This is a genomic window from Nesterenkonia sp. DZ6, from assembly GCF_022565835.1.
In the GTDB taxonomy this organism is placed as follows: Bacteria; Actinomycetota; Actinomycetes; order Actinomycetales; family Micrococcaceae; genus Nesterenkonia.
Genome location: NZ_JAJOYW010000003.1, coordinates 168,303 through 281,895, shown reverse-complemented (window position 1 = coordinate 281,895; position 113,593 = coordinate 168,303). Strand labels below are relative to the sequence as shown.

106 protein-coding genes, 3 tRNA genes and 1 pseudogene (2 of these 110 only partly in view) are annotated in these 113,593 nt (G+C 67.1%); 55 read left to right on the top strand and 55 right to left on the bottom strand.

What is annotated here, in order from left to right; genetic code table 11:
* The 5 genes from moeB to LTH93_RS09825 all read right to left on the bottom strand — a co-directional run.
* Window positions 1-771, bottom strand: the 5' portion of a protein-coding gene (gene moeB, locus LTH93_RS09845) for a molybdopterin-synthase adenylyltransferase MoeB (protein ID WP_241470854.1). 483 nt of this gene lie to the left of the window's left edge; only the first 771 of its 1,254 coding nucleotides appear in the window; the start codon lies at window positions 769-771; its stop codon lies beyond the left edge, outside the window.
* A gap of 15 nt (window positions 772-786) precedes the next feature.
* Entirely contained in the window at window positions 787-1,596 is an 810-nt protein-coding gene (locus tag LTH93_RS09840) for a thiazole synthase (protein WP_241470853.1), read from the bottom strand.
* Between the two features lie 12 nt (window positions 1,597-1,608).
* Window positions 1,609-1,848 carry a sulfur carrier protein ThiS gene (gene thiS, locus LTH93_RS09835; RefSeq protein ID WP_241470852.1) on the bottom strand — a complete coding sequence of 80 codons (240 nt, stop codon included), beginning with the start codon at window positions 1,846-1,848 and terminating at the stop codon, window positions 1,609-1,611.
* A 118-nt stretch (window positions 1,849-1,966) separates the two neighbouring features.
* The gene (gene thiO / locus LTH93_RS09830) at window positions 1,967-3,208 is read right to left on the bottom strand and encodes a glycine oxidase ThiO (protein WP_241470851.1); all 1,242 of its coding nucleotides are present in this window, start codon (window positions 3,206-3,208) and stop codon (window positions 1,967-1,969) included.
* A 2-nt stretch (window positions 3,209-3,210) separates the two neighbouring features.
* Window positions 3,211-3,281: transfer RNA gene (locus LTH93_RS09825), tRNA-Gly, on the bottom strand.
* 200 nt (window positions 3,282-3,481) lie between these two features.
* Between LTH93_RS09825 and LTH93_RS09820 the strand changes: the two genes are divergently transcribed.
* The 3 genes from LTH93_RS09820 (at window position 3,482) to thiE (ending at window position 5,698) form a co-directional block, all read left to right on the top strand.
* Complete coding sequence (locus LTH93_RS09820) at window positions 3,482-4,093, top strand: malonic semialdehyde reductase (RefSeq protein ID WP_241470850.1); 612 nt, start codon at window positions 3,482-3,484, stop codon at window positions 4,091-4,093.
* A 158-nt stretch (window positions 4,094-4,251) separates the two neighbouring features.
* On the top strand, window positions 4,252-4,806 hold the full coding sequence (locus tag LTH93_RS09815) for a type 1 glutamine amidotransferase domain-containing protein (protein ID WP_241470849.1): 555 nt from the start codon (window positions 4,252-4,254) through the stop codon (window positions 4,804-4,806).
* A gap of 181 nt (window positions 4,807-4,987) precedes the next feature.
* On the top strand, window positions 4,988-5,698 hold the full coding sequence (gene thiE, locus LTH93_RS09810) for a thiamine phosphate synthase (protein WP_241470848.1): 711 nt from the start codon (window positions 4,988-4,990) through the stop codon (window positions 5,696-5,698).
* Here the strand turns inward: thiE and LTH93_RS09805 are convergent.
* The 8 genes from LTH93_RS09805 to LTH93_RS09770 form a co-directional block, all read right to left on the bottom strand.
* A complete protein-coding gene (locus LTH93_RS09805) occupies window positions 5,595-6,527 on the bottom strand; it encodes a LysR substrate-binding domain-containing protein (protein ID WP_241470847.1) in 933 nt (310 codons plus the stop codon). The genes thiE and LTH93_RS09805 overlap by 104 nt on opposite strands.
* A 9-nt stretch (window positions 6,528-6,536) precedes the next feature.
* Window positions 6,537-7,535 (bottom strand): heme-dependent oxidative N-demethylase family protein, encoded by a 999-nt coding sequence (locus LTH93_RS09800; protein ID WP_241470846.1) that lies wholly within the window; start codon window positions 7,533-7,535, stop codon window positions 6,537-6,539.
* Window positions 7,532-8,467 (bottom strand): PDR/VanB family oxidoreductase, encoded by a 936-nt coding sequence (locus LTH93_RS09795; protein WP_241470845.1) that lies wholly within the window; start codon window positions 8,465-8,467, stop codon window positions 7,532-7,534. The genes LTH93_RS09800 and LTH93_RS09795 overlap by 4 nt, the downstream gene beginning before the upstream one ends.
* Entirely contained in the window at window positions 8,464-9,009 is a 546-nt protein-coding gene (locus LTH93_RS09790) for a dimethylamine monooxygenase subunit DmmA family protein (protein ID WP_241470844.1), read from the bottom strand. Before LTH93_RS09790 ends, LTH93_RS09795 begins: the two co-directional genes overlap by 4 nt.
* A 99-nt stretch (window positions 9,010-9,108) precedes the next feature.
* On the bottom strand, window positions 9,109-9,834 hold the full coding sequence (locus LTH93_RS09785; RefSeq protein ID WP_241470843.1) for a dienelactone hydrolase family protein: 726 nt from the start codon (window positions 9,832-9,834) through the stop codon (window positions 9,109-9,111).
* A 99-nt stretch (window positions 9,835-9,933) separates the two neighbouring features.
* Window positions 9,934-11,253, bottom strand: coding sequence for an ABC transporter substrate-binding protein (locus tag LTH93_RS09780; protein ID WP_241470842.1), 1,320 nt, complete (start codon window positions 11,251-11,253; stop codon window positions 9,934-9,936).
* A gap of 97 nt (window positions 11,254-11,350) precedes the next feature.
* Window positions 11,351-12,211 carry a carbohydrate ABC transporter permease gene (locus tag LTH93_RS09775; protein ID WP_241465781.1) on the bottom strand — a complete coding sequence of 287 codons (861 nt, stop codon included), beginning with the start codon at window positions 12,209-12,211 and terminating at the stop codon, window positions 11,351-11,353.
* 95 nt (window positions 12,212-12,306) lie between these two features.
* Window positions 12,307-13,236 carry a carbohydrate ABC transporter permease gene (locus tag LTH93_RS09770; protein ID WP_241465623.1) on the bottom strand — a complete coding sequence of 310 codons (930 nt, stop codon included), beginning with the start codon at window positions 13,234-13,236 and terminating at the stop codon, window positions 12,307-12,309.
* 242 nt (window positions 13,237-13,478) lie between these two features.
* Here LTH93_RS09770 and LTH93_RS09765 point away from each other — a divergent pair, with 242 nt between their 5' ends.
* From LTH93_RS09765 to LTH93_RS09725, 9 genes are all read left to right on the top strand, one after another.
* Window positions 13,479-13,766 (top strand): hypothetical protein, encoded by a 288-nt coding sequence (locus LTH93_RS09765; RefSeq protein WP_241470841.1) that lies wholly within the window; start codon window positions 13,479-13,481, stop codon window positions 13,764-13,766.
* The gene (locus tag LTH93_RS09760) at window positions 13,763-14,119 is read left to right on the top strand and encodes a cation:proton antiporter (RefSeq protein WP_241470840.1); all 357 of its coding nucleotides are present in this window, start codon (window positions 13,763-13,765) and stop codon (window positions 14,117-14,119) included. Before LTH93_RS09765 ends, LTH93_RS09760 begins: the two co-directional genes overlap by 4 nt.
* Window positions 14,116-15,060, top strand: coding sequence for a hydrogenase subunit MbhD domain-containing protein (locus tag LTH93_RS09755; RefSeq protein WP_241470839.1), 945 nt, complete (start codon window positions 14,116-14,118; stop codon window positions 15,058-15,060). Before LTH93_RS09760 ends, LTH93_RS09755 begins: the two co-directional genes overlap by 4 nt.
* Window positions 15,057-15,488: an NADH-quinone oxidoreductase subunit K gene (locus LTH93_RS09750; RefSeq protein ID WP_241470838.1), complete on the top strand. Its 432-nt coding sequence runs from the start codon at window positions 15,057-15,059 to the stop codon at window positions 15,486-15,488. Before LTH93_RS09755 ends, LTH93_RS09750 begins: the two co-directional genes overlap by 4 nt.
* An 8-nt stretch (window positions 15,489-15,496) precedes the next feature.
* Window positions 15,497-17,134 carry a complex I subunit 5 family protein gene (locus tag LTH93_RS09745; RefSeq protein ID WP_241470837.1) on the top strand — a complete coding sequence of 546 codons (1,638 nt, stop codon included), beginning with the start codon at window positions 15,497-15,499 and terminating at the stop codon, window positions 17,132-17,134.
* A complete protein-coding gene (locus LTH93_RS09740) occupies window positions 17,128-18,681 on the top strand; it encodes a complex I subunit 5 family protein (protein WP_241470836.1) in 1,554 nt (517 codons plus the stop codon). Before LTH93_RS09745 ends, LTH93_RS09740 begins: the two co-directional genes overlap by 7 nt.
* Window positions 18,681-20,528 carry a complex I subunit 5 family protein gene (locus LTH93_RS09735; protein ID WP_241470835.1) on the top strand — a complete coding sequence of 616 codons (1,848 nt, stop codon included), beginning with the start codon at window positions 18,681-18,683 and terminating at the stop codon, window positions 20,526-20,528. The genes LTH93_RS09740 and LTH93_RS09735 overlap by 1 nt, the downstream gene beginning before the upstream one ends.
* The gene (locus LTH93_RS09730; protein ID WP_241470834.1) at window positions 20,525-21,067 is read left to right on the top strand and encodes a Na+/H+ antiporter subunit E; all 543 of its coding nucleotides are present in this window, start codon (window positions 20,525-20,527) and stop codon (window positions 21,065-21,067) included. The genes LTH93_RS09735 and LTH93_RS09730 overlap by 4 nt, the downstream gene beginning before the upstream one ends.
* Window positions 21,068-21,187: 120 nt before the next feature.
* On the top strand, window positions 21,188-21,427 hold the full coding sequence (locus LTH93_RS09725; RefSeq protein ID WP_241470833.1) for a hypothetical protein: 240 nt from the start codon (window positions 21,188-21,190) through the stop codon (window positions 21,425-21,427).
* Window positions 21,428-21,436: 9 nt separating this feature from the next.
* Here LTH93_RS09725 and LTH93_RS09720 read toward each other — a convergent pair whose 3' ends face one another.
* A complete protein-coding gene (locus LTH93_RS09720) occupies window positions 21,437-22,654 on the bottom strand; it encodes an ROK family transcriptional regulator (protein WP_241465633.1) in 1,218 nt (405 codons plus the stop codon).
* 108 nt (window positions 22,655-22,762) lie between these two features.
* Between LTH93_RS09720 and LTH93_RS09715 the strand changes: the two genes are divergently transcribed.
* The 5 genes from LTH93_RS09715 to LTH93_RS09695 all read left to right on the top strand — a co-directional run bounded on the left by LTH93_RS09715 (window position 22,763) and on the right by LTH93_RS09695 (window position 28,736).
* On the top strand, window positions 22,763-24,283 hold the full coding sequence (locus LTH93_RS09715) for a sugar ABC transporter ATP-binding protein (protein ID WP_241465634.1): 1,521 nt from the start codon (window positions 22,763-22,765) through the stop codon (window positions 24,281-24,283).
* Window positions 24,280-25,347, top strand: a complete 1,068-nt coding sequence (locus LTH93_RS09710) for an ABC transporter permease (protein ID WP_241470832.1) — start codon at window positions 24,280-24,282, stop codon at window positions 25,345-25,347. Before LTH93_RS09715 ends, LTH93_RS09710 begins: the two co-directional genes overlap by 4 nt.
* Before the next feature lie 66 nt (window positions 25,348-25,413).
* Window positions 25,414-26,469, top strand: coding sequence for a substrate-binding domain-containing protein (locus tag LTH93_RS09705; protein WP_241465636.1), 1,056 nt, complete (start codon window positions 25,414-25,416; stop codon window positions 26,467-26,469).
* Window positions 26,470-26,478: 9 nt separating this feature from the next.
* A complete protein-coding gene (locus tag LTH93_RS09700) occupies window positions 26,479-27,729 on the top strand; it encodes a Gfo/Idh/MocA family protein (RefSeq protein ID WP_241470831.1) in 1,251 nt (416 codons plus the stop codon).
* A 5-nt stretch (window positions 27,730-27,734) separates the two neighbouring features.
* Window positions 27,735-28,736, top strand: coding sequence for a sugar phosphate isomerase/epimerase family protein (locus LTH93_RS09695; RefSeq protein ID WP_241470830.1), 1,002 nt, complete (start codon window positions 27,735-27,737; stop codon window positions 28,734-28,736).
* A 126-nt stretch (window positions 28,737-28,862) separates the two neighbouring features.
* On the opposite strand, the gene LTH93_RS13330 is transcribed toward LTH93_RS09695, so the two are convergent.
* The 10 genes from LTH93_RS13330 to LTH93_RS09640 form a co-directional block, all read right to left on the bottom strand.
* Window positions 28,863-30,359, bottom strand: a complete 1,497-nt coding sequence (locus LTH93_RS13330) for an ice-binding family protein (RefSeq protein WP_342357804.1) — start codon at window positions 30,357-30,359, stop codon at window positions 28,863-28,865.
* 353 nt (window positions 30,360-30,712) lie between these two features.
* Window positions 30,713-31,342 (bottom strand): prepilin peptidase, encoded by a 630-nt coding sequence (locus LTH93_RS09680; RefSeq protein ID WP_241470829.1) that lies wholly within the window; start codon window positions 31,340-31,342, stop codon window positions 30,713-30,715.
* A 14-nt stretch (window positions 31,343-31,356) separates the two neighbouring features.
* Window positions 31,357-32,256, bottom strand: coding sequence for a type II secretion system F family protein (locus tag LTH93_RS09675; RefSeq protein WP_241470828.1), 900 nt, complete (start codon window positions 32,254-32,256; stop codon window positions 31,357-31,359).
* A 5-nt stretch (window positions 32,257-32,261) separates the two neighbouring features.
* The gene (locus LTH93_RS09670) at window positions 32,262-33,215 is read right to left on the bottom strand and encodes a type II secretion system F family protein (protein ID WP_241470827.1); all 954 of its coding nucleotides are present in this window, start codon (window positions 33,213-33,215) and stop codon (window positions 32,262-32,264) included.
* Window positions 33,212-34,699 carry a CpaF family protein gene (locus LTH93_RS09665; RefSeq protein WP_241470826.1) on the bottom strand — a complete coding sequence of 496 codons (1,488 nt, stop codon included), beginning with the start codon at window positions 34,697-34,699 and terminating at the stop codon, window positions 33,212-33,214. The genes LTH93_RS09670 and LTH93_RS09665 overlap by 4 nt, the downstream gene beginning before the upstream one ends.
* Window positions 34,696-35,883, bottom strand: coding sequence for an AAA family ATPase (locus LTH93_RS09660; RefSeq protein WP_241470825.1), 1,188 nt, complete (start codon window positions 35,881-35,883; stop codon window positions 34,696-34,698). The genes LTH93_RS09665 and LTH93_RS09660 overlap by 4 nt, the downstream gene beginning before the upstream one ends.
* Entirely contained in the window at window positions 35,880-36,596 is a 717-nt protein-coding gene (gene cpaB / locus LTH93_RS09655; RefSeq protein ID WP_241470824.1) for a Flp pilus assembly protein CpaB, read from the bottom strand. The genes LTH93_RS09660 and cpaB overlap by 4 nt, the downstream gene beginning before the upstream one ends.
* A 7-nt stretch (window positions 36,597-36,603) precedes the next feature.
* The gene (locus LTH93_RS09650; RefSeq protein WP_241470823.1) at window positions 36,604-37,617 is read right to left on the bottom strand and encodes a TadE/TadG family type IV pilus assembly protein; all 1,014 of its coding nucleotides are present in this window, start codon (window positions 37,615-37,617) and stop codon (window positions 36,604-36,606) included.
* Window positions 37,605-38,009 carry a TadE/TadG family type IV pilus assembly protein gene (locus LTH93_RS09645; protein WP_241470822.1) on the bottom strand — a complete coding sequence of 135 codons (405 nt, stop codon included), beginning with the start codon at window positions 38,007-38,009 and terminating at the stop codon, window positions 37,605-37,607. The genes LTH93_RS09650 and LTH93_RS09645 overlap by 13 nt, the downstream gene beginning before the upstream one ends.
* A 109-nt stretch (window positions 38,010-38,118) precedes the next feature.
* On the bottom strand, window positions 38,119-38,334 hold the full coding sequence (locus tag LTH93_RS09640; protein WP_241470821.1) for a Flp family type IVb pilin: 216 nt from the start codon (window positions 38,332-38,334) through the stop codon (window positions 38,119-38,121).
* Window positions 38,335-38,704: 370 nt separating this feature from the next.
* On the opposite strand from LTH93_RS09640, the gene LTH93_RS09635 reads away from it, so the two are divergent.
* Window positions 38,705-39,304, top strand: a complete 600-nt coding sequence (locus tag LTH93_RS09635; protein ID WP_241470820.1) for a TetR/AcrR family transcriptional regulator — start codon at window positions 38,705-38,707, stop codon at window positions 39,302-39,304.
* 174 nt (window positions 39,305-39,478) lie between these two features.
* Here the strand turns inward: LTH93_RS09635 and LTH93_RS09630 are convergent, their stop codons facing one another.
* The 6 genes from LTH93_RS09630 to LTH93_RS09605 form a co-directional block, all read right to left on the bottom strand.
* Complete coding sequence (locus LTH93_RS09630; protein WP_241470819.1) at window positions 39,479-40,012, bottom strand: YceI family protein; 534 nt, start codon at window positions 40,010-40,012, stop codon at window positions 39,479-39,481.
* 123 nt (window positions 40,013-40,135) lie between these two features.
* The gene (locus LTH93_RS09625) at window positions 40,136-41,140 is read right to left on the bottom strand and encodes a LacI family DNA-binding transcriptional regulator (protein ID WP_241465650.1); all 1,005 of its coding nucleotides are present in this window, start codon (window positions 41,138-41,140) and stop codon (window positions 40,136-40,138) included.
* Window positions 41,141-41,186: 46 nt separating this feature from the next.
* A complete protein-coding gene (locus LTH93_RS09620; RefSeq protein WP_241470818.1) occupies window positions 41,187-42,632 on the bottom strand; it encodes a GH1 family beta-glucosidase in 1,446 nt (481 codons plus the stop codon).
* Window positions 42,629-43,606, bottom strand: a complete 978-nt coding sequence (locus LTH93_RS09615) for a carbohydrate ABC transporter permease (RefSeq protein WP_241470817.1) — start codon at window positions 43,604-43,606, stop codon at window positions 42,629-42,631. The genes LTH93_RS09620 and LTH93_RS09615 overlap by 4 nt, the downstream gene beginning before the upstream one ends.
* Window positions 43,603-44,607: a carbohydrate ABC transporter permease gene (locus LTH93_RS09610; RefSeq protein ID WP_241470816.1), complete on the bottom strand. Its 1,005-nt coding sequence runs from the start codon at window positions 44,605-44,607 to the stop codon at window positions 43,603-43,605. The genes LTH93_RS09615 and LTH93_RS09610 overlap by 4 nt, the downstream gene beginning before the upstream one ends.
* 2 nt (window positions 44,608-44,609) lie before the next feature.
* Window positions 44,610-45,980 carry an ABC transporter substrate-binding protein gene (locus LTH93_RS09605; RefSeq protein WP_241470815.1) on the bottom strand — a complete coding sequence of 457 codons (1,371 nt, stop codon included), beginning with the start codon at window positions 45,978-45,980 and terminating at the stop codon, window positions 44,610-44,612.
* A 259-nt stretch (window positions 45,981-46,239) separates the two neighbouring features.
* On the opposite strand from LTH93_RS09605, the gene LTH93_RS09600 reads away from it, so the two are divergent.
* From LTH93_RS09600 to LTH93_RS09560, 9 genes are all read left to right on the top strand, one after another.
* Window positions 46,240-47,031 (top strand): FhaA domain-containing protein, encoded by a 792-nt coding sequence (locus LTH93_RS09600; RefSeq protein WP_241470814.1) that lies wholly within the window; start codon window positions 46,240-46,242, stop codon window positions 47,029-47,031.
* A 13-nt stretch (window positions 47,032-47,044) separates the two neighbouring features.
* Window positions 47,045-47,545 (top strand): FHA domain-containing protein FhaB/FipA, encoded by a 501-nt coding sequence (locus LTH93_RS09595; protein ID WP_241465656.1) that lies wholly within the window; start codon window positions 47,045-47,047, stop codon window positions 47,543-47,545.
* A 3-nt stretch (window positions 47,546-47,548) separates the two neighbouring features.
* Window positions 47,549-49,366 carry a PP2C family protein-serine/threonine phosphatase gene (locus LTH93_RS09590; RefSeq protein WP_241470813.1) on the top strand — a complete coding sequence of 606 codons (1,818 nt, stop codon included), beginning with the start codon at window positions 47,549-47,551 and terminating at the stop codon, window positions 49,364-49,366.
* A gap of 59 nt (window positions 49,367-49,425) precedes the next feature.
* On the top strand, window positions 49,426-50,886 hold the full coding sequence (locus LTH93_RS09585) for an FtsW/RodA/SpoVE family cell cycle protein (protein ID WP_241470916.1): 1,461 nt from the start codon (window positions 49,426-49,428) through the stop codon (window positions 50,884-50,886).
* Window positions 50,883-52,328, top strand: coding sequence for a penicillin-binding transpeptidase domain-containing protein (locus LTH93_RS09580; RefSeq protein ID WP_241470812.1), 1,446 nt, complete (start codon window positions 50,883-50,885; stop codon window positions 52,326-52,328). The genes LTH93_RS09585 and LTH93_RS09580 overlap by 4 nt, the downstream gene beginning before the upstream one ends.
* Complete coding sequence (locus LTH93_RS09575; RefSeq protein ID WP_241470811.1) at window positions 52,325-54,154, top strand: protein kinase domain-containing protein; 1,830 nt, start codon at window positions 52,325-52,327, stop codon at window positions 54,152-54,154. Before LTH93_RS09580 ends, LTH93_RS09575 begins: the two co-directional genes overlap by 4 nt.
* Window positions 54,151-56,487 (top strand): protein kinase domain-containing protein, encoded by a 2,337-nt coding sequence (locus LTH93_RS09570; RefSeq protein WP_255727468.1) that lies wholly within the window; start codon window positions 54,151-54,153, stop codon window positions 56,485-56,487. Before LTH93_RS09575 ends, LTH93_RS09570 begins: the two co-directional genes overlap by 4 nt.
* 102 nt (window positions 56,488-56,589) lie before the next feature.
* Window positions 56,590-57,903: a Mur ligase family protein gene (locus LTH93_RS09565; protein ID WP_241465660.1), complete on the top strand. Its 1,314-nt coding sequence runs from the start codon at window positions 56,590-56,592 to the stop codon at window positions 57,901-57,903.
* Window positions 57,903-58,652, top strand: a complete 750-nt coding sequence (locus LTH93_RS09560; protein ID WP_241470810.1) for a type 1 glutamine amidotransferase — start codon at window positions 57,903-57,905, stop codon at window positions 58,650-58,652. The genes LTH93_RS09565 and LTH93_RS09560 overlap by 1 nt, the downstream gene beginning before the upstream one ends.
* Window positions 58,653-58,688: 36 nt before the next feature.
* On the opposite strand, the gene LTH93_RS09555 is transcribed toward LTH93_RS09560, so the two are convergent.
* Window positions 58,689-58,985, bottom strand: coding sequence for a cell division protein CrgA (locus LTH93_RS09555; RefSeq protein ID WP_241465662.1), 297 nt, complete (start codon window positions 58,983-58,985; stop codon window positions 58,689-58,691).
* Between the two features lie 147 nt (window positions 58,986-59,132).
* On the opposite strand from LTH93_RS09555, the gene LTH93_RS09550 reads away from it, so the two are divergent.
* The 3 genes from LTH93_RS09550 to LTH93_RS09540 are packed head-to-tail and all read left to right on the top strand — an operon-like array spanning window position 59,133 to window position 60,734.
* Window positions 59,133-59,894, top strand: coding sequence for a class E sortase (locus LTH93_RS09550; RefSeq protein ID WP_241470809.1), 762 nt, complete (start codon window positions 59,133-59,135; stop codon window positions 59,892-59,894).
* Between the two features lies 1 nt (window position 59,895).
* Window positions 59,896-60,096 (top strand): hypothetical protein, encoded by a 201-nt coding sequence (locus LTH93_RS09545; protein ID WP_241465664.1) that lies wholly within the window; start codon window positions 59,896-59,898, stop codon window positions 60,094-60,096.
* Window positions 60,093-60,734, top strand: a complete 642-nt coding sequence (locus LTH93_RS09540; RefSeq protein WP_241465665.1) for an aminodeoxychorismate/anthranilate synthase component II — start codon at window positions 60,093-60,095, stop codon at window positions 60,732-60,734. Before LTH93_RS09545 ends, LTH93_RS09540 begins: the two co-directional genes overlap by 4 nt.
* 124 nt (window positions 60,735-60,858) lie before the next feature.
* Here the strand turns inward: LTH93_RS09540 and LTH93_RS09535 are convergent, their stop codons facing one another.
* Window positions 60,859-61,821, bottom strand: coding sequence for a hypothetical protein (locus LTH93_RS09535; protein ID WP_241470808.1), 963 nt, complete (start codon window positions 61,819-61,821; stop codon window positions 60,859-60,861).
* A gap of 135 nt (window positions 61,822-61,956) precedes the next feature.
* On the opposite strand from LTH93_RS09535, the gene LTH93_RS09530 reads away from it, so the two are divergent.
* Together LTH93_RS09530 and LTH93_RS09525 are read left to right on the top strand one after the other, a co-directional pair.
* Window positions 61,957-62,490 (top strand): peptidylprolyl isomerase, encoded by a 534-nt coding sequence (locus LTH93_RS09530; RefSeq protein WP_274616090.1) that lies wholly within the window; start codon window positions 61,957-61,959, stop codon window positions 62,488-62,490.
* Between the two features lie 129 nt (window positions 62,491-62,619).
* The gene (locus tag LTH93_RS09525; RefSeq protein ID WP_241470807.1) at window positions 62,620-63,399 is read left to right on the top strand and encodes a rhomboid family intramembrane serine protease; all 780 of its coding nucleotides are present in this window, start codon (window positions 62,620-62,622) and stop codon (window positions 63,397-63,399) included.
* A 256-nt stretch (window positions 63,400-63,655) separates the two neighbouring features.
* On the opposite strand, the gene LTH93_RS09520 is transcribed toward LTH93_RS09525, so the two are convergent.
* Window positions 63,656-64,735, bottom strand: coding sequence for a CNNM domain-containing protein (locus LTH93_RS09520; RefSeq protein ID WP_241470806.1), 1,080 nt, complete (start codon window positions 64,733-64,735; stop codon window positions 63,656-63,658).
* Window positions 64,732-66,093, bottom strand: a complete 1,362-nt coding sequence (locus LTH93_RS09515; protein ID WP_241470805.1) for a hemolysin family protein — start codon at window positions 66,091-66,093, stop codon at window positions 64,732-64,734. The genes LTH93_RS09520 and LTH93_RS09515 overlap by 4 nt, the downstream gene beginning before the upstream one ends.
* 250 nt (window positions 66,094-66,343) lie before the next feature.
* Between LTH93_RS09515 and LTH93_RS09510 the strand changes: the two genes are divergently transcribed.
* A complete protein-coding gene (locus tag LTH93_RS09510) occupies window positions 66,344-67,321 on the top strand; it encodes an alpha/beta fold hydrolase (protein ID WP_241470804.1) in 978 nt (325 codons plus the stop codon).
* Between the two features lie 125 nt (window positions 67,322-67,446).
* Here the strand turns inward: LTH93_RS09510 and LTH93_RS09505 are convergent.
* The 12 genes and pseudogenes from LTH93_RS09505 to LTH93_RS09450 form a co-directional block, all read right to left on the bottom strand.
* Window positions 67,447-67,522, bottom strand: a tRNA-Ala gene (locus LTH93_RS09505).
* A gap of 19 nt (window positions 67,523-67,541) precedes the next feature.
* The gene (locus LTH93_RS09500) at window positions 67,542-67,655 is read right to left on the bottom strand and encodes a DLW-39 family protein (protein ID WP_219886429.1); all 114 of its coding nucleotides are present in this window, start codon (window positions 67,653-67,655) and stop codon (window positions 67,542-67,544) included.
* A 23-nt stretch (window positions 67,656-67,678) separates the two neighbouring features.
* Window positions 67,679-67,752 (bottom strand) — tRNA-Ile (locus LTH93_RS09495).
* A gap of 94 nt (window positions 67,753-67,846) precedes the next feature.
* Complete coding sequence (locus LTH93_RS09490; RefSeq protein ID WP_370642747.1) at window positions 67,847-68,239, bottom strand: DUF3566 domain-containing protein; 393 nt, start codon at window positions 68,237-68,239, stop codon at window positions 67,847-67,849.
* 264 nt (window positions 68,240-68,503) lie between these two features.
* Window positions 68,504-71,200, bottom strand: a complete 2,697-nt coding sequence (gene gyrA, locus LTH93_RS09485; protein ID WP_370642746.1) for a DNA gyrase subunit A — start codon at window positions 71,198-71,200, stop codon at window positions 68,504-68,506.
* A gap of 70 nt (window positions 71,201-71,270) precedes the next feature.
* Window positions 71,271-73,349, bottom strand: a complete 2,079-nt coding sequence (gene gyrB, locus LTH93_RS09480; RefSeq protein WP_241470803.1) for a DNA topoisomerase (ATP-hydrolyzing) subunit B — start codon at window positions 73,347-73,349, stop codon at window positions 71,271-71,273.
* Between the two features lie 264 nt (window positions 73,350-73,613).
* The gene (locus LTH93_RS09475) at window positions 73,614-74,177 is read right to left on the bottom strand and encodes a DUF721 domain-containing protein (protein WP_241465674.1); all 564 of its coding nucleotides are present in this window, start codon (window positions 74,175-74,177) and stop codon (window positions 73,614-73,616) included.
* On the bottom strand, window positions 74,164-75,435 hold the full coding sequence (recF, locus tag LTH93_RS09470; protein ID WP_241470802.1) for a DNA replication/repair protein RecF: 1,272 nt from the start codon (window positions 75,433-75,435) through the stop codon (window positions 74,164-74,166). Before recF ends, LTH93_RS09475 begins: the two co-directional genes overlap by 14 nt.
* 20 nt (window positions 75,436-75,455) lie before the next feature.
* Window positions 75,456-76,583 (bottom strand): DNA polymerase III subunit beta, encoded by a 1,128-nt coding sequence (gene dnaN, locus LTH93_RS09465; RefSeq protein ID WP_241465676.1) that lies wholly within the window; start codon window positions 76,581-76,583, stop codon window positions 75,456-75,458.
* A gap of 706 nt (window positions 76,584-77,289) precedes the next feature.
* Entirely contained in the window at window positions 77,290-78,963 is a 1,674-nt protein-coding gene (gene dnaA, locus LTH93_RS09460) for a chromosomal replication initiator protein DnaA (protein ID WP_370642743.1), read from the bottom strand.
* Window positions 78,964-79,064: 101 nt separating this feature from the next.
* Window positions 79,065-80,738, bottom strand: a complete 1,674-nt coding sequence (locus tag LTH93_RS09455; protein WP_241470801.1) for an ABC transporter permease — start codon at window positions 80,736-80,738, stop codon at window positions 79,065-79,067.
* Window positions 80,735-81,631, bottom strand: a pseudogene (locus tag LTH93_RS09450) (ABC transporter ATP-binding protein); the annotation flags it as partial. The pseudogene LTH93_RS09450 and the gene LTH93_RS09455, both read right to left, overlap by 4 nt.
* A gap of 330 nt (window positions 81,632-81,961) precedes the next feature.
* Here LTH93_RS09450 and rpmH point away from each other — a divergent pair.
* The 8 genes from rpmH to LTH93_RS09410 all read left to right on the top strand — a co-directional run bounded on the left by rpmH (window position 81,962) and on the right by LTH93_RS09410 (window position 89,327).
* Window positions 81,962-82,099: a 50S ribosomal protein L34 gene (gene rpmH, locus LTH93_RS09445; RefSeq protein ID WP_083504652.1), complete on the top strand. Its 138-nt coding sequence runs from the start codon at window positions 81,962-81,964 to the stop codon at window positions 82,097-82,099.
* 176 nt (window positions 82,100-82,275) lie between these two features.
* Window positions 82,276-82,671 carry a ribonuclease P protein component gene (gene rnpA, locus LTH93_RS09440; protein ID WP_241465679.1) on the top strand — a complete coding sequence of 132 codons (396 nt, stop codon included), beginning with the start codon at window positions 82,276-82,278 and terminating at the stop codon, window positions 82,669-82,671.
* A 14-nt stretch (window positions 82,672-82,685) separates the two neighbouring features.
* Window positions 82,686-83,186 carry a membrane protein insertion efficiency factor YidD gene (yidD, locus tag LTH93_RS09435; RefSeq protein WP_370642741.1) on the top strand — a complete coding sequence of 167 codons (501 nt, stop codon included), beginning with the start codon at window positions 82,686-82,688 and terminating at the stop codon, window positions 83,184-83,186.
* Window positions 83,187-83,254: 68 nt separating this feature from the next.
* Window positions 83,255-84,217 carry a membrane protein insertase YidC gene (gene yidC, locus LTH93_RS09430; RefSeq protein ID WP_241465680.1) on the top strand — a complete coding sequence of 321 codons (963 nt, stop codon included), beginning with the start codon at window positions 83,255-83,257 and terminating at the stop codon, window positions 84,215-84,217.
* Between the two features lie 5 nt (window positions 84,218-84,222).
* A complete protein-coding gene (locus LTH93_RS09425) occupies window positions 84,223-84,888 on the top strand; it encodes a Jag family protein (protein WP_241470798.1) in 666 nt (221 codons plus the stop codon).
* A gap of 81 nt (window positions 84,889-84,969) precedes the next feature.
* Window positions 84,970-85,719: a 16S rRNA (guanine(527)-N(7))-methyltransferase RsmG gene (gene rsmG / locus LTH93_RS09420; protein ID WP_241470797.1), complete on the top strand. Its 750-nt coding sequence runs from the start codon at window positions 84,970-84,972 to the stop codon at window positions 85,717-85,719.
* Between the two features lie 250 nt (window positions 85,720-85,969).
* Window positions 85,970-86,857: a ParA family protein gene (locus tag LTH93_RS09415; RefSeq protein ID WP_274616131.1), complete on the top strand. Its 888-nt coding sequence runs from the start codon at window positions 85,970-85,972 to the stop codon at window positions 86,855-86,857.
* Between the two features lie 1,090 nt (window positions 86,858-87,947).
* Window positions 87,948-89,327, top strand: a complete 1,380-nt coding sequence (locus tag LTH93_RS09410; RefSeq protein ID WP_241470796.1) for a ParB/RepB/Spo0J family partition protein — start codon at window positions 87,948-87,950, stop codon at window positions 89,325-89,327.
* Window positions 89,328-89,435: 108 nt separating this feature from the next.
* Here LTH93_RS09410 and trxA read toward each other — a convergent pair whose 3' ends face one another.
* The 5 genes from trxA to LTH93_RS09385 all read right to left on the bottom strand — a co-directional run bounded on the left by trxA (window position 89,436) and on the right by LTH93_RS09385 (window position 95,208).
* Window positions 89,436-89,762, bottom strand: a complete 327-nt coding sequence (gene trxA, locus LTH93_RS09405; protein WP_241465685.1) for a thioredoxin — start codon at window positions 89,760-89,762, stop codon at window positions 89,436-89,438.
* Between the two features lie 14 nt (window positions 89,763-89,776).
* Window positions 89,777-90,787 (bottom strand): thioredoxin-disulfide reductase, encoded by a 1,011-nt coding sequence (gene trxB, locus LTH93_RS09400; protein ID WP_370642740.1) that lies wholly within the window; start codon window positions 90,785-90,787, stop codon window positions 89,777-89,779.
* A 116-nt stretch (window positions 90,788-90,903) separates the two neighbouring features.
* Entirely contained in the window at window positions 90,904-92,793 is a 1,890-nt protein-coding gene (locus LTH93_RS09395; RefSeq protein ID WP_241470795.1) for a hypothetical protein, read from the bottom strand.
* Between the two features lie 69 nt (window positions 92,794-92,862).
* Window positions 92,863-94,632: a murein biosynthesis integral membrane protein MurJ gene (gene murJ, locus LTH93_RS09390; RefSeq protein ID WP_241470794.1), complete on the bottom strand. Its 1,770-nt coding sequence runs from the start codon at window positions 94,630-94,632 to the stop codon at window positions 92,863-92,865.
* A 21-nt stretch (window positions 94,633-94,653) separates the two neighbouring features.
* A complete protein-coding gene (locus LTH93_RS09385; RefSeq protein WP_370642739.1) occupies window positions 94,654-95,208 on the bottom strand; it encodes an NUDIX hydrolase in 555 nt (184 codons plus the stop codon).
* A 123-nt stretch (window positions 95,209-95,331) separates the two neighbouring features.
* On the opposite strand from LTH93_RS09385, the gene LTH93_RS09380 reads away from it, so the two are divergent.
* The gene (locus LTH93_RS09380; protein ID WP_241465689.1) at window positions 95,332-96,756 is read left to right on the top strand and encodes a CCA tRNA nucleotidyltransferase; all 1,425 of its coding nucleotides are present in this window, start codon (window positions 95,332-95,334) and stop codon (window positions 96,754-96,756) included.
* Here the strand turns inward: LTH93_RS09380 and LTH93_RS09375 are convergent.
* Window positions 96,742-98,184, bottom strand: coding sequence for a glycosyltransferase family 87 protein (locus LTH93_RS09375; RefSeq protein WP_241470793.1), 1,443 nt, complete (start codon window positions 98,182-98,184; stop codon window positions 96,742-96,744). The genes LTH93_RS09380 and LTH93_RS09375 overlap by 15 nt on opposite strands.
* A gap of 132 nt (window positions 98,185-98,316) precedes the next feature.
* Between LTH93_RS09375 and LTH93_RS09370 the strand changes: the two genes are divergently transcribed.
* Window positions 98,317-99,402 (top strand): inositol-3-phosphate synthase, encoded by a 1,086-nt coding sequence (locus LTH93_RS09370; RefSeq protein WP_241465691.1) that lies wholly within the window; start codon window positions 98,317-98,319, stop codon window positions 99,400-99,402.
* 40 nt (window positions 99,403-99,442) lie between these two features.
* Here LTH93_RS09370 and LTH93_RS09365 read toward each other — a convergent pair whose 3' ends face one another.
* A complete protein-coding gene (locus LTH93_RS09365) occupies window positions 99,443-100,309 on the bottom strand; it encodes a potassium channel family protein (protein WP_241470792.1) in 867 nt (288 codons plus the stop codon).
* Window positions 100,310-100,446: 137 nt separating this feature from the next.
* On the opposite strand from LTH93_RS09365, the gene LTH93_RS09360 reads away from it, so the two are divergent.
* The 11 genes from LTH93_RS09360 to LTH93_RS09310 all read left to right on the top strand — a co-directional run bounded on the left by LTH93_RS09360 (window position 100,447) and on the right by LTH93_RS09310 (window position 110,607).
* Entirely contained in the window at window positions 100,447-101,739 is a 1,293-nt protein-coding gene (locus tag LTH93_RS09360) for a DUF418 domain-containing protein (protein WP_241470791.1), read from the top strand.
* 34 nt (window positions 101,740-101,773) lie between these two features.
* A complete protein-coding gene (locus LTH93_RS09355) occupies window positions 101,774-102,685 on the top strand; it encodes an ABC transporter ATP-binding protein (RefSeq protein WP_241470790.1) in 912 nt (303 codons plus the stop codon).
* On the top strand, window positions 102,682-103,584 hold the full coding sequence (locus tag LTH93_RS09350; protein ID WP_241465695.1) for an ABC transporter permease: 903 nt from the start codon (window positions 102,682-102,684) through the stop codon (window positions 103,582-103,584). The genes LTH93_RS09355 and LTH93_RS09350 overlap by 4 nt, the downstream gene beginning before the upstream one ends.
* Window positions 103,577-104,998, top strand: a complete 1,422-nt coding sequence (locus LTH93_RS09345) for a sensor histidine kinase (protein WP_241470789.1) — start codon at window positions 103,577-103,579, stop codon at window positions 104,996-104,998. Before LTH93_RS09350 ends, LTH93_RS09345 begins: the two co-directional genes overlap by 8 nt.
* A gap of 94 nt (window positions 104,999-105,092) precedes the next feature.
* Window positions 105,093-105,890 carry a response regulator transcription factor gene (locus tag LTH93_RS09340; protein ID WP_241470912.1) on the top strand — a complete coding sequence of 266 codons (798 nt, stop codon included), beginning with the start codon at window positions 105,093-105,095 and terminating at the stop codon, window positions 105,888-105,890.
* 48 nt (window positions 105,891-105,938) lie between these two features.
* Window positions 105,939-107,258, top strand: coding sequence for a M18 family aminopeptidase (locus tag LTH93_RS09335; RefSeq protein WP_241465697.1), 1,320 nt, complete (start codon window positions 105,939-105,941; stop codon window positions 107,256-107,258).
* 212 nt (window positions 107,259-107,470) lie between these two features.
* Complete coding sequence (rpsF, locus tag LTH93_RS09330; RefSeq protein ID WP_241465698.1) at window positions 107,471-107,770, top strand: 30S ribosomal protein S6; 300 nt, start codon at window positions 107,471-107,473, stop codon at window positions 107,768-107,770.
* 56 nt (window positions 107,771-107,826) lie between these two features.
* A complete protein-coding gene (locus tag LTH93_RS09325) occupies window positions 107,827-108,423 on the top strand; it encodes a single-stranded DNA-binding protein (RefSeq protein WP_241465699.1) in 597 nt (198 codons plus the stop codon).
* Between the two features lie 114 nt (window positions 108,424-108,537).
* Window positions 108,538-108,777, top strand: a complete 240-nt coding sequence (gene rpsR / locus LTH93_RS09320; RefSeq protein WP_036475751.1) for a 30S ribosomal protein S18 — start codon at window positions 108,538-108,540, stop codon at window positions 108,775-108,777.
* A 33-nt stretch (window positions 108,778-108,810) separates the two neighbouring features.
* The gene (gene rplI, locus LTH93_RS09315) at window positions 108,811-109,263 is read left to right on the top strand and encodes a 50S ribosomal protein L9 (protein ID WP_241465700.1); all 453 of its coding nucleotides are present in this window, start codon (window positions 108,811-108,813) and stop codon (window positions 109,261-109,263) included.
* Between the two features lie 222 nt (window positions 109,264-109,485).
* Window positions 109,486-110,607 carry an LLM class flavin-dependent oxidoreductase gene (locus LTH93_RS09310; RefSeq protein WP_241470788.1) on the top strand — a complete coding sequence of 374 codons (1,122 nt, stop codon included), beginning with the start codon at window positions 109,486-109,488 and terminating at the stop codon, window positions 110,605-110,607.
* Between the two features lie 64 nt (window positions 110,608-110,671).
* Here the strand turns inward: LTH93_RS09310 and glsA are convergent, their stop codons facing one another.
* Both glsA and LTH93_RS09300 read right to left on the bottom strand, forming a co-directional pair.
* Window positions 110,672-111,682, bottom strand: coding sequence for a glutaminase A (gene glsA, locus LTH93_RS09305; protein ID WP_241465702.1), 1,011 nt, complete (start codon window positions 111,680-111,682; stop codon window positions 110,672-110,674).
* Window positions 111,683-112,362: 680 nt separating this feature from the next.
* A complete protein-coding gene (locus LTH93_RS09300) occupies window positions 112,363-113,145 on the bottom strand; it encodes an alpha/beta fold hydrolase (protein ID WP_241470787.1) in 783 nt (260 codons plus the stop codon).
* Between the two features lie 84 nt (window positions 113,146-113,229).
* Here LTH93_RS09300 and LTH93_RS09295 point away from each other — a divergent pair, with 84 nt between their 5' ends.
* On the top strand, window positions 113,230-113,593 hold the beginning of the coding sequence (locus LTH93_RS09295; protein WP_241470786.1) for a peptide synthetase. Its footprint extends 1,202 nt past the window's final position; only the first 364 of its 1,566 coding nucleotides appear in the window; the start codon lies at window positions 113,230-113,232; the stop codon falls past the right edge of the window.

The window sequence follows — 113,593 nt, the reverse complement described above, 5'->3', positions numbered from 1 at the left end:
ATCGGCGCCGATGCTGGTCACCGGCACCCGCTCGGGATCGGGGTGCAGGCCTATCTCGCGGAAGCTGGCGGTGAGCGCGTCATAGATCAGCACCCGTCCCAGCAGGGTCTCACCGATGCCGGTGAGGAACTTGATGGTCTCGGTGGCCATGATGGATCCGATCACCCCGGGCAGCACCCCGAGCACCCCGGCCTGGGCGCAGGTGGGGACCTCGCCGGCGTCGGGAGCCTCGGGGTAGAGGTCGCGGTAGGCGGGTCCGTGGCCGGCCCAGAAGAGGCTGACCTGTCCGGCGAAGCGCAGGATCGACCCGGAGACCATCGGCTTGTCGGCGATCTCGCAGGCGTCGGCGACCACGTAGCGGGTGGCGAAGTTGTCCGAGCCGTCCACCACGATGTCCGCGTCGGCGATCAGCTCCAGCGCGTTGGCGGCGGTGATCGGTGCGCGGTGTTCGTGGATGACCACCTCGGGGTGCAGCCCGCGCATCACCGCGGCGGCGGAGGCGGTCTTGGGCTCCCCGATGCTGGACTCGGAGTGGATCACCTGGCGGTGCAGGTTGGAGCGGTCCACCACATCGTGATCGATCACATCGATGGTGCCCACCCCGGCGGCGGCCAGGTAGGTCAGGATCGGTGCGCCCAGCCCGCCTGCGCCGATGACCACCACGCGGGAGTTCAGCAGCTTCGCCTGAGCCTCGATGCCGAAGCCGTCCAGGGAGAAGTGCCGCTGGAACCGCTCCATCTGGGAGCGGGAGAACTGGGAGAGATCATTCATCGTGGGGGAGGTTCCTCAGGTGAGTTCGTCGATGGGGGAGATCCGGCCGTCAAAAGCGGAGGAGGCCTGGGCATGTTGCCGGCGCGGGATCCTCCCCGCCCGGGCGGAGAGGTAGCCGGCGTGCACGGCCATTCGCATCGCGGTGGCCATCTCGGTGGGGCGCTGGGCGCGGGTCACCGCGGAGGCGACCAGCACGGCGTCGCAGCCGAGCTCCATGGCCAGGGCGGCTTCGGAGGCGCTGCCGATGCCGGCGTCGAGGACCACCGGGATGCCGGCCCGGGAGGTGATGAGTTCGATGTTGTGCCGGTTCAAGATGCCCAGCCCGGTGCCGATGGGCGCACCCAGCGGCATGACCGCGGCCGCTCCGGCCTGTTCCAGGCGCAGTGCGACGGCGGGGTCATCGGAGGTGTAGACCATCGGGATGAATCCGCGGTCGGCGAGCTGCTCGGTGGCCTCGAGGGTCTCGATGACGTCCGGGAGCAGGGTGTGTTCATCGGCGATGACCTCGACCTTGATCAGGTTGGTCTCGAGCGCCTCGCGGGCCAGCTCGGCGGTGAGCACCGTGTCCTTGACCGTGTAGCAGCCTGCCGTGTTGGGCAGGATGTCGATACCGAGCCGCTCCAGCATCGAGAACACCGAGGTCTTGGTCTCGGGGCTGTACCGGCGCATGGCCACGGTAGTCAGCGTGGTGCCCGAGGCCAGCAGGGCGCGTTCGAGCGCGTCGAGGTCGGTGATGCCGCCGGTGCCCATGATCAGGCGGTTGGTCAGCGTGTAGTCACCGACTTCGAGGGCGGGAAGGTCTGCTGCGCGCAGTGGTGTGTTCATAGGGCTCTCTTCTCAGCCGCCTTGGACTGCGGTGACGATCTCGATGTCTTCGCCACCGGTCAGGGTGGTCGCGGACCAGCGGCTGCGCGGGACGACGGCGGCGTCGAGTGCGACGGCGACGCCGAGCCTTCCGCCGTCGGCGGGGGTGCCGTCGGGGTTGAGGCTGCGCCCGGTGGTCTGCGCGACGGCGTCCACCACGGTGGCGTCCTCAGGCAGCGTCACGGGTTCTTCATTGATGCGGACGGTGAGCATGGTTCTCCACGTCATCAGGTGCGGGTGGTCTTGGCACAACACGGCACGGGCCGGGTGTGTTCCTGGTCCGATCCAGGACTCGGGCCCGCGCGGCGCGGGCCGTGACCAGTCTAGTGAGTCAGTCTCGGTGCCGGGTCAGCCGCATGCGGCTAAGCAGCTGCTGATCTTCTGCGCTGAGCTCGGGTGTGGGGTCCGACGATGCAGGTCCCAACAGTGCAGGTTTCACCAGTGCGGCGCCGAGCCGGGCGGCCAGCGGGGCCAGCAGGATGCCGTGGCGGGAGTAGCCGGTGGAGACCACCAGTCCGGGGCGCAGCTCCCCGAGGAAGGGCCGCTCGTCGGGAGTGCCGGGGCGGGCCCGGGTGGTGATCTCGGTGAGCTCCATGTCCTTGACCCCGGGCAGCACGGCGACGGCGTCGGTGAGCAGCTCCTGGACGGAGCCGGCGTGGGTGCCGGCCAGGCTGTCTTCGCGGGAGGAGGCTCCGATCACCAGTCCCCCGTCGGCGCGCGGGACCAGGTAGACCGAGCGGCCGTTGACCTTGGCCCGGACGGTGGCATCGAGGACATGGGATTCCCCGCGCATGAGCTGAGCCGCGTTGACCTGCAGGCGCAGCACATCGCCGTGGATCGGGCGCAGTTCCAGCGGGCAGGTCTCAGGCAGTCCGGCGATCTCGGAGTAGCCGAGTCCGGGCACCAGCAGCACCGAGTGGAACGGGTGCGCCGCGCCGTCGTCGGTGGTGAGGATGAACCGTTGACCGGGTGCCTCTTGCTCGTCGGGCGCCTCTTCGACGGAAGTGACCGTGGCGGTGTTCCAGCGGGCGGGAGCTCCGGCTCCGGGGAACTGACGCGGGTCCAGGTCTGCCTCCAGCGCGGCCCGGGTGGCGGCGACGAGTTGGCGCGGGTCGATCTGATGATCGCTGGGGACGTCCCAGCCCTTGGAGAGTCCGGGGGCGAGGCCCGGCTCGCGACGTCGCAGGGTGGAGCTGGTCAGCGCGCTGACCTCCATGCCGTGCTCACGCTGGAGAACAGCCAGCTCCGCGACGGCGTCGCGGTCGGAGCGGTCGGCGGCGATGAGCAGCGTGCCGTTCTCGCGGTACCCGGTTGGCACCGAGGTGGCGCGGGAGAGCGTGGAGAGGAACTGCGGGTACTCGGACCGGGAGGCGGTCATGATCGGCCAGAGATCATCCTGGCCGTATTGGACCTCGCTGATCGGGGCGAGCATTCCGGCGGCGGCGTAGGAGGCGTCCTGGGCGATGCTCGGGGCGATGACGGTGACGTCATGGCCGGTCAGACGCAGCTGCCAGGCGGTCAACAGCCCGATCACGCCGGCGCCGATGACTGCGGTGTTCGCCCTGGTGTTCACAGAGCGGGCGACGGGAATCGAACCCGCGTCGTCTGCTTGGGAAGCAGAAGCTTTGCCATTAAGCTACGCCCGCATTATGGCCTGGTGAAGCCAGGCTTCGACATTACCAGGTGCACCGGGGTCACGGGCGCCGTCGCCGGAGATCCCGTTGCTCAGATGAGGAAGAGGCGGGATGGAGCGGCGGAGGGAAGAACCTCCAAGCCTTCGGCGTTGGTGTTGATAGTGCCGCAACCGGCACCTTCAAGCGCACACCGACGAGCACGAGGAGCCCCCATGCCCACGGCGACTGCAGCAGTGGACCGCGAGACCATGCATCAACTCTTCGAAGGCCGCCACACCACGAACCTCTTCTCCGAGGGCGCGGTCGACCTGGCGCTGATCCACCAGGCCTACGAGGACGCCCGCTGGGCTCCGACCTCCATGAACTGCCAGCCGATGCGCCTGACCGTGCTGAACCCCGGGAAACGGCGCGACGCCGTCGTCGAGCATTTCAAGGGGGACAACGGCAAGAAGACCTCCGCGGCACCGATGACCGTGGTCCTCGCCTATGACCCGAACTGGCATGAGCACATGCCCACGCTCTATCCCCAGGTGGAGGGGCTGCGGGAGAAGTTCGCCGAGCGAGTCGAGTTCCGCGAGAAGATGGGGCGCGACAACGCGTTCCTGCAGGCCGGGTACTTCATCGTGGCGCTGCGCGCGCACGGCCTCGACGTCGGACCGATGGCCGGACTCGACGCACCTGGGGTCGACGCCGAAGTCCACGCGGAGACCGGCTGGAAGACCCTGATGGTGCTGAACGTGGGCCACGGCCCCAGCACCGACGACGACGCGCAGTACCCGCGCGGAGAGCGCTTCGACTTCGCCCAGATCTCCCAGGTCCTCTGACCTTCGTCCCGCGGGCGCCCCTGGTCTCGCGAGCACCTCCGATCTTCAGCTCGCGTGCAGGAGGTGCGATGGCACCGACCAGCGCCACCGGCTAGATTCGACAGGCGCAGAAGGCCCTCACGGGCCTGACATGACCACCGATACCAAGGAGCATCACCATGGCCGAGAACTCACCACAGATCACCGGCAAGACCATCGCGCTGCTGGTCACCGACGGCGTCGAGCTGCCCGAGCTCACCGAGCCGATCGCCGCCATCAAGGCTGCCGGCGGGACCGCGAAGATCGTCTCCCCCAACGAGAAATCCCTCCAGGCGATGGAGGGCGACTGGAACCACTCCGATCACTTCGACGTCGACGTCCAGCTCGGCTCCGCCTCGGCCGGGGACTACGACGGGCTGATCCTGCCCGGCGGCACCCTGAACGCTGACAGCCTGCGGATCGACGATGCTGCCAAGAAGTTCGTCTCCGCATTCTTCGCTGCCGAGAAGCCGGTGGCCGCGATCTGCCACGGCCCCTGGATCCTCACCGAAATCGACCAGGTCAAGGGCCGTCGAGTCACGAGCTTCCCGTCCCTGAAGACTGACCTGACGAACTCGGGTGCCGAATGGGTGGACGAGTCCGCCGTCGTCAGCGATGGCTTGGTCACGTCCCGGACCCCCGATGATCTGGATGACTTCAACCACGCGTTCCTGACGCTGGTCGCGAAGGGCTGAACAGGCCACGCCGGCCGAAAGGCTGACGGCTGACGAGCATTGCGGCCAGGACCAGAGATGGGTCCTGGCCGCTTCTGTCTGCGCTGGCGCTCCGCGGAGGCCGGAGCCATGTCGTTCACCAATCCCAAGGCCACAGCCCCAGGGGGTGCCCTAATGTGGAGATATGGATGAGACTGAGACCATGGCACACACCCCACACCCCTCCCACCTGGGCCATCTGCGCCGGGATCGCCTGGTCTCGGCCAGGCTCTACGTCTGCACCGACCTCCAGCGATTCATCACCCGGCCCGAGGCGGGGCCGGTGGATGAGCTGGACTTCGACGCGCTGTACGACTTCTTCGTCGCGGCCTACACCGGAGGTGTGGACATCATCCAGATCCGGGACAAGGGTGTCGCGGTGCAGACGGAGATCGCCGCGCTGACCCTGCTGCGCCAGGTCGCCAATGAGCACGGCGGACTCTCGGCCGCGAACGATCGGGCCGACGTCGCGGCGATCACCGGGGTCGACGTCTTCCACGTCGGCCAGGACGACCTGACCACTGAAGAGGCCCGGATGATCTTGGGCGACGACGTCGTCATCGGCCGGTCCTGCCAGACCTGGGAGCAGGTGCGTGAAGCTGACTCCGACATCGGCCTGGACTACTACTGCACCGGTCCGATCTGGGAGACCCCGACCAAACCGGACCGCGCCGCTGTCGGACTAAAGCTGGCGGCACAGGCGGCGAGCCTGGAGAGCTCGAAGGTCTTCTTCGCCATCGGCGGGATCAATGAGGCCAACATCGGCGAGGTCACCGCGGCCGGCGCCGACCGCGTGGTGGTTGTCCGCGCCGTGACCCAGGCTTCGGACCCGGCCGCGAGCGCCCGGGCGCTGCGCGAGCAGCTGCCCGCTTAGGGGTCGACTTCGACCTCGGGTCGGACTTCGCCTCAGGCTTCGAGGCAGAGTTCGACCCGGACTTCGCCTCAGGCTTCGAGGCAGAGTTCGACCCGGACTTCGCCTCGACGCCGGTGCTGATCTCGCTGCGGCCGCTGCCGGGCTTCCGGCCGCGCGCCACTCCGATGAACTCCTGGATCACCGGGCCGTCGGCTTCGCGGAGCCAGGCCAGGCCCACGTCATAACCTGGGAGGCCCTCGACCTCGCGGATGACGATGTCTCGGCGGGCGAGCATCCGTGCCACCGAGTTCGGAAGGATCACCAGTCCGGCACCCGAGGCGACGACCTCCAAGGCCATCCTCTCCCCCGCGGCGAGATCGACGCCCAGCTTGGGCGTGTGGATGTCATCTGCGGCGAGCTGCTCCGGATCTGCCGGCTGATGCTCCTCGGGTTCTTCTGACTCCGGCGCTGACTGCTCTGAAGTGGACGGGTCTGGAGCTGACGTGTCTGAACCGGGCTCGGGGAGCATCTCGGCCGGGTCGAAGAACGGCTCTGCGGCGATCTCATCCCAGGTCACCGAGGTCTCGGCGGCGGCCACCCAGTGATCGCGGGAGGCGCAGACCACCGGGGCCTCGCGGTAGAGCCACACCCGGTGCAGGTCATCCCCGGTGGGGGCTTGCGCGTCCTCGGGGAACCGGATGTATCCGACGTCGACCGTGCCGGCGCGCAGTCGCTCCAACTGACCCGCCTCGTCGAAGCGGTCCACGCTCAGGGCGAAGTCGGGGTACCGCTCACGCCAGCGCGTCACCCATTTGTCCGGCGTCGCGCCCGGTATGGCTCCCAGTCTCATCGGGTCAGTCTACGGAGCCTCGGACTTTCGGGCCGCCAGCCAGTCCACCGCACGATCGCGGTAGGCGAGGAAGCCCTTGTAGTCGGCCATGTCCTCAGGGAGCTCGGCGAGAACTGCCATCAGCCTGTCCCGCCAGGGCTCCACCTCCGCGACCGCCTCCAGGGGGAGCAGGTAGGTGCGGATCAAGAACATGACACACCCGGATTCGGGGAGCCGCACCAGATGCTGAACCTCCACCCGCAGGTGCACCTCGGCGCCGAAGGTCGCGTCGTCGACGCTGAGCACCCTTCCTCTCTCAGGCCCCCAGTCGGGATACGTCTCGGTGGACAGATCCAGGCGCCGCCCTACGGAGAGCGACCAGTTGGTCCGGCGATAGGGGGCGTCCGGCTGCAGACGCATGAGGAACTTCTGGGCTCGGGCGATGACCCCGGTGTCGTGGACCCGCGGCACCGGCCCGTGGATCTCGATGAAGCTCATCCCCAGGTCGAAGCCGAAGGACCAGTTCGACGCGAAGGAGACCAGTCCCGCATCCACGAAGAGCTGACCCTCGCGCTGGTCCAACAGGACGATGTCCTCCTGCACCTGGTCGCCGATGAATGCCAGCGGCTCCTGCGGCAGCGTGCTGGGGTCCCCGTAGACGAACCGCTGTTCGATGCCCCTGCGCCGGTTGGTCCACAGGAACGTCCCGGCTTCACGGTCCAGACGCATCGTGTCCGGGTAGGCGAGGGTCAGCTCCTGCATCAGGGTCAGCATGGCGTCCCACGCGGCGGGACGCATATGCGGCAGCACCTGCATCCGCGAGGGGTCGCTGCTGAGAATGGCCCTTCGCTCAGCGAGCTCGGCGGCGTATCCACTGTCGATGTGCACCACGGCGTCTCCCCATCGGCCTGCCGGCGTCTGCACCGACTGACGCGCTGGTTCCAGGTTGGTGGAGTATCGGTACGTGTCACCGGCAAAAGGGAAGGGAAAAGTGCGGACCAGATCCCTGGCGACCGTATCAGCGCTCACAGCGGCACTTCGAGACGGTCAGATGCGGCTCGGGAGACGCAGCACATCAGCGAATCGTTGGCGGCCCGCTCCTCGTCCTCCAGGTATTGGTCGCGGTGCAGCGGGATCCCAGCGGTGACGTCGATCCGGCATTCCCCGCAGAATCCCTGCCGACAGAGGTTCGGCACCGCGAGTCCCTGGTCTTCGAGCTCCTCCAAGAGGCTCCGACCCGGAGCCACCGTGATGACCTTCTGCGAGACGCTGAGGGCGACGTCGAAAGACTTCCCCGGGTCCAGCACGTCAGCACCGAAGCGTTCGGTGTGCACCCGCTCGAGCGGCCAGCCTCGTCGTGCTGCCACCTCGCGGACCGCGTCCATGAAGGTCGCCGGCCCGCAGCAATACAGATGGGTTCCGATGGGCTGGCGCTGCAGGCACAGTTCAAGATCGGCGCGGAACTGGACGCGGTCGGTGAAGCTGCGCAGTGACCCAGGAGCGAGGTTGCGCAGCTCCTCCAGGTGGACTCCGTGACCGGGTCGATGCATGTAGCGGACCTCCACCGCGTGGCCCCAGCGGACGGCCGCCCGCAGATGCGAGAGGATCGGGGTGACTCCGATGCCCGCGGCGACCAGCAGGTGCTTGCTGGCCTTCTGCATCGGGGGGAACAGCGAACGCGGCGGTCGGGCAAGGACCGTGTCTCCCGGGCGGCGCTCATGCAGCCACCTCGAGCCTCCCTCGGCAGACCCGGTGCGGAGCACCGAGATCGTGTAGGCGTCCGGCATCTGGGAGTCCCCGTGCAGGGAATAGGCGTTGACCGAGGGTCCACATTCAAGGATCAGGTGGCTGCCCGGGGTGAATGACGGAAGCCAGCCACGATCTGGACGCGCCAGCGTGAGCGTGCGCACCTCTGGGGAGTCGTCCACCACGTCGGTGACCTCCAGGGCAAAGGTGCTCATGCCGGCTCTCTCCTCGCCTCGAGCCGCTGTTCCACGTCGTGCTTGGAGCCGAGGAGGCTGCCTCTCAGAGGCGAGAGATGATGATGGACGACCAGGGTCTCCGAGCAGCCATGACAGGCGATGAGCTGGGCCGGCCGCGCCGTGGTGAGCGTCGTCGCCGCACAGTGGGCGCAGCTGACTTCAATGCGATCCACGTCTGTGGTGCTCACGATGATCTCCGCTCCGAGCAGTCCTGCCTGCAACGCCAGGGAGCGGGCGCGCAGGACGTCCGCCAGCGGTCCCACGATCATCAACCTCCACCCGACGACGGCGCGCTGAAGCTCCTCACCCATGATGAGCTGCTCCTGGGCGCTGTCTCCCGTTGCCAGGGCGACGATGCGGTGTTCTATGCCGAGGTCGGTGAGTTCGCTGCTCCACCCTGCGGCGAGCGACGACGACCCGTAGGTGAGGATCGTGCATGAGGCGGCTGCCGGGTCCACTGGCTGCGCGGCAGGCGCACGCGCCCACGCGGGAATGCTCGTATGGTCCAGGACCGACGCCATCTGTCCTCCCATGTGACAGAGAGTGAGTTCCGTAGCGGACACGATACCTTCCCCCGGGTGGCCCTGCCGAGGCTGCGGACGCGGGAGGAGCGCTGGGGCTCAGACCACCTTCTCTGCGAGGAACTCCACCGCACGGTCCCAGGCGAGCTGCGCCTGCTCTGGATCGTAGGTGCCGGCGGCGTTGGTGTCGTTGTGGAACGCGTGGCCGGCGTCGTAGTAGAAGTAGGTGACCTCGGCGCCGGACTCGGCGCGGATCTGCTGCGCCTGCTCGCGGGCCCGCTCCACCGGGCAGCTGTCATCGTGTTCGGCGTAATGGCCCTGCACCGCGGCGGTGACCCCGACGTAGCTCTTCGGCACGCCCTGGCCCACTCCGTAGAACGGCACCGCGGCGGAGACCCTGTCCCCCTGCTGGGCGGCCAGGGCGAGCACGAACCCGCCGCCCATGCAGAAGCCGATGGCGCCGACCGAGGCGGAGGTGACCGCATCCAGCCCCAACAGGTGATCGGTGGCGCCGGCGAGCAGTCTGGCGCCCTCCTCGGCAGGCAGCTTCGACATCATCTCCCTGGCCTCGACCCCGTCGTGGGTGATCGACCCGCCGTAGAGGTCCGGGGCCAGTGCGACGAAGCCGGAGGCCGCGAGCCGGTCGGTGACGTCCTTGATGTGATCGGTGAGTCCCCACCACTCCTGGATCACGATCACCCCGGGCCCGGAGCCGCTCTCGGTCAGCGCCAGGTAGCCGTGCCCGGTCTGCTCACCGGTCTGCTCACCGGTGCCGGTTCCGTTGAGGGAGAAGATGGTGTTCTGGTGCGGGGTCGGTTCGCTCATGGTCTGACTGTAGCGAACCCGCAGAACCGACGAACGCACAGAACCGCCGCCCGGCCCAGTGGGTCGAGCGGCGGTTCTGGTGTTCACATGCTGCGGTGTCTACTCCAGCTCGGAAGCCAGATCGCGCTCGTAGAGGTCTTCGAGGGAGGACTGCACGGACTCCATCTCCTCGGCCACGTCGACGTCGTTGGTGAGGATGCTCTGCAGTGTCTGCGAGAGCTCCAGGTCACCGCCGGGTAGGAAGACCCGCGCGTTGTCCTGCGAGCGTGCGCGCTCCAGCTGCTCGACGGCGACCTGGAACTGCGGGGTCTCCTCGTAGACGGCCGACATGTCGGCGTCCTGCTGGACCGGCATGTACCCGGTGTTCTCCGAGAAGAATGCGGTGTTCTCGGTGTTGGTCATGAAGCCGATGAACATGGCCGCGGCCAGCTGCTCCTCGGGCTCGGAGTTCGCCGAGATCATCAGACCGGCACCGCCGGTGGGGGTCTCGCCCTCAGCCTCGGGGCCGCCGGGCAGGAACGCCACGCCGACCTCGAAGTCGGCGGTGTCCAGGATGCCGCCGAGCGAGCCGGTGGACTGCACGATCTGGCTGGTGGCGCCGGAGCCGAAGTCATCGGCCGGATCACCGGAGGAGACCGAGGCCCAGTCGTCGGTGGCGTCCTGCGCGAACTGGAGCGCCTCGACAGTCTCTTCGGAAGAGACGGGGGCGAAGTCCCACTCATCGGACCAGCTGCCGCCGTAGCCCCAGATCAGGTTCTGCATCCACCAGGCGGGATACTCCTCCTGGGGTGGGAAGGAGAACGCGGAGTTCGCGGTCTCGGCCTCCACCAGCTGCTGGGAGACCTCGGCGACCTCTTCCCAGGTCTCGGGAGCAGATTCGATGCCGGCCTCTTCGTAGTGATCGGCGTTGTAGTAGAAGAGCGGGGTGGAGCGGGCATACGGCACGCCGTAGTGGGAGTCCTCGTAGACGTAGTCCTCGTAGAGGGCCTCCACATAGCCGTCGGTGTCGACCTCGGCCGCCTCAAGGACCTCGTCGACTGCCAGCAGCGAGTCATTGAGGTAGTTGGGGAACCAGGTCGCGTCCGAGAGGACGACGACGTCGGGGGTCGCGCCGGTGCCCTGGGAGGTCTGGAACCCCTGGGAGGTCTCCTCGTATGTGGCGCCGGAGTTCTCCAGGGTGACCGAGATGCCGGACTCCTCCTCGAAGGCGGCGATCAGCTCTTCCTCCTGATCCACCGACCCGCCGGGGTGGTTGGACCAGAAGACGATCTCCTCGGCCGGCTCGACCTCGGCCCAGTCGACGCCCTCGCCGGCCTCCTGCTCATCGCCGGAGGTGTCGGGGCCGCATGCGCTCAGCGCGAGTACGGCGATGCTCAGGGCTGCGACGCCCGTCGTCGTCCTGCTGTTCAGCTTTTTCATCAGGTGCTCCTTGTGGTGCGGTGATTGATTCGGAGTCGTGACAGGGAGGTCTGGGTGGCGCCCGGCGGACCGGCGGCGGAGAGCATCTCGGCTTGGGTCATTTCACGGAACCCTGGGTCAGTCCGGCCACGATGTACTTCTGCAGCGCGGCGAAGATGATGAGCATCGGGGCGATCACGATGACCGCGCCGGCCATCAGGATCCCGTAGCTGCCGGCCTGGGTCTCGACCGACTGCAGCAGGTTCAGGCCCACCGGCAGGGTCATCTTCTCGGCGCTGCCGGTGATGACCAGCGGCCAGAGGAAGCTGTTCCACTCGTTGACCACGGTGACCAGACCGACGGTGGCGATGGCCGGGATGGACACCGGTGCCGCGATCTGGAAGAGCTTGCGGAAGTGTCCGGCGCCGTCGAGCTCGGCGGCCTCGAACATCTCTTTGGGCAGGGCCATGAAGTGCTGGCGCAGCAGGAAGGTGCCGAAGGCGGTGCCCAGGCCCGGCAGGATGATGCCCCAGAGGGTGTCGCGGCCGCCGAGGCCGGTGATCGTCAGGTAGTTCGGCAGCATCGAGACCTCAGGGGGGACCATCAGAGCCACCAGGATGCCCAGGAAGATGAAGTTCCGGCCTGGGACCTTGATGAAGACCAGCGCGTAGGCGGTGGTGACCGCCAGCAGCACCTTGATGCTGGAGCCCACCAGGGTCACGTAGATGCTGTTGCCGAACATGGTCAGCAGCGGCACTCGATCCACGACGTTGCCGAAGTTGTCCAGGGTGGGATCCTGCGGCAGCAGCGTGGGGTTGAGCGTGACGATCTCGGTCGGCGGCTTGAAGCTGGAGGAGACCATCCAGGCCAGCGGCAGCACGATCACGATCAGCGCCACGAAGATCGGAAGGTAGCCGGTGAAGATGGTGTCGGCGAGGTTCTGCCGGCTGAACGCGTCCAGCCAACCGCCGCGGCGCATCTGTTTGCGCTCGGCCTTGGTCAGCTTCTGCTTCTTCTCCGGGGCGATGCCGCGGGGCTGCGCATCCTCTTTGGGGGGTCGCGATCGGGTCAGGCTCATGAGTAGTGCACCTTCCGCTCGACGAAGCGCAGCTGGACAGCGGTGATGAAGAACAGGGTGAAGAAGAGCACCACGGCGATGGCCGCGGAGTAGCCGGCTCGCTGATAGGCGCCGAAGGACTGCAGGTAGATCTCAAAGATGATGGTGTTGGTGCCGTGACCGGTCGGGGTCATGGTGCGCAGGATGTCGAAGGCGTTGGTCATCGAGAAGAGGATGTTGGTGACCAGCAGGAAGAACACCGTGGGGGTCAGCAGCGGCAGCGTGACCGAGACGAAACGGCGGATCGGGCCGGCCCGGTCGATGGTCGCGGCCTCGATCAGGTCCTTCGGGATGGACTGCAGCCCGGCGAGGAATACCACCGCGCAGTAGCCGAGGTTCTTCCACACATAGACGATGATCACCATGAACAGCGACCAGTCCTCATTCAGGTACCACTCCGGGGAGCTGACGCCGAAGAACCCGAGGATGTGGGAGAGCCCGCCGCGGGTGGGATCGAAGATGAAGTTCCACACCATCGCCACCCCGACCCCGGAGAGCACATAGGGGGAGAACACGGCGGTGCGGGCGGCGGTCTTGCCCGGGATCTTCTTGTTCAGCACCAGCGCGATCAGCAGGCCCAGGATCATCGAGCCCAGCACCGCGCCGGCGGTGAAGATGCCGGTGACCCGCCAGACCTCCAGGCCGGAGTCTGACGTGAAGAAGGCCACGTAGTTCTCCAGCCCGATCTGGGTGGCGCTGGAGGAGCCCAGCCGCCAGTCCAGGGTGGAGTAGTACATGTTGGAGAACAGCGGGTAATAGATGAACGCGAGGATCAGCAGGATGTTCGGACCCGCGAAGAGCAGGAACAGGGACCAGTTCTTGGACTGCCGTCGTCGGTGCGCGCGAGCGCGCGTCCGTTCCTGCTCAGTCTGCACAGCAGAGCTCATCCAGCTTCCTTCCAGTATTTACTGACCTCATGTTAGCCACACCACTGACGAGTTGGGTGACAGAGCGTGAACTCCACATGAACGGTCCCAGATTGAGAGACAGGTCACAGTGCCTCAGTGTATGTCCTGGCGGCGGGGTCAGATCGTTAGGCTGGTGGGGGTCGGCTCCAGCAGCTGACGACTGGCGCGGACAGTGACACATCCCTGCCGAGTGACAGATTCCTGGTGAGTGAGGAGCGGCGATGAGCGAAGCAGTGCTGCTGGGCGTCTTCGCAGTGCTGCTCGCCAATTACGTTCTCGCCCTGGCCGTGTTCGCCCGTCGCGGCCTGGCCGGTGACTGGCTGCTGGTGGTCCTGCTCACCGGCACCACCGGCGCCGCACTGGCGGCGGTGCTCGCCGCCCTGGCCGACGACGGCGCCCGGTACCTCGACGTGGCGCTGGTGCTCACCGGCACGGCGGCGGTCGCGGCGGCGGTGCGCGCCGGACTGCGCAGGCGCCCCCGGCGAACCGGCGCGGAAGAGCCCGCATGAGCGAACTCAGCCAGCTGGCGGCCCTGGCGCTGATCCTGGCCGGCACCTTCTTCTTCAGCGTGGGCACCTTGGGCCTGATCCGCTTCCCCGACCTGCGCAGCCGGCTGCATGCTCTGACCAAGGCGGACAATCTGGGCCTCGGGCTGGTCCTCACCGGCGTCGCGCTGCTGCTGGGGAGCTGGATCAGCGCCGCGGTGCTGGTCCTGACCTGGGTGTTGGCGCTGGCGGCAGCGTCGATCTCGGCGCATGTGCTCGGCGGCATCGACGCCGCCGAGCAGTCGCAGCAGCGCCGGGGCGGCTCGGCGACGCAGGCGACTCCACCGACGCCGGACACCCAGGAGCGCCAGTCATGACCGGTGGAGTCCCGGCCGCAGACCTGGTGCTCGGTGCTGGGCTGCTCGCCTCGGTGCTGTGCACCGTTCTTCCGAGCTCCCGGTTCGCCCAGTCCATGGGCCTGCTCGGCCTGGGCGTGCTGACCACGCTCGCCTGGCTGCGGCTGGGCAGCGTGGATGTGGCTCTGGCCGAGGCGGGCATCGGCGGCGGGATCCTCGCAGCACTGTTGGTCTGGGTCTCGGTCGGCTCCCCCGCCCAGCCCTCCCCCGATGCCGCGACCGCGCCGCGGTGGACCTGGCTGCGACCTGTGGTGGGCACGCTCAGCGCCATCACCCTGATCGTCGTCGCCGCGGCCGTCTGGCTCCGCGCCGAGCAGTCGCTGCCCGCCTGGGACGCGGCCCTCACCGCGAATATGGGGCTGACCGGTGTGGAGCATGAGATCACCGGCGTGCTGCTGGTCTTCCGCTTCTACGACACCCTGCTGGAATCTGCGGTGCTGATGCTCACGGCCGTCGCCGTGCTCGCGCTGGGTCACGGTGACGTCGGGCCTCGGGCCGGACTCAGCGGCGCGCTGAGCCCGGCGCCGCCGATCCCGGCGAGCCTGCACTGGCTGATCCGGGTGTTCGCCCCGGTGCTGTTCCTGGCCGGACTGTGGCTGCTCTTCGCCGGCAGCACCGACTCCGGGGGCGCCTTCCAGTCCGGGGCCGTGCTCTGCGCGGTGCTGATCCTGCTGCACAGCGCCCACGTGCCGTTGGGGAAGCTCACCGTGAGCTGGCTGCGCCCAGTGCTGGTGGCCGGCGTCGTCGTCTTCATCCTGGCCGCCCTGGCACACCTGAACGCGCCCTTCTCCTTCCCGGTGCTGCTCACCATCGAGATCCTGCTGACGCTGGGGATCGCGGCCGGGCTCTACGCGATCTATCTGTGCCTGGACGACCCCGCGCGGCGCGAGGTCACCACATGATGCCCTTGTCTGTGGCCCTCGGTCTGGCTGGCGTGGGCGCGATCGACCTCTCCCAGGTGCAGTGGTACCTGCTTCTCGGCACGGCGATCGCGGTGATCGGGATGGTGCGGATGCTGCTCACCCGGGACCTGGTCGCCCGGCTGATCGCGCTGAACGTCACCGGGATCGGCTCGCTGATGCTCATCCTCGCCCTGGCGGCCCGCACGGCGGAATCCGGTGATGCGGCCGGCGCGGGGGACGGGACCGATCCGGTGCTCTCGGCACTGGTGATCACCGGGCTGGTCATCACGGTGGCCTTCACCGGACTCGGCGCGGTGCTGATCCGCCGGATCGAAGGTGTCCAGGACGTCGAAGGCCCCGCGGACACCAAAGACTCCGGAGACTCTGGACACTTCAACGGCTCCAAGGACGCGGAGGCCGAGGAGTGACCGCGCCGATGAGCCTGACCCTGTTCTGTCTGGGCGCTGTGGTGCTGGTTCCGCTGCTGGCCAGCGCGCTGAGCGTGCTGCTGGGCTCGTTGGCGCGGCGGGTCCTGGGCGTGATCACCTCTGCGGCGGTGCTCGGCCTGAGCACCCCGATCCTGGTCCAGGTCACCTCCGGACAGACCCTCGAGCTCGCCCTGGGCGGCTTCGAGTCCCCGCTGGGCATCACCCTGCGCGCCGACGGCCTCTCAGCCCTGTTCCTGGCGATGACCGCCGTGGTCGGCGCGGTGGTCAGCTGCTATGCCGCCGCGCGCCCCGCCTCCACCGGGAAGCGGCTGGTCCCAGGCACACCGGACCGGGATGCGGACAAGCAGCATCACCGTCGCACGGAGCCCCCCGGCGTCTGGCGCGCGGGTCACGCCGGGTTCTGGCCGCTGTGGCTGGGCTGCTGGTCCGGGCTCAACGCCGTCTTCCTCTCCGGGGACCTGTTCAACACCTATGTCGGGCTGGAGCTGGTGGGACTGACCGCGGTGGCGCTGGTGGCCCTCGGCGGCCGTGACGCCTGGCCCGCGGCGCTGCGCTACCTGTTCATCGCGGTGCTGGGCTCGCTGCTGTTCCTCATCGGGGTCGCGCTGATCTACTCGGTGACCGGCACCCTGGACATCATCGACTCCGGCGAGATCATCACCGGGCTCGCCGCCGAGGACGACGCCGACCTCGCCGCCGTCGTGCTGGCGCTGTGCCTGATCAGTCTCGGCCTGGCGCTGAAGGTGGCCCTGGTGCCGCTGCACCGGTGGCTGATCCCGGCGCACTCCTCGGCCCCCAGTGCGGTCTCCCCGCTGCTCTCCGCGCTGGTCATCAAGGCCGCGCTGTTCGTGCTGCTGCGCGTCTGGCTGTGGGTCGCCGGTCCGCTGCCGGAGCTGGCGATCCTGGCCGGGGTGCTGGCCGGGATGGGCGCCGCCGCGATCCTGGTGGGGTCGGTGATGGCGCTGCGGCAGAGCCGGCTCAAGCCGCTGATCGCCTACTCCACCGTGGCCCAGGTCGGATACTGGTTCCTGCTGCTGCCGCTGCTGCTGGACCCCGAGACCAGCGCACTCGAAGGCCAGCCGGGCACCACGTTGGACGAGGGTGCGGTGCTGGCGGGCGCGCTGAGCGGCACCGTGGCGCTGGCCCTGGGGCACGGGCTGGCCAAGGCCAGCCTCTTCCTCTCCGCCGGGCACCTCAAGGACCTCTACGGCACCGATGAGATCGCAGATCTGCGCGGCGCCGGCCGGGCACATCCGATGCTGGTGATGAGCATGGGTCTCAGCGCGGTGGGCCTGATCGGGCTGCCGCTGTCCCTGGGCTTCTCCGGCAAGTGGCTGCTGGCCACCTCCGCCGTCGCCGCCGGACACTACTGGATGCTGGTGGTCCTGGTGGCCGGAACCCTGTTCAGCGCCGCCTATCTGCTCAAGGCGGTGGCTCCGCTGCTGGTGATGAGTGAAGACGATCAGACCGAGCTGACCCTGCCGCAGGCCCAGACCCGCCCCGAAGACCCCACGCTGACCGGGAAGGCGCAGCTGGCGCCCTTCGTGCTGGGACTGCTCACCGTGCTCACCGGGTTCCTCGGCGTCTGGCTCACCGGGGTCCTGGAGGTGGGCGCCCCATGGTGACCTGGCTCGAGCAGATGCCCGGGGAGCTCCTGCCAGCCATCCCGGTGGTGATGGTGCTGCTGTCGCTGACCGCCGCCGTCGCGATCTTCCCGCTGCCGGAGAACAGCGTGAAGCTGCGCGCCGGGATCAACCTCACCGCCGCGGTGGCGAAGGTGCTGCTGATCATCGCCCTGGTCCCGGCCGTGGTGGCCGACGGCGCCCGGCCCGAGTTCTCCGCACCCTTCCTGCCGGGCATCGACCTGGTGCTGCGGGTGGACCCGCTGGCGCTGTTCTTCGCCGGGCTCTCCTCGCTGCTGTGGCTGCTGACCACCATCTATGCCCTGGGATACCTGCGCGGGACGAAGAACAAGAGCCGCTTCTTCGGGTTCTTCAGCCTGTGTGTCACCGCCACGGTGGGCATCTCCTTCTCCGGGAACCTGGTCACCTTCCTGGTGTTCTATGAGCTGCTCACCGTGGTGACCTACCCGCTGGTGGCGCACTGGGGCACCCCCGCCTCGCTGCGGGCGGCCCGGATCTACCTGCGCTACGCCCTGGGCGGCGGACTCGCGGTGCTCATCGGAGTGGTCTGGCTGACCATGTACGTGGGCCCGGTCGACTTCGCCGACGGCGGCGCCGAGGGTGTCACCGAGCTGGTCGCCTCGAATCCGGTGCCGGCGCTGCTGATCTTCGGGCTGCTCGTGGGCGGTCTGGGAGTCAAGGCCGCGCTGTTCCCGCTGCATGGCTGGCTGCCGCTGGCGATGGTCGCACCGGCCCCGGTCTCGGCGCTGCTGCACGCGGTGGCAGTGGTCAAGGCCGGCGTGTTCGGGATCGTGCGGGTGCTCCACGACGTCTTCGGGGTCGAAGCCGCCGCCGAGCTGGGGGTGCTCACGCCGCTGCTGATCCTCGCGGCGTTCACCATCCTCTATGGCTCCTATCAGGCGCTGCGCCAGCAGGAGATCAAGAAGCGGCTCGCCTATTCCACGATCTCCCAGGTCAGCTACGTGGTGCTGGGGGTGGCGATGGTCAACGTGCTCGCCACCACCGGCGGGGTGGTGCACCTGGTCCACCAGGGACTGATGAAGGTGACGCTGTTCTTCTGCGCGGGACTCTTCGCGGAGGTGATCCGCGCCCATACGGTGAGCCAGCTGCGCGGGGCGGGACGACGGATGCCGCTGACCTCGGCGGCGTTCACCGTGGGCGCCTTCGGCATGATCGGGCTGCCGCCGACGGCCGGGTTCATCTCCAAATGGCAGCTGGGCACCGGAGCGCTGGCCTCGGAGCACCCCTGGGTGCTGTGGGTGCTGGTGGGCTCCTCGCTGCTCAATGCGGCATATTTCCTGCCCGTGGTCTACGCGCTGTGGTTCGTCGATCCCGAGGAGGTGGAGCCCGAGACGCTGGTGAGCCGCGGATCCGACGCCTCAGATCCGCTGCGGGTCCGCGAGCCCAAGAGCCTGCTGATCCCGGCGCTGATCACCGCCGGGCTGACCCTCTTCGTCGGGATCGCCGCCTCGCTGGCCTTCGCCCCGCTGCAGGTCGCCCGGTTCATCGCTGAGGGGGTGCTGGGCTGATGCTGATCTCACCCCCTTCGCTCTTCTCACCGTCGCTGCTCATCGCACTGTCCCTGCTGACCCCGCTGGTCATCGTGCTGGTCCTCGGGCTCGCGGGACTGCTGCGCCCGCTGCAGGCGTTCACGCTTCGGCGCCGGCTGACCCTGTTCGCGCCGCTGGCCGTGGCCCCGGCGGTGCTGCTGGCGCTGCTGGCGGAACCCGGCTCCGTCGCTGAGACCGTCGAGGTGCCCTGGCTGCTCTTCGGGGCGCATTTCGGGGTGGACCTCTACGCCAGGCCGCTGCTGCTGATCGCCGCGCTGCTCTACGGGGCCGCGCTGCTGTCGATCAGCTGGATCAAGCTGCGTGATGCGGAGCGGGGCTCGGGCGCGCTCTCGGCGTTCTTGCTGCTCAGCTTCACCGGCAACATCGGCACCTACCTCGCCGCCGACGCCGCCAGCTTCTATCTGGCCTTCGCGCTGATGAGCTTCTCCGCGGCCGGCCTGGTGATCCACTACCGGACCCCGGCCGCGCAGCGCGCCACCCGGGTCTACCTGGTGATGTCGGTGCTCTCCGAGACCGCCATCCTGGCCGCGCTGATCCTGATGACCTCCGCCGGCGGGTTCCTGCTCGCCGAGGCCTCCGAGGCGGCAGGCACCGCGCACACCGGGTTGATCCAGGGGCTGCTGATCTTCGGATTCGGGGTCAAGGCCGGCACCGTCCCGCTGCATGTGTGGCTGCCGCTGGCCCATCCGGCCGCGCCGCCGGCCGCCTCGGCGGTGCTCTCCGGGGCGATGGTCAAGGCCGGGATGATCGGCTGGCTGCGGTTCCTGCCCGAGGGCGAGACAGCCGGGGCGGTGCTGCTGACGCTGGCGCTGATCGGGGCGTTCGCCGCCGTCGCCGTCGGAGTCCTCCAGCATGATCCGAAGGTGGTCCTGGCCTATTCGACCATCTCGCAGATGGGGTTCATCACCGTGCTGGTCGCGGTGGGGCTGATGGTCCCCGAGCTGCGGGCCGCGACGTCGGCTGCCGCGGTCATCTACGCGGTCCACCATGGCCTCGCCAAGGGGGCGCTGTTCCTGGGGGTGCCGGTGGTCAAGCACTATGCCCGGGGTCGGACCGGGATCCTGGTGCTGCTCGGGATGCTCGGGGCGGGGCTGGCCGTGGCGGGGGCTCCGCTGACCTCCGGGGCCTTCGGCAAGTATGTGTCCAAGGAGGCGGTGAGTGGGATCGAGGTCCTCGGGGTGGGGCTGGATCTGCTGCTGCCGCTGGTCGCGACCGGGTCCACCCTGCTGCTGCTGCGCTTCGCCGTGGTGATCTGGGCGGCGGACCGTGATCCGCGCCGGCGGGCCGATGGGGAGCTGTTGTCCTGGCTGGGGGTCTGCGCGGCAGGGATCGTGGTCCCCTGGGTGATCGGCGCCCGGTGGGTGACCGATCCGGTGCAGGCAGACGGCGTCTCGGTGCCGAGCTGGGAGCCGAGCACCCTGTGGGACGCGACCTGGCCGATCCTGTTCGGGATCCTCCTCGCGGCGCTGGTCTGGGGCGCGGCCCGCCGCGGGCTGCTTCCGGCGCGGCTGCGCGGCGAGACGACGCCGGCGGTCCCGCCCGGGGACCTGCTGCTGGCGGAGGAGTCGCTGCTGCGTCGCGTCGGGGCTGCCGGCGGGTCGGCGCTGGATGGTGCACATGGGTTCACCACGTCCGCCGCCGAACGCTGGGGCAGCCTCTGGTCCGCCGCGGCGCAGCGGGGACGACGCGCAGTCTCCTGGGCGGAGGCTCGGCTGGGCGGCTGGGAATCCACCGGCCTGATGCTGGTGGTGCTGCTGACCGTGGTCACGGTGGCCACGATGCTCGTGGCAGGGAGGTTCTCATGAGCAGCTGGGTATCGGCCGGGGTGCTGCGCGCCGTGGTGCTGGGCGTCCTCTGGTGGGCGCTCTCCGGAGCCGGCGCAGACTACCTGATCTACGGGCTGGTCTCGGTGGCGCTGGCCACGGGGATGAGCCTGCTGCTGCTGCCGCCCTCCGCGCGGCGCTCACCGCGCGGCTGGCCTCGCCGGCTGGGATCATCGATCGTGCTGCTGGGCTGGTTCCTGGGGCAGTCGGTGCTCGGCGGACTCGATGTGGCACGTCGGGTGCTGGCCCGTCCGGTCGACATCGCCCCCGACGTCGTCGTGGCGCCCTTTGCGCTGGAACCGGGTCATGCCCGCCAGCTCGCTCTGGCGTTGATGAACCTGATGCCCGGGTCCATGGTCCAACAGGTGGTCACCGCCGACGGTGAACCAGCGGACAACACCGCCGAGGGACCGGTCCTTCCACCTGCGGCGGTGCAGCTGCACACGCTCTCCCCCGCGCTCGACCCGGCGGACCAATGGGCCCGGCTGCAGCGCCGGGTCGGTGCCGCCTTCGGGGACTGAGGCTGGCTTCACCCAGTGCGGTTCGCTTGGACAGTGAGGCTGGCTGATCCGGTGCAGCCGCGGCGCGCGGGCGTTCCTGCGCAGGTCTCGCTTGAGGTGTTTCACCGTAGGGTTGATCGCATGGCACGCCAAAAAAACGTCATCAACGGACTCTTGTTCTTCGCCCCGATCGGCATCGTGCTCTCCGCCATCCCACAGGCACCGGATTACACTGCGACCCTCGGCTGGGGACTGGCCCTGCTGATGGTGGGCACCGCCCTGGTCCTGGCGCTGCGCAGCGCCAAGGCCCAGCGGGACGGCAAGGCTCAGCAGAACGGCAAGGCCCAGCCTGACGCAGAGACCCCGGACAAGGTCTACTGACCGCTGACCTCAGCCGACCAGTCGGTTCACGTTCTCGACCGAGAGCCCGTGGCCGGTGACCAGCGCGGAGGCTCCGAGCACCCCGGCGCGCGCCCTGGTCTGGGTGACCACGATGCGCAGGTGCTGGGTGGCCAGCGGCAGCGAGCGGGAGTAGACCGCCTCGCGGATCCCGGCCAGGAAGTGTTCCCCCGCCGTGGAGACCACCCCGCCGATCACGATGACCGAGGGGTTGAGCAGGTTCACGCAGCCCGCCAGCACCGATCCGACCTGCCGCCCGGCCTGGCGCACGGTGCGCAGAGCCTCCACGTCACCGGAGCGCACCAGGTCCAGCATCGCCGCATGGTGCGGCACGTCGAAGCCGCGCTCGCGCAGCTGGGCGGCGATCGCCGGCCCGGAGGCGACCGCTTCGAGGCAGCCCGCATTCCCGCAGGTGCAGGGTGTGGTGTCGCCGTCGGGGATCGCGATATGGCCGAGGTCCCCTGCCGCTCCCTGGGCGCCGTGCTGGAGCCGACCATCGCTGATGATGCCGGAGCCGATGCCGGTGGCGACCTTGACGAACATCATGTTGGCCACACCCGGATAGGTCACCGCGTGCTCCCCCAGGGCCATGGCGTTGACATCGTTGTCCACCATGATCGGCACCGGGAACCACTGGCGCAGATGTCCGGGAATGTCGAAGTGGTCCCAGCCCGGCATGATCGGCGGGCTCATCGGCCGACCGGTGGCGAACTCCACCGGACCCGGTACGCCCACCCCGACACCGAGCAGGTCCTCGGGGCTGCGTCCGGTCTCCTGGAGGAGCTCCATGGCGATCGCGCCCACCGCGTCGAGCACCGCCACCGGGCCCCGGGTGATGTCGAGCTCCTGCTCCTTCTCCGCCAGCACCCGGGCCGCCAGGTCCGTCACGGCGATCCGCGCGTGGGTTCCGCCGAGGTCCACGGCGAGCACCGACCGGGCGTCGGGATTGAAGGCGAAGGTGCTCGGCGGCCGGCCCCCGGTGGAGGAGTTCTCCCCCGCAGGGCGGATCAGCGAGGCATCCAGCAGCTCCTCCACCCGCGCGGAGATCGTGGATCGCGCGAAACCGGTCATCGCCGTCAGGTCTGAGCGCGTCCGCGGCGTCCCGTCCCGCAGGAGCTGGAACAACGCTCCCGCGCTGTTGGGAAGAGTGTTCCCCGCCGGCGCGAACGCCACGCTGTTCTGCTCATCGATCACGGAGAAGGAGGCCATGGTTCAAGTAAACCACCCAGTGTTCAGTCAGAGTGAGTCCGAAAGTTTTACGTGTTTAGTTTGACTTTTGATTGACAGCCGACAGAAGTGCCCTCTAAATTTGTGAGCATGGTCACACAAAATGGTGGGTCCGAGCTCCTCCGGATGCGAGGGATCATCAAGCACTTCCCCGGCGCCAAGGCCCTCGACGGCGTCGATCTCGACATCCGGGCCGGTGAGGTCCATTGCCTGCTCGGTCAGAACGGCGCCGGGAAGTCGACCCTCATCAAGGTGCTCTCCGGCGCCCATCAGCCCACCGAGGGCGAGATCCTCTGGAAGGGTGAACGGGTCACCATCCCCACCACGATGGCCGCGCTGCGACTGGGCATAGCCACGATGTATCAGGAGCTCGACGTCGTCGACGGTCTCAGCGTCGCCGAGAACGTGTTCCTCGGTCACGAGCTCAGCTCGGGGGGCGTGCTGCGTCGGGCCACCGCCCTGGAGCGCACCCGCGACCTGCTCCGGCGCCTCGGTCACCCCGAGATCCCCGCCCAGCGCGAGGTCGGACGTCTGCCCGCAGCGGGGAAGCAGATCGTCTCGATGGCCCGGGCACTCTCCCATGACGCGCAGCTGATCATCATGGACGAACCCTCCGCGGTGCTTGATCCCGAAGAGGTGGAGAACCTGTTCCGAGTGGTGCGAGCTCTCCGGGACGAAGGCGTGGCCGTGGTCTACATCTCACATCGTCTCGAGGAGATCCGCCGGATCGGAGACCGGATCACGGTGCTCAAGGACGGGCGCACCGCGGCCACCAGCCTCGAGGTCGAGGACACCCCCACCAGGGAGCTCATCGCGCTGATGACCGGGCACGAGGTCATCTCCGACTTCGGCGGCACCGCGATCGGAGCCACCAGCGATCAGCCGCTGCTCGAGGTCGACGGACTCAGCCTCGACGGAGTCTTCGAGCCGGTCTCCTTCGACGTCCGCCCCGGTGAGGTCGTGGGACTGGCCGGACTGGTGGGCGCGGGCCGCTCCGAGATCCTCGAGACCATCTACGGAGCCCGCCGCGCCACCGCCGGCGAGGTCCGGGTCAAGGGCAAGAAGCTGCGCCGCGGCTCCATCGCCGATGCGGTCAACCACGGGGTGGGGCTCGCCCCGGAGGAGCGCAAGAGTCAGGGCCTGCTCCTGGACGAGCCGATCTACCGCAACATCACCCTCTCCACGTTCGCCCGCTTCGCCCGATCCGGCCTGCTCAACGAGCGCGCCGAACGCACCGCGGCCCGCGAACAGGCCGAGGCGCTCCACCTCTCCCCCGCCGACGTCCAACGCAGCATCCGCACCCTCTCCGGCGGAAACCAGCAGAAGGCGATGCTCGCGCGCTGGCTCGTGCATGGGTGCGACGTGCTGCTGCTCGACGAACCCACCCGCGGCGTCGACGTCGGGGCCCGGGCCGAGATCTACGGACTGGTCAGGGAGCTGAGCCGACAGGGCACGGCAGTGCTGATGGTCTCGAGCGAGATCGAGGAGGTCCTGGGACTCGCCGATCGAGTCCTCGTCGTCGCTGACGGCAGGGTCGTCCACACCGGAGCGACCAGGGACATCGACGAACACCAGGTGCTTGATCTTGTGATGGAAGGAGCTCACGGATGAGTGAGACGAAAGAAACAGGCGCCCCCGCCGGTGCGGAGACTCCTGCCGGCGAGGAGCCCCCGAGCCGGGACCTCAGCCCGGACGAGGAGAAGGCACCGAAGACGGTCGGCGGGTCGAACCTCAGCCTGGGACACAGCCTCGGCCTGATCCTCGCCCTGGCGGCACTGGTGGTCCTGGGCGTCGTCACCGGCGGCGATCGCTTCCTCAGCGTGGCGAACCTCATGGTGATCCTGCAGCAGGCCGCGGTGATCGGGGTGATCTGCATCGGCGTGACCTTCGTGATCACCTCCGGAGGCATCGACCTCTCGGTGGGCTCGGTGATGGGACTGGCCACGGTCTGGGCCACCACGCTGGGCACCCAGGCCATCGCGATGGACGTCCACTGGTCGATGATGTTCTTCACCGCGCTGGCGGTCGGCGCCGCGGCTGGACTGCTCAACGGCGTGATCATCGCCTACGGGCGGGTGGTCCCGTTCATCGCGACCCTGGCGATGCTCGTCGCCGCCCGCGGCTTCGCCGAGCTGATCTCCGGACGGCAGACCCAGATCGTCACCGTGCCGGGCTTCACCAGCACCTTCCGCGGAGACCTGCTGGGCATCCCGATCATCGTCTGGATGTTCCTGATCGTCGCCGCCGCTGGATGGTTCCTGCTCAACCGCACCACCTTCGGGCGCCGCACCATCGCCGTGGGCGGCAACCCCGAGGCCGCCCGGCTGGCCGGCATCAAGGTCAAGCGCCACCTGGTCATGGTCTACGCCCTCTCCGGGCTCTGCGCCGGCATCGCCGCGGTGATGATGCTCAGCCGGACCACCTCGGGCTCCTCCACCCACGGCCTGCTCTATGAGCTGGACGCCATCGCCGCCGTCGTCGTCGGCGGCACCCTGCTGGCAGGCGGCCGCGGCACCATCTTCGGCACCGTCCTGGGAGTCATGGTCTTCGCGGTGCTGCGCAACGTCTTCGTGCAGAACAACCTCGACTCGTCCGTCCAGGCGCTTGTCACCGGCGCGATCATCGTCGGTGCCGTGCTGCTCCAGCAGCGCTTCTCCAGCCACAGTCGAACGTGACCTGAGCACCTCATCACCTGAATCAACCCACTCGCACAGCTGAATCAACTTCCATCAGGAGGAATCATGTCTCGCACCCCACGCCGGTACCTCTCGGCCGCTGCGCTCATCTCAGCCACCCTGCTCGTCAGCGGCTGCCTCTCCAACGACCCGGTGGAGGCGGAGTCCGGCGACGACGACGCCGCGGCCGCCGCCGCTGAACCTGCGGGCGACAACGCCGAGCCCGGTGAAGACGTCGTCATCGGGTTCTCCGGCCCTGCCGCCGGACACGGCTGGATCGGCGCCATCACCGAAGGCGCCCAGTCCCAGGGGGAAGAGTTCGAAGACGTCGAGCTGCGCGTCTCCGAGGGCACCGATGACGTCAACCAGCAGATCAGCCAGATCGAGCAGTTCATCAATGACGGCGTGGACGCGATCGTGGTCCTGCCCTTCGACGGCGCCGCGCTGACCGAGGTGGCCACCGAAGCGATGGAGGCGGGGATCCCCGTGGTCAACGTCGACCGCGAATTCTCCAGCCCCTTCGCCGCGCGCACCACGATCCTCGGGGACAACTACGGCATGGGCGTCTCCGCCGGAGAGTACATCTGTGAACAGCTCGGCGATCAGGAGGATGCGGTGGTCGCTGAGATCGCCGGCATCGACTCGCTCCCACTGACTCAGGACCGCAGCGAAGGGTTCGAACAGGCCCTCAGTGACTGCGGGCTCGAGGTCGACAACCGGGTCGCCGCGGACTTCACCGTCGCCGGCGGCGAGAGCGCCACCGCGAACCTGCTCCAGGCCGCACCCGAGATCGATGCGATCTGGAACCACGACGACGATCAGGGCGTCGGCGTCCTGGCCGCCATCGAGAACGCCGGGCGCGACGAGTTCTTCATGGTCGGCGGCGCAGGCTCCGCGAACATGATGCGCGAGATCGAGTCCGGGGACTCCGTGGTCGAGGCGACGGTCATCTATCCCGCCACCCAGGCCGCCGACGGCGTCCGGCTGGCTCGGCTGCTCGCCCAGGGCCGGGCCCTGGGCGACCTGGTGCAGATCGAGGTCCCTCGCGAGATCCAGCTCTACGCACCCGTGGTCACCGCCGAGAACGTGGACCAGTACCTGCCCTACGCCTTCGAATCCTGAGCGGCAGCGATGGCAGAGCTGGAGAAGCCACGACTGGGCGTGGCCATGATCGGGCACGCCTTCATGGGCCGGGTCCACTCCCAGGCCTGGAGGTCCGCCTCACGGTTCTTCGACCTTCCGATGGAGCCGCGGATGCGGGTGCTCGTCGGCCGGGATGCACAGCGGAGCAAGCAGGCTGCGCAGCGGCTGGGCTGGGTCGAGTCCGCCACCGACTGGCGGCGGGTGCTCGAGCGCAAGGATGTGGATCTGATCGACATCTGCACCCCGGGTGACACCCACGCGGAGATCGCCGCGGCGGCGCTGGAGGCCGGCAAGCACGTGCTGGTGGAGAAGCCGATGGCCAACTCGGTGGCGGAGGCAGAGCGGATGAACGACGCCGCCCACCGAGCGCGAGCCCAGGGCATCCATGCGATGGTCGGTTTCACCTACCGCCGGGTGCCGGCGCTGAAGCTGGCCCAGGAGCTGATCGCCGAGGGCCGGATCGGTGAGGTGCGCCAGGTGCGGGCCCAATATCTGCAGGACTGGCTCGGCGATGAGACCGCGCCGCTGTCCTGGAGGTTGGACAAGGCCCGCGCGGGGTCCGGGGCGTTGGGCGACATCGGCGCCCACATCGTGGACCTGACCTGTTTCCTCACCGGTCAGCGTTTCGCCGGGGTCTCCGGGATGCTCGACACCATAGTCGCGGAACGCCCGGTCGCCGCTGCGGCCGCCGTCGCCGCAGGTGGGATCGGCGGTGGCAGCGGTGGTCTCGGTGGCGGGCCGGGAGCCTCCGCCGAAGCGTCTGGCACGGCCGCGAGGGGCCCGGTCACGGTGGACGACGCCGCCCTGGTCACCGCTCGGCTGAGCTCGGGCGCCCCGGTGATCCTGGAGGCCTCCCGGTTCGCCTGGGGTCGGAAGAATGCGCTGCGCATCGAGGTTTCCGGGTCTCGCGGGGCGGTCAGCTTCGACTTCGAGGACATGAACGTCCTTCACTACTACGATGCGACGCAACCGGCGCGGACCGCAGGGTTCACCCGGATTATGGCCACCGAACCGGAGCACCCTTATCTCGAAGCCTGGTGGCCGGCCGGCCACGGGCTGGGCTATGAGCATGGATTCACCCACCAGGTGGTGGATCTGGTGCGCGGGATCGCTGCCGGGAAGGATCCGCGGCCCTCATTCGAGGATGGCCTCCACGTGCAGCGGGTGCTGGAGGCGGTGGAGCGCTCCAGCGGGGCCGCGCATCAATGGACCGAGATCCACGATCACGAACGGAGATGAAGACCATGGCACGACCAGTCACGCTGTTCACCGGACAATGGGCGGACCTGCCCTTCGAGGAGGTCGCCCGGCTCGCGGGTGAATGGGGCTACGACGGCCTGGAGATCGCCTGCTGGGGTGATCACCTCGACCCACGGCGGGCCGCAGAAGACGATGCCTACGTGAAGGATCGCCTTGACATCCTGGAGAAGAACGGGCTGAAGGTCTACACGATCGCCAATCACCTCCGGGGACAGGCGGTCTGCGACGACCCGATCGACGCCCGGCACCGTGACATCCTTCCGGATCACATCTGGGGCGACGGCGACCCCGAGGGGGTGCGGCAGCGGGCGGCCGAGGAGATGAAGTACACGGCGCGGGCCGCGGCCCGGCTGGGGGTCAACACGGTGACCGGCTTCACCGGGTCCGCGAGCTGGAAGTATGTGGCGATGTTCCCTCCGGTCTCCGCGGAGCTGGTCGAGGCCGGCTACCAGGACTTCGCTGACCGGTGGAACCCGATCCTCGACGTCTTCGACGAGGTGGGGGTCCGCTTCGCCCATGAGGTGCATCCTTCGGAGATCGCCTATGACTATTGGACGACCCAGCGCGCACTGGAGGCGATCGGGCACCGGCAGGCGTTCGGCCTGAACTGGGATCCCTCCCATATGGTCTGGCAGGACATCGATTCGGTGGCGTTCCTCTGGGATTACCAGGACCGGATCTATCACGTGCACTGCAAGGACACGAAGAAGCGGCTGAACGGGCGCAATGGCCGGCTGTCCTCGCATCTCGCCTGGGCTGATCCGCGGCGCGGCTGGGACTTCATCTCCACCGGCCGCGGCGATGTGCCCTGGGAGGACGCCTTCCGGATGCTCAACGCGATCGGATACACCGGCCCGCTGTCGGTGGAGTGGGAGGACGCCGGGATGGACCGGCTGATCGGAGCACCCCAGGCCCTGGAGTTCGTGCGGGCCAATGCGTTCGAACCCTCGGATGCCGCGTTCGATGCGGCGTTCTCCTCCTCCTGAGGCGGGGCTGGCGCGTCAGCCCAGGACATGACAAAGGGCCCGATCTGACACCTGGTGATTGCACCCACCAGGTGTCAGGCTCGGGCCCTTCGGCTGTCTGGACCTTGGATCAGGCCCAGGATCGAACTAGTCGCTCGAGGTCGAGCGCTGCCGCCTGATGATCAGCAGTGTGGCGCCTCCGAGGATGAGCAGCACGCTCAGCCCGACGAGCACGCTGGTCAGCGCCCCGATGCCGGTAGAGGGCAGATCCGAGGAATCGGATGCCGCCTCGGCTGAGTCGTCGTCCGTGTCAGCCGCCGATGCGTCTGCCTCAATGGTCGCGTCGTCTGAGTCTGACAGGGCAGCGGATTCTGTCGCGTCATCGTCCGTTGTGTCAGATGCGGTTGGGGAATCCGATCCACTCGGGGCATCGGATTCCACAGGTGATGCCGAAGCTTCCTGGCTCTCCGTGTTCGTAGGCCCGGCCGAATCGGTGGGCTCATCGGTCGGAACCGGAGCCTCAGTGGGTTCCTCGGTTGAGACCGCAACCTCAGTCGGCTCGTCCGTCGCGGCTGGAACATCTGTGCGCTCCTCGGTCGGGACCGCAACCTCGGTCGGCTCCTCAGCAGGAACCGGCACCTCAATGGGTTCGTCCGTGGGGACTGGGACCGCGGTCGGCTCCTCCGTCGGGACCGAAGTCTCCGTGGGCTCCTCGGAAGGAACTGGAGTCTCCGTCGTGGCTGGCGTCTCGGTGGGCTCCTCGGTAGGAACTGGAGTCTCGGTCGGTTCTCCCGTCGACTCCACGGCGCAGCTGGTGGTGGTGAAAGTGTTGGAGTCCAGGGTCACGGCGCCGTTGCGAGCGAGGGCCCGGCCCTGCACGGTGGCGCCCGTCGTAGCGCTGATCGAGGTGAGCGCCAAGATGGAACCCACGAAGGTGGATCCGGTTCCCAGGGTCGCTGAGCTCCCGACCTGCCAGTAGACGTTGCAGGCTTGTGCACCGTTGATCAGTGAGACATTGCTGGACGTTGCGGTGATCAGGCTCGACGCCACCTGGAAGATGAACACCGAATTCGGATCCCCCTGGCCGTCAAGCGTCAGCGTGCCGGTGAGTTCGATGGCCCCGGTGGAATTGTAGACACCGTCAACGAGGGTCTGCCCGCCGAGATCGCCGGCGATGCTCGCAGTCGGAGCGCGCCCGGCCACGTCGTTATAGGCAGTCACGAGATCCGATTGAGCCTGAAGGGCCTCTGCATCGCCCGCGTGAGTCGTTCCGCCGACCAGCCCCGGGGGGAAGCCCGTGATGGCGTTGCCCGGGCTGACTCCCAGGTCCCCGCTCAGGATGGTCGGGCCCGTATTCGTGACGGTCTGGCCACCAAGCACCGAATAGGACCCGGCAGTGCCAAGCACTACAGGAGTGGTGGCGGCAGAGGCAGCGGACGAGAACGACAGAGCCACCGCCATAACAACAAAAGTGACGAGCAGGGCGCTCAGCCCAACTCTCAACCGCGTACTGAAATCGGGCCGCTGGACTGCTGGCGCAGATCGAGCCGAGCTGGTCGTATTATTCATTTTTCCCCCCGGAATGGAATGCAATTGGTGCCGATCGAACCTAGTCGTTCGCACAAGTTCCAACAGATTTTTCACCCATGTAGATCTGGGCGATCTGGGTCACTTGTCGCTGAGATTACGGCGCAGTCTGAAGATCCACAAGTCCAATTTCATCGCCATGCCTCGCAAGATTCACCAGGCGCGTTCTGAGGTGCAGTGATGGTGGCAAATGCTATTTTTAGCCGGCCTAGTAAGTACTACGTAATTCATCAGTAGAAAATACCGAGTGAGTATCACCAGGTTCTCTGCCTTGCATGACGATGCAGAAAACACAAATCCGCGGAGGCGGAAAACGGCGCGAGCACTGCCTGGAGGCGACCGAAGACGCTGTCATCGGTGAAGAATTCTCGTTCGCCTGTGCCCTAAGAACGTTTCTCTGCCCGTTCGAGTTACGGCAGCAGCGCCACGGCGCAGACTGCGCCGAGGGCCATCGACGGGCCGAAGGGAATCTGCGTGTCCCGGCCTCCATTTCGGCTGACCAAAACCACCAGCGCGATGACCCCATTGATGGTGAATCCCAGTACCGTGCCAGCGGCCACGTGGGACCACCCGAACCAGCCCAGGAATCCGCCGACCAGAAAAGCGAACTTCACGTCACCGAGACCCAGCCCGGTCGGCGCGATCAGCGCCAGCAGCAAGTACCCGGCGAGGAGCACCACGGCCGCCAGCAGACTCCGACCGAACGTGGACCATTCATCCGCGGTAGCTGCCGCCACCGCAAGTGGCACCAGCAGTGCCACAGCGGTACATGCCACCAAGACATCGGGCAGCCGACGCACCATCAGGTCGGTCACCACCAGCAGCGCGCAACCGACTCCGACCGCCGCGAAGGCCACCAGCTCCGCGGCACTGTCCGCGACGCCCGCGGCACCGAATCCGGCCAGCGCTGCAAGCACCGCAACAGGCACACGCAGAAGACTCCCCACCCGCTCGGAATCGTCCTCGAGGAACGGACGCAGGGCCGGGGTGAGCAGCCCACCCAGCACTGCGGCCAGCAACGCGGTCAGAAGAGGGATCATGACGGGTTCACTCATCACATGCCGCTGAAGGATTCGACGATGTTGATCGCGGCCGGTCCCATGACCACGATGAAGATGACCGGGAGGATGAAGAGCATCAACGGAGCAAGCACCTTCACCGGAATCTTCTGGGCCTTCTCCTCAGCGCGCTGGCGTCGCTTCAGCCGCATCTCATCCGCCTGGGTCCGCAGGACGCTCGCGATGGAGACTCCGTAGGCATCCGCCTGGATCACGGCACGGACGAACCGGCGCAGGTCCACGACGGTGGTGCGCACGGTCAATGCCTCAAAGGCCTGCCTGCGCGAGTTGCCCATCTGGATGTCCTGAAGGGTGCGGACCAGCTCGTTCGCCAGCGGACCTTTGCCGTTCTGCGCGGCGCGCGCCATGGCGGAGTCGAATCCCAGTCCGGCCTCGACCGCGATGGTCATCTGGTCCAGGGTGTCGGCGAGTTCCAGCTCGATCTGCTGGTTACGTTTGGTCCCCTCGCTGTTGAGCAGCAGCTCCGGCAGGAAGTACCCGACCATCGACACGCCTAGAGTCATCAGCACCAGGAGTGGCGGGGGCCCAGACAAAAGGGTCAATGCGCTGACCACCCCTGCGGCCAGGAGCCAGAGGAGCTTGAGCGTGAGCAGCTTCTCCACCGTCCAAGCGGCGGGACGGCCGGCGAGGGTGTGCTGTCGGTCCAGGGTCTTCACGATGACCTCGGGCGTCACCCTCCTGGCCAGCGACGAGAGTGAGAAGCTGCTTTCGTTCGGTCCCGGGCCGTTTGGGGCCGCCACCAGGGTGACTCCGGTGCGCCGCAGGTTCTCGCGGACTTGGCGTCGCGTCGGATCCACCGCCGTCCAGATGAGCCAGACCGCCATTCCCACGGCGAGCGCGGCACACGCGGTGGCAAGCGCGACGGACGTGGTCATGGCGTTCAAAACTTGATCTCCACAACCTTGCGCAGCCAGAGCCCGCCAAGGGTGAGCATGACCACGCCGAGGATCATCAGTCCATAGCCGAGCGCACTCTCGGTGAAGGGGGCGAGATACCCGGGATTGCTCATCAGCAGGAAACCGGCGAGGCCGAACGGGAGCACCATCAGGATCAGTGCCGAGAGTCGGCCCTCGGCGCTGAGGGTAGCCACTTGACGCTTGATGTCGTTGCGCTGTCGGATGGTGTTGGCCACGCCGTCGAGCACCTCGGCGAGGTTTCCGCCGACCTCCCGGTTGATCGCGATCGCCTGGGTGATCCAGGAGAAGTCCTCGCTGGCCATGCGCGCGGCGGTCATGTCCAGAGCGACGCCGAGGTCTCGTCCCACCCGGGTCTCGTTGACGATGCGCACGAACTCATCGGAGGTGGGGCTCTCTGCCTCCTTCGCGACTGAGGAGAGTGCTTGCGGCAGGCTGTGCCCGGCGCGCAGATTCGAGGCCATCAGCTGCAGCGAGTCATCGAGCTGGTCGGCGAACTGCTTCTGCCGCTTGGAGATCCGCAGCCCGAGCAGGATCTTCGCTCCCAACGGCACCGCGGCGGCGAACAGGAACGCAGCCAGCGCGCCGCTGAGCACCAGGCCCAGGGCGAAACCGACCACCGAGCCCACGATGACCAGAAAGACGAAGTCCTGGGGTCGCAGCTTTACCGCGGCGAGCTCCAGCGTCGAGGCGCCCACCGGGGTTCCCCGGCGGTGGATGAGCCGCTCCACCAGCGCCGTAGCGGTTCCCGCGCCGCGCTCCAAGGCGCTGGGCATGGGCACGTGGCCAGGTTGGCGGCGCTCTACCGGCACGCGCACCGGGCCCGGCGAGACCATCAGGTAACTGATGATGCCCACTGCGATCGCGCCGGCGAGCACTCCGATTGTCGGCAGAAGGTTCTCGAGAATGATCTCCATCATGGTCCGGGCCTGGCCTCTGGCCGGGAGAAGACGCCCGGGGAGACGGTGATGCCCAGGTCAGCGAAGCGTTCCGTGAATCGTGGGCGGATGCCGGTGGAGATGGGTTTGCCGAGGAACTTCCCGCCGTCGTCGACTCCGGCGGAGTAGTCGAAGAGAAAGACGTCCTGGAGGGTGACGGTCTGGCCTTCCATGCCGTGGACCTCGGTGACCGCGGTGACCCGCCGGGTGCCGTCGCGAAGACGGGTGAGCTGCACGATCAGGTCCACCGCTGAGGCGATCTGTTCCCTGATGGCGCGCAGCGGAAGGTCCATTCCTGCCATCAGGACCAGTGTCTCCAGCCGGGCGATCGCATCGCGGGGTGAGTTGGCGTGGACGGTGGACAGGGAGCCGTCGTGGCCGGTGTTCATGGCCTGGAGCATGTCGAGGCTCTCTCCACCGCGGACCTCGCCGACCACGATCCGGTCCGGTCGCATGCGCAGCGAGTTGCGCACCAGGTCGCGGATGCTGACCTCGCCCTTGCCCTCCACATTGGGAGGCCGAGATTCCAGCCGGACCACGTGGTCCTGCTGGAGCTGGAGCTCGACCGCATCTTCGATGGTGACGATCCGTTCGCCGTCGGGGATGAAGGAGGAGAGCACGTTGAGCAGGGTGGTCTTGCCGGAGCCGGTGCCGCCGGAGACGATGATGTTGAGCTTGGCCGCGACACAGGCGTCCAGGAGTTCTGCCATCTCCGGGCTGAGCGTGCCGAAGCGGACCAGGTCATGGACCTTGAAGGGGTCCTTGCTGAACTTTCTGATGGTCAGCGAGGACCCGTTGAAGGCCAGCGGTGGGATCACGGCATTGACGCGGGAGCCGTCCAGAAGTCGGGCGTCGACCATCGGGGCGGACTCATCGATCCGGCGTCCGATGCGGGAGACGATGCGTTCGATGACCAGTCGCAGATGTTCCTCGGAGGCGAATCGGCTGGCCGCGCGCTGCAGCTGGCCGGACTTCTCGATGTAGATCATGTCCGGTCCGTTGACCATCACCTCGGTGACGGTCTCGTCATCGAGCAGCCGCTGCAGCGGACCATAGCCGAGCACGTCGTCCTGGACCTCGGCGGTGAGCCGTTTGCGCTCCTCGGTGCTGAGCGGGATGGCGGATTTCTCGATGACGGCGTTCAGTTCGGCACGCACCAGAGCATGGAGCTGGCGCTCATCCAGGGAGGGGTCGTTGAGCCGGGCACCGATGCGTTGGAACAGCGTCGCGGCGGCGGTGTCCTTCAACCGACGGAGGGCGTCGTCGGGCTCATCCGACCGCGCCGCCACGGGTGGTCGCTCACGGGCACTGGCGGCGGTCCGGCGCGTGACGGGGCGCGCAGGCGTGTCCGTTGATGCGTCGAGGAGGGGAGGGGGGCCACCCGCGTCCAGCGCTGCCGGTGCTGCCTCGGCTTTCGGTGGCGGGGACCCCGCCTGCGCGGCCTTCAGCCGTTCGGAGAGGCTCATGACTTCTTCCCCTTCGTGCGCAGCCGGCCCCGCCGGTCGAGCTGGACTCCCGCAGGGAGCAGCCTGTTCGCCAGCGTCGCCAGCGATCTGACCAGCGGATCGCGCGTCTGGGACTGCATGAGCGGCACGCCGACGTTGATCGAAGCAGGTGCACCTTTGGACCTGGGGATCGCGGTCCCAACCGGGACCCCGAGGGTCTGTACCACGTCGCTCAGCGCGACGCCGTCCGCGGCGTCGGCGTGGTTCACCACCACGTGATACCGCTCGGTGAACATCTGTAGCACCGAGAGCGTGTCGACGATCTTGCGCAGTCCGCTGAGCGCGGGCACGCTGAGCGTAGTGAGCAGCAGCGGATCGGTGGTGTGATCCAGCGCCCCCAGCGTGTGATCCGCTAGACCTGGGGAGGTGTCGACCACCACGTACGGGAACTCCTGGGTCAGCACCTGCAGGAGCTGACTGATCTGGGCGCTGGTGATGCCGTCGGCGGCGGCCGGATCTGCCGGCGCCGGCAACACGTAGAGCCCGGTCTCGTGCAGGGTCAGCCGGGTCTTCAGTGCGATGGTGTCTCCGCTTGCCACGCTCTGCAGCGCGTCGGGCAGGAAATGCTCCGGGGAGAGGTTCAGCGCCGTGGCCACATCGCCGAACTGCAGGTCCAGGTCCACGATCACTGTCGAGTTCGGGACGGCCTGAGCCAGCGCGACCGCGAGGTTGGTCATCACTGTCGTCTTGCCCACGCCTCCCTTGGAGGCCACGACGGTGATCACCCGGCCGGTGGGACCCTGAGATTCGGTGGTGGCGTGCCGGGCAGCGAGGGCGTCGGCCTGTTCTTTGGCAGCGGCGAGGGCTCGACTCACCTGTTCCAGGTCGGCACCGGGGGCGAGCAGGTCGGTGACTCCTGCACGCATGGCCCGCAGGCCGAGGGCCTCGGGCTGATCGGTGATCAGCAGCACCACGGTGTCCGGATGTTCGGTGTGGAATCGAGCTGCCAATGCGAGGCAGAGATCGGGGTCGCGCCGGGAGTCCATCACCAGTACACCGGGAACGGAGCCGCCCTTGAGCCTTCCGAGCAGATCTGCCGGGTTCTCCGAATACGGCACCGGGAGGGACAGGTACCCGCCCCCGGCGGCCTGCGCGTAGGCGGGTTCGAGGTCGGAGTCAGCGACGGCCACCGCGATGCGGATCATCGCAGCACGTCCTGGACTTCAATGGAATCGGAGTCATCTTCGGGCCCATCCTCAGGCTCCAGCGAGAGCCAGACTCCGTGGAACTCCGCAGCGTGAGCCACCAGCGTGGCATCGCTGGCCTCCACGGCGAGGGTCACCATGAGGGTCTCGGCGGCGGGGGTGGTGGTCTCGGTACCGTCCTCCTCGATCGTCTCGGTGACTCCGCCGTCCACCCGCGTGACGAGGACTTTCTGCAGAGTCAATTGCGTCTCTTGGGGATCGGAGGCACTCACGAAGAACCCGACAGTGTCCCCGGGATTCAGCTGTCCCCCGACGACCCGAGTGGCGGGAAGCTGGACGGTGATCTCGTGGAACCCTGAAGGGATCTCCACGTCTCTCGCCCCTTCCAGATCTTGAGGGGAGGCGAAGCGCCCGGCCATCAGCTGCTCTCCCGGGTACAAGGGCGCGATCGTGACCTGACCTGCCACCTCCTCGAGGGACTCGATGCCAGCGGGGACGACGGCGGCGGAGGGCACCTCATCGGTGCCGACGAACTCCCCCATCTCTTCCACGGGGGTCCCCTCAGGAACAGCTTCAGTCACCACCAAGACGGTTTCGGGGGACATGTCCGCCATCGCACGATCGTCGGCCTGGTTGACGTAGCTGATCACCAACACGGCTGCCAGGGCAGCAAGGACGACGGCGGCAAGGGCGGCAAGGACGCGACGGGACATGTGAGCCTTACTCGGTCAGGGCGACGACGGCGGCGCCGAGGCGCGGACCGCTGGGGCTGTAGTCGAAATCTTCGGTCAGGTCCACGAAACGGTCGAAGCTTCCACGGATGCACCGTTCATTGCCTCCACAGGGTGCTGGAGACGGATGACCGTACTGGCCGGCAAAGTAATACCCGGACAGTGTGAACGCCGCATACCCATAGATCAGATATTCTCCGTTGTTCCCTGTGCCGGTGGTTCGGTCAAATATCGGAAGCAGCACCGTCTTCCCGATCCACTTGCGAAACTCAGCGTCGTTGCAGATAGAGGGAACGTTGTTGCCGGTATCTGAACCAACCCATCCGTTGATGATGGATTCCGTCTTGCCACAGCTCTCCGCGCTAGGCGACAGCCAGCCGAACCCACCGGGCAGGGCATTGCCGGACGGACCGGTGCAGCTGGTGTCAGAGGACTTAGTGAAATTGATTGTGCGGTCTGGGGTCGATTCGGGAATGTCCACCCCAATCACTGCGCCAGAAGAGGGATCGCGCTGTACGGTGATTCCCGCCTGAGCCGTGAGAGCGCACCAGGAAAACGTCAACGGGAGAACTGCGGTGCCGCCGGTGGGATATCCCCAGCGGGCAGCAGATTGTGCCTGCAGCGGGGTCGAGTTGATCCCGATGATCGGGGCGAACCAATGGTCCCGGACGGTGCTGGTCTGCACCCTCACTTCCCCGGCGGTCTCGTCCAGGGCGTGAACTTCACCGAGAGCGCCGGCGGCATTGAGATTGGCAGCGGCCATGCTCTGCGCAGTGGCGCCAGTGGTGCTACAGTCATCGCGCGCGCAGTCCTGGGCGATCGCGAGAGCTCCGGAGTCGGCGCCGGTCTGCAACTGCTGACGGTCCGCGTGCATTGCTGCGACATCGATGGCCAGCGCGGCCAGAATCATGATTGGCACCATCATCAGCGCGACGATGACGGCCGACGCCCCGCGGTCATCGTTGTTCTTTCGCCACTTGAACAAGGTCTTCAGCCGTTGCATCGCATGGTCCCCTTGCCGGTGAGAGTCACCGATCCGACGCCGCCGAGCAGCTGCATCGGGTAGCTGATAGTCACCGTGGCGGTACCGGGGCCTGAGGTGCCGGCTGCCTCACATGTGGCGGGGGTGATGTTGATCTGCCCCGCGGAGACGTTCGCCGAGGGGGCTGCCGAGGCGATGACGGTGTCGCGGGCGGCAGTTCGCGGATCCGCGCCGCCGGAGGTGTCCTGCAATGCCATGACCCGGACCCCGTCACGCGCCGCGTTCGATAGGGCGGATTGAACGTGAAACGCGTGACCGAAGGCGATGATGCCTAGCAGCATGAACACAAGAATCGGAGCGACGATGGCGAATTCCACCGCCGAGGCACCGCGATCATTCGCTCGTGCTCTCACGTCTCGATCCTTCCACGCAGCCGGAGGTACAACAGTTCCTGGAACCGAAGCTGCCGGTGAAGCCCTCTCAAGGGCTCCACCGGCAATCAGATATGGGAAGCGAGCTTCATCACGGAGTGGTGGTTTTAGTGAGCTCGGTGTTTACCTTGCCGAAGAGACCGTCGAGCGTGTTGCCCAGCAGGATGACAGCGGCAATGATCACCACAGCGATCAGCCCTACGAGGAGCCCGTACTCCACGGCGGTGGCGCCGCGGTCCTTGCGGCCTTCGAAGCGGTCAGTCATGAAGGACTGGAGGGTGGCGACCAGCGCGTATGCACGATTCATGGCGGATTCCTTTTGATCAAAGTGGAAGCCCAGAAAAGGTTCTGGGGACTTTGGCTCCCGCCCCCGTTCAGGAATCAGGTGCCGCCTTGATCATTACAGCGTTTTGCGGTTAACGCAAGCTTCTTCTTGTGCGACTTTGCAGTTTGTGCATGCTTATAAGTGCGGCAGTCGAACATGTGGAAACAAATTGTGGATGCCCTCACCCCAGAATTGCCGGACAACAGATATCGCCGCGTTGAGCGCCATGCAGTTTCGGTCGGACAGTTCTCAAGAACTTTGCCCTTCATGCAAAGAATCTCAATCAGCAGACCTGCGGTAATATTGAACAATGGATGAAGAACGGCTGGGCCTACGCGAGCTGAAGAAGCAGATGACCAGAGAAGCAATCGCTGGGGCCGCATTGAAGCTGACCTTGGCCAAAGGGCTCAACGATGTCACCATCGATGAGATCGCGCGCGAAGCCTTCGTCTCCCCGCGCACGGTCTCGAACTACTTCCCCTCCAAAGAGGAAGCCGTGCTCGCAGCCGGCAGCATCGGCGCGGAGCAGGTCCTGGATGAATGCGGAGGCGAGCAGTCTGACGAGCCACCATTGAAGGTGCTCTGCGAGCAGCTCAGTGAGTACGCCCGCGAGCATCCCGAGCAGCTGCGGAGGGCCTCTCAGCTCGCACAGCTGGAGGAGAAGAATCCCTCACTGCGCCCCTTCCGCGTCACCCAGCAGGTGGAGCTGGTGGAGCTTCTGAGCGCGCGCATCGCCGTGCACTCCGGCACCGATGTCAGCACGGACCTCTATCCCTCGCTCGCCGCCTCAGGTGCGGTCTCGGCGATGGTCACCTCGCTGGCCCTCTGGTCGCAGAACAACCTGCCGGATGAGGAGCTCCCGGCGCTCATCCAGGACGCCTTCAACATCCTCACCGCCGGCTATCCGCACCCGCCCGTTGTGGCCACCACGACTCAGACCGCGGCCGCCTGAGCGCCGCGGCTCCCCGCACGCGCACGAACAGGACGCACTTGCACGATCCTGTATACAAAAAGGGCCCGGCCCCGCACCGATGGAGATCAACCCCACCGGCACGGAACCGGGCCTCTCTCAGCAGAGGGCCTGAGCCCTCATCGCCGATGCGCTGAGCATCGGCTCAGAATCGAATCACTGAGCCAGGACGAAGGCTGCCTCAAGGTCGATCGAGACCTTGTCGCCGACCAGCACGCCGCCGGCTTCCAGGGCTGCGTTCCAGGTCAGGCCGAACTCCTTGCGGGAGATCACGGTGTTGGCCGAGAAGCCCGCACGTGTCATGCCGAAGGGATCCACCGCCTGACCGCCGAACTCGACCTCGAAGGTCACCGGCTTGGTGACGCCGCGGATGGTCAGGTCGCCGGAGATCTCGAACTCTTCACCGTTTGCGGCGATGTTGTTCGCCACGAAGGTCAGCTCGGGGTGGGCCTCGGAGTTCAGGAAGTCCTCGCCGCGGACGTGGGCGTCGCGGTCGGGGCTCTTGGAGTTGAAGGACACGGCCTTGACGTGCGCGTCAACAGTCGCCTCATCACCCTCGGAGACGACGAGGGTGGCCTCGGCCTCTTCGAAGATGGCCCTCACCTTGGAGATGCCGGCGTGGCGCACGGTCATGCCGATCTCGGAGTGCGAAGAATCAAGGTTCCAGGTGCCGGGGGTCAGATGTGCCATGAATGGGACTCCTCTTAGGGTTGCGGCCCCGCGCCGAACGCGCAGAACCACCGTGGTTGGTCAATGGGGACAACAGCAGTCTGCCTCATTTTATTTCAAAACTGAAGCAAGTTCACCTGAGTGTCATCCCGATGTCCGTTTGACCATGGCGGTCTGCAGCACCACAGGGTCCACGTTCTCCCCCTGCATCAGCTGAAGCAGCAGGTCCACTGCACGCCCGGCGAGCTCCCCCACCGGGTTGATCACGGTGGTCAGCGGCGGGCGGGTCAGCTGTGCGGCGTGGGTGTCATCGAATCCCACCACTGCGATCTGCTCCGGCACGGCGATTCCTCGAGACTGGACCTCATGCATGGCGGCCACCGCCATCAGATCCGAGGCCACGAAGACGGCGTCGAGGTCCGGAGCGCGCTCGAGCAGCCGCTCCATCGCCACCGCACCCGAGGCGGAGGTGAAGTCGCCGAACTCGACCAGGCCGGAGTCCAGGCCCGCGCGCTGCAGCGCCTCGGTCCACCCGGTCAGTCGATCCGACCCGGCTGCCATGTCCTGCGGACCGGCGATGGTGGCCAGCCGACGTCGTCCCTGACTGATCAGGTGGTCTGCCGCGAGCGCCGCACCCGAGCGGTTGTCCACATCCACCCAGGGGATGCCGACATCTCCGGCGTAGGGCCGGCCGACGTAGACCGCGGGCAGCTTGGTCTCGTGGAGCACATCGGAGAGGTCATCGTCGCGGTGGTGCGAGACGATGATCGCGCCGTCGGTGTAGCCGCCGCGCAGATATCGCTCGATCTTCTGCCGTCCCCCGGGCTGGCCCATGGCCAGCAGCACCTGCACCGGGGAATCCGCCAGCCGCTGGGTGATCGAGGCGAGCATCGAGGCGAAGAACGGATCCGCGAAGACCCGGTCCTCGGCCTCAGGCACGACGACGGCGATCGAGTCGACCTCCTGGTTCACCAGCGAGCGCGCGGCCCGGTTCGGGCGGTAGCCGAGCTCGGTCACCGCCGCCTCCACTGCGATCCGGGACTGCGCGCGGACCCGTGGATCCAGGTTCACCGCCCGGGAGGCGGTGGCGCGGGAAACACCTGCCCTGGCTGCCACATCCTCCAGGGTCGGCAGTCGCCGAGCAGGCATCGGTCCCCCTTCGTCGGATGTGGTCACCACGGCGTCGTTGCTTCTCTCAGTCCACCACACCTGTTGCCGCGACCTGTGCGTACCAGTTCGCGGAGGCCTTCGGAGTGCGCGTGAGCGTATCGTAATCCACCCGTACGATCCCGAAGCGCCGGTCATAGCCGAAGGCCCATTCGAAGTTGTCCAACAGCGACCATACGAAGTATCCCCGCACATCCGCACCGGCCTCCCTAGCCTGATGCACGGCATGGAGGTGTTCTCGGATATAGCTGAGCCGCTGATGGTCCTGGACGAAGCCCGCGGCGTCGGGCGCATCCGGGTAGGCCGCGCCGTTCTCGGTGACATAGAGCGCCACTCCGGCGGGACCGGTGTATTCGCGGTGCAGCCGAAGCAGCAGATCATGCAGTCCCTGAGGGAAGACCTCCCATCCCATCGCGGTGGCCGGCAGTCCCCTCGGCACCGCCGAGACGTGTTCGGAACCCACGTTCGGGTTCGGCTCCCCCGTCGCCCGCGCCGTGGCCGCCGCCTGCGCGGCGCGTTCGGGCTCTACACCGGTGAGCAGCTCCCCGGTGTAGAAGTTGACCCCCAGCACGTCGATGGGCGTCGAGATGATCTCCAGGTCTCCCGGCTGGACCAGCCCCTCGCGCCAGAGCCCTGCCTGGTCGGCAAGCACATCCTCCGGGTAGGCCCCGTCGAAGATCGCCCCAGCGAAGAAGCGGTTGAAGCTGCCATCGAGCCGGCGTGCGGCATCCACATCTCCCGGTGACTCTGGATCCGCCGGCCGGTAGTCGGTGAAGTTCAGCGTCAGCCCCAGCTCCAGCTGCGGATCACGACGACGCAGCCGCCTCACCGCGAGCCCGTGTCCGAGCAGCAGGTGATGCGCCGCGGCCAGAGCGTCCTCCGGGGAGGTCCGCCCCGGCGCGTGGTGCCCGTTGGCGTAGCCCAGGAAGGCCGAACACCACGGCTCGTTCAGGGTGGTCCAGTGTCGGACCCGATCGCCCAGCGCCTCGTGCAGCACCACCGCGTAGTCAGCAAAGAGCTCAGCGGTCCGGCGGTTGGTCCACCCGCCCTGATCCTCCAGCGCCTGGGGCAGATCCCAGTGGTACTGCGTGAGCCAGGGCAGGATCCCGGCGGCGAGCAGCTCATCGACGAGATCCGAGTAGAACCTGAGTCCCTCCGGGTTGACGGTCACCCCGTCAGGCATCACCCGGGACCAGCTGACCGAGAACCGGTAGACCTTGAGGTTCAGCCGCTTCATCAGCGCCACGTCGTCACGGAAGCGGTGGAAGTGGTCGCAGGCGACGTCCCCGGTGTCCCCGGCGTGGACCTTCCCCGGGGTGTGGGCGAAGGTGTCCCACACCGAGGGGGCGCGGCCGCCTTCTGCGGCAGCACCTTCGACCTGGTAGGCCGCGGTGGCGGAGCCGAAGAGGAAGTCGGCGGGGAAGGCCACGGTGCGCGGTGCGCTGGTTGCCTGGGTGGTGAGGGAAGAACTCATTGCTTGACGGCTCCTTGCATGATTCCGGATACGAGCTGACGGCCCGTGAAGATGAACAGGATGAGCAGCGGGATGGTGGCCATGGTGGCCCCGGCCAGCACCAGCGAGTAGTCCACGAAGTGCGCCGCCTGCAGCTGCTGCAGCGCCACGGGCAGGGTGGGATTCTGCGGGCCCAGCACGATGAACGGCCAGAAGAAGTTCGTCCAGTTCAGGACGAAGGTGAAGAGGAACAGCATCGCCGCCGCCGGCTTCGCGGCCGGCAGGGCCACGTGCCAGAAGGTGCGGATCATGGAACACCCGTCCACGGTGGCGGCCTCGATGAGCTCATCGGGGATCGCCTGCCGCAGGTACTGGGTCATCCAGAACACTCCGAAGGCGGTGACCAGGCCCGGCACGATGACGGCCTGCAGCTCCCCGATCCAGCCCAGCCGCGCCATCACCTGGTAGAGCGGAACGACGCCGAGCTGGGTGGGGATCGCCATGGTGGCGATCACGAAGACCAGCAGCGGCGCGGCACCCTTGAAGCGCAGCTTCGCGAAGGCGTAGCCGGCCAGGGTGGAGAAGAACACCACCGAGACCGCAGTGACGGTGGAGACGATGATCGAGTTCATCGTCGCCCGCCAGAAGGGCACGGTGTTGATCACCGAGGCGGCGTTGTCCAGGAAGTTTCCGCCCGGGAGCAGCGGGAAGGAGTCCCGGGAGAGGATCGTCGAGTCGTGGCTGCCGATCAGGTAGGACCACCACAGCGGGAACATGCTGCCCAGGATCACCGCCGCCAGGCACCCGTAGACGAGCCAGCCCGGTCCGCGGCCCGGACCGCCGGAGCCTCCGCGTCGGCGGCGGCGTCCCTTAGGTCGGGATCCTGCCCCGGATCCGGACCCGCGGCGGCCGAAGGGGTCGTCGTCGTTCTTGGGCGCTGTCGCGGGTCCCGTGCGCGGGATGATCGGCAGCGGCCTCTCTTCGAGCGCGCTCATCGCTTGACCTCCGAGCTTGAGATGCGGCGGGTGATGACGAAGTTGACCAGCCCGATGGCCACGATCAGCAGGAACAGCAGCACCGCCACCGCGGAGGCGAGCCCGAAGTCGGACCGGGTCCAGCCCAGTTCGTAGAGGTACAAAGTCATGGTCTGCCACTGGCCGTCGGCGCCGCCGCGGCCGTACTGGTCGAACATCCGCGGCTCGTCGAAGATCTGAAGCCCGCCGATGGTCGAGGTGATGATCACGAAGATGATGGTCGGGCGCAGGTTCGGGATGGTCACCGAGATGAACTGACGGACCTTCCCCGCACCGTCGATCGCGGCCGCCTCATAGAGGTCTCGCGGGACAGCCTGCATGGCGGCCAGGAAGATCAGTGCGTTGTACCCGGTCCAGCGGAAGTTCACCATGGTGGCGATGGCCAGGTGGCTGGGCAGCACGCCCGAATGCCAGCCGACGGCGTCGATGCCCACGGTCTCGAGCATCGAGTTCACCAGCCCGAACCGGTCACCGAAGAGGTTGGAGAAGATCAGCGCCACGGCCACCGGAGTGACCACATAGGGCACCAGCACGCCCATCCGCCAGAAGGTTCTGGCGCGCAGGTTGTAGTCGAGCAGGTAGGCGATCAGGATTGCCGCCACCACCTGCGGGGCCGAGGAGAGGATGAAGATCGAGAGCGTGTTGCGCAGCGAGATCCAGAAGGCCCGCTGACCCAGCACGTGCGCGAAGTTGTCCGTGCCGACGAATTCGCCCTGGCCCATGATCAGGTCCCAGTCGTGGGCGGCGACCCAGATGGTGTAGACCAGCGGGAACAGCCCGACCACGGCGAAGAGCAGGAAGAAGGGACTGATGTAGAGGTAGGGCGAATACCGGCGGTCCCAGGCCGAGGCCCGGTGCCGGAAGCTGATGCGCGGCTTCCGGCGACCGGTCCCGGTCCGGCCCGCCGGACCGCCGCTACGGGATCCCGTGGCGGCGGCCTCGGCCCTTGAAGGTGCGGTCATGATCAGCGCAGGGCTTCCATGTCGTTGACGAACTTCTGCCAGGAGGACTCCGGATCGTCGGAGCCGTCGACGTCGACCCGGTTGATCGCGTCCTGGATCGCCACATTGATGGTCAGGTACTCGGTGCCCTTCAGCGGCTGGGTCTCCACAGCCTCGGCGCGTTCGGCCAGGATCTCGCCGGTGGGAGCGTCGTTGAAGAACTCATTGGTGGCTGAGAGCAGCTCCTCGGACTCCAGCGCCTCCCCGGTGGATGGGAACGCGTTGACAACCTCGAAGGCCTTCAGCTGCTGCTCCGGAGCGGTGAGCCAGGCTGCCAGCTCCTTGGCCGCCTCGACGTTGTCTCCCTGCGACGGCACGGTCAGATATGAGCCGCCCCAGTTGGCGCCGCCGCCCGGGAAGGTGTTGGCAATGTCCCAGCCCTCGACCTCCGCGGCGTTGCCCTCGATGATGCCCAGCATCCAGCCCGGGCACATCATGGTGGCGAAGGTCTCCTCGCGCTGGAAGGCGTCAGACCAGTCGCCGCTCCACTGGGTCAGACCCGCCGAGAGCTCGTCCTGAACCGAGGCCTCGAGCAGCTGGTCGTAGAGGTCCTTCACCTCGGGATTCGTATCGGCGATGACCTCGCCCTCCGCATCCTGGAAGGGCACCTCGACCTGGTTGATCATGCCCTGCCAGACGTTGTCGGAACCGGAGTACCAGGCGGAGTCGGACTCAGCCACGAACTCCCGGCCGGCCGCGAAGTAGTCCTCCCAGGTGTCTCCGAGGAAGTCGGCCACCTCTTCACGGTCGGTGGGCAGCCCGGCCTCCTCGAACAGGTCCGCCCGGTAACAGACGGCCTGCGGACCGCTGTCGGTGCCGTAGCCGATGAGGCTGCCGTCCTCGAGCAGAGCATCCTCGTACTTCCAATCGAGCCACCGGCCCTCGACCTCGGGATCCGAGAGGTCCTCGAAGCGGTCCGGGTACTGCTTGAACTCGGCGAGCCAGTCCACCTCCAGGGGCTCGATGTCCGAGGCGCCCTGCCCGGCGCCGAGGCTGTTGCGCAGCGAATCACGGGCGTTCTCTGCGGTGTCGATCTTGTTGTGCTCGATGGTGACGTTCTCGTTGAGCTCCTCGTACTCGGTGAAGAGCTCCTCATAGCCGAACTCGTTGAAGGTGGTCACGCTCAAGCTGACGTCCTCCCCCTCGCCCGCGCCGCCGTCGTCGTCGCCGCCGGCGGCACCTCCGCAGGCGGTCAGGGCGAGCGCCAGGCCGGAGGTGAGCGCGATGCCCCGCAGCACATGGGCGCGGCGATGCGCGCCTCGGGCCGAGCCTGGCCGACGCCCCGGGTGGGCGGCTGCGGAGGTGTTTTCCCCCGCGTGATCAGTAGTCCTCATCACAGAAATCTCCTTCGATATGAGGTGCGAGCGAGTCCCCAAGCCGTCTTGTGAGAGCGCTCTCACGGTGAGAAGAAAGTAGCACCCTTGGTAAGACTGTGGCAAGGGTCACAGCCCCGTCCCGCCATTGAGGCCCTGCGGGAGGAGCCACTGGGCGGCACGGTGCAGGGGTGAGACAGTAGACTCTGGACTTATTGCCCAGTTCAGCACGCAGCCGTTTCAAGGCTGGGCACACATTCATCAGTAGAAGGAGGTGCCGGTGGGACTGCTAGACAAGCTTGAACACGGCATCGAAAAGGCCGTCCGCGGTGCCTTCTCAGGACGAGGAGGGAGTCTCGGACCCGTGGAGATCGCCACCGCCGTACGCCGCCACATGGACCGAGAGTCCAAGACCATCGCCGAGGGCCAGCACCTGGCACCGAACCTGTACAAGGTCCGGCTCGCCGGTGAGGATTTCAGCGAGGCCAAGAAATATGGCGTCGCCCTGGCCGAGGAGCTCTGCGAGGAGATCCTGCGCCACGCCGAATCCCAGGGGTACACCCTGCTGGGCCCGGTGAAGGCGACCTTCGTGAAGAACACCGAGCTCAAGCGCGGTCAGCTCAGCATCGAGTCGCGCACCGACAAGGACCCGCTGGCCAGCCCCGTCGCGCCCCAGCAGTCCTCCCCGGCAGCCGGCCCCAGCGCCGCCGCCCCGCTTCCGGCCACGATGTCCCAGCCCACGGTCACCCCTCCGCCCGCGCCGACACCAGCCCCTGCCCCGCAGCCCACGGCGAGCCTGGAGTATGAGGAGCAGACCTACCCGCTGCGTCCGGACTCCACCGTGATCGGGCGCTCCACCTCGGCCGATGTCACCGTTCCCGACACCGGGGTCTCGCGCAAGCACCTGGAGCTCTTCCGCTCCGGCGGCGCGTGGTACGCCCGTGACCTGGGCTCCACCAACGGCTCCTATGTGGACGGTGAGCAGCTCACCGGTGACACGCCCAAGGTGCAGCTCATCGACGGCGCCCTGATCTCGCTCGGCAACGCGCGCATGCGCTTCCGCCAGAGCTGAAGGACGCCTACACATGAGTGAACTCGCTGTCACGGTGCTGCAGTTCGGGCTGCTGCTGCTGCTCTGGATCCTGATCCTCTCGATCATCGGAGCGCAGGGCCGGGACATGACCATCTCCAAGCGCTCACGGGCCCGGGCCGCCGCCCCGCACGCTGCACCGGCCCCGCGCAGCGGACCCCCCGCCCCCGCCGGCAGCAACCACAGCGGCCCCACTCCGCGTCCGCGACCTCGACGCCTGCTGGTCAGCGAGGGCCCCCTGGCCGGGACCGAGCTCCCGCTCGGCTCAGCCTCGATCATGATGGGCCGGGCACAGGAATGCACCCTGGTGCTCGATGACGACTACGCCTCCGGCAAGCACGCCCGACTCTTCCCCCAGGGTTCCCGCTGGTTCCTCGAAGACCTGGGCTCCACCAACGGCACCTGGCTCGGTGAGGAGCAGCTGACCCGCGCCTCCACGGTCGAGCCCGGGGACCGGATCCGCATCGGCAAGACCGTCCTGGAGCTGAGGACCTAGCCCGTGGCTCTGGTATTCCGCTTCGCAGCGCGCTCCGACACCGGTGCCGTGCGCTCCAAGAACGACGACTCCGGCTACGCGGGCCGCTATTTCGCCGTGGTCGCAGACGGCATGGGCGGCCACGCCGGCGGCGACGTCGCCTCCGCCTCCACGGTGCTGGACCTCGCGCACCTGGACACGCGCGGGTTCGCGGATCCCGAGACGGTGCTGCCGGATGAGATCCAGACCGCGAACTCCTTCTTGAACAAGCTGGTCAAGGCCAACCCGAAGCTCGCCGGGATGGGCACCACCATCACCTCGCTGCTGATCACCCAGGAACGGCTGCAGTTCGCCCACATCGGTGACTCCCGCGCCTACCGGCTCAAGCGTGGACGGTTCCGGCAGGTCAGCAAGGACCACACCTTCGTCCAGCGACTGGTCGACGAAGGCCGGCTGGATCCAGACCAGGCCGAGCACCACCCGCACAAGAACGTGCTGATGCGCGTGCTCGGCGATGTCGATGCCTCACCCGAGCTGGACATCACCTCCTTCCCGCTGGAGGCCGGTGAGCGCTGGCTGCTCTGCTCAGACGGGCTCAACGCCGTCGTCTCCGAACGGCTGATCGAACAGAAGCTGCGCTCCACTCAGACCCTGGAGTCGATCGTCGATGACCTTGTCGACCTGACCCTCGGCGGAGGCGCCCCGGACAATGTGACAGTGGTCTGCCTGGAGGTCGTGGAGGCCGATGAGGCCGCCCTGGCACCGAGCAACGAACTGCCGCTCAGCGAGGCCGCCGTGGCCGCCGCCTCCCACAACTACGGCGGAGCCGACGCGACCATGGAGCTCGACGTGGTCCCGGTGGTCAACTCCGAGGCCTTCTCCGCCCACGACGACGAGGACTCGCTCTCCCCGCTGTCGGCCGCCATGGTGCGCAAGAAGCTCGGAGCGCGTCCGCACCTGCTGGTCGGCGCCGCCAACAAGGCAGCCGACACCGGCACGATTCCCGTGGTTGCGCGCAATGTGGATGAGCACCCGATGGCCTCGCTGCTCACCGGCCAGCCGCTGCGTCCCGTGCGCCACACCTACTCCGAGCTGCTCGAGGAGCATCCGCACGACACTGCCGCGGCCAACGGCGAAGCAGACGAGACCGGGGCCGACTCAGGCGCCGCCGTCGGTGCCTCCGACCCCGCTGACCCCGCTGGCGCGGCCGACCCCGAATCCGCTGAACCCTCCGCCGATCAGCCAGCTCCACGTGATCCGGACTCATCCGCGGCGCAGGCCCCCAGTGACGACGGGCCGCACCGGGCCGGCGCCGGACTCGCTGAGGAGCCCGAGAGCATCCAGGAGGAGGAGCTGGTCCTCGATGAGGAGGAGCTCGACGCGTTGGAGACGACGCGACGACGCAGCTCCTGGTTCCTGCCCACCTTTGTGGCGCTGCTGGCCGTGCTGGTCGCCGTCGTCACCTTCCTGGGGTACGTCTGGACCCAGACCCAGTACTACGTCGGAGAGGACCAGGGCGAGGTCGCCATCTACAGCGGCGTCTCCCAGTCCCTGGGGCCGATCAGGCTCTCCGAGGTCGACGAACACGCCGACATCGCCCTGGGAGACCTCACCCAGTACCACCAGGAGCGGATCGAGCGAGGCATCGCCGCCGACGACCGTGATCACGCGGAACACATCGTCAGCCAGCTGCGCGCCATGGCCACCGCCAATGCCGAGCAGGACGAACCCGGCCCGGAGGACGAGCCGGGGGCGGATGAGGCCGATGAGACGGCCGAGGATCCCGCGGAGGATCAGCCAGCCCAGGACCAGCCAGCCGAGAATCAGGGAGGTGACCAGTGAACGCAGCATCTCAGCAGGTGTACAAGCCCCGCAGGAATCTCGAGCTGGTGCTGCTCCTGATGGCCCTGACTGTGGCGATCGGCGCCCAGATGCTGGTCGCGCTCGCCCTCGACGAGCCGATCACCGCCGACTACTACGTCGAAGGCGCCGTCTTCGCCGGACTGGTCCTCGCCTTCCACGTGGTGCTGCGGCTGCGCGCGAGATACGCGGACCCCTTCATCCTTCCCATCGTGGTGACCCTCAACGGGCTGGGCCTCGCGATGATCCACCGGCTCGACTTCACCCCCGCCTACTCCGGGGTCGCCGATCGGCAGCTGATGTGGACCGGGGTCTCGATCGTGGCCGCCGTGGCCCTGCTGTGGCTGCTCAAGGACCACCGTCGACTCCGGCAGCTGACCTACATCTCCTTGGCGGCCAGCGTCGTGCTGCTCTTCCTGCCGATCGTGCCGGGAGTGGGCCAGGAGCTGCACGGCGCCCGGATCTGGGTGAACCTCGGCCCGCTGTCCTTCCAGCCCAGCGAGATCGCCAAGATCACCCTGGCAGTGTTCTTCGCCGGATTCCTCGCCAACAACCGCGATCTGATCCTGCTGGCGGGCCGGAAGTTCGGGCCCGTGACCTTCCCCCGGCTGCGTGACCTCGCCCCGATGTTCATCGCCTGGATCATCGCCATCGGCGTGCTCGTGGTGCAGAACGACCTCGGGAACGCGCTGATGTTCTTCGGCCTCTTCGTCGCCGTGATCTACGTGGCCACCTCCCGGTTCTCCTGGATCGCAATCGGCTCGGTCTTCATGCTCATCGGCGCCGCCCTGGCCTATCGGTTCGTGTCCCACTTCCGGGACCGGGTCGAGATCTGGCTCAACGCCTTCGACCAGGACATCTACGAACGCGCCTTCGGCGGCTCCCATCAGGTGGTGCAGGGCCTGTTCGGCATGGCGCACGGCGGCCTCGCCGGCACCGGCCTGGGCTCGGGCAACCCGAACATGGTCTCGCTGGCTAACTCGGACATGATCATCGCCGCCTTCGGCGAGGAGCTCGGCTTCATCGGGCTCTCCGCCATGCTGCTGCTCTACCTTCTGCTCTTCAGCCGCTACATGCGCGCCGGGCTCGGCACCCGCGACACCTTCGGCAAGCTGCTCGCCGTGGGCCTCGCCGTCGTCCTGGTGCTGCAGGTCTTCGTCGTCGTCGGAGGCATCACCCGAGTCATCCCGCTGACCGGACTGGCCACGCCCTTCCTTGCCGCAGGCGGCTCCGCGCTGTTGGCTAACTGGCTGATCGTGGCGCTGGTGCTGCTGATCTCCCACTCCGCCCGGCAGCCGGTGATCGTGGGACCGATGGTCAACGCGACCGGGGAATCCTCCTCCGGCATCGAGTCGCGACTGCACTCCGAGGGGCCGGGGGCGCGCGAGAGCGCCGTCCACCGGCACGGCGCGCACCGACAGCCAGACCACCATGACCGCCACGACGACGATCACACCGGCATCGACCATGTGCCAGCTGAGCAGGGAGGGACGACGAGATGAACAACGCCATTCGTCACACCTGGGTCGTCGCGGTCGGCCTGTTCCTCACGCTCTTCGTCGCGCTCTCCATCATCCAGGTGGCGATGACCGATGAGCTCAATGCCAACCCCAACAACGTGCGGCAGGTCTATGAGGACCGTGGAGCCCCGCGCGGCGCGATCACAGTGGACGGCACCGCCGTCGCGGAATCCGTCCCCTCGGAGAACTCCAGCTTCGCCTACCAGCGGGTCTACCACGAGCCCGAGCTCTACTCCGGGATCACCGGCACCTACTCCATCGCCGCGAACCCCACCGGACTGGAGGGCACGCTCAACGAGTACCTCTCCGGGCAGTCCGACAGCCAGTTCTTCGACCGGATCACCTCGGTGTTCACCGGCGACACGATGGACGGCGGTCAGGTCGAGCTGACCCTCGACGCCGAGCTGCAGCAGCTCGCCTACGACCAGATCCCCGAGGGGACCCGCGGAAGCATCATCGTCACCGAGATCGCCACCGGCGACATCAAGGCCATGGCCGCCAAGCCCAGCTATGACAACAATGCTCTCGCCGTGCAGGACTCCACCCAACTGATCCAGAACCAGGAGGAGCTGGAGTCCGACCCGGATCTGCGCTACATCTCCCGGGCCATCTCCAGCACCCTCGCCCCCGGCTCCACCTTCAAGCTCGTCGATCTGGTGGCGATGCTGGAGTCCGGGGACTACGAGCCGGACACGATCCTGGCCAACCCGAACTCGATCACGCTGCCGGATTCGAACACCGAGCTGGCGAACTTCGATCGCGGCATCTGCGCGCAGCGTTCCCAGGCGGAGCTCTCCTGGATCGTGGCGCAGTCCTGCAACACGCCCTTCGCGCAGGCCGCCATGGACCTCGGCGAGGGCTCGATCAGGGACAGCGCCGAGGCCTTCGGCTTCAACTCCGATGGCCTGGGCATCCCGCTGCGCGTGGACACCTCGAACTTCCCCACCGACCTCTCCGACGCCGCCCTGGCCCAGTCCTCCATCGGCCAGTTCGACGTCACCTCCACCCCGCTGCAGATGAACATGGTCGCCGCCGCCATCGCCAACGACGGCACCCTGATGAAGCCCAACCTGGTCAACGCGATCCGTGGCTCCGACCTGCAGCTGCTCTCCACCTCCGAACCAGAGACGCTCTCCGAGGTGACCTCGGAGCAGGTGGCCGCCGAGATCACCGAGATGATGGTCGGGGTCGTCGAGTCCGGCACGGGCACCCGCGCGCAGACCGAGAGCTTCCAGGTCGCGGCCAAGACCGGCACGGCAGACGTCGGCGACACCGGAGAGGTGAACTCCTGGATCACCGGCTTCGCCCCCGCCGACGATCCGCAGTACGCGGTGACCGTGGCCTACGAGCGGATCGACTTCGACACCGGATCTTCGCTCACCGGACCGCAGCTGCTGACCATGCTCGAGGCGGCGATCGAATGAGGCCTGTGGTCGGCATCCTGATGGGTGAGCGCTACCAGCTCACCGAACGCATCGCCATCGGCGGCATGGGCGAGGTCTGGAAGGCCTCTGACCAGGTCCTCGGGCGCACCGTGGCGATCAAGATCCTCAAGGAGGAGTACACCGGGGACGAGGCGTTCCTGCGTCGGTTCCGCGCCGAGGCGCGCCACACCGCCCTGCTGAACCACCCCGGCATCGCTGACATCTACGACTACGGCGAGCAGTCCGGCTCCGGCTACCTGGTCATGGAGCTCGTGCCGGGACGTCCGCTCTCGGTCCTGCTCGAGACGGACAAGACGCTCTCCTGGGAGAAGACCCTCTCGATCCTCGCCCAGACCGGCCGCGCCCTGCAGGTCGCCCACGACCAGGGCCTGGTCCACCGCGACGTGAAACCCGGCAACCTGCTGATCACCCCCACCCGGCGGGTGAAGATCACCGACTTCGGCATCGCCCGACTGGCCGATCAGGTGCCGCTGACCGCCACCGGACAGGTGATGGGCACGGTCCAGTACCTCTCCCCGGAGCAGGCCACCGGCCAGCACGCCACCGGCTCCTCGGACATCTACGCACTGGGCATCATCGGCTACGAAGCGCTGGTCGGGCACCGCCCGTTCACCGGCGAATCGCAGATCGCCATCGCGCTGAAACAGGTCAACGAGCCGCCGCCGGCGCTGCCGGACACCGTCCCTGAGCCGGTGCGGGCGCTGATCATGTCGATGCTGGAGAAGGACCCCAGCAAGCGACCGCTCACCGCGACCAAGCTCGCCGAAGCAGCCGACGCCCTGCTGCGCCATGACACGGAGTCTGCGCTGAAGGCAGTTCCCGCCATGGCAGCCCATATGGACGGCGCCGAGCCCGACGCGGATGCGACCACCGCCATCCCACGAACCGACACCACACCGACCGCCGTCGTCCCCGGCAGCAGCCGGGCCCCGTCGGCGCGCACGCCGGAGCAGCCTGCCGAGGCCGCCGAGCACACCGCCCAGCAGGGAGCCGCCCCCGCCGCGACCGGCGGCGCACACCCGCGCCCCAGCGCGCCCACGGCTGGTTCCGAGGCCGGAGCGGAGAAGGAGCCGCGCCGACTCCATGGGGGTCGACGGTGGTACTGGCCGCTCATCGCACTGCTGGTGCTGGTCCTGCTGGCCCTGATCGGCTCATGGCTGTTCCCGCGGTTCGGCGGCAACGGCGGCGAGGACGAGCCGAGCCCGACGCCGACGGTCACCGAGACCTTCATCCCCGGCGCCGAGACGGTCGAGATCACCGAGAGCGACTTCCTGGGACTCTCCCTGGAGGAGGTCACCGCACGGCTGCAGGACGCTGGGCTCCAGGTCCAGGCCGAACCCGTGGAGTCAGGCGAGCCCACGGGCGTGGTCACCGGGGTGGCACCGTCGGGCAGCGTCCCGGTGGGGTCCACGGTCACCGTGTTCTACTCCGCCGTCTCGAATGACACCGTGCCTGAGAACCAGGACCCGGCCCCCGGCCAGAATGATCAGGGTCAGAACGGCCAGGACCAGCAGGACGGCGACGGGCAGAACGGCACCGGTCAGCAGGAGGAGGAGCCCGAGCAGGACACCTCCCCGGCCCCCACGCCGACTCCCGCCCCATCCCCCTCGCCCGAGGACCAGGACGACGCTGAGGACCCCGAGGCGACCCAGCCGGAGCCGACGGAGTCCGACGTGGTCGAGGACGAGTCACCCCAGGACGGGCAGGCCGGCGGCGAATCCGGTGCCGAGGGCACCGAGGATCCCGATCGGGCTGGCTTCTCAGCCGAGGATGGGTCAGGATCGGAGACAGGAACCGAGATATGACCGAGACTGCTGAGCGCGTCCTCAATAACCGCTACCGAATCACCTCGTTGATCGGACGCGGCGGGATGGCTGATGTGTACCTGGGCCATGACCTCACGCTGGATCGCAAGGTCGCGGTCAAGATGCTGCGCCCCGACCTGGCCCGCGATCCCCAGTTCCAGGGCCGCTTCCGCCGCGAGGGCCAGTCGTCGGCCTCGCTGAACCACCCCAACATCGTGGCCGTGTATGACTCCGGCCGCGCCGAGGTCGAGGACCAGGCACACCACGAGATCAAGACTCCCTACATCGTCATGGAATATGTCGACGGGGTCACCCTGCGCCATATCCTGCATGGCACTCCGCGCATCACCGACACCGCAGACGTCGATGATGAGCAGACCCGGATCGCCGGGGAGACGAACCATGCACCGCCGCCCGGTGAGCCCGACGACGACGTCCTGGCCCTGGGCGACACGGGCCGCGTCCACGACGGCGAGGACCACCTCCCCGCCGCGCAGGTCGGCTCCCAGCTGCAGTCGAAGATCGACCATGCGCTGAACAAGCCGCTCTCCGAGCGGGAGACGGCCGGCTATATGCACGGGATCCTCGGCGCACTGGGCTACAGCCACGAGAAGGGCATCGTCCACCGCGACATCAAGCCCTCCAATGTGATGGTCTCCCAGACTGGACAGATCAAGGTGATGGACTTCGGGATCGCCCGAGCCCTGGCTGACTCCGCCTCGACCATGACCCAGACCTCCGCCGTGGTCGGCACCGCCCAGTACCTCTCCCCTGAGCAGGCGCGCGGCGAAGTGGTGGACCACCGGTCTGATCTCTACTCGGCCGGCTGCGTGCTCTTCGAGCTGCTGACCAACCGTCCGCCCTTCCAGGGCGAGTCCCCCGTCTCGGTGGCCTACCAGCATGTGCGCGAGGCCCCACCGTTGGTGAGCGACTTCAACCACCAGGTCAGCCCGGCGATGGAGTCAGTGGTCGGCAAGGCCCTGACCAAGGATCCCGCGTTCCGGTTCCAGACCGCCGAAGAGTTCAACCAGGCCATCCAGAAGGCGCTGATCGGCATCGGCGTGGACGACGACGACCACCCCACCGCGGCGATGGCGGCCGTCGGCGGCCGGCAGGACTTCAATCAGGTCCTCGCCGCCGGCGGCGTCGCACCGGCCACCCAGCTCTCCGCGCGCACCCCGGAGGACCCCGACCTCTATCAGAGCCACGACCAGCCTCAGGAACGACCGCGTCGTCGTCGTGGCGGCCTGATCCTGATCTGGACGCTGCTGATCCTCGCGCTGGCAGGCGGCGGCACCTGGGCGCTGATGAACATGCTCGACAGCCCCGAGGTCTCCATCCCCGATGTGACCGGGATGACCGAGGAGGACGCGCGGGCGGAGCTGACCGCGCTGAACCTGAACCCCACCGTGGAGACGGAGGCTCACCCCGAGATCGAGGAAGACCTAGCGATCCGCACCGACCCCGAGGCAGAGACCGCGGTGGCTCCTGACAGCGCCGTGGTGCTCTACATCTCCACCGGGCCGCAGAGCGTGCGCATCCCCGACGGTCTGCAGGGCTCCTCCGAGGAGGAGGTGCGTGAGGCGCTGGACGAGGTGGGACTGGAGGTGGGCGAGATCAGCCAGGAGAATCACCCCAGCATCGGGGAAGACATGCTGATCAGCACCGACCCGGAAGCCGGTTCCTCGGTGGCGCCAGGATCCGAGGTGGATCTGGTGCTCTCCACCGGTCTGGTGGAGATGCCGGGAGTCTTCAACCGCACCCGCACCGAGGCCCAGACGATCCTCGAGAACCTGGGGCTCAGCGTGGCCATCGTCGAAGATGAGCGCACCGACTACGCCGAGGACACCGTCGTCGGCCAGCGGGTGGGCGGCGCGTCCGTCGTCGCCGGAGACACCATCCCGCAGCGCTCCACCGTGACGCTGGTCGTCGCGGTCGCCCCGGAGCCGGCTCCCGCTCCCGCTCCCGCGCCGGAGCCTGACCCGGAGCCGGAAGAGGAAGAGGCGCCCGAGCCGGACACCGATGACGGCGACAACCGTGAATCCCCCAGGGAAGACCCCGAGGAGTCCCCCAGTGAGGACGCTGAGGAAGCCGACGATGGCGGAGCCGAGTCCGGCAACGAGGACGAAGACGCAGCGGACGAAGACTCCGAAGCACCCGAGGAGTCCCCCGCAGAGGAGGAATCCCCTGAGGCGAACAGCGGAGCGAACGGCGGATCCAACGGCGGATCCAACGGCGACGCCGAGGAATCCCCGGGAAACGCGGGTGATGACTCAGCAGACTCGGAGGACACGAACGGGAACTCCAACGGCAACGGCGGCAACGGCGACTGAGACGCCTTGCGCCTCACGGACCGCCACCAGGACCACCTCCTCGACCACCGCGCGGCACCGACCTGCGCGGCACCCCAGAAATGAGATGAAATAATCAGCGCCATGTCCAGACTCTCCTTCTCACCGCGAAACCTCGGCACGGCTCTGGGCTCGGCCGGCTCGGTGCTCATCGGTCGGGCCGCCCGCACCGTGACGAAGCTGCGCGGCGGCGGCGGGTCGGCCTTCCCAGGACTGGTCGTCGAGAAGCTCGACCCGCATTTCCTCGCCCGCACGCTGCACCGGCTCCCGCGCGGGGTCATCGTCGTGTCGGGGACCAACGGGAAGACCACGACCACCAAGATGGTCGTGGAGCTGCTGCAGGGCCAGGGTCTGAAGGTCTTCACCAACCGCAGCGGCTCCAACTTCACCCGCGGCGTCGTCGCCTCGATCCTCGAAGAGGTCAAGCTCTCCGGGAAGCTGGACGCCGACATTGCGGTGCTGGAGCTCGATGAGGCCCACGCGGTGCACTTCGTCAAGGCGGTGCGCCCCAACCACAGCCTGCTGCTCAATGTCATGCGTGATCAGCTGGACCGTTTCGGGGAGATCGACACCACCGCAGGGATGCTGCGCACCATCGCCCAGCACACGGTCGAGGCCGTGGTGCTCAACCGTGAGGACCCCCGGGTCCGGGCCATCGCTGAGACCCTGGGCGCCCAGCGGGTCGACTACTTCGGGCTCAGCGAGTCGCTGCGCGGCCACTTCCCCAGCGACGATGACTTCCACTCAGGACCCGCGACCGCGGCGGATCACCCGCACGCCGATGTCGTCCTCGAAGAGCTCATCGAGGGCGGTGGCCGGTTCACCGTCGACGGCGAGTCGGTGACCACCTCACTGACCGTCAACGGCGCCTACAACACCTTCAACGCTGCGGCCGCGATGGCGGTGGTCCGCCAGGCGCTGGGCGACACCGTGGACGCCCCGGCGCTCATCGACTCCCTCTCCAAGGTCTCTCCGGCCTTCGGACGTGGCGAGAGCCTCACCGTGCAGGGACGTCCGCTGGACCTGGTGCTGGTGAAGAACCCCTCCGGATTCCGGCTCGGACTGAGCTCCTTCCCTGCCGGCGGTGTGGCCACGATGATCGCGATCAACGACAACTACGCCGACGGCCGGGACATGAGCTGGCTCTGGGACGTGGAATTCGCCTCGCTCGCGGAGGAGGGCGTGCGGATGATCTCCGGAGTGCGCGCCTACGACATGGCTCTGCGGCTGAAATACGACGAGGTCGACTTCGACGCGGTGGAGCCTGACCTGTCGCTCGCGCTCACCCGCTTCCTCGAGGAGAATCCCGGGAAGCCCGCCCGGATCTTCTGCACCTACACCGCCATGCTCGGGCTGCGAAAGCGGCTTGGCGCCTATACCGAAGTCGAGGCCTTCTGATGGCAGAGTCCAAGCCCATCCACGTGCTCCAGCTCTACCCCCGGGACATGAACATCTATGGAGACTTCGGCAATGCGCTGGTGCTCCAGCGACGTCTGCAGTGGCGCGGCTATGAGCCGATCCTGCACAGCTACGACCCGGAGGATGAGTTCCCGGAGCAGGTCGACATCATCATCGGCGGCGGCGGTCAGGACAGCGGTCAGGACAAGATCCAGCAGGACCTGCTGCGGATCGGTGACAAGCTCCACGCCCTGGCCGAGGACGGCACCCCGATGTTGATGATCTGCGGTCTGTACCAGCTCTTCGGGCACTCCTTCCGCACCCGGGAGGGCCGGGAGATCAAGGGCGTGGGCCTCCTGGACCTGAGAACCGAGGGCACCGACACCCGGCTGATCGGCAATGTGGTGGCCGAGTCCAAGGAGTTCGGCGAGATCCTCGGCTACGAGAACCACTCCGGACAGACCTATCTCGGGCCCGAGGTCCAGCCGCTGGCACGGGTCACCAAGGGCGAGGGGAACAACGCCCGGGACTCACACGAGGGCGCGCGCTGGAAGAACATCGTGGGCAGCTACCTGCACGGGTCGCTGCTGCCGAAGAACCCGGCGATCGCGGACTTCCTGATCGCGCAGGCCGTTCAGAACCGCTACGCCGAGACGATCCAGCCGCAGATCGATGCGGCCGGGTCTGCCCAGCCGATCGAAGAGCTGACCCGCAAGGCCCGGACGACGGCGACCCGGCGGCCCCGCTAGGTCCTCACATCAGTTCATCGTCGATGCCTCGACGCACTACTTCCAGCGCATCGTCATGAAGAAGCCGACCATGGTGATGCCGAAGCCGATGATGACGTTCCAGCCGCCGGCGGCCTGCACCGGGGCGGCGCCCTGGGTGATGTACCAGACGATCAGCCAGAGCAGGCCCAGGATCATCAGCCCGATCATCGTCGCCCGGTACCAGAGCGGCAGCGAGTCGTCCTCGAGTTCGAGGTCCTTGACCTCCTTGGGATCGGCGTCGTTCAGCGGAGACTTCTTCGTCTCGGTCTTGTCGCGCGTCCTGCGGTTCTTGCGGTGCTTGGACTCAGCCACGTCGGTACGGTCCCCTCTGGGTCTGGCACGGATCTCGGTTCGGTATCCTGGTCTCACGGCCGTGCCCCCCTGGGGGCCCGGCCGTGGTCTGCGTGCCATTCTACCGTTTCGGTGTGATGGTCGCCCCACTCAACCTTCGGAGGATTCATGTCGGGACACCGCGGCCGCAGCACAGGGGCCCGGATCCTCGGTGTCGCCGGCGAGCTGCTGATCACCCTGGGGGTGCTGGGGCTGCTCTTCGTGGTGTGGGAGGTCTGGTGGACCGGACTCGACGCGAATCGCGAGGCCCAGACCATCGAAGACGAGTTCCACACCCGAATCGAACAGCTGGACGCTGACCCGGCACGGCAGGAGCAGCCGGAGTCACAGCGAGACTGTCAGGAGCTTCCCAACGGGAAGGCTGCGGCGTGTCCAGAGAAGATGGCCGCCGTGGACTCCGGGGCCATGGCCATGATCTACGCCCCCGCCATCGGCGCCGACTGGTCAGCACCTGTCCGCTCCGGAGTGGACGACCAGACGCTGAACACCGGCGGTCTGGGACACTACCCGGAGACCCAGCTGCCCGGAGAGCCGGGCAACTTCGCGGTAGCCGGACACCGCCTCACCTATGGCGACGTGCTGCGCGATCAGGACCGCCTGACTCCCGGGGACGAGGTCTACGTGGAGTCCCCCGATGGGTACTACACCTATGAGGTCTATGAGACCCATGTGGTGCTGCCCCAGCAGTCCGAGGTCATCCTCCCGGTCCCCGGCGAGCCGGAGGCAGAGGCTGATCGGTCGCTGCTGACGCTGACCACCTGTCATCCGCTCTTCTCCAACCGCGAGCGACTGATCACCCACGCGGAGCTGGTCGACTTCGCACCACTGACCGCCGAGGCGCCGGCTGCGCTCGGCCAGGGAGGTTCCTGAGATGTATGCCTGGCTCTTCCGCTCGCTTCCCGGTCCGCTGGTGGTGCAGATCCTTCTGGCACTGGCCCTCGTGGCCGGTATCGTGTTCCTCCTGATGCAGTTCGTCTTCCCGTGGCTGAGCCAGTACAGCCCGCTCAATGACTCCACGCTTGAAACGATGACCTTCCCGGCTCTGGGCCGGGCCGAAGGGACCCCCGCATGAGCGATACCCCCGCCCGCATCCTCGTCATCGACAACTACGACAGCTTCGTCTACACCCTTGTCGGGTACCTGCGCGAGCTCGGCGCCGAGGCCACGGTGATCCGCAACGACGATCTCTCGGTGGAGGAGGCCAAGAAGCTCGCCGCCGAGCACGACGGCGTGCTCATCTCCCCCGGCCCCGGCACCCCCGGTGAGGCTGGTGTCTCGGTGGAGCTGATCCGCTGGTGCGCCGAGGCCCAGGAGCCGATGCTCGGGGTCTGTCTGGGGCATCAGGGTCTGGGGGAGGCCTTCGGCGCAACGGTCACCCATGCCGAGCAGCTGATGCACGGCAAGACCTCCCCGGTCACCCACACCGGGCACGTCTCCTTCGCCGGACTGCCCGAGACCTTCGTGGCCACTCGCTACCATTCCCTGATCGTGGCCCCGGAGACCATTCCTGAGGTGCTCGAGGTGACCGCGCGCACCGAGGACGGGGTCATCATGGGCCTGGCCCACCGCACGGCCCCGCTGTGGGGCATGCAGTATCACCCTGAGTCGGTGCTCACCGAGGGCGGCTACCGGATGCTGGGCAACTGGCTCGAGACCATGGGGCAGACCGGCGCGGCGGAGAAGGCTGCGAAGCTCAACCCCATCCGCTGAGTGCCCGCGCAGGCCCAGCAGGAGCCCGACACGCGTCGGCGCAGACAGCACGACACACAGGAGCGGACCTGACGATCACGCCAGGTCCGCTCTTGTGTATCTACGTTCTCAGTCGACGCTCGGCTCAGGTGGCCGGCTTCGGTGAGGGAACGTTCTTGCCCTTGGCCTCGTCAGCATTCTGCGCGTTGACGTTGGTCACTCCCGAGGGCCCCGCCTTGGACTCCGGCGCACCGGAGGTCTTGGGGGCATCGGGAGTCGCCTTCGGCGCGGCGGCCGGGGTGCCAGCGACGGTGCTCGGCGCAGCCGAACCGCCCTGGGCAGCCGGCTTCGGCGCCGATGTTGCGGGCTGCGAAGCCGAGGCGGCTGGCTTGGGAGCCGAGGTCACCGGCTTGGGAGCTGCCGTGGAGGAGGTCGCTGGCCGGGTGACCGGCGCAGGCTTCTTCCACGGATCCTCCACCGGCTGGCTGGCGCGCCATGCGGCCACCCCCGCCGTCACGGCCGCGGCCACCAGTCCAAAGACCAGCAGACCCTTCTTGCGGCTGTTGGAGCGCTGGTGCTTCTTCAGCGTCTTGGCAGCGTCCTTCGCGTAGCGCTCGGAGCTCTTGCGCAGCTTCTTGACGATCTTCTTGTCACCGGTGGCCTTGATCAGCGCCTTCTCGACGCGGGGATCAAGCTCAGCGCGGTGGATCAGCTTCGCGGTCTTGTCCGCATAGCCGCCCAGCTTCGCCGAGGTGGCAGGGACGTACTCCGAGGTGAACTGCGTCTTGGCAGTGTCGTACTTGGAGAGGATCTTGGTCACCTCAGCCTTGGCCTGTGGGGGGAGCTTCTCGTACTGGGACGAGATGCCGCCTCCGGCGACCGAGGAGTATTCCTTGATCTTCTTGCCGGCCACTGAGGCGCTGTCGTTGACCGCCGTCAGTGCGCGACCCGAAGCATCGTGCACCTTCGGGGCACCCTTGCGGTAGGTGTCCTCGGCCCAATCTGCTGCCGCACCCAGTTTGGGGGCGGTCCAATCACGTGCGGTCTCGACCCCTGCGAGCACCAGGTGCTCCCAGCCGTGGTTCCGCTTCTTCTTCTTGCCGAACATGCATGTCCTCCGAATTCGGATCGGTTGCTGGCTTCAGCTTACGTGGTCTCTCCGTGACCTGCTATGGCACGGCCAATCCCTTCATCATCCCCCCAGCTGGCACCGCGCGCCACCAAGAGTGAGAGAATGGGGTCCATGAGTGCTATCGCAACACACAAGGCAACTATCCGTACTTCCCAGGGCGAGATCCTCGTCGAGCTCTTCGGGAACCACGCTCCCAAGACCGTGGACAACTTCGTCGGTCTCTCCACCGGTGAGCGCGAGTGGACCCACCCCGAGTCCGGCGAGAAGATGGTCGACACCCCGCTCTACAGCGGCACCGTGTTCCACCGGATCATCTCCGACTTCATGATCCAGGGCGGAGACCCGCTGGGCCTCGGCGTCGGCGGCCCGGGCTACAAGTTCGGCGACGAGATCCACCCGGAGCTGGACTTCACCTCCCCGTACAAGCTGGCCATGGCCAACGCAGGACCGGGCACCAACGGGTCCCAGTTCTTCATCACCTCGGTGGCCACCACCTGGCTGCAGGGCAAGCACACCATCTTCGGCGAGGTCTCTGATCCCGCCTCGCAGAAGATCGTCGACGCCCTGAACACTGTCCCCACCGACAACCGGGACCGTCCGAAGGAAGATGTCGTCATCGAGAAGATCGACATCGAGAAGCTCTGAGGATCTAGACCGATCAACGCAACATTCTGTCCGCAGCACCCGGACAGGCCCGCCACCGTGCAGTGTCAACGCTGTGAGCGGCCGGCCTGTCCGGAGTGTCTGCGGGAGGCCCCGGTCGGCTTCCAATGTGTGGACTGCCTGGCCCGGGCCAGGGATGAGTTCCAACGCCGCCGGCCCCCGGCGCGCTCCCAGTTCGGTGCCGTGCTGCGCGACGATCAGCGCCCGGTGGTCACCTTCACCGTCATCGGGCTCTGCGTCCTGCTCTTCTCCCTGCAGCTGCTCGGCAGCGCCGTCACCGACGCGAACCCTGACCCCGTCACCGGGGCCCTCTGGTATGCCCCGCTGCAGACGTCTTCCTGGGCTTTCGAGCCCTGGCGGATGCTCACCTCCGCGCTGGTGCATTCTCCGGCCAACGCCATGCATCTGCTCTTCAACATGTTCGCGCTCTGGTTCATCGGCCGGGCCATCGAACCGGCGCTCGGACCCCTGCGCTATATCGCCCTGCTGACCCTCTCCGCTCTCGGCGGCTCTGTCGCTGTGCTCTTCCTGACTCCCGCGTGGACCCCCACGCTCGGCGCCTCCGGAGCAGTCTTCGGCCTCTTCGGTGCGCTGTTCATCCTGATGCGCGCCACCGGCTCCCAGACCGGCGGAATCCTGGCGCTGATCGCGATCAACGTGGTGGTCAGCTTCGTGATTCCCGGCATCTCCTGGCAGGGGCATTTCGGTGGACTCGTCATCGGCGCGCTGTGCGCCCTGGTGTTCTCCAAGGCCCCGGCCCGCTCCTCCACCGACCGGCGCCAGGACGCGCGCCGACGCGCGCGCTGGCAGGGCTTCGGGCTGCTCTGCATCGCCGTGGTCCTGGTGCTGCTCACCGGCCTGGGCATGACCCTGGTGAATCCCTACGCATGAACCACTCCGCTTCCTCCCCAGGCTGTGCAGGACTAATCCACAGTTTTGTGCACAATTCACAGAAACCTGTGGATAGCGTGCTGACCTGGGGAATCACACCTGTGTAACTTATACACACTGTGGATAAACCCTGTGGATAACCTTTTGATCTGGGCTTTCACAGCAGATACGACGACGCCGAAACCACAGACCGTGGTTTCGGCGTCATCGTCATGTTCCGCTGGATGATCCAGCCGGGCCGCCGAGCTGCTGCTGCTCAGCGTCGTGCGGCCGCCCCGTGCGGACCGGAGTCGGCAGCGGCCTCTGACTCGCTCCACTGCTCCTCCATGGTGGGCCACATCCGCTTGAGGATGTCGTTCCAGGTGATCGCCCCAGCAAGGACGCCGTCGGAGTACACCACTGCCAGCTGTTCGCCGGCTTCACGCATGGTCTGGAACGCGTCATAGACGGAAGCTCCGGTGGACACGACCAGCGCAGGGCGGGCCAGTTCGCTGACCGGGTGCCCCGGCTCAACGGTGAGCGTGTCCCGCACATGGACCACCAGCGGGTTCGTGCCGGTCTCGGGGATGATCAGAATCCGCAGGTGCCCGGTGCGCTGGGCCGCGGCCTGCACATCAGCCGCCGTGGCCGAAGCGGGCACCGTAGTGGTCTCCTGACGGGTTCGCGCGGCAATCACATCGTCGACGGTGAGCGTCTCGAGGTCGATGACCCGGGAGATCTGCGAGGCCGAGGCCTGATCCAGCGTGCCGGTCCGGGTGGAGTGCTCGACCAGATGCCGGATCGTGTCGGAGTCGTAGCCGCCCGCCGCCGCACGGTCCACCGGGATGATTCCGCTGGCCGCGACAAGGCGGTTGGCGATGCCGTTGATCCAGAGCAGCAGGGGCCGGAAGACCCAGAGGATCACCTGGGCCGGGAGCGCGACGAGCTTCGCAGCCCGCTCCGGATGCGCGATGGCCCAGGATTTCGGAGCCATCTCGCCGACCACCAGGTGCAGGAAGGTCATCAGGAACAGAGCCAGCGCGAAGGCGAGCACGTCGGCGGCCCACAGCGGCATGTTCCACGACTCGAAGATCGGGGTGAGTGCGTAGTCGACAGCGGGTTTGCTGACCGCGCCCAGCGCGAAGGTACACGCCGTGATGCCCAGCTGGGCTCCGGCGAGCATCACCGTGAGCTCGTTGAGACCGCGCAGCGCGGCGCGCGCCGAACGGCTGTGTTCTGCTTCTTCCTCCAGGCGGTGGCGGCGGGCAGCCAGCAGCGCAAACTCAAGGATGACGAAGAAGGCGGAGATGGCAATGATGGCGATGGTTGCAATGGTGGGGATCAGCCAGTCGCTCATCGTTCCTCCTCGAAATGTTCGGTCAGGCGAAGGTGCACTGACTCGGGAACGTGGCGGTCCACGCTGATCACGGTGACGTCGACCCAGCGCTGCGGGGGCGAGGACTCGCCATAGTCGGCGGGTTCAGCCGGCAGATCGATCCGGACCTCCTGGCCTTCGGTGAGCAGCGCGCCCTCCTGGGACATCAGGAGCCCGGAGAGCGTCTCGTAGTCGCCTTCGGGGAAGTCCTGGCCGATGACGCGCTCCACCTCGTCCAGGTGCAGATCACCATCGACGCGCCAGTGGTTCTCACCGACATGTTCGATGCCGGCGGGCTCCTCGTCGTCGTGCTCGTCGGTGATCTCGCCGAGGATCTCCTCCGCAAGATCCTCCATGGTCACCACGCCGGTGAAGCCGCCGTATTCGTCGATGACGCAGGCGAGCTTGGCGTTGGCATCACGCAGCGTCCGCACTGCCTCAGGCAGCGGCATCAGCGTCGGCACGATCACCGGGGCGCGCATGATCTCGGTCGCAGCGGCCGCATCGGTGAACTTGGTGCCCAGCAGGTCTACGAGATGGACGACGCCGACGGGTTCGTCATGCATGTCGACCACCGGGTAGCGGGTGTGCTCCTGGGCCATGAGAGCGCGGATCTCGCCCAGCGTGGTGTCCGGGTGGATCAGCCCGGTGCGGGACCGCGGAATCATGGCGTGCTCGACGTCGTGATCCGGGAAGTCCAGGATCCTGTCGAGGGTCAGGTACATCTCCTCGGCGAGGTCTCCGCTCTCATGCGAGCTGGTCACGATGTGCTCGAGGTCCTTCGCGGTGGCGCTGGACTCCACGTCGTGCACCGGCTCGATCCGCAACAGCTTCAGCAGCGCGTTCGCAGAGACATCGAAGATCCAGATCAGCCAGCCGAAGGCGGCGAGATAGAGCTTCGTGGACCGCGCCAGGGCCAGCGACAACGGGGTCGGATTCGCGATGGCGTAGTTCTTCGGGAAGAGCTCACCGAAGATCATCTGCACGATGGTGGAGGCGGCCAGAGCGATGATCGTGCCGACCGCGATCCCCAGCGCCGCGGGGACGCCGATGCCGCCCAGCAGAACACCCAGGCTCTCCCCCACCAGCGGCTCTGCGACATAGCCCACGAGCAGACCGGTGACGGTGATGCCCAGCTGGGCTCCGGAGAGCATGAAGGAGGTGCGACCGGTGACGTCCAGCGCGCGCTGTGCGGACTTATCGCCTCCGGCGGCCAGTGCCCGCAGCTTATTGCGGTCCACGGACATGTACGCGAATTCTTGGGCCACGAAGTAGCCGTTGGCGGCAATGATGACCAGGATGACGAGGATGCCCAGCAGCAGAAGCAAGAATTCGATCACCGGGTCACCACCATCGTGCACCTGCGGAGTTCAGCTTGCCCTGCGTTCGCAGTACTCGGGGGGCGAGATCGTCGCCGGCGGAGTACTGCGCGTTGTAACTCGTACACCTGTGTCAGGCACCTCTTCAGACTTTAGATCGGACCGATAGATCGAGACTATAGCGCAATCGGGTCCCGGGGGTAGACCGCGTGCGGCAGGTCCTGGCCGGAGTCTCCTGTGAAGGACCGTCTCCTGTTGATACCGTGTGCCCGTGACGACCGAGGCCTATGCGGTGTTTCTCGATCCGGCACACCATGCGGCAGCCACCCATCCGCGGGTGAGCACATGGTGGCGCTGGCAGGATCACCAGGTGCACATCGCCCGCCCCGCGCCGCTGGCTGCAGCTCTCGCCGCACCGGCCGATGGGTCCGTCGGCGCAGACCCGCCCAAGCCGCCCAGGCCGGCGGTCCGGGTGCTGGTGATCCACGGCGGCGGCGGGCACAGCGGGGCGCTCTGGCCGATCACCTCGCTGCTCGCCGCGCAGGGCCTGGACGTCGCCGCCGTGGATCTCCCGCTCTATGGCAGGACGCTCAGCCTGGACCCGGGCGCCGTGCGGTATCAGACCTGGGTCCGGCTGCTGGTCGACCTTCTCGACGCCGAGCACGACGACCGACCGCTGATCCTGCTCGGTGCGAGCATGGGCGGGATGCTCGCCTACGAGGCGGCAGCCAGATCACCGCACGTGGCCGCGGTCGGCGCGACCTCCCTGCTGGATCCGCAGGACTGGCGCGTCCGGGCGAGGCTGACCCGCTTCGGTCCCCTGGCCGTCGCCGGCGCTCAGCTCACCCGCCTCATCCCCGGAGGAGCCGCACAGATGAGGGTGCCGATGCGCGCCGTGGCTGATTTCGCAAAGATGAGCCGGGACCCGGACCTGGCCGAACTGTGCGCCTCGGATCCGCTGGGCGGAGGCGCCCGAATACCGGTGGGGTTTCTCAGCTCATTCCTGAACTATGACCATGTCCCCGGGGCGGAGATGACCACACCGGTGACCCTCCTTCACCCCACACACGACGCCTGGACCCCCGTGCAGCTGAGCATGCGGTTCCTGCTGCGGATCGCGGCCCCGACCGAGGCTGTGATGCTGCGCAGATGCGGGCATTTCCCGATCGAGGAGCCCGGGGTGAGCGATCTCGTCGCCGCCGTGGTCCGCCTCGCCGGAAGACACATCGAGACAGGGCCCCCAGCGTGAACCACCAGACCGCACCGAGAGACGCATGCGGTGACAGGAAGCTCCACGGTCGCCGGGCCCGGCCCAGGACACGAAAAAGCTCCCCGCACTTCAAGTGCGGGGAGCCTCTTCCGATTCAGATCCTCTGGTGGAGGCAAGGGGACTCGAACCCCTAACCCCCTGCTTGCAAAGCAGGTGCGCTACCAATTGCGCCATGCCCCCAAAGGTGCTTCTCAGGTTATCAGAGCGAGTCTGTGGCCTGAGACCAGACCTGCCGGGTGTCCTCGGCTCGTCGCCACTGGCGATAACCGAGGATCCCCGCCACGGAGAGAGCCACAAAGACGATGCGTTTCATGTTTCCCTCCTTGGAGTCCGGGGTGGGCGTAGGAGGACTTGAACCTCCGACCTCATCGTTATCAGCGATGCGCTCTAACCGCCTGAGCTATACGCCCGGACACCTTGTTTCAGGTGCGTCACCCCCGCGAGGGCGACCACTACACGTTACCCTGCACCCTGCGACCCCGCCAAATCGTGGAGCCGGAGCGCTCAGTCGTCGGTGAGCGTGACTCCCACGCCGCCCACCAGGGAGGCGGAGAGGTTGTACAGCACTGCAGCGAGCATCGAGAGCACGGTCAGCAGCACCACGTTGACCACGGCGATGATCGTGGCGAAGGCCGCGACCTGCGTGATGGTCACAAGCTCCTCGACCCGGAAGGACCCGCCGCCGCCCTCGGTGCCGAGGATCTGGCCGAGAAGCTCGTTGACTCGGTTGAAGATCCCCGAGACGTCCATGACGGTCCACAGCGTGACCGCCGCGACCACGGTCATGATGCCCAGGGCCACCGAGAGCAGGAAGCTCATCTTCAGCACCGACCAGGGGTCGACCTTGGAGATCAGCAGCCGCGCCTTGCGCACCTTCGCCTTGGGCGTCGGTCGCACCAGGCCGGGCTGGGGACGACTACCGGTGGGGCGCTGACCCTGAGCCGGACGTGCTCCCTGCCCGCTGGGGCGTGCCCCGGCAGTCGGTCGCGGCTTGGGGGCCCCGGCCTTCTCCGCCTGGGGACGGGGGGATGTGGTGGCTCCGCCAGCGGCCTGGGCACGCGGCCGAGGCGCGGGGAACCGGTTGGCCGGCCGCGCCGCGGAGGAGCCCGTCTGGCTCCCTGAATTACCTGCGCCGTTGCTTGCGCTCACTGAAGTCCTCCATCAGGCATCGTCTCGGTCCGATTCATCCCGGTCCGCTTCATCAGGGACCAACGCTACTGCATCGGCCGCGTCGGGACGCTCAGCTTCGCCGGCGGCAGCACCTGGTGTCCCGGGCTCCGACGTCGTGGCCTCAGCTGCACCCTCAGCTGCACCCTCGGCTTCACCCGTGGCGGCCAGGGTCACCCCGGAGTTGCGTGCGACCTTGAGGATGCGGTCCTTCTTGCGCGGCTTCGCGAAGATGACCCCCATGGTGTCACGGCCCTTGGAGGGCACGCCTGAGACGGGAGACCGGACCACATTGCCGGATTCCATGACGACCAGGACCTCGTCGTCGTCCTCGACGACCATGGCGCCGACCAGGTCACCACGGTCCTCCACCAGCTTGCCCACCTTGATGCCCAGGCCGCCGCGGCCCTGGACCCGGTATTCGCTGACATCGGAGCGCTTGGCATAGCCGGCCTCGGTGACGACGAACACATAGGAGTCCTCGGTCACCACGTCGGCGGCCAGCAGCTCGTCCTCCTCGCGGAACTTCATGCCGGTGACGCCCGAGGTGGCGCGACCCATGGGTCGCAGCGCCTCGTCGGTGGCGGTGAAGCGCAGCGACTGGCCCTTGCGGGAGACCAGCATCAGATCATCGGCGGACGAGATCAGCTTGGAGGAGACCAGCTCGTCGTCCTCGCGCAGGTTGATCGCGATCACGCCTGCCTGGCGGGGAGTGTCGTAGTCGGTGAGCACGGTCTTCTTCACCAGTCCGCGCTTCGTCGCCAGCACCAGGTAAGGGGCATCCTCATAGGTGCGCAGCGGCAGCACGCCGGCGATGTGCTCATCGGGCTGGAACGCCACGATGTTGGCCACGTGCTGTCCCTTGGAATCGCGACCGGACTCGATCAGGTCGTAGCACTTGGTGCGGTAGACCCGGCCGAGGTTGGTGAAGAACAGGATCCAGTGGTGCGTGGTGGTCACGAAGAAGTGCTCGACGATGTCGTCGGTGCGCAGCTGGGCGCCGCGGACTCCCCTGCCGCCTCGGTGCTGGGCGCGGTAGTTGTCGATCTTGGTCCGCTTCACGTAGCCGTCGCGGGTGATCGAGACGACCACGTCCTCCTGGGGGATCAGATCCTCCATGGACATGTCACCGTCGTAGCCCAGCTGGATGTGGGTGCGGCGGTCATCGCCGTGCTTGTCCACGATGGTGTCCAGCTCAGAGCTGATGATCCGACGCTGGCGATCCTCTGAGGCCAGGATGTCCTGGAAGTCCTCGATCATCTTCATCAGCTCGTCGTACTCGTCCTGCAGGCGCTGGCGCTCCAGGGCGGCCAGCTTGCGCAGCTGCATGTCGAGGATGGCCTGGGCCTGGTCGTCGTCGATCTCCAGCAGAGACTTCAGGTTCTGCCGGGCCTCGTCGACGGTGGAGGAGGCGCGGATCGTGGCGATCACGCGGTCCAGGTCGTCCAGAGCCTTGAGCAGCCCGATCTTGATGTGGGCCTCACGCTGGGCCTTGTCGAGCCGGAACTGGGTGCGCCGGACGATCACGTCGATCTGGTGGGTGACCCAGTGGTGGACGAAGGCGTCCAGGCTCAGCGTGCGCGGCACGCCGTCGACCAGGGCCAGCATGTTCGCGGAGAAGTTCTCCTGCAGCTGGGTGTGCTTGTAGAGGTTGTTCAGCACCACCTTGGCCACGGCATCGCGCTTGAGCACGACGACGAGGCGCTGGCCGGTGCGTCCGGAGGATTCATCGCGCAGATCCGCGATCCCGGAGACCTTGCCGTCCTTGACCAGCAGCGCGATCTTTCGGGCCAGGTTGTCGGGGTTCGCGTGGTAGGGCAGCTCGGTGACCACCAGGCAGGTGCGTCCCTGGAGCTCCTCGACGCTGACCACTGCGCGCATCGTGATCGATCCGCGGCCGGTGCGATAGGCCTCTTCGATCCCACGGGTGCCCAGGATCTGTGCGCCGGTGGGGAAGTCGGGGCCCTTGATCCGCTGCAGCAGCGCCTCGAGCAGCTCTTCGCGGCTGGCCTGCGGGTTCTGCAGATACCACTTCACGCCGTCGGCGACCTCGCGCAGGTTGTGCGGAGGAATGTTGGTGGCCATGCCCACCGCGATGCCGGAGGAGCCGTTGACCAGCAGGTTCGGGAAGCGCGAGGGCAGCACGACGGGTTCCTGCTGCTTGCCGTCGTAGTTGTCCTGGAAGTCGACGGTGTTCTCGTTGATGTCCCGGACCATCTCCATGGCCAGCTGGGCCATCTTGGTCTCGGTATAACGAGGGGCCGCCGGGCCGTCGTCGCCGGGGTTGCCGAAGTTGCCCTGGCCGGTGGCCAGCGGGTAGCGCATCACCCAGTCCTGGATCAGCCGGGACAGGGCGTCGTAGATCGCCGAGTCGCCGTGGGGGTGATAGTTGCCCATCACGTCGCCGACCACGCGGGCGCACTTGTTGAAGGAGCGGTCCGGGCGGTAGCCGCCGTCGTACATCGCGTAGAGCACCCTGCGGTGCACCGGCTTGAGCCCGTCGCGCACATCGGGCAGCGCGCGGCCCACGATCACTGCCATCGCGTAGTCCAGGTAGGACCGCTTCATCTCGGTCTGCAGGTCGATCTGCCGGATCCGGTCGGTGGTCACGACCTCTTCGACGACGACGCCCTCAACGGCCTCGGACGGCCCGCCCTGCGGGTCCTGCGGTTCTTCGGTGTTGTCACTCACGTGTGGTGTTCTCCCTTATGCGGAAATCGGCATCGTCTCGCGGCTGCGCCCTGCACGGGCTGGCAGCGGGTCAGATGTCGAGGAAGCGGACGTCCTTGGCGTTCTGCTGGATGAATCCGCGGCGGGACTCGACGTCTTCACCCATCAGGATGGAGAACACCTCGTCGGCGGCAGCGGCGTCCTCCATGGAGACCTGGAGCAGGGTGCGGTGATCCGGATCCATGGTGGTCTCCCACAGCTCCGAGTAGTCCATCTCACCGAGTCCCTTATAGCGCTGGATCCCGAGCTCCTTGGGCAGCTTGCGCCCCTTGGCCCGACCTTCAAACAGCGCGACATCACGCTCAGCGTCGGTGTAGACATAATCCTGCGGACCGGTCTGCCATTTGATCTTGTACAGCGGCGGCTGCGCGAGGAACACGTTGCCGTGTTCGATCAGCGGGCGCATATAGCGGAAGAGCAGGGTCAGCATCAGCGTGGTGATGTGCTGACCGTCCACGTCGGCATCGGCCATGAGCACGATCTTGTGATAGCGCAGCTTGGCCTGATCGAAGTCCTCGCCGATGCCGGTGCCGAAGGCGGTGATCATCGACTGGACCTCCTGGTTTCCCAGCGCCCGGTCCAGCCGTGCCCGCTCCACGTTGAGGATCTTTCCGCGCAGCGGCAGGATCGCCTGGGTGCGGGGGTCGCGGCCACGCTTGGCCGAGCCGCCGGCCGAGTCACCCTCGACCAGGTAGATCTCGGACTCGGAGGGGTCCTTGGAGGAGCAGTCCGCGAGCTTGCCGGGCATGCCCATGGTCTCCAGCGGAGACTTTCGGCGGGCGTTCTCGCGGGCCTTGCGGGCCGCGACGCGAGCATGAGCCGCTGACTGGGCCTTGCGCACGATGTCGCGCGCCGGGCCGGGGTTTCGCTCCAGCCAGTCCCCGAGATTCTCGTTGACGACCTTCTGCACGAAGCCGCGGGCCTCGGTGTTGCCCAGCTTGGTCTTGGTCTGACCCTCGAACTGCGGCTCGCGCAGCTTGATCGAGATGACCGCGGTGAGACCTTCGCGGATGTCCTCGCCGGTGAGGTTGTCGTCCTTCTCACGCAGGATCTGCTTGTCTCGGGAGTACCGGTTGATCAACGTGGTCATCGCGGCGCGGAAGCCCTCTTCGTGGGTGCCGCCCTCGTGGGTGTTGATCGTGTTCGCGTAGGTGTGCACCGATTCCGAGTAGGACAGCGTCCACTGCATCGCGAGCTCGGCGGCCATGCCGCGCTCGGTGTCCTCGGTCTCGAAGGCGATGACGTCGTCGTGGACCACCTCGGCCCGCTTGGTGGCGTTGAGGTGGTTGACGTAGTCGAGCAGCCCGGAGTCGTACTGGTAGACGACGACGCGGCCCTTGGGAGTCTCGATGATGCCGTCATGGCCGCCGCCGGCCTCGGTGGGCTCCAGCTCGGCCTCGGTCTCCTCGTGGTGCTCCTCGAGCACCTCGTCGTGGACCACGGCGTTGCCCGGAATGTTGCGCTCATCGCGCAGGGTGATGCGCAGGCCCTTGTTCAGGAAGGCCATCTGCTGGAACCTGGCGCGCAGCGTCTCGAAGTCGAATTCGATGGACTCGAAGATCGACGGGTCCGGGTAGAAGGTCATGGTGGTGCCGGTGGAATCGGTCTCAGGGCCCCGGCTGAGCTGCTCGGTGGTCTCGCCGCCGTTGCCGAAGCCGATGCTCCACTCATAGCCCTGCCGACGCACGGTGGTGCGGACCTTCTGGGAGAGCGCGTTGACCACCGAGATGCCGACTCCATGGAGGCCGCCGGAGACCGCGTAGCCGCTGCCGCCGAACTTGCCGCCCGCGTGCAGCACGGTCATCACGACCTCGACGGTGGGCTTGCCCTCGGTGGGATGCATGTCCACCGGAATGCCGCGGCCGTCGTCTTCGACCCGGACGCCGCCGTCGTCCTGCATGGTGATCTGGATGTGGGAGCAGTAGCCGGCCAGGGCCTCGTCCACCGAGTTGTCGACCACTTCGTAGACCAGGTGGTGCAGACCGCGCTCACCGGTGGAACCGATGTACATGCCGGGACGCTTGCGGACTGCTTCCAGGCCCTCCAGGACGGTGATGTCCGAGGCGCCGTAGTTGCCCTGGTGCTGCTTGTTCTCGTTAGCCGAGGTCACGGGCTATGCCGTCTCCTTGAGTTGCCGGGAAGGTCGTGAAGGTCGACCTTGTCATGACACAGACCAGCCCGAGTGGTGGGTACGCTCGGGCCGTCGCTCCAGTCTACCGCGCCATCGCCCCAGAATCGCATTTTTTGGACGCTGTGGACGCCCAGACTTCATGGTCAGCGGCCGGGGAACCGGCCTGGGACCATCTCGGGGATGCCCGGATGAGGTTGGGTTCCACTGGGTGGGCCCGAGCGCGGCATATCGCAGCCTGGCGTTTCAGCCGTAGGTGTCTCGTGGGCCCCGACCGCGCACCGAATAGCGCCCCTTCTTCCAACTCGGCGCCGCGGGACCGCGGATCGAGAGACCGGTGACGATCCCCGGGCCGAGCTGAGTGTTGAACACGTCCATCAGCTGCGGCTGCATGAGCTTCAGGTTCGTGGCCCAGGCGGTGGAGTCGCAGAGGACCTCCACCACCCCGTTCTCGAACTTCTCCGGCTTGCAGTGCTGCGCGATGGCAGAGCCGACCAGCTGCTCCCAGCGTGCGATGACCGAGCCCACCGCGACAGGAGAGCTCCAGCCGCGGGTCTTGATGAGCCCCCCGACGACTCCGCCGAGCAGGTTCGGATCACGCCGGTCCGCCCCGGACTGCGATCCCCCGGTGCTCTTCCCCCGTGCCTGGGCCTCTTTGGCGCCGCTGCGCGGGTCCCCGGCGAGCGAGGAGCCGCGCGGGATTCCGCGCATCCGATGCTCTCCGCGCCCGCGGGCAGCCGCGCGCATCCGGGCCAGCAGGATCTTGGCGGCGTCCTCATGATCGTGGAGCGGGTCCTCAATCTCGTTCATGGACGGTCACCTGGCTGATCTGATCCACCGATTCCACCCGCAGCGCGTTGCGCATGAGGCTGGCCGGTACGTCGTCGTCCACTGCCGCAGTCACGATGAGCTGCTCCGCCTCGGCGGCGAGTTCGGCGAGGCGCCGTCGACGCCGGGAATCGAGCTCGGCGAACACGTCGTCGAGGATCAGCACCGGCTGGGCGCCTTCACCGGGATCGTCGTCGACCATCACGCGGTACGCGGCCAGCCGCAGCGCCAGCGCGAAGGACCAGGTCTCTCCATGCGAGGCGAAGCCCTTGACCGGCACCTCGTCCAGGGTGAAGGCGATGTCGTCGCGGTGCGGACCCACCAGGGTGATGGCGCGATGCCGTTCTTCCCGCCGGGCTGCGCCGAGACGCTGAACCATCAGCGCCGCCAGCTCCTCGCGGGAGGCCGATTCCAGGGCCGAGACGTCGGCCGTCCCAGGCACGGTCGGGCTCCCGGCACCCGCATCGGCGGCCGGTGCCCCCTCCGTGTCCGGGGCAGCGGCCATCTCGCCGTCTGGATCCTCGTCGTTCGTGCCCGCGGCATCAAGGGAGCTGAGGTACTTCAGCCGCGCCGTGCGGACGCTGCCGGAGAGCTGCCCGTAGGCGGTCGCCGTGTGGGGACGAAGCGCCGTGAGCATCTCCAAACGGGCTTTGAGCAGGTGAGATCCAGCTTCGGAGAGCTGGTGGTCCCATACCGCGAGCGTGGACTCATGAGTGGCCGTGAACCCCTCATGGCGCAGCGACTTGAGCAGGGCGTTGCGCTGTTTGAGCACCTTCTCGTAGTCCAGGCGCACCCTGCCGAGCGCCGGACGCAGCTGCACCGCGAGATCATCCAGAAGCCGACGCCGAACAGCGGGGGACCCCTTGATCAGTTCCAGATCCTCCGGAGCGAAGAGCACGGTGCGCAGGATCCCCAGCACATCGGTGGCCCGCACCGGGTTTCCGCGATTGATCCGCGCTCGGTTGCTGCGCCCCGGGTTGATCTCGACCTCGAGTCGCGCCTGCCGAGATCCACGATGCGCATCGGCCCGGATGAAGGCCTGCTTCTCTCCATGTCGGACCAGGGGCCCGTCCTGGCTCACCCGGTGCGAGCTCAGCGTGGAGAGGTAGCCGATGGCTTCGGCGATGTTGGTCTTGCCCACCCCGTTGTATCCCAGCAGCACGTTGGGGCCAGGCTCCAATGTCAGCTGCGCGTGGGCGTAGCTGCGAAAGTCTGTGAGTGTGAGCTGTGAGATCCGCATGGTCTCCTGGGCTGCCAGGGCTACGGGTTGATCAGCCGCACCGGCATCAGCAGATACCGGAAGTCGATGGCCTTCTCGCCGTCGGCTTCGGCCTGACCGGTGATCATCGCCGGCTTGGGCGCCGAGACGAAGGAGAAGCGCAGGAACTCGGTGTCGATGACGCTGAGCCCTTCGTTGAGGTATGCCGGGTTGAATCCGACGGTGATCGCCTCACCGGTGAGTGTGGCGGGGATGACCTCGGAGGCGGAGGCCGCGTCGTCGACTCCTGCGTCGAGGATGACCTCGTTGTCCTGGGTGAACTGCAGCCGCACGTGGCCATTGCGTTCGGAGACCAGGGAGACGCGGCGGGCCGCCTCGATGAACTCTGCGGTGTTGACCACGGCGTGGATCGGGGTCTCTTCCGGGAACAGCTGCCGGATCTTCGGATAGTCCCCGTCGACCAGCACAGAGGTGGTCCGCCGCCCGCCGGAGGAGAAGCCGACCAGCTCGGCGGTCTCGGAGAGCGCGATCTGCAGGGATCCGGCCCCGGCGAGGGACTTCGCCACGTCGTTCAGCGTCTTGGCCTTGATCAGCACCGAGGTCGAGATCTCGGGGTCCGCCGGGGACCAGTTGATCTCTCGCATGGCAAGCCGGTAGCGGTCAGTCGCCAGGAAGGTGATGGTGTCACCCTCGATCTCGACCTTCACGCCGGTGAGGATCGGCAGCGTGTCGTCCTTCGACGCCGCGGTGATCACCTGGGAGACCGCGCGGGCGAATGCCGCACCGTCCACGGTGCCGGCGAGCTCCGGCATGCCAGGGAGCTCAGGATACTCGTCCACCGGCATGGTGGAGAGGGTGAACTTCGAGGATCGGCAGGTCAGCTGGACGCGTGCGTCCTGCAGATGCACGGTGACCGGGGCGTTCGGCAGGGATTTCACGATGTCATTGAGGAGCCGCCCTGAGACGAGGATCGTCCCGGACTGCTGCACGTCCGCCTCGATGTGCAGCTGGGCGGAGATCTCATGGTCGAAGCTGGAGATGGTGACGGTCTGATCAGCCGCGGTGATGTGCAGCCCTGCCAGGACCGGCGCCGGGGGCCGGGGAGACAGCGAACGGGCAGCCCAGGAGACTGCTTCGGAAAGAACGTCCCGCTCAACAGTGAACTCCACTGATCCCTGCCCTTCTTGTGGCTCATCGACAGCCCAGTGCGCAATGTCAAGCATCTGGTGGCTGTGTCGAGTGTCGAGCTTACCTGCAAGAGCGCGGCAGAAGCCAGCAAAGATCTCAGCGACCACCATATGAGCCCCATGGCGGGTCATCAACCACAAGATCTGGGATCCGAGGATCAGACCGAGACATCGTCGGGGCCGAGGATCTCAAAGATCGTGGCGGTGGGTGTTCTCCGGCTGGATCCTCGTTTCAGCGAGCCAGGTGATTGTTCTCTGTCATTTAAAGGGTTAAGGGTCAGAAGTGTTAACAGGTGCTGTGGAATCTGTGGATAACCGCCTCCTTCGCCTGCCCTGTCCGAGATCCTCTGTGCACCCAGCGGTGGACCGCCGTCGCTTCAGCTGTGCACCGGCAGTGGAGATTCGAAGAGGGCCCAAGAGGCCGTTCCCCAGGCATAGCGCGGTTATCCACAGAAAAAGCGGCTTCTGCACCGCTTCGTGCACTGTTTTATCCACAGCTGTTAACAAGAATCGGGAAAACTCCACCGGTGCCTGTGGATATGTGGGAAAACCTGTGGAGATCGACGCTGTCAACTTCCCTGAATCCCAACCAGCACAACAAATGACAACGGTGTGAGTTGTGGAGCAGGAGCTTCTCCACAGGTGTCAGGGACGAGCTTGACTTAACTCAGGTCATTCTGCGGGTGGATCAGCGCTGTTGTTTGATCTTGTTGGTCAGTTCCGTGACCTGGTTGAAGACGGCCCGACGTTCGGCCATGAGCTCACGGATCTTTCGTTCGGCATACATCACGGTGGTGTGGTCGCGGCCGCCGAGTGCCTGACCGATCTTGGGCAGCGACATCTCGGTGAGCTCGCGCAGCAGGTACATGGCGATCTGACGCGCCGTCACCAGGGTCCGATTGCGTGACTTCGAGGTCAGCTCCTCGACCGTGAAGTTGTAGTAGTCCGCGGTGGCATTGATGATCTGCTCGGAGGTGATCTCCTGGGCGTGGTCATCGGAGATCAGATCCCGCATGACCTGCTCTGCAAGCGACAGATCCACCGCCTGCTTGTTCAGCGCGGCGTACGCGGTGACTCGGATCAGCGCACCCTCGAGCTCACGGATGTTGGTGGAGATCTTGGAACCGATGTATTCGAGCACATCGTCGGGACAGGAGAAGTTCTCCGCCGTGGCCTTCTTGCGCAGAATCGCGATGCGCGTCTCGAGCTCAGGCGGCTGGATATCGGTGATCAGGCCCCACTCGAACCGTGACCGGAGCCGCTCCTCGAAGCCGGAGAGCTGCTTGGGCGGCAGGTCCGAGGTGATGACGACCTGCTTGTTGTTGTTGTAGAGGGTGTTGAAGGTGTGGAAGAACTCCTCCACCGTGCGTTCCTTGTCGGCGAGGAACTGGATGTCGTCGAGGAGCAGGATGTCCACATTGCGATAGAGGTGCTTGAAGCTGGCGCCCTCGTCATCGCGGATGGAGTTGATGAAGTCGTTGGTGAACTCCTCCGAGTTCACGTAGCGCACCCGGATGCCGGAATACAGCCGTTGGGCGTAGTGCCCTATGGCGTGGAGCAGGTGGGTCTTGCCCAGCCCGGAGTCGCCGTAGATGAACAGCGGGTTGTAGGCCTTCGCGGGAGCTTCTGCCACGGCGTTCGCGGCCGCATGGGCGAACCTGTTCGAAGAGCCGATGACGAAGGTGTCGAAGGTGTAGCGCGGGTTCAGTCGGGAGGTCTCGTAGGACTCACCGCCGCCGCTGGCGGTGAAGGATTCTGCCGGGGCCGGACGGCTCGGACGGCGCTCGACGAGGCGCTGCTCGCGCTGCGTCGGCTCGGGGCGTTCATACTGCGAATAATCCGTGGGCGGGAAGCTCGGCTGACCGAACTCGTCACGTTCGCGGCCCGAACCGATGCCTCGGCGCTCCGGTGCACGCTCGGCGCGGTCGTAGGGCGCCGCGTCTGCGGCGAGTCCCCGCCGCGGCTGTTCGACGACCGTCTCACTGGGGTAGAGATCATCCACGGCGGTGGAGGAGGCAGAAGCGGCCGAGGGCGCCGAGGGAGCGGCGCTGTCGATGGTGTGTTCGCGCTGACGCTGAGACATCTCAGGATCGATCACGTAGGCGCAGAGGACCTCCCTGCCGAACACGGTGCGCAGCGCATCGCTGAGCTGAACAGTCAGAGTCGCCTGCATCAGTTCGCGAACCCGCTCGTGGGGGACTGCCACCGTCAGCAGCAGCGTCTCGCCGAGGAGCTGTTCCCCCTGCGGGACTGCTCGTCCCACATCAGTGAGGTTCAGGGCCCCGATGCCATGGTTCTCACGGAGCTCTGCGAGCACCTGCTGCCACTGGCGCGGCACATCGATCTCTGACTCAGCAGGCACGCTGCTCCCCTCATATACATCGGTGAAATTCTGCCCATAGTATTCCACAGCTTCTGTGGAGAGGCCTGTGGAACAACTCTCTGCTTCCGCGTCATTGCAGGTCAGCCGCTGGGGATCTCTCGGCGGTGCCAGCCTGTGAATCCCAGGAGGATCCCGCCCACTCCGATGGCGCTGAGCCAGATCACCGGACCCCATTCGAAAGCCTCCACCGGGTACTGCGCGAGGTGTCCGAACACGTTGAGCTCGAAGAAGATCTCCGGCAGATCCAGGAGCGGACCGAAGTTCGTGATCACGGCCGCGTAGCCGAGAACGGTCCAGCCCAGCACCCCGGCGAACCGAGGCGCCCAGCCGTATGCGGCGAACGTCAGTCCCAGCACAGCCAGGACGGCGGGCCCCTGATGCAGACTGGCCAGCAGAATGTCGGTGAAGTGATCACCGGGCTCATCCGCGAGCACGGCCACGGCCGCTGCACCTATGGCCAGGCCGGTGAGCACCAGCATGATGCTGAGTCCGCCGAGGATCACGGCGAGGTGCGCACCGAGCCAGCGAGTCCGGCTCAGCGGAGCGCTGAGAATCCACTCTGCTCGCCCGTGCTTCTCCTCACCACGCAGCTGTTGGACCCCGCCGACTCCCGCGGCGGCGACGAAGAGTGCCAGAAACATCGCCATATAGGCCAGATATCCCAGCAGCACAGTCTCTCCGCTGAAGAAGCTGCGGAACTCTTCGGGCAGGTCCGCGGCGGTGTCGACCATGGATTGGGCGTAGCTGCCGAAGAGCGCTCCACAGAGGACGACTGCAATCCCCCAGCCGCGCAGACCGCCGCGAAGGGTGTGCGTCGCCACACCTAGGGGTGTCGCCAGCCGGGGCCGAGCCCTGGACCTGCCGATCCGGGAGGGCAGCAGCCCGGCCCCGAGATCGCGCCGGGTGCTCAGCTCGTACGCGCCGAGGACTGCTGCGGCGGCCAGCGCCAGACAGGGCAGCAGCGGCCACCAGCGATCTTCGACGTAGGGCGCGGTCTGCTGGGACCAGCCGAGGGGGGAGAACCAGGACAGCGTGGTTCCCTCGACGGCCGCCATGTCACCGAGCATCCGGATCAGATACGCCAGCCCCAGCAGGGCACCGGTGAGTGCGGAGGCCGAACGGGAGGTCTCGGTCAGCTGGGCGGCGAGAGCCGCCGCGGCGGCGAAGAAGAGTCCGACGGATGCCCCGGAACCGGCCACCAGCAGCGACCCTGTCAGCGCGAACCCACCGGAGAGCGCACCGAGGAGCACCAGCGCCGCCGCCGCTGCATTGGCCAGCAGCACCAGAATCAGCGCCGCGGTGAGCGTGGCGTGCCGACCCAGCACATCGGCACGCAGAAGCTCCGCCCTGCCGGAGGCCTCTTCGGCGCGCGTGTGCCGAACCACGGTGAACATGCTCATCAGAGCGGTGAGGATGTAGATGAACAGCACATAGCCGGCCGCATAGAAGCGCTCGAAGGTGGGTGACTCCATGCCGTAGGCCGGACCAGTCATCAGCCGTCCGACCGGCTCCGCGAACAGCCCTGCCATCTGGGCCAGCTCCGCCTCGTCGGTCACCAGTGCTTGCACAGCGTTGGCCACGTAGAAGCTCATCAGCCCGATGCCCACCACCCAGAGGCTCAGCCGAACCCGGTCCTGACGCAGCAGAAACCGCAGCAGGACGCCGGTGCCGACCAGGCTCGCCTGGGTTTGACCGCTGGTGCTGCCGGACCTGTTGCCGGACCTGCTGGAGGACCGGGCCTGCGCCGTCGTCATGGTGCTGAAGTCTTGGAGGCGGAGTTGCTGGAGGCGGAACGATGGGACTCCGGGATCACTCCGTAGTGCCGAATCAGGAGCTGTTCGAGCGTCGGAGGATGGGCGACGAGAGACTGCACGCCCAGGGATGCCAGGTGCGCGGTGATCTGCGCCAGGTGGTCGCTGTCGACCTCCAGGACAGTGCGGCTGGCACCGGCGGTGGTCTTCATGCGCAGATCATGAACCCCTTCGAGCTGCTGGAGGCCGGCGGTGGAGCCCTGGGTCTCGACCTCGATCGTGGTGCGGGTCATGTGGCGCATCTGCGAGAGACTGCCAGATTCAACGGTGCGGCCCTGACGAATGATGGAGATCCGGTCCGCGAGGGCCTCGACCTGCGCCAGGATATGGCTCGAGAGCAGCACCGACCGGCCCTCCCGCCGGGTCTCGGCGATGATCTGTTGAAAGACCACCTCCATCAGCGGATCCAGTCCTGAGGTGGGCTCGTCGAGGAGCAGGAGGTCGACGTCGGCCGCCAGGGCCGCGATGAGCGCCACCTTCTGCCGGTTGCCCTTGGAGTAGGTGCGGGTCTTCTTGCGAGGGTTCAGACCAAAGCGCTCGATCAGCTCGTCGCGGCGCCGGGTCACATGCCTGGATCCTGCGTCGCGACTGCGCAGCCGCAGGAACACGTCGATCACCTCGCCGCCGGAGAGGTTGGGCCAGAGCTGCACCTCCCCGGGGACGTAGGCCAGGCGGCGATGCAGGGACACCGCGTCCCGCCACGGGTCTCCGCCGAAGACCCTGACCGTTCCGGAGTCTGGACGAAGCAGGCCCAGCAGCACACGCAGCGTCGTAGATTTTCCGGACCCGTTGGGCCCCAGGAAGCCGTGGACCTCGGCCGGGTTGATCTGCAGCGACAGCTTGTCCAGGGCGAGGACATCGCCGAATGACTTTGTGAGGTCCTCCACCTGGATCACGGGATCATGACCAGTCATGCCCAATCCTTTCGGCACCCCGACCGGCGCCGGGAGGTCCACCATAGGTCAGCCCGAACCCCTGGCCAATGGGTCACAACCCGGTTTATGCACAGTGTTCTGCACAGCTGTTGATGGCCGAATCGGGGCCGACTTGACGGCGGATGGAAAAAACCCCTAGTGTTGGCAGGTCGCCCCAGGGTATTGCCGTGCCTGCACGCAGATACTTTCCGGGGCCCCAATGACTTCAAACCATCCAAGTGGGAGTACACAGTGAGCAAGCGGACTTTCCAGCCGAGCAACCGCCGTCGCAGCCGCAAGCACGGCTTCCGTTCCCGTATGCGCACCCGTGCCGGCCGATCCATCATCTCGACCCGCCGCGCCAAGGGCCGCAAGGAACTCTCGGCCTGATTCAGAGCAATTCACGCTGACCAATTGGTCAGCCGGTCCGAGCGCACAGCTGCAGGACCGACACCGCGGCCCGTCCCATCAATCAGGGATCGGGCCGTTCGTGCATCCACGCACGGGTGCACGCCTGAGGACATCCAGGGCACCATATCGTCCGCACCGAAGGAAGGTCACCAGCTGTGCTTCCCAAGGAACACCGTCTGACCTCCTCCCGAGATCATCGCGCCGCGATGCGACACGGGTCGCGCGCCGGCGGCAGCGGGCTCATGGTCTCGGTACTGCCGCGCCCGGATGACGCTGCGGTGGATCACCGGTCCTGGCGCTGCGGGCTGGTCGTGTCCAAAGCCGTGGGCAATGCTGTGGTGCGACATCGCGTGCAGCGACGACTGCGACACATCGTGATGGACCTGATGCGCCAAGAGGCGCTCGAGCCTGTTTCAGGGCACTCGCTGGACATCGTGATCCGCGCCTTCCCTGAGATCACGGCCCTGGACCACCCGCAGCTGCGCGCCGAGGTGCTCGGAGCAGCCCAGCGAGCCCAGCGGAAGTCGCTGCGCAGGGCGGCCCGGACGTGAACGAGGCTCCGGACGTGAATGAGACCTCGCACCCGGACGAGGCTTCGGACCCGGATGAGGCTTCGGACCACGAGGGCCCCCAGGGTCACCGCGCAGGCAGCGCGGGCTGGGTCCGACACCGAGACTTCTACGTGGACAAGGGGGAGTCTCCCGGTCTTCCCGCATCGGCAGTCACCGAGGCCGAGCTGCGCCGCGGATGCTGGGGGTGGATCCGCGCGGCGCCCTCCATCGTGCTGGCCTGGCTGCTGCGGGGATACCGCAAAGTCATCTCTCCCCTGTACGGTCAGGTGTGCAGCTTCTATCCGAGCTGCTCCGCCTACGGGTTGGAAGCGGTGACCGCTCACGGGGTCACCCGCGGCATTCCACTGACCCTCTGGCGGATTCTGCGCTGCAATCCCTTCACCGGTGGTGGAGTCGACCCGGTTCCACCCACGGCAAGGATTTGGCCGCAGGGTGGAGTACCGACGATCATAGAGACAAACCACCCCCCTATACCCCGCGGCGACGATGACTGATGCCATCGTCGCCCTCGAGCCGGCAGGCTGCTTTCGCATGACGCCTGGCCACGACATCTGAGAGATCCATGGGCTTTTTCGACACAATCATGTGGCCCTTCACCTGGGCCGTCTCCTTCATCCTGAGCACCTTCCACGGTCTTCTGACCGCGGTGGGACTGCCGTTCGACTCAGGATGGAACTGGGTGCTGTCCATCGTCCTGCTGGTGCTCGTGATCCGCATCATCCTGATCCCGCTGTTCGTCAAGCAGATCAAGTCGCAGCGCGGCATGCAGATCATCCAGCCCGAGGTGCAGAAGCTCCAGGCCAAGTACAAGGGCAAGAAGGACCCGGTCTCGCGCCAGCAGATGGCGCAGGAGCAGCAGGCGCTGTTCAAACAGCACAACGTGAACCCGTTCATGACGTGCCTGCCGCTGCTCGCGCAGATGCCGATCTTCTTCGCGCTGTTCTGGATGCTCAACCGGATGCGAGAGGAGCAGAACCAGGCCGAGGGCTACGGCGCGCTCAGCGCGGCAGAGGTCCAGAGCTTCGACGGTTCGGAGATCTTCGGCGTCGGGATGTCGGACATCTTCCTCCCGGCCTTCAACGTGGACCCCACACGCTGGGACGTCATCGCGCTGACCTCGGTCATGATCGTGGCCATGGTCGCCACGCAGTTCTTCACGCAGAAGCAGCTGATGAGCAAGAACATGTCCGAAGCGGCCCTGACCGGACAGTTCGCACAGACCCAGAAGATGATGCTCTACGTGCTGCCCCTGGTCTTCGTGGTCGGCGGCGTGAACTTCCCCGTCGGCGTGCTCGTCTACTGGACGGCCACCAACTTCTGGACCATGGGTCAGCAGTGGTGGGTCATCCGCAACAACCCGACGCCCGGGTCGCTGGCGGAGAAGGAACTCAACCTGCGCCGCGCGGCGCGCGGACTGCCGCCCTTCAATGAGGCGCCCAAGCCCGCTGCCGAGCAGCCCAAGCCGACTGGAAAGCACCTGGGGCAGACTTCCCAGCCTGCAAAGAAGAAGAAGAGGAAGAAGTAGCAGCCATGAGCGAGAACGAGACCCAGCTGAGCGAGACGGACGCCCCCGAGCAGGACTCGACCCCCGAGCAGGATGCGCCGTCTGAACAGCAGCACAGCGCCGCCGCAGCGGGTCAAGCCGCTCCGGTGAGCGACGAGGCCGCCGAGGCCCCCAGCGACGATGCAGAGGCCCCCAGGGATGATGCTGAGGGCGACAAGCCCGCCGCTGGAGGTGCCACCGACGAGGGTGACATCGCCGCTGACTATCTCGAAGAGCTGCTGGACATCGTTGATCTGGACGGTGACATCGACATCGAGGTCCGCGGGGGACGCACGTACGTCTCCATCGTGACCGAAGACGGCGGCGAAGAGCTCGATGACCTCGTCGGACACCGCGGCGAGGTCCTCGATGCGCTGCAGGAGCTGACTCGGCTCGCCGTGCTCACCGCCACCGGCGAGCGGACTCGGCTGATCCTGGACATCGCGGGACATCGCGACCAGCGCCAGGAGGAGCTCAAGGAGCAGGCCGAGAGCGCGATCGCCAAGGTCAGGGACCGGGGCGAGGACGAGCACCTGGAACCGATGAGTGCCTATGAGCGCAAGATCGTCCATGACTTCGTCGCCGACTCTGGACTCATCAGCGAGTCCGAGGGTGAAGGCAAGCGCCGCCACGTGGTCATCTCACCGGCCTGAGCGCGTCCATCTGCCGCTGGCGTCCGATACGCCGCAGCTCAGAACAGCCGAGGATCCGGTTCTTCCCCCAAGGAGCAAGTCATGAGTGAGCCCCAGGACGACCGCGAAGCAGCCATCGCCGAGCAGATCAACGACGCCCAGCTCGGTGAGCCGGAGGTCCCCGGACAGGGACCGTCGCTCGAGGCTCCCGAGCTCACCGAGCAGGAGCAGCGCGCTGCAGAGACGCTCTTCGGTGAGCGCCTGGACCTGGCGAAGCGGTACGTGGGACACCTGTGCTCCACCGGCATCGAGCATGGCCTGCTCGGTCCGCGGGAGGTACCCATCATGTGGTCGCGGCATGTGCTCAACTGCGCTGTGCTGGGCCCTGAGCTGTCGGCAGGGACCACGGTCGCCGACGTCGGCACAGGGGCGGGCCTTCCAGGCCTCGCCCTGGCCATCGCGCGCCCCGACGTCGAGTTCATTCTGATCGAACCCATGGAACGCCGAGTCGAGTGGCTCAGCACCGTGGTCCAGGATCTCGAGCTCGACAACGTCCAGCTCATCCGGGCACGCGCTGAGGAAGTCACTGACGAGGTCATGGCCGATGTGGTCACCGCTCGCGCCGTGACAGCACTAAAAAAGCTTTTGCCCATGACGGTTCCGCTGCTCGATGACGACGGCGAGCTGATGCTCATCAAGGGACGCAGCGCCCGTGGGGAGATCGCCGCGGCCGGAAAGTCCTTCAGCAAGCACAAGCTGGCAAACCCCACCGTCGAGCTTCTCGGCGAGGGCCTCCTTGAGGAGCCCAGCACAGTGGTGCGTTGCCGCCGTCGGTCCGCCGGACCGCGCTAGCTTCGGCTCATCCAGGGTCCTGCTCGACCCCATGCCGCTCCAAAGGCGCGGGGGGTGCCAGGTGACGGCAGTGGCCTAGACTCGTATCTGTGCCCACGCCGCGGTCTCTCCGGGGTGATGGGCACCGCCAGGTGCTCCAGTCATGACAAGGAAAGGATGGCCCGTGCAGGAGAAGCGCGTTTCACGTGAAACCAGTGGTGCCGCCAAGGCCGCCGAAGCAGCCGCGAGCACTGCAGAGGGCTCTTCGATCCTGGAGTCCCTCGCCGCGTCCTCTCCCCTGGCCGCTGAACTCGCGGACGAGAATCGCCGACGCAAGAAACTCACGACCACTGAGTTGAACCGCCCCAGCCACACCCGGGCCATCACCGTCTCCAATCAGAAGGGCGGGGTCGGCAAGACCACAAGCACCGTGAACCTGTCCGCCGCACTGGCCGATCAGGGATTCAACGTGCTGGTGATCGACATCGACCCGCAGGGAAACGCCTCCACAGCCCTGGGCGTGGATCACTCGGCGGACACCGATTCCGTCTACGACGTGCTGATCGAGGATTTCGCCCTCGCCGATGTCGTCGCTGACTGCCCGGACGTGCCTCGACTCCAAGTGGTGCCGGCCACGATCCACCTCGCCGGTGCGGAGATCGAGCTGGTCTCCCTGGTTGCTCGGGAACAGCGGCTCGCCCGCGCGCTCGCCGAGTACTACCGGTATCGCGAGGAGAACGGCCTCGAGCGACTCGACTTCGTCTTCATCGACTGTCCCCCCAGCCTCGGACTGTTGACTGTGAACGCCTTCGTCGCCGCCCAGGAAGTCCTGATTCCGATCCAGTGTGAGTACTACGCGCTGGAGGGGCTGAGTCAGCTGTTGAACAACATCGGCATGATCCAGAAGCACCTGAATCCGCCTCTGAAGGTCTCCACGATTCTTCTGACGATGTATGACGGTCGCACAAACCTGGCATCCCAGGTCGCGGGAGAAGTGCGCGAGCATTTCCCCGAGTCGGTGTTGAAATCCGTCATTCCGCGCAGCGTGCGCATCTCCGAGGCTCCTTCGTACCAGCAGACGGTGATCACCTACGACCGCTCCTCCACCGGCGCCCTGGCCTACCTTGAGGCCGCTGCTGAGCTCGTGCAACGCTCCTGACCTGGAACGATTGTTGTTTCTGAGCAGTCTTTACTGTGGTGCGTGACCGAATCTCGCGCTCGTGGCGCGGCGATTCGACTACCCTGTTTCACGTGAAACGCCCTTTGACCCTCACGCGCATGCTCTAGTTCCTGCGCTGGTCACTGCGGTGCACCGTGGATCCCTGGGACCCCGACGACCGTCGGTGTGTCTCCAAGGAGTCAGCCGGGCGGTCTGGCGAATCATCAACCGACACTGATCAGCTCGCGCGTCTTGGAGGCCGAGAATCAGCGGCTCTTGTGCCCATGACGATGCGATCTGCGTTCGTTTCACGTGAAACCCATGCATGTCTGAGCCAGGCTGCCCTGCCTCAGGCAGTCGATGGGCGGTGTGGCTTCATGTGGAACACGCAGACGGTAAGTTGGACCGGCGTCACTGTTCGGGTGGGATCCTCGCTGCCGTGACCACCGGTTGGCTCGCGACCAGCGACCCGACCGGGCAGAACAGCAGAAGACGCTGACGATCGTGCCGCGCCAGGGGCGCCTGCGCGCGTTTCACGTGAAACCAGCCCGTGGAAGTGTTCTACTCTCTCGACCGTCCCGCCGCGAATACGTTTCACGTGGAACACGCCGAAGATTCTTCGGACGGCTGAGCCTCATTCGTCCGAGGGTCGACGCACTGGAGTCCAGGAGGTTCCATCGGTGGCGTCGAGAAGGGTTCTGCCACCCGGATCTCTGACTGCAACGCTGCGATCCGGTATTCGGCGGCGTTTCGCGTGAAACCAGCCCCGCAGCGCACTCGTTTCCCATAACTGCAGCGACAATGGGGTGTTTCACGTGGAACACGCCGACCGGATGATGGATGCCAGGGTCTTGTCAGGCCGACGGATGGACTGCTGAGCGCAAAGAAGGCCATCAGCTGGGTCTGAACAGGGGCTATACAGCTGACCTTCTCGACTCGAACGCCGCGTTCCGCCGATGCGCGGCGTTTCACGTGAAACTCCCACCCATTACCCCTCGCTTGGCCCATTCGCACCTGTTTGCTCCGTAGAATAGATGTCGCCGCCATTCACACTGAGCGGTTCCAGTTCTATCTCCTAGGAGGCTGCCGAATGGCAGAACGAAAGCGGCGCGGTCTTGGTCGAGGCTTGGGCGCACTGATCAATAGTGACGCTCAGGAAGCGGAAGCAGCCCAGGCAGCTCAGCCGGCCCAGCCGGCTGAGCCGGCTGAGCCGGCTGAGCCGGCTGAGGTCGTCGAACCGGTTCGGGAGACGGAGGCGACTGAAGACGCGGAATCGGTCGCTCCGAGCGACTCATGGGAACCTGCCCAGCAGGTTTCACGTGAAACGCGCGAGTCGCGCCCCGCTGCTCCTCGCCCCATCGACGTGTTCTTCTCGGCGAAGGCAGACCTCGATAGACAGGTCATTGCCCGGGAATCAGCCACGATCTCCAAGCCAGGCACGACGTCGCGTCGCGCGACGGCTGGTCAGCGGGCACCGATGCCAGATGTGCTGTCCCGAGCGGGTGCCAAGCCTGCCGCCGCGAAGCCTGCTGCAGCCACGGATCCACGCTCGACTGCTGAGCAGCACGTCGGCGAGGAAACGGGTCCCACAGCCGCAGTCGAGACCGCATCTGTGCCGGAGGGGGCCTGGACCAGCTCTGTTTCACGTGAAACCGGCGGATCTGTCGACGGTGCAGAGTTTCGATCCATCTCGGTCGACGCCATCGTGCCGAACCCGCGTCAGCCGCGCCAGGAATTCGACGAAGAGCACATGGATGAGTTGATCCACTCCATTCGCGAAATCGGTGTGCTGCAGCCCATCGTGGTGCGTCCGGCGGGTCCTGATCACTTCGAACTGGTCATGGGCGAGAGACGCTGGCGAGCCTCGAAGGCCGCAGACCGCGAGACGGTCCCGGCGATTGTCCGGATGACCGCCGACGACGACCTTCTCCGCGACGCTCTTTTAGAGAATATCCACAGATCACAGCTCAATCCCTTGGAGGAAGCAGCTGCATATCGTCAACTTCTCGATGATTTCAACTGTACCCAGGACGAACTTGCCGAGCGCATCGGCCGGTCTCGCCCGCAGATCAGCAACACCCTTCGGCTGATGAAGCTCCCCCCCGGCGTGCAGCGGCGAGTCGCCGCCGGGGTCCTCTCCGCGGGACATGCGCGCGCTCTGCTGGGGCTGAAGTCTCAGGAGCAGATGGATCAGCTGGCCGGACGGATCGTGGCGGAGGGACTCTCGGTGCGCGGCACAGAAGAAGCCGTGACGCTTGCGCAGCGCGATCTGGGCAGCGGCGATCTCGGCCGTGAGCGGGCGAAGAGTCCGCGGGTGCGCCAGCTGGAGGAGTTCTCCGACGCCCTGACCGATCGATTGGACACCCAGGTCAAGATCACCCTGGGGGCGAAGAAGGGCCGGATCGCCATCGACTTCGGCTCCATCGACGATCTGCACCGCTTGATGGAGATGATCGGTTCTCGTTCATGAAGTCCGAGTCTTGATGAGCCGGCCGGGTTTCACGTGAAACAGGTGGGGCCCGGAACGCTGATGCGTTCCGGGCCCCACCTGTTCGGCCTCACGAAGTGCGACGAGCGCCTACTTCAGCAGGTCGGCGAATTCCTGCTCCAGGACCTGCTTCGGCTTGGCGCCGATGGAGGACTGGACATGCTCGCCGCCCTTGAAGGCGTAGACAGCGGGGATCGACGTGATCCCGAACTTCGCGGCGGTGCCTGGGTTCTCATCCACGTTGACCTTGACGACCTCGATCTTCTCGGGGTTCTCAGCGGCCAGTTCCTCGAGGATCGGGGTCAACATGCGGCAAGGGCCGCACCATTCGGCCCAGAAGTCCACGAGGACCGGCTTATCGGCCTTCAGGACGTCCTGCTCGAAGCTTGCATCGGTGACGTTCTTGAGATCTGACATAGAGATCTCCTTCCTTAGAGCGGTACAGGTGAGGTGTGAGTCTGGGGGGAGGGCACTTCGGCCGCGTCGGAGTTCAGCGTGTCCGCGAGCCAGTGCTCGACGTCGAGGGCAGCCACACAGCCAGAACCTGCGGCCGTGATCGCCTGACGATAGGTCGGATCGAGGACGTCGCCGGCGGCGAAGACGCCGGGCAGCGAGGTCCTGGAGCTGCGTCCGTCGACCCATGCCGTGCCGTCCTCGGTCAAGGTGATCTGATCTTTGAAGAGCTCCGTGCGTGGGTCATGACCGATAGCGACGAAGAGACCTGTCACATCCAGGGATGAGGGTGCGCCGGTGGTGGTGTCGCGAAGGATCAGGCGGCTGACCTTGCCTTCACCTTGGACCTCGGTGACCTCGGTGTTCCAGATGAATTCGATCTTCTCGTTGGCCTTGGCCCGATCGATCATGATCTGTGAGGCGCGCAGCTCCTGTCGGCGGTGCAGGACAGTGACCTTGGAGGCGAACTTGGTCAGGAACAGCGCCTCTTCCATGGCGGAATCGCCGCCGCCGACCACGGCGATGTTCTGATCCCGGAAGAAGAACCCGTCGCATGTCGCGCACCAGCTGACTCCGTGGCCGGAGAGTGCCTTCTCGCCGGGCACGCCCAGCTCACGGTAGGCCGAGCCGGTGGCGAGCACCACCGCGCGGGAATGCAGCACGTCTCCGGCGCCCGTGGTGATCTGTTTGATCGGCCGGTCCAGGAGAAGCTCGGTGGCGTCCTCGTGGCGAATGTCGGTTCCGAAGCGTCGGGCCTGTTGTTCCATGTTCATCATGAGGTCCGGGCCCATGATGCCGTCGGGGAAGCCGGGGAAGTTCTCCACGTCGGTGGTGTTCATCAGCTCCCCTCCGGCGGTCACAGATCCGGTGAGCATGATGGGCTTGAGGTTTGCGCGAGCCATGTAGACGGCCGCGGTGTAGCCAGCAGGGCCGGAGCCGATGATGACCACGTCGTGAACCTGGTCAGGGGTCTGTTCAGTCACAATCACATGTCCTTAGCAACGGTCGTGGTGTCTGGAATATTGAACATCATCGATGTTCAACCTATTCCATCACCCGCCAGCCTACTGGAGCGATGCGCGGGACCCCACTGAGCGGACCGGGGTCAGTCGAGGCTGATCTCGGCCAGTTCGGTGCTGAAGGGGAGTCCAGCGGCGTTGGGGTCGTCCTGACTGGGCAGCTCGGTGATGTTGATGATCACGTAGGCGGCCTCCCCCTCGGTCTCGACCTCCACGGTCGTCTCGTTCCAGTTCAGGGTGCCGTCGCCGACCTGCTCTGCGCCCTCGAAGCTCGGCGTGTCATTGACCAGGACCTCGAAGGATCCCCCGGAGGACCCGCCCTCCTGGGTGAGCGTGACCGCGGAGACCTCTGCGGGCTCCTCGAGTTCAGCCACCAGGCCGACGCCGGAGCTGAATCCGCCGAAATCAGCGGTCGCGAAGGACAGGGTGACCCAGGTGGTGGAGGTGTCCCCGTCGAAGAGATTGGCCAGCTGACCGTCGCGGTCGGCGATGAGGTCTGGAGAGTCGGGCACCACGCGGGTGATGTTCGCGATCTCCGGCTCCACTCCGGCGTCTTCGTCAGGGGCGGACTCCTCGGTGGAGCCTTCCTGGTCAGCTTCTGCGTCCCCATTCTCCTCCGCGGGGGCGTCCTCGGTCCCGTCGACCTGATCCTGCCCGGCGGCGGTGTCGGGCGTCTCGCCGCCGCGCAGGTTCAGGAACACGATCACCGCGGCGACCACCAGCAGCGCCGCCAGCGCTGCTGCGGTGACCCAGCGGCCGATGCCGGGCTTCTCGTCCTTGAAGTCTGTGTCGCTGGGCTCTTCGGCCGGCGGACCTGCGGCTGCGCCGGAGGCGGCCGCAGCAGGAGGGCCTGCGGACTCGGAGCCGGGGCGCTCGACGCGCGCCGCGCCGGAAAGGTCCAGCGCAGGAGCGGCCGCTGCGGAGGCCTGCATGGCCGCTTCGTCCTCGACGCGGGGGACGGGTCGAATCAGTCCGGTGAAGGAGACCGAATCGCTGAGTCGCCGGGATCTGGGCGGCCCGGGAAGCGGGGCGTGGGCCGGGGCGGGTGGCAGGTCGTAGTCATCGACGAGTGAGTCCGGCGGGTTGTCCACGACCTCGTCACCGTCGGGCAGCTCCGAGGCCTGCATCTCCGCGGGCTCGGCGGCAGCGGCTGAGTCGCCGTGCTCGGCGACCCAGGCGGCCTCGTCCTCGGTGGGCGCACCCGCGGCGGCGCTGGAGTCGTCCGAGACCGTGGACTCGGAGCCTGGGGCGGGGGAAGCTGCGGCAGAAGCACCCGAGGCGGCGGGGGCGGCGGTGTCCCGGGTGCCGGAGAAGTCCTCCTGGGTGTCCGCTGCGGGGTCTGCGCTGGTGACCTCCATGTCGCTGCGCAGGTACGCTGCGGCGGCCGCACGGCCCTGTTCAGCCTGTCCCTCAGCGACTGCCAGGGCGGCGGCGTCGGTCTCGGTGTTCAGCCGGCGGTTCAGCGAGTCGGAGACCTTGTCCAGGAAGGCGGGCCGACGCCGGCGGAAGCGTCGGGCGTGATCCTCGGGCCGGTCATCGGTGGAGCCCACATGCAGTCCGGCGTAGTACTCGTCGTCGTCCTCGTAGGTCTCCGGCTCCATCACGCGGGACTGTCCGAAGAGCTCGGAGCCCAGCGAATCGGTGAAGAAGGGCTCCACATAGGGCGCGGTGTCAGGCACCACCAGATCCAGCAGGGTGTTTGGATCCACCAGCGAGGAGATCAGGTAGGTCCGCTCCTCGGCCAGGCCGAGATCGAGCACCTGGACGTCGGAGTCGCGGGAGCCCATCGCCAGTTCGCGCGCGGAGGTGGCCACCTGTTTGGCGTTGGACCGTGAGGCCAGCAGGATGCTGACGTCTCGGTCGAGGACCTCGTCGCTCGCCTGGAAGACGATGTCCTGATCAGCTGACGTCACCACGTGATGGGTGATGCGGTACCGCCCACCAACTACATCGCCGACGCCGAAAGGCTGCGCCACAAGTCCTCCTCGGTCCGGGAAACATCCTGGCGCCCAACTCAGGCGACCAGCTTCACATCGTGGTCAAGCCTACCGGGCCAGGCGAGACAGTGCGGGAACTCGCCTGGCCAGCGGCGCGATCGCCGCGGTGAACTCATTCACGCGCAGCCAGCGCAGCATCAGCACGAAGACCACCGCCATCACCACACCGACGACGGCGCAGCTGATCACCGCGGTGAAGATGGAGTCCCAGGCGAAGCCCCAGTCATAGCCGCCGAGCAGCCAGAGGACGGCGGCGCCGGCGAGTCCAGCCACACCCGCGCAGGCTCCGGAGCGCAGATACGCGCTGAGCACGGAGGCGAAGTCAAAGCCGCCCCAGCGCCGGACCACCAACAGGTGGCAGATCAGGTACTGCAGCATGTGCAGCGCGGTGAAGAGCCCGATCACCAGGTAGGGGATCTGCTCTTCGGGGATGACCCCGGCCAGGCCGTAGGCGGTGGTCAGCCCCACCACCGCGATGATCGCGTAGATCAACATCGGGGTCTTGGCGTCTTCGGCCGAGTAGAAGACCCGCATCAGGTAGAAGCTGGCTGAGCGGAAGGGCATGCCCAGAGCCAGGAGCACCAGCAGCTGCCCGATGGCCGCGCCGGCGAGGTTGGCGTCGGCCGCGGCGCCGCCGAAGATCCGCCCCAGCGGGCCGGCGAGGACCAGCACCGCCACCATGCAGAACATCACCGGGATGGCGAAGATCCGCAGCCCCTCGTTGATGATCTCCCGGGCCCTGCCGTAGCGGCCCAGATCCATGGCGCGGGCCAGCTGGTTGAACAGCACCGTGGCGATCGAGAGCACGAAGACCGAGTGCGGCAGGATCGCGATCAGCTCCGCGACGTTGGCGGCATACTCCCCGGGCACCGAGGCGCCGAGTTCTCCCATCTCCTCACGGGTGGCCGTCGCACCGGAGATCAGCCGCATGTAGAGCAGGTTGGCGACGTTGCCGATGAGCATCGTCACCAGGGTCCACCCGGCGATCCGGCCCGTGGAGGCCAGGCCCATGCCCTTGAGTCCGAACTTCGGGCGCAGCCGCAGCCCGAGCCGGGAGAGCGGCCACAGCAGCAGCAGCGCCTGGGCGATGATGCCCACGGTGTGGCCCGCTGCGAGCCAGATGGTCTGCTGCGCGGTCCACTCGGTGAGCTGATCGTCGCTGGCGGCGTACTGGCCGAAGGTGATGATGAAGCTCAGGATCACCCCGATGGCGATCAGGTTGTTCAGCACCGGAGCCCACATGTACCAGCCGAAGCGGGCGTTGGCGTTGAGCACCTGGCCGGTGACCGCGTAGAGCCCGTAGAAGAAGATCTGCGGCAGCGTCCAGACCGCGAAGGCCGTGCCCAGCGCGAGCATCGGTTCGGTCCAGTTGCGGGTCAGCGTGAGGATGATCGGATATGCCGCCAGGGTGAGCAGCACGGTGAACGCCGCCAGCACGGTGATGGTCAGCGTGAGCAGCCGGGAGGTGTAGTCGGCGCCCCGATCCGAGCGCCGCGCGGCCTTGATCAGCTGCGGGACCAGGACCACGTTGAACATCCCGCCGGCGAGCAGCAGGTAGACGACGTTGGGGACCGTGTTGGCCTTCTCGAAGACATCGCCCACCAGCGTGGTCGAGCCGATCGCCACCGCCAGCAGCGCGGTGCGCACGATGCCGAGCACCCGGGACACCAGCGTTCCGGCTGCCATGATCGCGCTGGCCCGGGCAAGGCCTTTGGCGGGAAGGTGGCCTTGATCGGCCGTGGGGTCCGGGGTCGAGGGAGTCGAGGGCGGAGGCGGCGGTGGACCGGTTTCGGTCTGACCGGGGGAAGCGGCAGTCATCGTCAGTGGACTATAGCCGGATCAGCTGGACTGCACAGACTCATCGATCACCGCTCGGGCGAGATTCACGATCCGGCGCTCATTGGGGAAGGACAGGGTGCGATCCAGCGCGTCCATGCTCACCCAGGCGACGTCGACGGCTTCATGATCGGGATCGTTCTCGATGCTCAGCTCCCCGCCCACGGCTTCCATCAGGTAGTGGTGCACGGTCTTGTGGACCCGGTGCGAGGGGACGGTGAACCAGTACTCGATGCTGCCCAGGGAGGTCAGGATGGCGCCCTCGACGCCGGTCTCCTCGGCCACCTCGCGCAGCGCGGCCTCCTCGAAGGTCTCGGTGCCCTCGGGGTGGCCCTTGGGAAGACACCATTCAAGGCGTCCGCCGCGGTTGTAGCGGGCGATGATGGCGACCTCGAAGCCGTTGGAGGCCGGGCGGATGATCACCCCGCCGGCGCTGACCTCTTCGACCGTCGGAAGGCTCCCCTGCTGCCGCGTGGTCTGCCGAGCCGGCATGCGCCGGGCACCCATTGACACTGTCAATGGGGTGCGCCGTTCATCGCCGGTCTCCGGTCTGTTCATACCGAACACTCTAATCGGAGTGCCGCGAAGATCCCGTCGCGGTGGACTTCGCCGAGCGTGCATGCCGGTGCTGGCGCGGATGCGGGCTTCTGTCGGCGGGGCATATGGGACACTGTTTCCGCTATGCCTTACCTTCCCTCTGGATTCCCTGACGGCGCCTGGCTGCCCGACGTCGTCGTCGAACTCGGCGAACGCTTCGCCGCCCGCGGCTTCGAGCTGTCCCTGGTGGGCGGTCCCGTCCGGGACCTCTTCCTGGGCCGGACCTCCCCGGATCTCGACTTCACCACCGCCGCCACCCCGGATCAGATCATCGAGGCGGTCTCCGGCTGGGCCGAGGCGCACTGGGACATCGGCCGGGACTTCGGAACCATCGGCATCCGCAAGGGTGATGACACCATCGAGATCACCACCTACCGGGCCGAGGCCTACGACCCGGGCTCGCGCAAGCCGCAGGTCAACTTCGGCACCGACCTGGACGAGGACCTCGTCCGGCGCGACTTCACGGTCAACGCGATGGCGCTGAAGCTGCCCAGCTTCGAACTGGTGGACCCGCACGGCGGCGTAAAAGACCTGCATCTGAGGCTGCTGCGCACTCCCGCCACCCCGCAGGAGTCCTTCTCAGATGACCCGCTGCGGATGATGCGGGCGGCGCGCTTCGCCTCCCAGCTGCGCATGGAGGTCGCCCCTGAGGTGCGCGCGGCGATGACCGAGATGTCGCAGCGGCTGAGCATCGTCTCTGCGGAGCGGATCCGCGAGGAGCTGGTCAAGCTGATCTGCGGCGCGGACCCGCGCGCCGGGATCGACCTGCTGGTGGACTCCGGCCTGGCCGAGATCATGCTCCCCGAGGTGCCCGCGCTGAAGCTCACCGACGATGAGCACCACCGGCACAAGGACGTCTACCAGCACTCGCTGCAGGTGCTGGAGCAGGCCTGCGCGCTGGAGACCGGGACTGAAGGCCCGGTGCCCGGCCCGGACTTCGTGCTGCGCTTCGCGGCGCTGATGCACGACGTCGGCAAGGCCAAGACCCGGCGCTTCGAACCCGGTGGCGGGGTCAGCTTCCGCCATCACGACGTGGTCGGCGCCAAGCAGACCCGCCGTCGGATGCAGGAGCTGCGCTTCGACAAGGCCAGCATCGCCGCGGTGAGCCTGCTGGTGGAGCTGCACATGCGCTTCTACGGCTACGGCGATCAGGGGTGGAGCGACTCGGCGGTGCGCCGCTATGTCACCGATGCCGGAGACCAGCTGCAGCGGCTGCACCGGCTCACCCGATCGGACGTGACCACCAGGAACAAGAAGAAGGCCGCCCGGCTCGATCATGCCTATGACGATCTCGAAGAGCGGATCGCGCAGCTGGCCGAGCGTGAGCAGCTGGACCGGATCCGTCCGCACCTCGATGGGGAACAGATCATGGCCGTGCTGCAGATCCCGCCGGGCCCTGCGGTGGGCCGGGCGTACAAGTTCCTGCTCGAACACCGCATGGAGCACGGGCCGGTGGCCGAGGCGGAAGCCGTTGACATCCTGAAGGAGTGGGCCTCAGCGGAACTCTGAGGCCTGGGTCCGGGTCTGTGCCGAGGTCTGCGAGGTTCTCCCGGAGCGTCGGCCAAGCGGGACCCGCGCGGCACGTCGGACTGGGTCTCGGTCCGGGCGCAGGATGTCGAGCACCACCTGGGCCATCAGGTAGATCGTGGCGCCCATATGGCCCAGCACCGCAGCGATGTAGAGCGCGGTGTCGAAGGAATGCTGCGGATCGTGATCCCCCACGATGCCCGCCAGGTACATCCACACCGCCCAGAAGTGCAGCAGCTGGAATCCCTGCCAGACCAGCGCGTCCCGCCACCGCGGCGCCGCCAGGGCGATCAGCGGAATCAGCCAGACCATGAACTGCGGCGAATAGACCTTGTTGAGCAGCAGGAACGCCGCCACGATCAGGAACAGCAGCTGGACCATGCGAGGGGGGTGCTTCGCCCGGAGTCCCAGCACCAGGATGCCCGCGCAGGCGGCGGCGAAGAGTCCCAGGGAGAATCCCGAGATCGTCTCGGGGCTCGGCCCGGAGCCCCCGCGGCCCTCCGCGATCAGCTGCCAGATGTGCCACGGCGAGGAATACCCTGCGCCGCGCTCGACCGAGAGCTCGAAGAACTGGGACCAGGTGGTGAAGCTGAGCACCATCGCGGGAACATTGAGCGCCAGCCAGCTGGCCGCCGCGCCGGCGAGGGCGCGCAGGAAGACGTCGAACCCCAGCCCGGTGTCCCGGCGCAGCACCAGGATCAGCACGGCGCCCAGCATGAAGAGCGGGAAGAGCTTGAAGGAGACCCCGACGCCGATCATCACCCCGGCGCTGACCCAGGCTCCGCGGTGGAAGGCAAGGATCGCCAGGGCCAGCGCGGTCACCGCCCAGATGTCCCAGTTGATCCCGATGCCGAAGATGATCGCCGGGGAGAGCGCCACGATCGCGGCATCCCAGGGCCGTGCCCCGGCGGCCTTCATCACCACCAGCACCAGGACCAGCCACACCACGGCGGCGGCGGCAAAGCCGAGATCCCAATACAGCAGCGAGGCGCGGTCGGCGGACCAGCCCAGCGCCGCGGTCCCGTCCTGGGCGAGCAGGAAGCGCGTCGAGGCCGCCAGGACTGCGGCGACCAGACTGGTGAGCACCGGGTACTCGAAGTAGCCCGGGCCGAGCAGGGGGGCCCATGGCGCATCGCTGAGGTCACGCTGGTGGAAGAGCGCACTGATGTCTGAGTAGCAGCCCGCGTGGTAGACCTCCGCCCCGCCCCAGCCGTTGATTCGGCAGTACTGGCTGGTCAGCGCGGAGAGCAGAATCCCGAGCACGGTGAGGCCCAGCAGCACCTGGGCCGGAGAGTTCCGTGGGCGCAGCCGTGTCCCCGCGGGTCCGCCGAAGCGTTCCGAGAGGTGCCGCAGCAGCGGATCATCCCGGGTCGCAGCGACCGGGGGGCCGTCCTTCGGGGACTGGATCATCGGGTCCACGATAACCTCCGACCCAGACTGGCTATAGGCTTCTCGATCAGAGACACCGTCATGACTGAGATCACCTTCTAGCTGCCGGTGGGTCACGCCCACCGAGCTGCAAGACCCGCAAGGAGAAAACCTTTGGCAGAACAACCCATCCGAGTCGCCGTCGTCGGCGTCGGAAACTGTGCGGCATCACTTGTCCAAGGCGTGGAGTACTACAAGGACGCCCCCGATGATCAGCGGGTCCCCGGGCTGATGCATGTGCGCTTCGGGGAGTATCACGTGCGAGACGTCAGTTTCGTCGCGGCCTTCGACGTGGACGCGAAGAAGGTCGGACTGGACCTGGCGGAGGCGATCACCGCCTCGCAGAACAACACCATCACCATCGCCGAGGTCCCGGTCACGGGGGTCACCGTGCAGCGCGGTCCGACCCTGGACGGGCTGGGGAAGTATTACCGGGAGACCATCGAGGAGTCCGCCGCCGAGCCGGTGGACGTCGTGGCCGCTCTGAAGCAGGCCCAGGCCGACGTGCTGGTCTGCTATCTGCCCGTGGGCTCCGAGGACGCGGCCCGCTTCTACGCCCAGGCCGCGATCGACGCCGGGGTGGCCTTCGTCAACGCGCTGCCGGTGTTCATCGCCGGCACCCCCGAATGGGCGCAGAGGTTCACCGACGCCGGGGTCCCGATCGTCGGTGACGACATCAAGTCTCAGATCGGTGCGACGATCACGCACCGCGAGCTGGCCCACCTGTTCGAGGACCGCGGGGTCCACCTGGACCGCACCTACCAGCTCAACGTTGGCGGAAACATGGACTTCAAGAACATGCTCGAACGCGACCGGCTGGAGTCCAAGAAGATCTCCAAGACGCAGGCGGTCACCTCCAACACCTCCGCGCCGCTGGCCGACCGTGATGTCCACATCGGGCCCAGCGACTACATCCAGTGGCTCGACGACCGGAAATGGGCCTTCATCCGCCTGGAGGGCCGGAACTTCGGCGACGCCCCGGTGTCCATCGAGCTCAAGCTGGAGGTCTGGGACTCGCCGAACTCCGCCGGGGTGATCATCGACGCGATCCGGGCGGCGAGGATCGGGCTGGACCGCGGGATCGGCGGACCGCTGCTCTCCGCCTCGAGCTACTTCATGAAGTCCCCGCCGGAGCAGTTCCATGACGACGTCGCCCACGAGAAGGTCGAAGCCTTCATCCGCGGCGAGATCGACCGCTAGGAACCTGTCAGCTCGTGTCCCGGCAGGCCTCCGACGGCGATCAGCGGCCGCTGGAGTGGTCTGCGGCATAGGCCGCGAAGATCTCATCCAGGTCCCTGCCGGGGACGAAGCTGGGACTCAGCGTGGAGCCCAGCTGGTCCAGCAGTGAGTCGAGCCGGGCTGCGCTGATCCGCACCTCGAGCGAGCCGCTGTCTGCCGCGGCTCGACTCAGCGCGAGGGCATAGGGCAGGTGCTGTGAGATCGACACGGCGGCCGAGTCGACCCGGAAGTAGTAGGTCTCGCTGTGCTGGGTGAGGTCCACACAGATCTGCGCGATCTGCTCCGACAACCTGTCGAGCTCGGTCTGGACCGCAGAGGGGGCCAGCGCGGAGAGCTTCTCCAGAAATCCGGATTCTTCCAGCGCGTTGAGCATCAGTGCTGCCGTCCGGCGCCGGAGCAGCGGCGGATAGATCTGCATGAACCAGGTGAGCGCTCCGGTGAGCAGAGCGAATCCGGTGAGTCCCTGGATCGGAGCCACCAGCCGCAGCCACGGCTCCACGGCGACCACATCGCCGAATCCGAGCGTCGCCAGCGAGACCAGCGAGATGTAGAGCGCCTCGGCGAAGGTCGAGTAGTCGCCGGGGTTAACGCCATCGGCATAGAGGAGCCCGGCAGGGACATGCGGGTAGTAGATCAGCGCCCAGCCCACCCCTTGGATCAGCACCCACAGCATGATCACGGCGACCATCGTGCCCGGACCGAGCGCGCAGCTCAGTCGGCGTCTGGTCGCCCGGTCGATCTTCCATGTTGCGGAGAAGACCAGGCTGCTCAGCGGACCTGACCCGCGGGGGTGCAGAAGCTGGTGAAACATGTCCCAGAGGCCCACCAGGATCACGACGATTCCGGTGATGGTCAGTATGGTGCCCAAAGAAACTCCTGAGACTTGATGGTGTCTGGTGACCCTATAGCCCCACCTCCTCCTCCGGGCCTGCGTGCTCCACCAGAAGGATCGTGTCCAGCGGATTCAGGTGGGGCGATACGCGCAGGTCCCGGTATTTTGGGGGGATGGAGAGACTTCACGCCGTCGACGCGCTGCGCGCCCTGGCCCTGCTGGGGATCCTGTCCGTCAACATCTGGTACTTCGCCTTTCCGGAGAACCTCACCGGCGGCGGGCGTTCCGCCGGGCTGACCGAGGGCGCCACCGGAGCGGACGCAGGGGCGCTCGCCGGTGCTGACCAGTGGGTGGCCTTCGCCGCCACGGCGATCTTCGAGGGCAAGTCCTATGTGATCTTCTCCTTCCTCTTCGGACTCTCCTTCGTGCTGCAGTGGAGCTCCGCGCATCGCGCCGGAGTCAGCGAGGTCTCCCGCTCGCAGCGTCGCTTCACCGCACTGGCGATCCTCGGGGTGCTGCACGGGATCTTCCTCTTCGTCGGCGACATCCTGCTGGCCTATGCCGTGCTCGGCTTCGCGCTGCTGGGCATGCGCAGGATCAGCACCCGCGCGGCGGTGCTGCTCGCCGCCGCGCTCTGGGCCGTGGTGGCGCTGGCGATCCTCGGCCTGGGCGCGCTGACCTGGTGGCTGGAGTCTTCCCCGATGATGGACGCCGCCGCGATGAGCCCCGAGGCGATGGAGAGCTCCGGACTGATCCTGGCCGGCGAGGAGGCCCGCGGGGCCTATGCCGGCGGGCTGGGCAGCTACCTGGCCTTCCAGCTCAGCGCCTACGCGCTGGTGGCGCCCTCGATGCTCCTGGTGCAGGGACCGATCGCCTTCGCCGCGTTCCTGCTCGGACTGGTGATCGGACGGGCCCGGATGCTCGAACGCATCATCGCCGGAGAGATCACGACGACGCGGCTCGTCTCGATCATGCTGCCCGCTCTCGTGGTGGGAGGTGCGCTCAGCGTGACCGCCGCCTGGATGGTCTGGGGCGGGGACGCGAGCGCCGGCGGACTGGGCACCGACACCCTCAGCGCCGGGCTGATCTTCCTCGCCGGACCGATACAGGCCACCGGCTATGTGCTCGCGGCGCTGCTGATCCTGCGCCACCGGGCATTCGGCTGGCTGGTGCGCGTGCTGGCCCCGGCCGGGCGAATGTCGCTGAGCAACTACCTGGGCCAGTCCCTGGTGCTGGCGCTGCTCTTCTCCGCGCTGGGCTCGCCGTTGGGCCTGGGACTGGCCGGAGAGCTGAGCGCGAGCCAGGTGGGCGCCGTCGTCGTCGTGCTCTGGCTGGGACAGCTCGGGCTCTCGCACCTGTGGCTGCGATTCTTCGACCGCGGACCCGTGGAAGCTCCGCTGCGCGCCTGGACCTACGCCGTCACACCGTTTCCCGTGAAACCGGCGCAGAGTCATCCTTCAGCCTGATGCGCCCCGCACCGCGCGGACCTAGCGTGGAGGCATGATCACAGCCAGCGGACTGAGCAAGACCTTCGGTGAGCGAACCGCGGTGGACGGGATCAGCTTCGCGCTGGAGCCGGGCCGGGTCACCGGCTTCCTGGGTCCCAACGGGGCCGGGAAGTCCACCACCATGCGGCTGGCCATGGGGCTGGACCGCCCCAGCGCCGGGCAGATCACGATCAACGGCAGACCCTTCGCCGAACACCGCTCACCGCTGCGCGAGGTCGGGGCGGTGCTCGACGCCCGAGCGAGCCATCCGGGGTGGACCGGGGAGCAGCAGCTGCGCATCCTGGCCGCCACCCACGCCATCCCGAAGACCCGGGTCCAGGAGGTCATCGAGATGACCGGGCTCAGCTCCGTGGCCTCCCGGCGGATCAAGAGCTACTCCCTGGGGATGAGTCAGCGGCTCGGCATCGCCGCGGCGATGCTGGGAGACCCCGGGGTGCTGATCTTCGACGAGCCCATCAACGGTCTGGACCCCGAAGGTGTGCGCTGGGTCCGCCAGCTGGTCCGCCGACTCGCCGCCCAGGGCCGGACCGTGTTCATCTCCTCGCACCTGATGTCAGAGATGGCACTGACCGCTGATCACCTCATCGTGCTCGGGCAGGGGCGGATCATCGCCGATCAGCCGCTGGGGGACTTCATCGACGCCACCGGGGAGACCCGGGTGCTGGTGCGCACCGAGGACTCCCAGGCGCTCATGGCCGCCCTGGCCGGAGCCGGCATCACACTGATCTCCCAGGATGCCGAGACCTTCGAGGTGCGCGGTATGGATGCCCGAAGCATCGGCCGTCGGGCGCTGGAGCTGGGCGTGGTGCTCCACGAGCTGGCCCCGCTGCATTCCTCCCTGGAAGAGTCCTATCTCAAGCTGACCGGGGACTACGTCGAACACCGTTCCGGAGGACTCAGATGAACCCCAACACCTCCCGCGCCCCGGGAAGCACCGACCCCGCCACCGAGGACCTTCCGGCTGCAGACGCCGCAGCCGCGGCGCTCGGCTCCGCCGAGGTGAGCTTCTCCCGGGCGCTGCGCGCGGAATGGCTGAAGCTGACCAGCCTGCGGCTGAACTGGTGGCTCTGCCTGGCCGCCTTCGGGCTGATGATCATCACGCTGATCGCCACCGTCTTCAGCACCCGCTACCTGCTCTCCGATCCCTCGCTCCAGGGCGCCGGTGCCCAGCTGACCGGACTCGGCCTCTTCGAGAACGCCTTCTCCAGCTTCACCCTGGTCACCCTGCTGATGGGTGCGCTCGCCGCAGTCGCGATCACCACCGAGCACGCCTCGGGCTCGATCCGGTCCTCGCTGGCCGCAGTGCCGAACCGCACCATGTTCTTCACCGCCAAGCTGCTCGCGGTCTGCGGCTTCATCGCCGCGATCACCGCCGCGCTGATGGCGCTGTGCGTCCTGGTCCTGCTGCCGCTCGCCGGCTTCCATGACGTGATGCCCCCGCTGCTGGAGCCCGAGCTCTGGTGGATGGTGCTCAGCCACTGGGCGGTGGTGATCATCATCGCCTCGATCGGGTTCGGTCTCGGCGCGCTGCTGCGCAGCACCGCCGGGGCGGTGGTCGGCTACTGCCTGCTGCTGTTCAGCGGACCGATCATGCTGGGTCTGCTGCTGGCGCTCACGGACGGTGCCCGCTGGGTCGAGGAGCTGATGCGCTTCGAGATCTTCGCGCTGCAGCGTCAGTTCATCGCCGGCAGCGCCTCGATGGCCACAGACCTGTCGGTGCCCCTGGCCGGCACGCTGCTGCTGGTCTGGGCCGGCGTGGTCCTGATCCCGGGATGGCTGCTGTTCACCCGACGTGATGCCTGAGCCCGGGGTCGCCCGGCTCGGTAGAGTCGATGCCGTGATCACCCCGGCGCTGTCTGAATCCCCCGCAGGGCAGTCGATGCCGCCTGGCTTCGAGGAGCTCGCCATCGTCCGCCGGCGCGGCCTGCGCGGATGGTTCCGGCGGCATCCGAAGTGGATGAACGCGGTGGTCGTCGGTGTCTATGTGTTGCTGACCCTGTGGGTCTACCCCTACGCGTTCTACGATCTGGGCAGCGGCGCGCTGTGGCTGCTGAGCGGCTACGGCGTCATCGCGGCGGCCCTGTGCTTCCGCCGCTCCCGCCCGCTCACCGTGCTCGCGGTCGTCGCCGGGGCCGAGGCGGCGCTGCTGCTCTTTTACCCCTGGCAGGGCGTGCAGATGTTGGGACTGTGCTTCGCCGCCTACGCCGTGGCGCTCCAGCGCGGGCTGCTGGTGGGGTTGATCACCGGGCTTCCCGCCACCGTGCTGGGCTATCTGTCGTTTCTGCGCATCGACATCTGGACCTCCAGCCACGGGCCCAGCTGGTGGATGGAGAACTACTACCATCCGATGGGACTCAGCGAGTTCGAGTCGCTGAGCATCTTGGCGGTGACGATGTTCTTCAGCGTCGGAAGCTCCGCCGGCATCGGCGCGGCCGTGCGCCGCGGCCGCAGCCATGAGCAGGAGGTCCTGGAGTGGGCCCGACGCAGCCAGCAGCTGGCCCAGGTGGCCGAGCGCAATCGGATCGCCCGGGAGATGCATGACGTGATCGCCCATTCCCTCTCGGTGATGATCTCCCTGGCCGACGGTGCCCGGATCGTGGCGCGCAAGGATCCGCACCGCGCCGGAGAGGTCCTGGAGGAGCTCTCCGGGACCGGCCGCACCGCGCTGGGGGACATGCGTCGGGTGATCGGGGTGCTGCGCGAGGGTCAGGACGTCGGGGCCGCCCGGCGCCCGATCGGAGAATCGCTGGAGGACCTCTACGAGAACTTCCGCCAGGCGGGCCTTCCGCTGACCGTGAGCCTCACCGGACCCTCCCTGCCCGAGGACGCCGGCTTCGGCCTCACCGTGCACCGGATCATCCAGGAATCGCTGACCAATGTGCTGCGCTATGGCCGCCAGGTCACCGAGGTGTCGGTGCAGATCGAGCACCGCCCCGGCCCGGATCCGGAAGAGGCTCGGCGGCTGCGCGGCGAGGGACTCAGCGCCGCGGACCAGGCCGCGCTGGGGATGCCCGCCGCCGGGCAGGTGGTGCTCACGATCACCGATGACGGAGTGCACCCCACCCATGGGGAGCGCCGCGAATCGGTGGGCAGCGGGCAGGGAATCCACGGCATGGAGGAGCGCGCCGGCTTCTACAACGGCTCGGTCTACGCAGGCCCGGCAGCGCGCCGGGGCTGGATGGTGCGCGCGGTGCTGGAACCGCCGCAGAAGGGATGACCAGGTGAGAAACATCGACGACGACGCCGCACGCCCACCGCGCACCGAGGCCGCACCGCTCGAGGCGGAGCCCAGGACGGGTCCGCTGAAGGTGATGCTGGTCGATGACCAGCACCTGCTGAGGATGGGCTTCCGGCTGATCCTCGAGGGCGAGGAGGATCTGGAGGTCGTGGCCGAGGCCGCGGACGGGCTCGAGGCGCTGCAGGTGCTGCAGGCGCTCACCCCGGCGCAACGTCCAGACGTGGTGCTCATGGACGTGCGGATGCCCCGGATGGACGGCATCGAGGCCACCACGAAGGTGGTCGCGCAGTTCCCGCAGACCCGGGTGATCATCCTGACCACCTTCGACCTGGACGAGTACGCCTTCTCCGGGCTTCAGGCCGGCGCCAGTGCCTTCCTGCTCAAGGACGTCACCCCGGAGGACCTGGTCCACGCCGTACGGGTGGTGGCAGAGGGCGACGCGGTGGTGGCCCCGCGGATCACCCAGCGGCTGCTGGAGGTCTATCTGCGCGGCGGGGCCCCGACCGAACCTGCAGCACCGGAGCGCCCCGGCGCCGGGGCGGCTCGCGGAGCGCGCGGCGGTGCCCGGACTGCCCGGACTTCCGGGACTGTCGGGGCTGTCGGCGATGCCGTCAGACCCCTGCCCGATGGGCGAGCGATCGCTGAGGCGATGGATGACGGAATCCCGCGCGAGCCGCTGACCCAGCGTGAGACCGAGATGCTCTTCGCCGTCGCGGAGGGCCTCTCCAACGCTGAGATCGCGGCGAAGTTCTTCCTCTCCGAGGCCACGGTCAAGACCCACGTGCGCCGGATCCTGACCAAGCTGCAGCTCCGAGACCGGGTGCAGGCAGTGGTCTATGTGTTCCAGACCGGACTCCTCGGGCCGCTCTAGTGCCGCTCCGGCTCCGCGGAGTCGGGGCCGCTGATTAGGATGGCGGGCATGACAGCACAAGAGCTCATCGAAGATCTGGCCGCCTACGTGAGCGCCTCGCCCTCGTCGTATCACGCGGCGGCCGTGGCGGCGCAGCGCCTGGTCAGCGCCGGATTCACGCAGCTGGGCGAGCATCAGGACTGGCCCACCGAGCCGGGTCGCCATGTGGTGGTCCGTGACGGCGCCGTGCTGGCCTGGGTGGTGCCCACCGGCGCCGCACCCACCACCCCGCTGCGGATCCTCGGTGCGCACACCGATTCCCCCGGGTTCAAGCTCAAGCCCAAGTCCACGCTGATCAGCAATGGCTGGCTGCAGGCCGGCGTCGAGGTCTACGGCGGACCGCTGCTGAACTCCTGGCTGGACCGTGAGCTTTGCCTGGCCGGGCGCCTGGTCACCCGTGACGGGGCCACTCACCTGGCGGCCACCGGCCCGGTCGCCCGGATCCCGCAGCTGGCCATCCACCTGGACCGTCAGGTCAACGAGGGGCTGAAGCTGGGCAAGCAGGCGCACACCAGCCCGATCCTGGGGCTCGCCGGCTCCACCGAGCAGGCCGCGGCCGCCGACGTGCTGGCCCTGCTGGCGGAGTCCGCCGGGGTGGACCCCGCCCAGGTGGACGGCTACGACGTGGTGCTCGCCGACGCCCAGGCGCCGGCGACCTTCGGTGCGGCACAGGAGTTCCTCGCCTCGAGCCGACTCGACAACCTCTCCTCGGTCCACGCCGGGCTCAGCGCCCTGATCGGGACCGCCGAGGAGGCCGAGACCGGTGCGGTCATTCCGATGCTCGCCGCCTTCGACCACGAGGAGCTGGGCTCGGCGTCGCGCTCCGGTGCGGCCGGGCCGTTCCTGGAAGAGGTGCTGGGCCGGATCTATGAGGGGCTCGGCCGTGCGGCGGGCCAGCCCGGCGCCACCGCCACCCAGCGGGCGCAGGCGCTGAGCGCCTCCTGGCATCTCTCCAGCGACGCCGGACACGCGGTGCACCCGAATTACTCCGAACGACATGACCCGGCGAACCGCCCGCTGCCCAACGGCGGTCCGCTGCTGAAGATCAACGCCAACCAGCGCTACACCACCGACGCCCCGGGGGCGGCGATGTGGGCCCAGGTCTGCCGCGCCGCGGGCGTCCCCACCCAGGAGTTCGTCTCCAACAACGACCTCCCCTGCGGCTCCACCATCGGCCCGATCACCGCCACCCGGCTGGGGATCCGCACCGTCGACGTCGGGATCGCGCTGCTCTCGATGCACTCGGCCCGGGAGATGTGCGGGGTCGAGGACGTCGAGCATCTGCGGGACGCGGTGGCGAGCTTCTTCACCACCGAGCTGAACAGCTGAGCTCGGCCTCGACCCCACACGCGATCTCCACAGCTGAACAGGCCCGTTCGTCACGCTGGCGCAAAGCCGGTATCATGATGCAGGTTGTCTGACCTGGTTTCATCCTGCCCTCATGCCGAGGGTCGGACGGACGGGCTCAGATGCAGATGCAGATAGACCCTCCTGTTACGGAAATCCCGTGACCGCAAGGCCAAAGGAGGTGGGTTAACACAATGCGTCACTATGAACTGATGGTGCTCGTCGACCCCGAGGTTGACGAGCGCACCGTGGAACCGACTCTCGGCAAGTACATGGAGGTCGTCAAGAAGGACGGCGGCACCGTGGACAACGTCGATGTCTGGGGCCGTCGCCGCCTGGCTTATGAGATTCAGAAGAAGACGGAAGCGGTCTACGCCGTCGTCAACTTCCACTCGACTCCCGACGCCGCCGCCGAGCTCGACCGACTGCTGCGCCTGAACGAGACGATCATGCGCACCAAGATCACCCGCCCCGAGGAACAGAAGATCGAATAATCCTCCAGGTGGTCCATCCACCTGTCAGGGCGAACCAGCAACCAAGGAGCACTTCCATGGCCGGCGAGACCATCATCACCGTTGTAGGCAACCTGACGGCAGATCCAGAGCTCCGCTTCACCCCTTCGGGTGCCGCGGTCTCCAACTTTGCCATCGCGTCTACGCCGCGGTTCTTCGACCGTCAAGCAAACGAGTGGAAGGACGGAGAGACTCTCTTCGTCCGCTGTTCCCTGTGGCGTGAAGCCGCAGAGAACGCCGCTGAGTCACTCACCAAGGGCACCCGCGTGATCGCGCAGGGCCGCCTGAAGGCTCGGTCGTTCCAGACCAAGGAGGGGGAGAACCGCACCTCCTGGGAGCTCGACGTCGATGAGATCGGTCCCTCGCTGCGCTTTGCGACTGCCAGCGTCCAGCGTTCGAGCGGCGGCCAAGGCGGCCGTCCGAGCGGCGGAGGCGGCTTCGGCGGAGGCAACACCGGCGGCAACGCCGGCGCGGCCTCCGGCGGCGGCTTCGGTGGAGGAGGCTCCGGCGGCGGCGCGTCATCCGGCGGCTCCGGCGGGTGGAGCAACGACTCCGCTCCGCAGGATCCGTGGGGCGGCCAGCCCTCCGGCGGCGGAAGCTGGGGCACCCCTGACAACAACGAGCCACCGTTCTGAGCCTGAGAAGCGCCACGCGCTCCTCAAGCCCGCGAACAGCGGCTTGAACTCACACACTATTCACCATCCCGCATCCCACAGGTGCGGGCTCCGAGAATGAAAAGGAGCACCACGATGGCAAAGGCTGAACTCAAGAAGCCAAAGCCCAAGGCGAACCCGCTGAAGGCTGCTGACATCACGGTCATCGACTACAAGGACACCGCTCTGCTGCGGAAGTTCATTTCCGACCGAGGCAAGATCCGCGCACGCCGGGTGACCGGCGTGACTGTCCAGGAGCAGCGAAAGATCGCCCAGGCGATCAAGAACGCTCGCGAAGTCGCACTGCTGCCGTACGCCGGCGCAGGCCGCGGCTGATCCAGGACTGACTGGGAAGGAAAGGAACAACCCATGGCAAAGCTCATCCTGACTCAGGAAGTGACCGGTCTCGGCGCCTCCGGAGATGTGGTCGACGTCAAAAGCGGCTACGCACGCAACTATCTGTTGCCGCGTGGCTTCGCAATGGCCTGGACCAAGGGCGGCGAAAAGGATGTGGAGCGCCTGCGCTCCGCTCGCAAGGCTCGCGAGATCGCAACGGTCGAGGAAGCACAGGCAGTGGCCACCAAGCTGCAGTCTGCCCCCGTGAAGATCACCGTGAAGACCGGCGACTCCGGTCGCCTGTTCGGAACCGTCGGTTCCGCACAGATCGCCGATGCAGTCGAGGCCTCCGGCCTGGGCTCCATCGACAAGCGCACCGTCGAGATCCCCGCACGCATCAAGGCAGTCGGCAACTACAAGGCGACTGTCCGCCTGCACGCTGATGTCTCAGCGACCCTCGACCTTCAGGTCGTCGGCTCGAAGTAAGCAGCACGCAGCACCCCAGCCGTTCGCGGCTGAGACCTGAGAAAGCCTCGGACTCCTTCAGGAGGCCGGGGCTTTCTCGCGCCGCGGGCGCATTCTCCGAAGGTTGGCGGGCCTCCGGAGCGGGGAATGCCGAATGGCGGGTGCCGGTTATGGTTGATGTCGTACAAATTTCAATCAGTGGCCGGCACGGCAGGGTCACCCAGGACGGCGCAGGGAGCGGCCATGCAGTTCGGCGTATTCAGCATCGGCGACATGACACCGGATCCGACCACCGGTCGGGTCCCCACCGAGCACGAGCGCATCAACTCGCTGGTGGCCATCGCCAGACGCGCCGAAGAGGTCGGACTCGACGTCTTCGCGGTCGGCCAGCACCACAACCCGCCCTTCGTGGCGCCGGCCAACCCGCCGATCCTCATGGCCTACCTGGCGGCGCAGACGCACCGGATCCAGCTCTCCACGGCGACCACGCTGATCACCACCACCGATCCGGTGCGCATCGCCGAGGACTACGCCTTTGCCCAGCATCTTGCCCAGGGGCGGGTCGACCTGACCCTGGGACGTGGGAACACCGGCCCGGTCTACCCCTGGTTCGGCAAGGACATCCGCGCAGGGATCCCGCTGGCGGTGGAGAACTACGCGCTGCTGCACCGGCTCTGGCGTGAGACCGAGGTCGACTTCTCCGGGCGCTTCCGCACTCCGCTGCAGGGATTCACCTCCACGCCGCGTCCCCTCGACGACATCCCGCCCTTCGTCTGGCACGGGTCCATCCGATCCCCGGAGATCGCGGAGCAGGCGGCGTACTACGGGGACGGCTTCTTCCACAACAACATCTTCTGGAACAAGGAGCACACCGGGCGGATGATCGACCTCTACCGCTCCCGCTACGCGCACTACGGCCACGGGCCCGCCGAGCAGGCCATCGTGGGACTCGGCGGTCAGGTCTTCATGCGCCGGAACTCCCAGGATGCGATCCGCGAGTTCCGGCCCTACTTCGACCGGGCGCCGGTCTACGGCGGCGGTTCCTCGCTGGAGGACTTCAGCGCGCAGACCCCGCTGACCGTGGGCACCCCCGACCAGGTCATCGAGCGCACGCTGAGCTTCCGCGACTACGCCGGGGACTATCAGCGTCAGCTCTTCCTCATCGACCACGCCGGTCTGCCGCTGAAGACCGTGCTGGAGCAGATCGACCTGCTGGGGGAGGAGGTCGTCCCGGTCCTGCGACGAGAGGTGGCCGCCCGCGCCCCGCAGAGCACCCCTGAGGCGCCTACGCACGCGGTGCTGGCCCGACGGCGCGCTGAAGGCCGAGACCCCGTCCCAGGAGGCGGCAGAGGGGCCGCCGCCTGACCCTGGGCCGAGCCCGAGGACTCGGGGTGGCCGGCGGCGGCTGAGCCTGAAGATTCAGCTCAGCTCAGCTGCGGCGTTCCAGTTCCTCGATGACGTTGATCCGCTCATTGCTCATCAGATGCAGCGAGAGCTCGTTGGAGAGGTGCTGGAACATCGCCACGCCCTGGACGCTGCTGCCCTCGTCATTGAGCCGCGGCGCGAAGGAGGCGATCCCGACCTGGCCGGGGAGCACCCCGATGATGCCGCCGGAGATCCCTGACTTCGCCGGAATGCCGATCTGGGTCAGCCAGCGTCCCGAAGCGTCGTACATGCCGCAGGTCGCCATGATCCCCAAGGTGGTGCGGGCAGATTCGGCCGAGACCACGCGCTGACCGTTCTCCGGGTTGATTCCGTTGTTCGCCAGCGTGGCGGCCATCCGGGCGATGTCCTTGACGTTGACCAGGATCGAGCACTGGTCGATGTATCCGCGGACGGCTTCATCGGGCTCGGTGTCCAGCGAGCCGTGGGACTTCAGCATGTGGGCGATCGCCATGTTGCGGTACGCCGTGGAGTACTCCTCCTCCGCCGCGTCCCAGTCGATCTCGAGTGCGCGTCCGGCGAAGGCCGACATGCCGTCGAGGATCCGGGTGGTCCGGCTGCGCACCTCTGAGGTGCGCGACGCGCTGTCCCGGCCACCGGGATGCTCCTCATGGCTGGTGTGGTCCACCAGGTGGTGCGTCGCGATGGCCCCGGCGTTGATCATCGGATTCAGCGGGCGCCCGGTGCCGCCTTCGAGGGAGAGCTCGTTGAAGGCCTCCCCGGAGGGCTCCATGCCGACCATCTCGCGTACCCGGTCCAGGCCGATGTCATCCAGCGCGAGGGCATAGACGAAGGGTTTGGAGATCGACTGGATGGTGAACAGGTGCTCGTCGTCGCCGGCGGAGCATTCCTGGCCGTCTGCGGTCGCCAGGGCCAGCGCCTGCAGGTTCTCATCGGCGTCGCGCAGCCGGGGGATATAGGCGGCAAGCTTGCCGCTGACATCCGCACTGGACTCCTTGAGGACCTCGCGGAGGTACGTGTTGATCGATTCTTGCACCGGGTGGCTCCTCGGGGGTTGGTCTCCCCACGCTACCCGCTGGGAGCTGGGGATCTGCTGGACGGGTTCTCACCAGGGTGTGGACAACTTGTGGAAAACAGGGCGACGGAGGGGCCATACACCTAACGACGGGGTTACGGCAAGGCGACGGAATGGTGGAAAAACTGGTATCTCTATTCCTGCGTGCACAGGTGAGTTGCTACAAAACTGCACCTCAGTGGAGATATCTACGGGTTATCCAACTGTTATCCACAGCTTCCTGCACATGTTGTGCACAAGACACGCCGCATAGTCCACATTTACTCCACAGGCAGCAGCATTTCGCTCTATTGCCCCTGCCGGGCTCGGGACCTAAAGTGTGGAAAGTCCCTCGGACGTGAATATTGGCTGGGCCCCGCCCAGCGCGCATTCACGCGGCGCCGCAGTCAGCGGCGGGAGCGGAGACACGGGGCCGGGAAGCGTTTCGCCGGCCGTCCCGTGGTCGACGTGTCCGAGGCCTCGGAGAATCCGAGGAGATCCTGGTCCCCGCACCTCTGCGCTCCGCTGCAGGAGGCCGAGCGGCAGGATCTGAAGGCACATCGGGTCGCCGGGAGACCGGCCAAGGGAAGGGGATCACGCGCTCATGGCTCGTGATCCTGCTGCGTCCCCCGGCGATCCGATCTCCGCCACAGGCCTGGGCCTCACAAGGGGTGGGCGGCGATGAACCGTGACACCCGGCGCGGCCAGGTACCCAGCTCCTCCGGGGTCTCGGCGATCTGCAGCTGCGAGTTCGGGATCAGCTGGTGCAGCTTCTCAGCGGTGGAGACCGGGTGTGCGTAGTCATCCACCCAGGCCAGGAGCAGCGTGGGAACCGAGAGCTCGCCGATCTGCTCAGCACCGGGAAGATCGCTGACCCCGGCCCCGCGAAAGATCGAGGGCAGCAGCTCCTGGCTGACTGCCGGGACGCGCTCCTTCTGCCGGTCCGCCAGGGCGGGCGGCGGAAGCACCTGTCGGCCCACCCGCACGAAGGCCCCGATCCCGTGATCCTCCACCAGTTCGGCCGACTTCTGGTAGGTCGCCGCCTGCCCGGCACGGGTGGCCCACGCGGTGGGGGGCACCATCAGGGTCAGCGTGGCAAAACGGTCGGGATCGCGCAGCGCGGCATAGAGCAGCGTCGCGGCGCCCATCGAGGGTCCCGCGGCGTGCACCTTCTGTTCGGGGGCGAGCTCATCGAGCAGCTCGAGCAGGTCATCGGCGAGCCGCGGCCAGACATAGTCCTCAGGCACGGCGCGCCCGGTGGAGGAGCCGTGTCCCCGCGCGTCGTAGCGAAGGACTCGGCAGTCTTCGAGGCTGAGCGTCATGTCCAGACCGGCGCGCTGTTCGCGCGAGGCACAAGAGGTCAGCCCGTGCAGCTGGACGAAGATCGGACCGTCGCCGGAGATCTCATAGGCGAGCTTCGCCCCGGCTGTCTGGAAAAGCCCCACGGTCTTCGACTCCTGAGTCTCAGGTGAACAACAAGTTGCGCTGGAAACATCCAGGCGAACTGAACGCCATCTACACTACGCCGTATGCGCTTGACCAATGTGGCACAGATGCACGCCAGGCCCGGACGTCTGTCCAGCTACTCGGTGGTGGCCCAGCTCGCCGTCGACGATGCGGCGAGGCGGACCTCCGACGTCGGCTTCGGGGCGGGACTCCCGGGTGCCGGGGTGCCGGCCGCCGATCCCCCCGGCGGGCTCCCGGTGTCGTTCGACCAGAACCGCCATGTCAGCTTCGGGTCCAGACCCGGATCCTGGATGGCGGTGTCCTTCCAGCTCGACGGTCCGGCTTCCCTGGACGAGATCGCCGCCGCCTGGCAGGTGGTGATCCAGCGCCACGGGACGCTGCGCACGGTCTTCGACTGGCGGCCCGAGCATTCCCCGCGCCGCAGTG

Bases quoted from the DNA above. Each gene is read 5' to 3' on its own strand.
- LTH93_RS09840 (WP_241470853.1), bottom strand. From the start codon at position 1,596: ATGAACACACCACTGCGCGCAGCAGACCTTCCCGCCCTCGAAGTCGGT.
- thiS (WP_241470852.1), bottom strand. From the start codon at position 1,848: ATGCTCACCGTCCGCATCAATGAAGAACCCGTGACGCTGCCTGAGGAC.
- LTH93_RS09820 (WP_241470850.1), top strand. From the start codon at position 3,482: ATGCCCACGGCGACTGCAGCAGTGGACCGCGAGACCATGCATCAACTC.
- LTH93_RS09815 (WP_241470849.1), top strand. From the start codon at position 4,252: ATGGCCGAGAACTCACCACAGATCACCGGCAAGACCATCGCGCTGCTG.
- thiE (WP_241470848.1), top strand. From the start codon at position 4,988: ATGGCACACACCCCACACCCCTCCCACCTGGGCCATCTGCGCCGGGAT.
- LTH93_RS09805 (WP_241470847.1), bottom strand. From the start codon at position 6,527: ATGAGACTGGGAGCCATACCGGGCGCGACGCCGGACAAATGGGTGACG.
- LTH93_RS09795 (WP_241470845.1), bottom strand. From the start codon at position 8,467: ATGAGCACCTTTGCCCTGGAGGTCACCGACGTGGTGGACGACTCCCCA.
- LTH93_RS09790 (WP_241470844.1), bottom strand. From the start codon at position 9,009: ATGGCGTCGGTCCTGGACCATACGAGCATTCCCGCGTGGGCGCGTGCG.
- LTH93_RS09785 (WP_241470843.1), bottom strand. From the start codon at position 9,834: ATGAGCGAACCGACCCCGCACCAGAACACCATCTTCTCCCTCAACGGA.
- LTH93_RS09780 (WP_241470842.1), bottom strand. From the start codon at position 11,253: ATGAAAAAGCTGAACAGCAGGACGACGACGGGCGTCGCAGCCCTGAGC.
- LTH93_RS09775 (WP_241465781.1), bottom strand. From the start codon at position 12,211: ATGCGCCGCGGCGGTTGGCTGGACGCGTTCAGCCGGCAGAACCTCGCC.
- LTH93_RS09770 (WP_241465623.1), bottom strand. From the start codon at position 13,236: ATGAGCTCTGCTGTGCAGACTGAGCAGGAACGGACGCGCGCTCGCGCG.
- LTH93_RS09765 (WP_241470841.1), top strand. From the start codon at position 13,479: ATGAGCGAAGCAGTGCTGCTGGGCGTCTTCGCAGTGCTGCTCGCCAAT.
- LTH93_RS09760 (WP_241470840.1), top strand. From the start codon at position 13,763: ATGAGCGAACTCAGCCAGCTGGCGGCCCTGGCGCTGATCCTGGCCGGC.
- LTH93_RS09755 (WP_241470839.1), top strand. From the start codon at position 14,116: ATGACCGGTGGAGTCCCGGCCGCAGACCTGGTGCTCGGTGCTGGGCTG.
- LTH93_RS09750 (WP_241470838.1), top strand. From the start codon at position 15,057: ATGATGCCCTTGTCTGTGGCCCTCGGTCTGGCTGGCGTGGGCGCGATC.
- LTH93_RS09745 (WP_241470837.1), top strand. From the start codon at position 15,497: ATGAGCCTGACCCTGTTCTGTCTGGGCGCTGTGGTGCTGGTTCCGCTG.
- LTH93_RS09740 (WP_241470836.1), top strand. From the start codon at position 17,128: ATGGTGACCTGGCTCGAGCAGATGCCCGGGGAGCTCCTGCCAGCCATC.
- LTH93_RS09735 (WP_241470835.1), top strand. From the start codon at position 18,681: ATGCTGATCTCACCCCCTTCGCTCTTCTCACCGTCGCTGCTCATCGCA.
- LTH93_RS09730 (WP_241470834.1), top strand. From the start codon at position 20,525: ATGAGCAGCTGGGTATCGGCCGGGGTGCTGCGCGCCGTGGTGCTGGGC.
- LTH93_RS09725 (WP_241470833.1), top strand. From the start codon at position 21,188: ATGGCACGCCAAAAAAACGTCATCAACGGACTCTTGTTCTTCGCCCCG.
- LTH93_RS09720 (WP_241465633.1), bottom strand. From the start codon at position 22,654: ATGGCCTCCTTCTCCGTGATCGATGAGCAGAACAGCGTGGCGTTCGCG.
- LTH93_RS09715 (WP_241465634.1), top strand. From the start codon at position 22,763: ATGGTCACACAAAATGGTGGGTCCGAGCTCCTCCGGATGCGAGGGATC.
- LTH93_RS09710 (WP_241470832.1), top strand. From the start codon at position 24,280: ATGAGTGAGACGAAAGAAACAGGCGCCCCCGCCGGTGCGGAGACTCCT.
- LTH93_RS09705 (WP_241465636.1), top strand. From the start codon at position 25,414: ATGTCTCGCACCCCACGCCGGTACCTCTCGGCCGCTGCGCTCATCTCA.
- LTH93_RS09700 (WP_241470831.1), top strand. From the start codon at position 26,479: ATGGCAGAGCTGGAGAAGCCACGACTGGGCGTGGCCATGATCGGGCAC.
- LTH93_RS09695 (WP_241470830.1), top strand. From the start codon at position 27,735: ATGGCACGACCAGTCACGCTGTTCACCGGACAATGGGCGGACCTGCCC.
- LTH93_RS09680 (WP_241470829.1), bottom strand. From the start codon at position 31,342: ATGATCCCTCTTCTGACCGCGTTGCTGGCCGCAGTGCTGGGTGGGCTG.
- LTH93_RS09675 (WP_241470828.1), bottom strand. From the start codon at position 32,256: ATGACCACGTCCGTCGCGCTTGCCACCGCGTGTGCCGCGCTCGCCGTG.
- LTH93_RS09670 (WP_241470827.1), bottom strand. From the start codon at position 33,215: ATGATGGAGATCATTCTCGAGAACCTTCTGCCGACAATCGGAGTGCTC.
- LTH93_RS09665 (WP_241470826.1), bottom strand. From the start codon at position 34,699: ATGAGCCTCTCCGAACGGCTGAAGGCCGCGCAGGCGGGGTCCCCGCCA.
- LTH93_RS09660 (WP_241470825.1), bottom strand. From the start codon at position 35,883: ATGATCCGCATCGCGGTGGCCGTCGCTGACTCCGACCTCGAACCCGCC.
- cpaB (WP_241470824.1), bottom strand. From the start codon at position 36,596: ATGTCCCGTCGCGTCCTTGCCGCCCTTGCCGCCGTCGTCCTTGCTGCC.
- LTH93_RS09650 (WP_241470823.1), bottom strand. From the start codon at position 37,617: ATGCAACGGCTGAAGACCTTGTTCAAGTGGCGAAAGAACAACGATGAC.
- LTH93_RS09640 (WP_241470821.1), bottom strand. From the start codon at position 38,334: ATGAATCGTGCATACGCGCTGGTCGCCACCCTCCAGTCCTTCATGACT.
- LTH93_RS09635 (WP_241470820.1), top strand. From the start codon at position 38,705: ATGACCAGAGAAGCAATCGCTGGGGCCGCATTGAAGCTGACCTTGGCC.
- LTH93_RS09630 (WP_241470819.1), bottom strand. From the start codon at position 40,012: ATGGCACATCTGACCCCCGGCACCTGGAACCTTGATTCTTCGCACTCC.
- LTH93_RS09625 (WP_241465650.1), bottom strand. From the start codon at position 41,140: ATGCCTGCTCGGCGACTGCCGACCCTGGAGGATGTGGCAGCCAGGGCA.
- LTH93_RS09620 (WP_241470818.1), bottom strand. From the start codon at position 42,632: ATGAGTTCTTCCCTCACCACCCAGGCAACCAGCGCACCGCGCACCGTG.
- LTH93_RS09615 (WP_241470817.1), bottom strand. From the start codon at position 43,606: ATGAGCGCGCTCGAAGAGAGGCCGCTGCCGATCATCCCGCGCACGGGA.
- LTH93_RS09610 (WP_241470816.1), bottom strand. From the start codon at position 44,607: ATGACCGCACCTTCAAGGGCCGAGGCCGCCGCCACGGGATCCCGTAGC.
- LTH93_RS09605 (WP_241470815.1), bottom strand. From the start codon at position 45,980: ATGAGGACTACTGATCACGCGGGGGAAAACACCTCCGCAGCCGCCCAC.
- LTH93_RS09595 (WP_241465656.1), top strand. From the start codon at position 47,045: ATGAGTGAACTCGCTGTCACGGTGCTGCAGTTCGGGCTGCTGCTGCTG.
- LTH93_RS09585 (WP_241470916.1), top strand. From the start codon at position 49,426: ATGGCCCTGACTGTGGCGATCGGCGCCCAGATGCTGGTCGCGCTCGCC.
- LTH93_RS09580 (WP_241470812.1), top strand. From the start codon at position 50,883: ATGAACAACGCCATTCGTCACACCTGGGTCGTCGCGGTCGGCCTGTTC.
- LTH93_RS09575 (WP_241470811.1), top strand. From the start codon at position 52,325: ATGAGGCCTGTGGTCGGCATCCTGATGGGTGAGCGCTACCAGCTCACC.
- LTH93_RS09570 (WP_255727468.1), top strand. From the start codon at position 54,151: ATGACCGAGACTGCTGAGCGCGTCCTCAATAACCGCTACCGAATCACC.
- LTH93_RS09565 (WP_241465660.1), top strand. From the start codon at position 56,590: ATGTCCAGACTCTCCTTCTCACCGCGAAACCTCGGCACGGCTCTGGGC.
- LTH93_RS09560 (WP_241470810.1), top strand. From the start codon at position 57,903: ATGGCAGAGTCCAAGCCCATCCACGTGCTCCAGCTCTACCCCCGGGAC.
- LTH93_RS09550 (WP_241470809.1), top strand. From the start codon at position 59,133: ATGTCGGGACACCGCGGCCGCAGCACAGGGGCCCGGATCCTCGGTGTC.
- LTH93_RS09545 (WP_241465664.1), top strand. From the start codon at position 59,896: ATGTATGCCTGGCTCTTCCGCTCGCTTCCCGGTCCGCTGGTGGTGCAG.
- LTH93_RS09540 (WP_241465665.1), top strand. From the start codon at position 60,093: ATGAGCGATACCCCCGCCCGCATCCTCGTCATCGACAACTACGACAGC.
- LTH93_RS09535 (WP_241470808.1), bottom strand. From the start codon at position 61,821: ATGTTCGGCAAGAAGAAGAAGCGGAACCACGGCTGGGAGCACCTGGTG.
- LTH93_RS09530 (WP_274616090.1), top strand. From the start codon at position 61,957: ATGAGTGCTATCGCAACACACAAGGCAACTATCCGTACTTCCCAGGGC.
- LTH93_RS09520 (WP_241470806.1), bottom strand. From the start codon at position 64,735: ATGAGCGACTGGCTGATCCCCACCATTGCAACCATCGCCATCATTGCC.
- LTH93_RS09500 (WP_219886429.1), bottom strand. From the start codon at position 67,655: ATGAAACGCATCGTCTTTGTGGCTCTCTCCGTGGCGGGGATCCTCGGT.
- LTH93_RS09475 (WP_241465674.1), bottom strand. From the start codon at position 74,177: ATGAACGAGATTGAGGACCCGCTCCACGATCATGAGGACGCCGCCAAG.
- recF (WP_241470802.1), bottom strand. From the start codon at position 75,435: ATGCGGATCTCACAGCTCACACTCACAGACTTTCGCAGCTACGCCCAC.
- LTH93_RS09455 (WP_241470801.1), bottom strand. From the start codon at position 80,738: ATGACGACGGCGCAGGCCCGGTCCTCCAGCAGGTCCGGCAACAGGTCC.
- yidC (WP_241465680.1), top strand. From the start codon at position 83,255: ATGGGCTTTTTCGACACAATCATGTGGCCCTTCACCTGGGCCGTCTCC.
- LTH93_RS09425 (WP_241470798.1), top strand. From the start codon at position 84,223: ATGAGCGAGAACGAGACCCAGCTGAGCGAGACGGACGCCCCCGAGCAG.
- rsmG (WP_241470797.1), top strand. From the start codon at position 84,970: ATGAGTGAGCCCCAGGACGACCGCGAAGCAGCCATCGCCGAGCAGATC.
- LTH93_RS09410 (WP_241470796.1), top strand. From the start codon at position 87,948: ATGGCAGAACGAAAGCGGCGCGGTCTTGGTCGAGGCTTGGGCGCACTG.
- trxA (WP_241465685.1), bottom strand. From the start codon at position 89,762: ATGTCAGATCTCAAGAACGTCACCGATGCAAGCTTCGAGCAGGACGTC.
- murJ (WP_241470794.1), bottom strand. From the start codon at position 94,632: ATGACTGCCGCTTCCCCCGGTCAGACCGAAACCGGTCCACCGCCGCCT.
- LTH93_RS09385 (WP_370642739.1), bottom strand. From the start codon at position 95,208: ATGAACAGACCGGAGACCGGCGATGAACGGCGCACCCCATTGACAGTG.
- LTH93_RS09380 (WP_241465689.1), top strand. From the start codon at position 95,332: ATGCCTTACCTTCCCTCTGGATTCCCTGACGGCGCCTGGCTGCCCGAC.
- LTH93_RS09375 (WP_241470793.1), bottom strand. From the start codon at position 98,184: ATGATCCAGTCCCCGAAGGACGGCCCCCCGGTCGCTGCGACCCGGGAT.
- LTH93_RS09360 (WP_241470791.1), top strand. From the start codon at position 100,447: ATGGAGAGACTTCACGCCGTCGACGCGCTGCGCGCCCTGGCCCTGCTG.
- LTH93_RS09355 (WP_241470790.1), top strand. From the start codon at position 101,774: ATGATCACAGCCAGCGGACTGAGCAAGACCTTCGGTGAGCGAACCGCG.
- LTH93_RS09350 (WP_241465695.1), top strand. From the start codon at position 102,682: ATGAACCCCAACACCTCCCGCGCCCCGGGAAGCACCGACCCCGCCACC.
- LTH93_RS09345 (WP_241470789.1), top strand. From the start codon at position 103,577: ATGCCTGAGCCCGGGGTCGCCCGGCTCGGTAGAGTCGATGCCGTGATC.
- LTH93_RS09340 (WP_241470912.1), top strand. From the start codon at position 105,093: ATGCTGGTCGATGACCAGCACCTGCTGAGGATGGGCTTCCGGCTGATC.
- LTH93_RS09335 (WP_241465697.1), top strand. From the start codon at position 105,939: ATGACAGCACAAGAGCTCATCGAAGATCTGGCCGCCTACGTGAGCGCC.
- rpsF (WP_241465698.1), top strand. From the start codon at position 107,471: ATGCGTCACTATGAACTGATGGTGCTCGTCGACCCCGAGGTTGACGAG.
- LTH93_RS09325 (WP_241465699.1), top strand. From the start codon at position 107,827: ATGGCCGGCGAGACCATCATCACCGTTGTAGGCAACCTGACGGCAGAT.
- rpsR (WP_036475751.1), top strand. From the start codon at position 108,538: ATGGCAAAGGCTGAACTCAAGAAGCCAAAGCCCAAGGCGAACCCGCTG.
- rplI (WP_241465700.1), top strand. From the start codon at position 108,811: ATGGCAAAGCTCATCCTGACTCAGGAAGTGACCGGTCTCGGCGCCTCC.
- LTH93_RS09310 (WP_241470788.1), top strand. From the start codon at position 109,486: ATGCAGTTCGGCGTATTCAGCATCGGCGACATGACACCGGATCCGACC.